The following is a 113691-nucleotide window of genomic DNA, read 5'->3' on the forward strand; positions in this document are numbered from 1 at the left end:
CGATGACGTCGTCGAGCAGATCGACATCGGCGGCCCCGCCATGGTCCGCTCGGCAGCGAAGAACCACCCATCGGTCGCCGTCGTCGTCGACCCGGCCCGGTACGCCGACGTCGTTGCCGCAGCGGCGGCCGGCGGGTTCGAGCTCAACGCACGGCGCCGCCTCGCTGCCGCCGCCTTCGCCTCCACCGCCGCCTACGACGCCGCCGTCGCCGCCTGGACCGCGGCCCAGTTCGGTGACGGCACCGATGACGGCGACGCCTGGCCCGCTTACGCCGGACAGGCCCTCGAGCGCTCCGAGGTGCTGCGCTACGGCGAAAACCCCCACCAGCAGGCAGCCCTCTACGTTGACAAGGCTGCAGCCCCGGGCATCGCGCAGGCCACCCAGCTCCACGGCAAGGCAATGAGCTACAACAACTTCGTTGACGCCGATGCCGCCCTGCGCGCCGCCTTCGACTTCGCGGAGCCGGCCGTCGCGATCATCAAGCACGCCAACCCCTGCGGTGTTGCGGTCGGCTCGGCCGGTGCGGAGGACCCCATCGCCGACGCCCACGCCAAGGCGCACGCCTGCGACCCGGTTTCCGCGTTCGGCGGAGTGATCGCCGCAAACCGCGAGGTGAGCGCCCGCATGGCCGAGGCGGTCAAGGACATCTTCACCGAGGTGGTCATCGCCCCGTCCTTCGAACCGGAGGCCGTTGAGATCCTTTCGCAGAAGAAAAACATCCGCCTCCTCGTCCTGCCCGAGGACTACCGCCGCGACCCGTCCGAGATGCGCCAGGTCTCCGGGGGAGTCCTTGTCCAGGCGGCCGACACCCTCCAGGCCGACGGCGACGACCCCGCGAACTGGACCCTCGCCGCCGGTGAGGCCGCCGACGAGGGCACGCTGGCCGACCTCGCCTTCGCCTGGCGCGCCTGCCGGGCGGCGAAGTCGAACGCCATCCTGCTTGCCTCCGACGGCGCCTCGGTTGGGGTCGGCATGGGCCAGGTCAACCGCCTCGACTCCTGCCGGCTCGCCGTTGAGCGGGCCAACACGCTCGCCGGCGACGGCGTCGAACGGGCCCGCGGCTCGGTTGCCGCCTCGGATGCGTTCTTCCCGTTCGCCGACGGCCTGCAGATCCTGCTCGACGCCGGGGTCCGCGCCGTCGTCTCACCCGGCGGATCGGTGCGCGACTCCGAAGTCATCGACGCCGCAGCGGCCGCCGGTGTCCCGCTGTACTTCACAGGGGCAAGGCACTTTTTCCACTAGCTCCGGTGAGCCCCTCGGGTAGGTTGGAACCGAGGGACACCCAGAATCCACAGCATCCGAGAACTCCCAGGGAGACGCCCAATGGCCAAGATCATTTACACCCATACCGATGAAGCGCCAATGCTGGCGACCTACTCGTTCCTGCCGATCATCGAGGCGTTCGCCTCGACGGCCGGAGTGGACGTCGAAACCCGCGACATCTCGCTCTCGGGCCGCATCCTCGCCCTCTTCGGTGACCGCCTCACCGAAGATCAGCAGGTGCCCGACGCGCTGGCCGAACTCGGGGCCCTCGCGAAGACCCCCGAGGCGAACATCATCAAGCTTCCCAACATCAGCGCCTCGATCCCGCAGCTGAAGGCCGCGATCGCAGAGCTGCAGGGCCAGGGCTATGCACTTCCGGATTACCCGGACGCCCCCTCCACCGAGGAGGAGAAGGAAGCCCGCGCACGCTACGACAAGGTTAAGGGCAGCGCCGTCAACCCCGTCCTGCGCGAAGGCAACTCGGACCGGCGGGCCCCCGCCTCGGTGAAGAACTTCGCCCGCCAGAACCCACACAGCATGGGCGCCTGGACGCCGGAGTCCAAGACCCGCGTGGCCTCCATGGACGCCGACGATTTCCGGTCGAATGAGAAGTCCATCGTCATCGAGGCCGAGGACACCCTCCGCATCCAGTTCGTCAACGCCGACGGCGGGACCACCGTCCTGAAGGACTCCGTCCCTGTACTCGCCGGTGAAGTAGTGGACGGCACAGTGATGCGCGCGGCCGCTCTCGACGAGTTCCTCAAGGCGCAGGTGGCGCTCGCGAAGCAGGAGGACCTGCTGTTCTCCGTCCACCTGAAGGCCACCATGATGAAGGTCTCGGACCCGATCATCTTCGGGCACGTGGTGAAGGCATTCCTGCCCGAACTCTTCGCCAGCTACGGTGACCAGCTGGCCGCTGCCGGCCTCAGCCCGAGCAACGGGCTCGCATCGATCCTCAGCGGCCTCGACGCGCTGCCCGACGAGGTGCGCGACGGCGTAAAGGCGGCCATCGAGAAGGGGATGGCAGATGGCCCGAAGCTTGCCATGGTCGATTCCGACAAGGGCATCACCAATCTCCACGTCCCCAGCGACGTGATCGTTGACGCGTCGATGCCGGCGATGATCCGCAGCTCCGGACACATGTGGGGGCCCGACGGATCGGAGGCCGACACCCTCGCGGTCATCCCCGACAGCAGCTACGCCGGCATCTACACGGCGGTCCTCGATGACTGCCGGGCCAACGGTGCCTTCGACCCCACCACCATGGGCACCGTTCCGAACGTTGGACTGATGGCGCAGGCCGCCGAGGAATACGGCAGCCACGACAAGACCTTCGAGATCACCGGGGCCGGCACCGTGCAGGTCCTCGACGGCGCGGGAACCGTCCTTCTCGAACACGAGGTCCAGCCGGGCGACATCTGGCGGGCCTGCCAGACCAAGGATGCGCCCGTCCGCGACTGGGTCAAGCTCGCCGTGACGCGCGCCCGTGCGTCGGGAATGCCCGCAGTGTTCTGGCTTGATGAGAGCCGCGCCCACGACGCCAACCTCATCGCCAAGGTCCGGGAGTACCTCGGGGAGCACGACACCGAGGGCCTGCAGATCGAGATCATGACGCCGGAGAAGGCCACCGCCTTTACCCTGGAGCGGATCCGCAGGGGAGAGGACACCATCTCGGTGTCCGGCAACGTCCTGCGCGACTACCTCACCGACCTGTTTCCCATCCTCGAACTGGGAACCAGCGCCAAGATGCTCTCGGTGGTTCCCCTCATGAACGGCGGGGGACTCTTCGAAACCGGCGCCGGCGGATCGGCGCCGAAGCACGTCCAGCAGTTCCTGAAGGAGAACCATCTCCGCTGGGACAGCCTCGGCGAATTCCTCGCACTGGCCGTGAGTTTCGAGCACCTCGCGACGACGACCGGAAATGCGCGCGCGCAGATCCTCGCCGACACCCTGGACAAGGCCACCGGCACGTTCCTGCTCGAGAACAAGTCGCCGAGCCGCCGCGTGGGCGAGATTGACAACCGCGGCAGCCACTTCTACCTGGCGCGGTACTGGGCGCAGGAACTTGCGCAGCAGACCGAGGACAGCGAACTGGCGCAGGCCTTCTCCGTGGTGGCCGAAGCGCTGGCGTCCAATGAGGAGACGATCGTCGCCGAACTCCTGGCCGTGCAGGGTTCACACGTGGACATCTCCGGCTACTACCACCCCGATGTCGCCAAGGTGGCCGCCGCAATGCGTCCCTCGAAGAAGCTCCAGGAAGTACTGGCCATCCTCGCCGCGTGACCGTCTGCCCGGCGGACCGGGCCGCAGGCCGGAACTGAAGACCGCCTGCCGACAAGGAAAGGCCGCTCCCGCATCCGCGGGAGCGGCCTTTCCCGTCCGCTGGAACGCGCTACACGGAATCGTTGGCGTACCGCAGACCGAGCTGCGCTCGCACGCCGTCGAGCAGGCGAAGAGTCTGGAGCGTGTCATCAAGGGGCATGGTGGGGCTCTCGAGCAGGCCGGCCTGGATGCAACGGGTGGTCTCGCGCAGCTCGTACACGTAGCCGGCCCCCACATGCTCGAAGGTCTCCGTGCGACGCTGCCCGTCCTTGGGCTGGACGGTCAGTTCGCGCGGGTTGTGAAGCGGCCCGTCTCCGGTGCGCAGCCATCCGCCGCTGCCGCTGACCGTCGCCGACGCCGGGCCGAGCGCCACAAGCGAGGAGGTCAGCTGCGCCTGCGCCCCGCCGTCGTATCCGAGGGTCACGGCGTTCTGGACGTCGACGCCGTCCGCATTGAGGGCACCGGTCGCGGAGACGGAGGAGGGGAAGCCGAGGGCGCCCAGGGCCCAGGTGAGCGGGTAGACGGTGAGGTCAAGCAGGGCGCCGCCGCCGGCCGCCGGATCCCAGATCCGGCTTGAGGGGTCGAACGCGGCGGGGAAGCCGAGGTCGGCCTGGACCCACCGGATGTCGCCGAGCTCGCCCGAAAAGACGATGTCCCAGGCGCGGTTGACGCTGGGAAGGAACCGCGTCCACACCGCCTCCATCAGGAACCGGTTGTTGGCCGCGGCAAGGGCAATGAGCTCCTCGGCCTCGGCCGCGTTGACGGTGAACGGCTTCTCGCAGAGAACGTGCTTGCCGGAGGCCAGGGCCGCGGCGGCCACCTCGAAGTGCTGGGCGTGCGGGGTGGTGACGTAGACGACGTCGACGTCGGGGTCCTCGAACATACGCTGATAGCCGGAGGTCCCGCCGGCGTCACCATAGCCTGCAGCGAAGCCGAACCGTTCGGCGAATGCCGCTGCGCTGTCGGCGCTGCGGGAGCTGACAGCCTGCAGCACGGCGTCGTCGAGCAGCGCGATGTCCTGCGTAACCTTCGAGGCGATGGCGCCCGTTGCGACAACACCCCAGCGGAGGGGACGGCCCGTTGCGGCGAGCGGACTGGGAGCCCCGGGCGCGGCGCCGGGAGGTTGGGGGATGCGTTGGTGGGAGTTCATTGCACCATCCTTCCGTGCAGCTCATCGGTAATCCACCGCCGTCCGGCCACCGGGCAAATAACACCGGGCAAAACACCGGGCAAAGCCGCCGGGGAAAAAGGAATCCCGGCACAGCCGAGGCGGTGCCGGGATTCCTTGTGCCAGCCCGCGGGCGGGCCAGTCAGTGCGCTGTTACTTGACGAGCTCCGACAGGTTCGGGTCGTCGGCGTAGGCCTCAGCGGCGTTTTCCTTGGTGACGATCTGCGGCTCGAGCAGGTAGGCCGGAACGACCTTCACGCCGTTGTCGTAGGTCTTCTCGTCGTTGACTTCGAGCTTCTCGCCGGCAGCAAGCCCCTCAACCATGGTGATTGAGTGCTCCACCAGGTCGCGGGTGTCCTTGTTGATCGTCGAGTACTGCTCGTCTGCCATGATCGACTTGACCGACTCAACCTCGGAGTCCTGGCCCGTCACCACGGGGATTTCCTTGCCTGCGGCCTTCACCGAGGTGAGGACGGCGCGGGCGAGGGTGTCGTTGGGGGACAGGACGCCATGGAGCTCTTCGGAGTCGTAGTTGCCGCTCAGGAGGGTGTCCATGCGGCGCTGGGCGTTCTCAGCCTTCCAGCCCTGGGTGACAGCCTGGTTGAACTTGGTCTGTCCAGAGACGACCTTCAGGGTGCCGTCGTCGATCTTCGGCTGGAGGACGCTCATCGCACCGTCGAAGAAGACCTGGGCGTTGGCGTCGTCGGGCGAACCGGCGAACAGCTCGACGTTGTACGGGCCCTCACCCTTCTTCTCGGCGAGTCCGTCGAGAAGTGCCTGGCCCTGCAGCTCGCCGACCTGGAAGTTGTCGTAGGCCACGTAGTAGTCGACGTTCTGCGTGTTGGTCAGCAGGCGGTCGTAGGCGATGACGGTGATGCCGGCGTCGGCTGCCTGCTGCAGCTGGCTGCCGAGCTGGGCGCCGTCGATTGCGCCGACGATGAGGACCTCGACGCCGTTGGTGATCATCGAGTTGATCTGGTTCTGCTGCTCGGAGACACCGCCGTTGGCGAACTGGACGTCGGGCTTGTAGCCGGCTTCGGTGAGGCCGTCGTTGAACAGGGTCTCCGCAAGCACCCAGTTCTCGGAGGTCTTCTGGGGAAGGGCGACGCCGATGGCGGCGCCTTCCTCGAATCCGCCGGCGGCCTCTCCAGCGGGAGCGCTCTCGGTTCCCGTGCCCGCTTCTTCACGGCCACAGGAGGTCAGCGCGAGCGCTGAGATTGCAGCGACTGCTGCAAAGGACTTTGCGAACTTACGCATTCCATTCTCTTTCTTTTGCATGATTTCGGACGGTGAAAGGTAAAGGTTCAAAGGTGCCGGCGGGTTGCCGGGATCAGGCCTTGGAAATGACTTCCTTGGTCTGGATGGGCTGATCGGAGTCGGGGCTCCTGCCCTCGCTCGGCTGGTCGGGCTTCGAGCGGTTGCCGAAGTTCCGGGTGAGCAGGCCGGTGATCGACGGCTTGCCCTGGGTCTTGTTGTAGACGTCGAAGGCGACGGCGATGAGGAGCACCAGGCCCTTGATGATCTGCGTCATGTCAGCGCCGATGCCCAGCAGCTGCAGGCCGTTGTTCAGGACGGCCATGACGAGGCCTCCGATGATCGAGCCGACGACGGTTCCCACACCGCCGGTCACCGCAGCGCCGCCGATGAAGACTGCCGCAATCGCGTCAAGTTCCCAGCCGACGCCGTCGAAGGGCCCCGAGGCGGTGGAGCGGCCGACGAAGATCATTCCGGCAAGGGCGGCCAGGATCGACATGTTCATCATGACCATGAAGTTGACCTTCTTGCTCTGCACGCCGGAGAGCTCGGCCGCGTGCCGATTGCCGCCGACTGCGTAGACGTGGCGGCCTGCAACGGTCTTGTTCGAGATGAAGCCGAAGATGATGACGAGCGCACCGAGGATCAGGCCGGGGATCGGGAAGGAGGTGCCCGGGCGGCCGGTGGCGAACAGGTAGGTCGCGTAGAGGATCGCAGCTGAAATCAGGCCGGCCTTTGCCACCGAAACCCACAGCTCGGGCACCTGCGCGCCGACCCGGGCGAGCCGCCGGCGGTTCCGGATCTCGCTGTAGATGACGAAGGCGACGAGGAGGAGGCCGAGCAGCACGGTGAGGTTGTTGTACCCGGTGTCGGGTCCGACCTCGGGGAGGTAGCCGGAGCCGATGTACTGGAAGCCTTCGGGGACGGGGACGGTGTTCGACTTGCCCACGAACTGGTTGGCGCCTCGGAACAGCAGCATGCCGGCCAGCGTCACGATGAACGCGGGTATCCCGACGTACGCCACCCAGAAGCCCTGCCAGGCGCCGATCAGGGCTCCCAGCGCCAGCCCCACGAGGATCCCGCCGAACCACGGCAGGCCCCAGTCGCGCATGGCAATCGCCACAACGATGCCGGCGAAGGCCGCGACCGAACCCACCGAGAGGTCGATGTGCCCGGCGATGATGACCAGCACCATCCCGATCGCGAGGATCAGGATGTACGAGTTTCCGTTGAAGAGGTTCATCATGTTGCCGGGAGTGAGGGTCTTGCCCCCGGTCTGCCACTGGAAGAAGACAACCAGCGCGATGAGCGCGAAGATCATCCCAAACTGGCGGGTGTTTCCGCCAAAGATTTGCTTGAGGGAATTCATAGTTAGCGTCCTAGGGGGCTTCGGTCAGGCAGCTTTTTTGCTGGCGGTCATCAGTTTCATGAGGGATTCCTGGTTTGCATCGTCGCGGGCGAGCTCTCCGGTGATGGCCCCCTCGAAGATGGTGTAGATGCGGTCGGAGAGCCCGAGCAGTTCGGGGAGTTCAGAGGAGATGACGATCACTCCCTTGCCCTGGTCCGCCAGGCGCTGGATGATCCCGTAGATCTCGAACTTCGCGCCCACGTCGATGCCGCGGGTCGGCTCGTCGAGGATCAGCAGCTCCGGATCGGTGAACATCCACTTTGCGAGGACAACCTTCTGCTGGTTGCCGCCGGAAAGCTTGGCGACACCCTCGTTGACGGAGGGCGTCTTGGTGCGCAGGGACTGCCGGTATTCCTCCGCCACCCGGAACTCCTCGTCCTTGTCGACGACGAAGTTGCGGGTGATCTTTTTGAGGTTCGCGGAGACGGTCGTTGACTTGATGTCGTCGAGGAGGTTCAGCCCCAGCGACTTGCGGTCCTCGGTGACGTAGGCAAGGCCGGCGTCGATCGCCTGGGGCACCGACTTCAGTGCCACTTCCTTGCCGTTGATGAAGATCTGTCCCGACTTGAAGTTGCCGTAGGAACGGCCGAAGACGGAGCGGGCGAGCTCGGTGCGCCCGGCGCCCATCAGGCCGGCGAAGCCGACGATCTCGCCGCGCCGCACGTGGAAGTTGGCGTTCTTCGTCACCAGGCGGTCCTGAACGGTCGGATGCCCGACGGTCCAGTTACGCACTTCGAAGAACGTCTCACCGATCTTCGGCGTGTGCTCGGGGAACCGTGATTCGAGGGAACGGCCGACCATGCCCCGGATGATCCGGTCCTCGTCGACGCCGTCGTTCTTGACGTGGAGCGTCTCGATCGACTTTCCGTCACGGATGATCGTGATTGAGTCGGCGATCTGCTCGATCTCGTTGAGCTTGTGGGAGATCATGATGCAGGATATGCCCTTGGACCGCAGGCCCGCCATGAGATCCAGCAGGTGCTGGGAGTCCGACTCGTTCAGTGCCGCGGTGGGCTCGTCGAGGATGAGCAGCTTGACCGACTTGCTCAGGGCCTTGGCGATCTCGACGAGCTGCTGCTTGCCGACGCCGATGTCCTTGATCTTGGTTGTGGGATCTTCGCTGAGGCCAACGCGCGCCATGAGTTCGAGGGTGTCCCGGTTGACCTTGTCCCAGTTGATGACGCCGAACCGGCGGGGCTCGTTGCCGAGAAAGATGTTCTCGGCGATTGACAACTCGGGGATGAGTGCCAACTCCTGGTGGATGATCACGATTCCGGCAGCTTCACTCGAGCGGATGTCCTTGAACTGGACTTCCTCGCCCTGGAAAACAATCGATCCGGAGTAGTCGCCGTAGGGGTAGAGGCCGGAGAGCACCTTCATCAGGGTCGATTTGCCGGCGCCGTTCTCGCCGCAAATGGCGTGGATTTCGCCGGCGGTGACGCTGAGCGACACATCGGAGAGGGCCTTAACGCCAGGAAATTCCTTGGTAATCGATCGCATCTCAAGGATAGTGTGGTGATCCATTGCAGCCTCCCGCAGTGACGGCGTTGTCTTAGTGCAGGCCCAATGACGACCCGAAAAGAATTGAACCCTGCTGAACTACTTGGCGTCAAGTCTTGAACGCAAGGAACTTTAGAAAGACGCGGAAGAGTTATGAAGCACCCGACGCGGAGGGAGGATGGCGGGCTGCGAAAGCACCACCGCCGCACCTCCGAGCGCTTCCGCGCGGTCCCCGAGCGCCGACATGTGCACGGTCGTCGTCTCCCCGACCGTGGGCACCGCGTGGCGGGCGAGCCCGCGCCGGATGGGGCTGAGCAGGATGTCGCCGAGCCCGGTGAGCGGACCGCCCATGACGATGACCTCGGGGTTGATCAGGTTGGCCACATGGGCGACGGCACGGCCGATGGCCAGGCCGGCGTCGTCGATGACGCGCAGGGCCGCGGTGTCGCCGCCGAGGGCGAGGTCGACGATGTCCTTGGTGTCGATGGGGTGGGTGGACCCCCGGTTGAGCAGTTCGATCATCGTTGAGGTCGAGGCGACCGTCTCAAGGCAGCCGCGGTTCCCGCACCGGCACACGAGCCCGTGGTCGCTGATCGTCGTGTGTCCGAGTTCGCCGGTGATTCCGACGTTGCCGTAGAACAGGGCGCCGTTGAGGATCAGCCCGGCCCCAATGCCCGAGCCGACCTTCATGAACATCAGGTTCTCGACGCGGCTGTGCACGCCCCAGGTGATCTGGGCGAGGGCGCCGAGATTGGCGTCGTTGTCGATGAAAACCGGTATGCCGAGCCGCTCACCGAAGCTGTCGCGGATGTTGATGCCCACCCATTCAGGGAGGATGGCGCCCTGGACGACGGTGCCGGTGCGGCGGTCGATCGGGCCGGGAATGCCGATGCCGGCGCCGAGGACGGCCGAGCGGTCGACGCCGGCCTCGTGGAGGGCCTTGTCGAGCAGATCCGCGGCGGCGTCGAGCCCCTCGGCGGAGCTGTGGCCCATCGGCAGGGCGGCCGCCTCCTCGTGGAGCACACGGTAGTCGAGCCCCGCGAGGACCACCCGGACGTGGCGGCGGCCGATGTCGATCCCTGCCGCCACGGACCCGTTGTCATTGAGGATGACGGACAGGGCCCGGCGTCCGGAGCTGGTGGTGGGGACGGTGCTGACGATCCCGCCGCCGGCCATGATCTTGACGATGTTTGAGACCGTTGCCGTGGAAAGGCCGGTCTGGCGCGCAAGTTCGGCCTGGGTCTGCGGCCCGCCGTTGACCAGGGCACGGATGATCCGCTGCTGGTTTTGCTCACGCAGCGCGGACTGCGATCCCGGCTTCGGCAGGCTGCCGGCCGGCCTCATCCTCGCCGTTGAGGCAGATTCTGCACGCATACCCTAAAGGGTCCTACACCGCCCCGTTGTAGTCAAGAAGTTAACGCAGCACGGTGTGTCTGCGCGAGCGTCCGGTACTGCTCTGCGTTGGCGAGCACCGAGGCAACCTCGTCGTCGGTGAGCTCCCGCCGGACTTTTCCGGGCACGCCTGCCACGAGCGAGCGCGGCGGCACGACGGTTCCTTCAAGGACGACGGCGCCCGCGGCGATGAGGGAGCCCGTTCCGATGACGGCTCCGTTGAGCACCGTCGCGCTCATGCCGATCAGGCAGTCGTCCTCGATTGTGCATCCGTGGACGACGGCGCCGTGCCCAACACTGACCCGGGCGCCGATCGTCGCGGGAAAGCCGGGGTCGGCGTGGACGACGACGTTGTCCTGGAGATTGGTTCCCTCGCCGACCCGGATCGGGGCGGTGTCGGCGCGCACGCTCACACCGTAGAAGGCGCTTGAGTGCTCGCCGAGGACGGCGTCGCCGATGATCGAGGCCGTGGGGGCGGTGAACGCCGTTTCGGCGATGACGGGCGTGCTGCCGTTGAGGGGAATGAGGTGGGCCATTGCGCCAGCATAGTGGCGGAGAGGCCCGCGGCGGTCAAATGAAACCGGTCGGGTGGAACGCCGGCCGTCGCTGAAAACTGCGCCTGGTTGAAACCGGCGACTCAGTGAAACCGGTGGCTGGTTGGAGGCGGGGCTGGTTGAAGGCGGGCTAGTTGAAGACGATGGTGCGCTGCCCGTCGAGCAGCACCCGGTGTTCGGCGTGCCACTGGACGGCCTGCACCAGGGCGCGGCCCTCGAGCTCCCGGCCGATTGCGACGAACGAATCGATGGTACGGGCGTGGTCCACCCGGGTCACCTCCTGCTCGATGATCGGCCCCTCGTCGAGGGCGCCGGTCACGTAGTGCGCCGTAGCGCCGATCAGCTTCACGCCCCGGGCATGGGCCTGGTGGTAGGGCCGGGCGCCCTTGAACGAGGGCAGGAACGAGTGGTGGATGTTGATGGCCCTGCCGCGCAGCTCCGTGCAGAGCTCGTCGCTGAGGATCTGCATGTACCGGGCAAGGACCACCAGTTCGATGCTGTGCTTGGCGAGCAGGTCCCGCAGCTGGTCCTCCGCCTGATGCTTGGTCGCCGCCGTCACCGGGATGTGGCGGAACTCGACACCGTAGAACGCCGCGAGGTCCGCAAGGTCGGGGTGGTTCGAGACGATCACCGGGATGGCGATCGGCAGGGTGCCCGAACGGTGGGCGAACAGCAGGTCGTTGAGGCAGTGTGCCGACTTCGAGACCATGATGAGGGTCCTCACCTTGACCCCGTCGGCGTGAAGGTCCCAGTCCATGCCGAAGGCCGCGGCAACGGGTTCGAGCTGGCGGCGCAGCTCGGCCTCTCCGGCGTCGGTGGTCAGGGCCACGCGCATGAAGAAGGTTCCGGTATCGGGGCTGCCGTACTGCTGCGACTCGGTGATGTTCGCACCGGCGGCGACGAGGGCCCCGGAGACCCCGTGGACGATGCCCGGCTGGTCGGGGCAGGAGAGCGTGAGAGAGTAGGAGCCGGTCGTTGCTGGTGCGGTCACGCTGCAAGGCTACCGGGCGGGAACCGGTTCCCGGGAGTTCAGCAGCTTGAGGGCGGCCATTGCCGCGGCGCGGCCGGCCCGGGTGGCGCCGATGGTCGAGGCCGAGGCCCCGTAGCCGACCATCAGCAGGCGTGGCTCGCGCATCACCCGCACGCCGTCCATGCGGATGCCCCCGCCGGGTTCGCGCAGGCGCAGCGGGGCCAGGTGGTCGATCGAGGCCCTGAAGCCGGTGGCCCAGAGCACGACGTCGACGGGTTCATAGGTGCCGTCCGCCAGCTCCGCGCCGTGCTCCGTGAGTCGCCGCAGCGGCCCGCGGGAGACGAGGATCCCGGCCGCGATCCCGGCGGCGTACTGGGCGGTGATTGAGATACCCGTAGTGCCGACGACGCTCTTGGGGGGAAGCCCGGCCCGGGTGCGGGCGTTGACGGCGGCCTCGATGTCCCGTCCCCACTCCGGGTCGAATTCGCGCTCGGTCCACTCAACGGGCCTGCGGGTGCTCCAGATGGTCGAGGCTCCTGCGTCGTTGAGCTGGAGCAGGAACTGGGCCGCGGAGGTTCCCCCACCAACGACCAGGACCCGCTTGCCCGTGAAGTTCGAGGCGGCACGGAACCCCTGGGTGTGGAGCTGCTCGCCGCGGAAAATGTCCCGCCCGGGATAGTAGGGCAGATACGGGCTGTCCCAGGTGCCAGTCGCGTTGATCACGGCTTGCGCGCGCAGAGAGAGTCCCTCGCGGGTCGAGACCTCGAGGCCAGCTCCGCCGTCCATCCGCTCGACACGGGCGGCGTGCTGGGGGCGCAGCACCGGGAGCCCGTACTCGGCCTCATAGGCGCCGTAATAGCGGGTCACAACAGCCGACGACGGCTCCTTCGGGTCGGGAGCCTCAAGGGGAAAGCCCGGCAGCGGGTTCAGGGCGTGCGCGGCGTCGAAGGTCAGCGACGGCCAGCGGTGGCGCCAGGCGCCTCCGGGCCCCTCGTTCGCATCGAGCATCATGAAGTCGCGGCCGGGCTCAAGCCCGCGCTTGCGCAGATGGTAGCCACTGCTCAGCCCGGCCTGGCCGGCCCCAATGACGACAATTCCCGTCTCGCTCACGTCTTTCTCCACTTTCACTGCTCCGTTCAACCGGCCGCTTGCTCCGGCACCATCGCCCCGGCTGAGGGCCGGGCACCATGGGTGCCAACCCGCCCGCGCCTCCCGGTATTCCACCGCGGCACTCACGAGCGGTCCTCCGAAGGAGCACTCCGGCGCGGCCGCGGGCGCCGAAGCGGGGACGGGGTTGCTCCGGTTACGGGGTGGGTGCGCGGCCTCCGGCCGGTCTGTGGCGGACGGGGGAGGTGGCACCGCCCGGGCCGCTGCGGCTAGCATTGGAAGCGCCGCGACTGGCGTAGGGTGGGCAACCACCAGGAAGCGGCATGCACTGTCGAAACAACCCGGTACAGCCCGTTCCCGGATGACGGTGCCGCGCCGACCACGGATCGCACGCCTGGGCCGCGGGTCACGTTCTTCTCCGCTGGTGCCGGAGCCTGCCCGGGTGGGCTGGGCTCCTCGCGGCGGGTAGCCTGACCTGAAGATGTACCTCCACACCGAAGGACCTCCTGTGACCGCTTCGCCTCTGCCTGCAACCGACTCCGTTACCAACGCGCCCCTCTCCGAGGTGGACCCCGAGATCGCCGCGGTACTCCGCGACGAACTCGCCCGCCAGCGGGACACCCTCGAGATGATCGCCTCCGAGAACTTCGCTCCGCGCGCGGTCCTCGAAGCGCAGGGCTCCGTCCTGACCAACAAGTACGCCGAGGGCTACCCGGGGCGCCGCTACTACGGCGGCTGCGAGCACGTCGACGTCGCCGAGAACCTCGCCATCGAGCGGGTGAAGGCCCTCTTCGGCGCCGAGTATGCCAACGTGCAGCCGCACTCGGGGGCCCAGGCCAACGCCGCCGCCCTCGCCGCGATGATCAAGCCCGGCGACAAGATCATGGGCCTGTCCCTGGCCCACGGCGGGCACCTCACCCACGGCATGAAGCTGAACTTCTCGGGCAAGCTCTACGAGGTCGCCGCCTACGGTGTCGAAGAGGACACCCACCGGCTCGACATGGACCGCGTCCGCACCCAGGCGCTCGCCGAGAAGCCCGACGTGCTCATTGCCGGCTGGTCGGCCTACCCGCGCCATCTCGACTTCGAAGCATTCCGCTCGATCGCCGACGAGGCCGGAGCGCTGCTCTGGACCGATATGGCCCACTTCGCAGGCCTCGTGGCGGCTGGACTTCACCCAAGCCCGGTGCCGCACTCCGACGTTGTCACCTCGACCGTCCACAAGACGCTCGCCGGACCCCGATCGGGCGTCATCCTGGCGAAGCAGGACTGGGCGAAGAAGATCAACTCCGCCGTCTTCCCCGGCCAGCAGGGCGGGCCGCTGATGCACGTCATCGCGGCGAAGGCCACGGCGTTCAAGGTTGCCGGCTCGGAGGAATTCCGCGAACGCCAGGAACGCGTCCTCGAGGGCGCGCGGCTGATCGCCGAGCGCCTCACCGGGGCCGACGTCGCCGAGCACGGTGTTTCGGTCCTCACCGGCGGCACGGACGTCCACCTCGTGCTCGTCGACCTGCGCAACTCGGCCCTCGACGGGAAGCAGGCCGAAGACCTGCTCCACTCGGTGGGCATCACGGTCAACCGCAACGCCGTACCCTTTGACCCCCGCCCGCCGATGGTCACCTCCGGCCTGCGGATCGGCACCCCGGCCCTTGCCACCCGGGGCTTCGGTGCAAAGGAGTTCGCCGAGGTAGCCGAAATCATTGCGGCGGCGCTGAAGCCCGCTCCCGACGTCGCGGCGCTGCGGGCCCGGGTAACGGCCCTTGCGGCGGGTTTCCCGCTGTACCCCGGCCACGAGGAATGGTAGAAGAACTCCCAGCCGGCGCCGCCGCCTCACGGGCGGCGGCGTCGACCGAGTACGACATCCCCACTGCGGAATGCTGCTTCACCGGGTGCTGCGCCCGCGGCAAGGCGTTCCTTCTTGAACTGATCGAGACCCCTGAAACGACCGGAGAACGTTCATGAGCACCACCACCGCCCGCGTCCTCGACGGCAAGGCCACTGCCGCCGCGATCAAGGACGAGCTCGCCGTGCGGGTCAGCGCGCTTGCCGCCCGCGGCGTGCAGCCCGGGCTCGGCACCGTCCTCGTCGGGGACGACCCGGCCAGCAAATCCTATGTGGCGGGGAAGCACCGCGACTGTGCCCAAATCGGCATCCGTTCGATCCGCAGGGACCTGCCCGAGACCATCACGCAGGAGGAGCTTGAGGCGGTCATCGACGGGCTCAACGCCGACGACGAAACCACCGGGTACATTGTCCAGCTCCCCCTGCCGAAGCACATCGACACGAACCGCATCCTTGAGCGGATCGACCCCGACAAGGACGCCGACGGCCTTCACCCGACGAATCTGGGCCGGCTGGTGCTCAATGTCGGAGCGCCCATGGCCTCGCCGCTGCCGTGCACGCCCAACGGCATCATCGAGCTGCTGCGGCGCCACGGTATCGAGCTGGCGGGGCGCAACGTCCTGGTGGTCGGCCGCGGCGTCACCGTCGGCCGGCCCCTGGGGCTCCTTCTGACCCGCAAGGCGGTCAATGCCACGGTGACCCTTGCGCACACCGGCACCGTTGAGCTCGAGGACCACCTGGGGCGGGCCGACGTCGTCGTGGCCGCCGCGGGCTTCCCCGGAATCATCAAGGCGGCGCAGCTGAAGCCCGGGGCGATCGTGCTCGACGTCGGGGTTACCCGGGTCGAAGACCCGGAGACGGGCAAGGCGGTCCTCTCCGGCGACGTCGAGCCGGCCGCGGACCAGGTCGCCGGCTGGCTGTCGCCCAACCCCGGCGGCGTCGGGCCCATGACCCGGGCGATGCTGCTGGCCAACGTCGTTGACGCCGCCGAGCGCCGGCTATAGACGCACACGCACCCGATAACGACAATCGCACCGGATTTTTCAGGTGCGATTGTCGTTTTGGGGTACGCCGGGCGTCGGGTCGCCGCCGCGGGTCCTCGGCCGACCTCTAATTGTCCGGATTGGCTAGTCCCAATGACTTTTCTGGCCTAGGCTGGGCTGGTGCCTCCCAACCTCACCGCTGAGCCCGTTATTGCCGCGCGCGGCCTCAGCAAGCACTACGGCTCATCCAAGGCCGTTGACGGAATCTCCTTCGACGTCCCGGCGGGGGAGGCCTTCGGCCTGCTCGGCCCGAACGGCGCGGGGAAGTCGACCACTATGCGGATGATCGGCGGGGTCTCCCAGCGCACGTCCGGGCAGCTGAGCATCATGGGCCTCGACCCCGAGGAGCACGGTCCGGAGGTGCGCGCCCACCTTGGTGTCGTGCCCCAGCAGGACAACCTCGACGAGGAACTGCGGGTCCGCGACAACCTCATCGTTTACGGCCGCTACTTTGGGCTGCCCATGAGCTACCTGAAGCCCAAGGCCGACGAACTGCTTGAGTTCGCACAGCTCACCGACAAGGCCTCGGCGAAGGTCGACTCGCTGTCCGGCGGCATGAAACGCCGGCTGACCATTGCGCGTTCGCTCATCAATGAGCCCAAGATCCTCCTCCTCGACGAACCGACAACGGGCCTTGACCCTCAGGCCCGCCACGTCCTCTGGGACCGGCTGTTCCGGCTCAAGGAATCGGGGGTCACCCTGATCCTCACAACCCACTACATGGACGAGGCGGAGCAGCTGTGCGACCGGCTGGTTGTGGTCGACAAAGGCCGGATCATGGCCGAGGGATCGCCGGCCTCCCTCATTAAGGAGCACTCCACCCGCGAGGTGCTCGAACTGCGGTTCGGTTCCGATCGCAATACGACGGTGGCGGCCGAGCTGCAGGGGATCGGCGAACGCCTCGAGTCCCTTCCGGACCGGGTGCTGATCTATGCCTCCGACGGCGAAGCCGCCCTCGAGCAGGTCACCGCCCGGGGGCTGCACCCAATCACCTCGCTGGTGCGCCGGTCCTCCCTCGAAGACGTGTTCCTGCGCCTGACCGGAAGGAGCCTCATTGACTGAGCACCGCGCCGGCGCCCGCCCTGCTGCCCCCGCCGGTACCCCGCAGCCGTCCGTCCTCCGGGCCCACGCTCCGGCGGTCTCGGCCGCCCGTGCACGTGCCTACGGCTCCTGGTACTACGCCGAACACGTCCTGCGGGTGATGAACCGCTACCGGTGGACCATCATCGCCTCAAGCGTTGGCACCCCGGTCATGTACCTCTTCGCGATGGGCGTCGGCCTGGCCAGCCTCGTGGACAGCACCGGCACGGAAACCTTCGGCGGCGTGAGCTACCTCGCCTTCCTCGCCCCCGCCCTGCTTGCCTCGGCAGCCCTGATGGCGGCCACGAACGAATTCACCTACCCGGTGATGGACGGCTTCAAGTGGCGCCGCGTCTACTACGGCCCGCACGCCTCGCCGCTCGGCACCGACCAGATTGTCAACGGCCACATCATCGCCGTGACGCTGCGGCTGCTCGTGATGTCGGTCATCTACTTCGCCATCGTCGCGCTTTTCGGGGCCTCACCGTCGCCGTGGGGCTGGCTCGCCGTCCCGGTCGCCGTGCTCAGCGGGCTCGCGTTCGGGATTCCCCTCATGGCCTATGCGGCAAGCCTCACGGAGGACAAGGGCCAGTTCGCCCTCGTGATGCGCTTCATCGTCACCCCGCTGTTCCTGTTCTCAGGGACCTTCTTCCCGCTTGAGACCCTTCCGCTGCTGCTGCGCTGGATCGGGTGGATCTCGCCCCTGTGGCACGGAACCCAACTGGGACGCGCGCTCACCTACGGGTACGACCTGCCGCCGGCCCTCGCCGCCGTTCACCTGATCTTCCTTGCAGCGCTCACCGTGTTCGGCTGGCGCCTCGCACGGCGGATCTTCGCCCGGAGGCTCGGCACATGACCAACCAGCTCTCCATCGAGGACTACCAGCTCACCGCGACCGGGCGTGCCTTCGGCGCCCTCTACTCCCGCAATGCCCGCGCCGTCATCGCCCGCGGGCTGCGCGCCACAAAGAGCAGCAACTGGATGGTCATGGTCTCGGGCTTCTTCGAACCGGTGCTCTACCTTTTGTCGATGGGAGTGGGCCTTGGCGCGATCGTGGGAACCGTGACCGGCCCCGGCGGCCAGGAGATCAGCTACGCGGCGTACATCGCCCCGGCCCTGCTTGCGGTCTCGGCGATGAACGGCGCCGTCTACGACAGCACCTGGAACGTCTTCTTCAAGATGAACTTCGCCAAGCTCTACCAGGGAATGCTCTCCACCTCGCTTGGACCCCTCGACGTCGCAATCGGCGAGATTTTCCTCGCCCTGCTGCGCGGGGCGCTCTACGCCACGGGATTCACGGCGGTGATGGGCCTGATGGGGCTGATCACCACGCCGTGGGCAATGCTGATGATTCCCGCGTCCGTCCTGATCGCCTTCGGGTTCGCTGCCTTCGGCATGGCGATCACGAGCTTCATGAAGACCTTCCAGCAGATGGAGTGGGTCAACTTCGTGATGCTTCCGATGTTCCTGTTCTCGGCGACCTTCTACCCCTTGAGCGTCTACCCGCAGGCGATCCAATGGTTCATCCAGGCCCTCCCGCTCTGGCACGGGGTGGAGCTGCTGCGGCAGGTCAGCGCCGGCGTCTTCACGCCGGCCACCGCCGTCCACGTTCTCTACTACGCGGCGATGATCGTCGTGGGAGTGGTGCTGACCACCGGACGGCTGCGCAAACTCTTCCTGAAATAGCCGCAGGGCCAGGTGCCGGTCCGAAAGCCGCGCGGTGATGCATACTTTGCACATGAAACCCCCGCCGGCCAAGTCGAACCGCGCCCTTCCCGTTCTTCTCGCCGTCCTTGGACTCTTGGTTGTCACCGCGCTCGCCGTCGTCTTCTTCCGTCCGGACCCGGTGCTGCGCGACGCCTCCACCCCGGAGGGCGTCGTCCAACGCTACGCGGCGGCGGTGATCGACGGTGATGAACAGGCCGCGGCCGCCCACCTCAGCGACACCTCGGAACCGTGCCGGGAGGAGGAACACCCGGCCGAGGACAACCTCAGGGTCAGCCTCGTTTCAACGCGGGACAGGGGCAGCACTGCGGAGGTGACCGTGTCGGTCGTCAGCTTCCAACCCGGTGGTCCTTTCGGATCCTCCGAATATGAAAGCGCGGAGACGTTTGAGCTCAGCAAGGTCGGGGAGACCTGGCTGATCGACACCGCCCCATGGCGGTTGCGCGTGTGCGTCGGTGGATCGGCGGAGGAATGAGCACCAGCACCAGCACCGCGCACGCCCCGGACCTCGGTTCCGCCCAGCCTTCCCTGCGCCGGCTGATCGTCTACACGCTCCTTTTCGCACTGGTGATGATCGCCGCCAACGGGATCAGCGGGCTGCTCTGGCGGCTCTTCGACGCCGGTGATGTGCTGGTCTCCGGGGATGCGGCGGGCCTGGCCCGCTCGCTGGCCTTCACGCTCGTCGGCGGCCCGCTGGCGGCCCTGCTGTGGTGGGCGGTATGGAGGCGCATCGGCACCGAGAGGTCCTCCCTTGCCTGGGGCCTCTACGCGGCCGGGGTGTACGCCGTTTCGCTTCTTGCCGCGTTCACCTCGGTGGTCGGCACGGCCTCCGCCCTTGTCGGAGGGGAAACACAGGAGTGGGCCCGCGGCCTGGCCCAGGGCCTCGTCTGGACGGGGGTCCTCCTCTGGCACCGCTGGATGTCGCGCCACCCCGCCAAGGGCCCCCTTCGGCTCCGCGGCGTTCCCGTTGTTGTCGGCTACGTTCTCGGACTCGTCGTGGGCGTTGGCGCCGTCGTTTCGGCACTGGGCACCCTTTTCGACGAAGCCATCGGCGGGCTTGCCGGTGAGGACACCCTCGGAGCGCCGTGGTGGCGGATTGCCCTCTCACTGCTCGTGTGGGCCGCCGGCGGCGCGGCCCTCTGGCTGTGGCACTGGAAGCACGACGACGGCCGTGGCCTGCGAACGAAATTCTCGAACGTGGCACTCGTCCTCGTCGGCGTCCTGGGGACGGGGATCCTCACCCTCGGCGGCCTGGGGGTTCTGCTGTTCGTGCTCCTTCGGCTCGCCTTCGACCGTACCGACGCGCTGCCCGAGCTTCTCGACCCCCTCGGGCCGGCCCTTGCCGCTGCCTCCGTCGGTTCTGCGGTGTGGCTCTACCACCTTCGTGCAGCCGCGCTGCGTTCGGAGGGAACCCGCCTGGCGGGCAGGCTTGTGACCTCGGGCGTGGCACTTGCCGCCGCGGCCTCCGGCGTCGGAGTCATCGTCAATGCGCTCCTCGCGGCGCTCGCCTCGCCCGTTGTCGGGGCGGACCCCCGTACCCTCCTGCTCGGGGGGATCAGCTCCCTTGCCGTGGGAGGCCCCGTCTGGTGGGTGGCCTGGCGTCCCACCGGGGAACCGGCTGACGCCGAGCGGGCGCGGCGCCGGCTCTACCTCGTTGCCGTCTTCGGGCTGAGCGCCGTCGTGGCGCTGATCACGCTGCTTGTCCTCGGGTATGTGATTTTCGAATTCCTGCTCGCCGACGTGGGCGGGGGAGCGCTGCTCGAACGGGTGCGTGCACCGTTCGGCCTGCTGCTGGCAACGGGAGGCACGGCCGCCTACCACTTCAGCGTGTGGCGGCACGACAGGGCCGTGGCGCCGGGCCCGGTCCGCGCCCGCACGATCGGGCAGGTGATCCTTGTGACCGGTTCCGATCCCGCACCGCTTGTTCCGCTGATCGGCTCGCTCACCGGCGCCCGCGTCACTGTGTGGCAGCGCGCGGATTCCGGCCCGTCAACGGCTGTGCCGTCCGCCGAGGAGCTCACGCGCGCCCTCGACGGCGTCAGCGCCGAGCGTGTGCTCGTGGTGATCGGAACAGGGATCGACGTCGTCCCGCTGGCCGGGTGAGACCGGGACGGGGGCGATGGCGCCGGGTCTACCGAAGCAGTGGGTGCCCGCGCATACTTGAACCCATGATTGGATCCTGGCAAGCAACTGTCCTCGACTGCCCCGACGCGGAGCAGCTCGCCACCTTCTACCAGAGCCTGCTGGGCATGGTCCGGGTCGACGAAAACGACGACTGGATCACTATCGGGGATGCCCCCGACCGGCCCGCCCTCGCCTTCCAGGGTGTTGAGAACTACACGCCGCCCGAGTGGCCAGGGCAGGACGTCCCGCAGCAGGCGCACCTCGACGTGCTCGTCGAGGACCTCGACGACGCCGAAGAACAGGTCCTGGCACTGGGCGCGGTCAACGCGCGCTCGGGAACGGACACCTTCCGGGTGTACTTCGATCCGGCCGGGCACCCGTTCTGCCTCGTCACAAGCTAGGACTGCGCCAAGGCAATCGACGCCCCGGCTTGGGGATTGAGCCGGCTCAGGGAACCAGCCGGGCATAGACGACATAGTTGTCGTCGAACTCGCCGGTGGCAGGGTCGTAGCCGTCGCAGGTGATCAGGCGCAGTTCCGAACCCTTGGTGTTGCCGTAGACCTTCAGCGTGGGGAAGGCGTCCTTTGCGTAGCTCTCGCCTCGGGTGACCTCGAACTCGGCGGTGCTGCCGTCCTTGCGGGCAACCTTGATGCGGTCGCCGGGTTTGAGCGCGCGGAGGTCGGCAAAGACGCCCTTGCCGCCGTCCGTGGCATTGACGTGGCCAAGCATCACCGACGGGCCGCGCTCGCCGGGAGTGGGTGACTGGTTGAACCAGCTCGCGGGGGCGCCCGGTCCGTCGGGCGGCACCTCGAGGGTTCCGTTGCCGCGCAGGCCCAACGCAAGCAGGTTCGTGGCCGTGCCGATCTTCGGGATCTCAAGGGAGACGGGCTGGGAAGCCGCAAGCACCGCAGGGGAATCTTCGGTGGGCTTTGTTTTCGCCTTGGCTTTGGGTTTGGACGCCGGCTTTGTCGTAGGCGGAGCGGTGGGTGAAGCGGAAGGACGGGCCGGGGGCGCCGACGACGCCGGGGCGTCGGCTGCCGGACCCGTCGGGGCAGGGGAAGATGCCGCCGGCGGGTCCGACACGCCAGCGGATCCGGGCGAACCGGAGCCGCCGCACCCGGTGAGCACCAAGAGCGCGGCCACCGCCGGAGCTGCGAGGCTCCAGCGGCGGCCGTTTGGATTACTCATGGCGAACGCGGTGTCTGTCTTACGCGTTGTCGTTGCGGCGGCGGACGGCGTAGGTTCCGCCGGCAGCTGCGGCGAGGACCAGGCCGCCACCCAGGGCGATCATGCCCAGGTTGTTTCCGGTACCCTGCTCAACACCGGTGTCGGCTCCGCCGTCAGGCATTGCTCCCATCTGTGAGGCAACAAGCGTGCCGCACAGTGCCGGTGAGGTGGCGCCGAGGGGAAGATCAGGGTTCAGGTCGCTGGGCGAATTGAATGCTTCCTCGGAGCCGGTTGCGGTTGCGGGGTCGAGGCCGTGGACGACGACGACTGCGGTTCCGGCCTCAAGTGCTGCCTTCGTGTCTGCATCCAGTTCGATCGAGCGCTCGATCGAGTAGCTTCCACCCTGGCCGCCGAGGGCCAGGTTGAGGCCTTCCGCAGGGGTGGTGGCGCCGCTTGTGCTCAGGGTCGTGAGGATTCCGCCGTAGCCCGGGGCGCCCTCGCTCACGCTGATGATGCCGTCACCGTTGGCATCGGCCTCGGGGGTGGGGCAGACGCCCTTGGCGCCGCCGTGGATGTGCTGGACGTGCGGGTAGGGTCCGTCCATGAAGGTCTCGGCAAGTCCGGAGACCTGGAGATTGACCATGGCAGTGTTGCCGGTGACATCAACGGTGATGGTGCCGGTGCCCGTTGTGCCGTTCAGCTGGCCGAGCGTCGACGAGTAGGAACCGTCGGCGGCAGCGGCGGGCGAACCCGCCATGGCCACCGCTCCAAGTGCGAGGGCCGGGACTGCCAATAGGCGCATCTTCTTGTTCATCGGGAACTCCTCCATAGTGCGAATGGTGAGCGCCGTAAGGGCGGCGCATGCAGGCTATTCGACGTGAGTTGGGTCACGGATGGGTGAAGGATTGAAAGTATTGAAAAGGATTTGCGGCGTTCGCCGGTGGTGGAAGGCGGGAGGAGGGCCCGGTTCTTTGGAACAATAGGGGAATGCAGTCTTTGGGAAGCACAGGCAAGCCCGCCAGCCGGGGAATGAGCATGCGGATCGGAAGCACGGGGATGGCGGTCATGCTTGTCGTCTTCCTCGTTGCCGTTGTGTTCGCGGCAAACGAGAACGACGTCGTGGGGTGGCTTGTCGTTCTTGTGTCTTTGGGGTGGCTGCTCGTCTTCAGCTTCGTGGTCTTCACCCTCCGCTCGGCCGCGCGGAAGGCATCCGCCCGGCTCACCGAGGCGCAGGAGACCTTCACCGGTGCCCGTGGGCAGCGCGCAGGCGGCTCCGATGAAGCAACTAACGTGCGCAACGCGAAACTTGACCACAGCTTCAAGATCGTCCAGGTCCAGGTGGGTGTGGTCCGCGAATACCTCGGCAAGGACGAGGGAATGGTCGACCGCGCACTCGAAACGATCGAGATCACCTCACACAACGCCCGCTCCATGATGAAGGACGGCAGCGAGGGGCCCGTCGAAGGCACAATTGTCGATTAGGCGCCGGTCGATCAGGGCCCTGTCGACAAGGAACCCGGCGACCACGGGCGGCCGGGCGGGAGCGGCCCGGCCGGCATGCTTCGGGAATGCCCTCGGGGTAAGGTGGGTCGAGTGAGTCTGCCTTCCGATCTTTCGACGAAACCCCTGCGGATTGCCTCGGTCAATGTCAACGGAATCCGCGCCGCTTACAAGCGCGGCATGGACCAGTGGCTCCAAGGGCGGGACATCGACATCCTCTGCCTCCAGGAGGTCCGGGCGCCCGACGCCGTCGTCCGTGAACTGCTCGGGGATTCCTGGCATATCCAACACGCCGAGGCGGAGGCCAAGGGCCGCGCCGGAGTTGCAATCGCCTCGCGGATTGCGCCCGTCGCCACCAGGGAATCGATAGGTGACAGCTACTTCGAAACCTCCGGCCGGTGGGTGGAGGCGGATTTCCTCGTCAACGGCACCGCGCTGACCGTTGTCAGCGCCTACGTCCACTCCGGCGAGGCCGGCACGCCCAAGCAGGATGACAAGTACCGGTTCCTCGACACAATGGAGGCCCGGCTGCCCCAGCTCCGCAAGGAATCCGACCACGCACTGGTGGTGGGGGACCTCAACGTTGGGCACACCCCCCGGGACATCCGCAACTGGAAGGGCAACCTCAAGAAGGCAGGGTTCCTTCCGGAGGAGCGCGAGTATTTCGACCGGTTCTTCGGCGAGGACATCGGATTCGTCGATGTACAGCGTGCACTGGCCGGCGACGTCGACGGACCGTACACGTGGTGGTCCTGGCGGGGGAAGGCATTCGACAACGACGCCGGATGGCGCATCGACTACCACCTGGCCTCACAGGCCCTTGCCGCGCTGGCGGAAGGGGCGGTCGTTGACCGGGCGCCGTCCTGGGATACGCGCTTTTCGGACCACGCTCCACTGGTAGTGGACTACCGGCTTTAGAAACAGGAATCAGCACATGACGTCGAACCCACCCACCGGCCGCCGGCGCATCCTCTCCGGGATGCAGCCTTCGGCCGGGTCGCTCCATCTCGGCAACTACCTTGGCGCCCTCGTCCACTGGGTCCGCATGCAGGAGGAATACGACGCCGTCTTCTTCATCCCCGACCTTCACGCGATCACTGTGCCCCAGGATCCCGCGGAGCTCGCCGAGCGCACCCGGATCACTGCCGCCCAGTACATCGCCGGGGGCGTCGACGTCGACAAGGCAACGCTGTTCGTGCAGTCGCACGTGCCCGAGCACGCCCAGCTCGCCTGGGTGCTCAACTGCATCACCGGCTTCGGTGAAGCGTCCCGGATGACCCAGTTCAAGGACAAGGCCTCCAAACAGGGCGCCGACGCTTCGAGCGTGGGCCTGTTCACCTACCCGATCCTCCAGGCCGCCGACATCCTGCTCTACAAGCCTCAGGGCGTGCCGGTGGGGGAGGACCAGCGCCAGCACGTGGAGCTGAGCCGCGACCTGGCGCAGCGGTTCAACGCCCGCTTCGGAGACACCTTCGTTGTGCCCGAGCCGTTCATCCAGAAGGAATCGGCGAAGATCTACGACCTGCAAAACCCGACGGCCAAGATGTCGAAATCGGCGCCGTCCGCTGCAGGGCTGATCAACCTGCTCGACGACCCGAAGGTCACGGCGAAGCGCATTCGATCGGCGGTCACCGATACGGGGACGGCCATCGCCTTCGACCGGGAGGAGAAGCCCGGGATTTCGAACCTGCTGACAATCTACTCGGCGCTGACCGGACGCTCCATCGCCTCCCTCGAGGCCGACTACGAGGGCCGGATGTACGGCCACCTCAAGGTGGACCTGGCCGACGTGGTCGCCGAGGCACTTGGCCCCATCCAGGCCCGGACGGCCGAGCTGCTCGACGATCCGGCCGAGCTCGACCGGCTGCTGGCGAAGGGTGCCGCCAAGGCGAGGGAGACCGCAGCGGAGACCCTTGCCGCGGTTTACGCGAGGGTCGGGTTCCTCCCTGCCCCGGTCCGGGCGGGGGTTTTCTAACCCATGCGCCAGCGCACGAGCGAGCCCCAGACCCGGCAGGGGAGCGAACTGCTGGACGAGCGCAGCGCCGAGCGGCTTGAGCGTCCCGGGCCCGCCGGCCAGCGGACCAGCTGCGTGGGTGTCACGCTTCCGGTCCCGGAGCCGCTTGCGTCGGAACTGGAGCAGTGGCGGGCCTCTTTCGGCGACCCCATGGCAGCCCTCGTCCCACCGCACATCACCCTGATCACAACAACCCCCGCCACGGACTGGGAGTGGACGCTCGAGCATGTCCGCGCGGTGGCGCAGAAACAGGATCCCTTCACCGTCACGCTCAGCGGAACCGGCTCCTTCCGCCCGCTTTCGCCCGTGGTGTTCCTCCGCGTCCGCGAGGGGTTCGAGGCCTGCGTGAAGCTTCATTCGCGCCTCCAGCGTGGCCCCCTGGAGCGGGACCTCGAGTTCCCCTTCCATCCGCACGTCACCGTCGCCCACGACGTCAGCGAAGCGAGCATGGATGAGGCGATGGAACGGCTTCACTCCTTCGAGGCTTCCTTTACGGTACGTACTATGGGACTGTACGAGCACGAGCCGACCGGCCTGTGGAGACTGAGGGAAGAGCTTACCTTTGGCCAAGACCCTGAAGGCTGGGAGACCGCGGGCACCTGACCAGGTCTCGCCGGCCGACCGCGACAAGCTCGTCCTGAAGGCCCTTGAGGCGCGGCAGAACCTGAGCCGGCTGACCCGTGAAGGCACGCGGGGCCCGGCCCTTGCCGCAGCCCGGCTCGGCGTGATGATGGCCCGCCTCAGCGCGCTGCGCCCCATACGTGCCCTCCAGCTTTACGCACTGCGCCGCGGGGCGCTGCTTGCAGCAGGCATCGCCTATCGGATGTTCTTCGCCATCGCCGCGATGCTCATTGCGGGGTTCTCCATCCTTGGACTGGTCATCGCCGGGGACACCCGGCTGCAGGAGCTGATCGTTGAGACGGTCGGTGCCACGACGCCGGGTCTCATCGACACCGGCGAGGGCGGGCTGGCCACCCGGGAGGAATTGTTCTCCGGTTCGGGCTTCGGCGTCGCGCTCGTGATTTCCACTGTCGTCATGCTCGTCTCATCACTCGTGTGGATGGCGGGAATCCGGGCAGGCATGCGGAGCATCTTCGCCCTGGGCCCGGTCACCGAAAGCGCAATGAAGGTCATCCTCAAGGACCTCGCGGTGCTGCTGGTCCTCGCCGTGGCACTGCTCGTGACGACGGGCGTCGGCTTCATCGCCAATACGATGGTTGATTTCGCGCTGGAGCTTGTGGGGCTCACCGAGGCGGCACGCCCGCTGACGCAGTTCGCGGGCTTCACCATCATGCTCATCCTCGACACCGCCGTCGCGGCCATCCTGCTCCACACCACCTCGGTGATCGACATGCCGCGGAAGGTCCTGCTGCAGGCGGCGCTTTTCGCCGGTGTTGGGAGCACGGTGCTGCGCACCCTCAGCGCGGCGCTGCTTGGCGGCGTCGGCAGCTCACCGCTGCTCGCGCCGTTCGCCGTGATCCTCGGTCTCTTCGTCTGGTTCTACCTGCTGAGCCAGGTCTACCTGATGGCGGCGGCGTGGGGAGCGATCGGAACGGCCGACGAGCACTCCGAGGCGGCCCTTGCACATCGGGAGAAGGCAGGCACGCTGCGACAAAAGAGCCGCAGGGGCCAGCGGGAGGCCTGACGCCGCACGCAGGGCGCCGCCGGGTGCCAGCGGCACCGCCGCCGGACACGGGGGCCGTACCGGCGGCGAGGAAGGCAGGGGAAGGCGCTGGGACAAGGAAAGGCAGCCCGCTTCCGGCGGACTGCCTTTCCTTCGTGCGTTTCGGCCGCGGGGCGTGCCTCGGGCCGAGGGCCGGTTTCCTGAGGAAACCTAGATCTTGCGGGTGAGGATCGCCTGCTTGACCTCTGCGATTGCCTTCGTCACCTGGATTCCGCGGGGGCAGGCTTCCGAGCAGTTGAAGGTGGTGCGGCAGCGCCACACGCCTTCCTTGTCGTTGAGGATCTCAAGGCGCATGTCGCCGGCGTCGTCGCGCGAGTCGAAGATGAAGCGGTGCGCGTTGACGATCGCGGCCGGGCCGAAGTACTGGCCGTCGGTCCAGAACACGGGGCAGGACGAGGTGCACGCGGCGCACAGGATGCACTTGGTGGTGTCGTCGTAGCGCTCCCTGTCCTCGGCGGACTGCAGGCGCTCACGGGTGGGCTCGTGGCCCTTGGTGATGAGGAACGGCATGATCTCGCGGTAGGACTGGAAGAACGGCTCCATGTCCACGATGAGGTCCTTCTCCACCGGAAGGCCCTTGATCGGCTCGACGAGGATCGGCTTGGAGGTGTCGAGGTCCTTGAGCAGGGTCTTGCAGGCAAGCCGGTTGCGGCCGTTGATGCGCATCGCGTCGGAACCGCAGACGCCGTGCGCGCAGGAGCGGCGGAACGAAACGGATCCGTCGTGCTCCCACTTGACCTTGTGCAGGGCATCGAGGACGCGGTCGGTGCCGTACATGGTCAGCTGCCATTCGTCCCAGTGCGCCTCGTCGGAGACCTCGGGGTTGTAGCGGCGCACCTTGAGCGTGATATCGAAGGAGGGAATCTCCCCGCCCCCCACACCGGCGGGCAGCTCGACCTTGGAGGCCGGCTCTTTTTCAATGGTTGGGGTGCTCATCAGTACTTACGCTCCATCGGCTGGTAACGGGTGAAGATGACCGGCTTGGTCTCAAGCCGGACGCCGCTGGTCTCGACGGCGGAGGGATCCTTGTAGGCCATCGAGTGGGTCATGAAGTTGGCGTCGTCGCGGTTGGGGTAGTCCTCCCGGAAGTGGCCTCCGCGGGACTCCTTGCGGTGCAGCGCGGCGGCCGCCATGACCTTGGCCATGTCGAGCAGGAAGCCAAGCTCCACGGCTTCCAGGAGGTCGAGGTTGAAACGCTTGCCCTTGTCCTGCACGGAGATGCGCTTGTAGCGCTCCTCCAGACCATCGATGACCCGCAGCGCCTCGAGGAGGGTCTCCTCGGTGCGGAACACCTGGACGTTGGCATCCATGATGTCCTGCAGTTCCTTGCGGATCTGCGAGACCCGCTCGCCGCCCTCGGAACTGCGCGCGGTGTCGAGCAGCGCCTCCGTGTCGGCAAGGGGGTTGTCGGGAATTTCGACGAAGTCGGCGGTGAGGGCATACTCGGCCGCGTAGATGCCGGCGCGCTTGCCGAACACGTTGATGTCGAGCAGCGAGTTGGTGCCGAGCCGGTTCGAGCCGTGAACGGAGACGCAGGCCACCTCGCCGGCGGCGTAAAGCCCGGGCACCACCGTGTCGTTGTCCTGCAGGACCTCGGCCTTGATGTTTGTGGGGATCCCGCCCATCGCGTAATGCGCGGTCGGGAACACCGGAACGGGCTCGGTGTAGGGCTCGACGCCGAGGTAGGTCCGGGCGAACTCGGTGATGTCCGGGAGCTTGGCGTCGATGTGCGCGGGCTCGAGGTGGGTCAGGTCGAGCAGGACGTAGTCCTTGTTCGGCCCCGAACCCCGGCCTTCACGGACCTCGTTCGCCATCGAGCGGGCCACGATGTCACGGGGGGCGAGATCCTTGATGGTCGGGGCGTAGCGCTCCATGAAGCGTTCGCCCTCGGAGTTGCGCAGGATCGCGCCCTCGCCGCGGGCGGCCTCGGAGAGGAGGATCCCGAGGCCGGCAAGGCCCGTCGGGTGGAACTGGAAGAACTCCATGTCCTCGAGGGGGATGCCGCGGCGGAAGGCGATGCCCATCCCGTCACCGGTCAGGGTGTGGGCGTTGGAGGTGGTCTTGTAGACCTTGCCCACGCCGCCGGTTGCGAAGATGACCGACTTCGCCTGGAAGACGTGGAGCTCCCCGGAGGCCAGGTCGTAGGAGACGACGCCGGCGACGCGCTTCTGCAGGCGCGTCACGCCGTCGACCGTCTCTTCCTGGTCCACCATGAGCAGGTCGAGCACGTAGTACTCGTTGTAGAACTCGACGTTGTGCTTGACGCAGTTTTGGTAGAGCGTCTGCAGGATCATGTGCCCGGTGCGGTCGGCCGCGTAGCAGGACCGGCGGACCGGGGCCTTGCCGTGGTCGCGGGTGTGGCCGCCGAAGCGGCGCTGGTCGATGCGGCCCTCGGGGGTGCGGTTGAACGGCAGGCCCATCTTCTCAAGGTCGAGGACGGCGTCGATTGCTTCCTTGGCCATGACCTCGGCTGCGTCCTGGTCGACGAGGTAGTCGCCGCCCTTGACGGTGTCGAAGGTGTGCCATTCCCAGTTGTCTTCCTCGACATTGGCCAGGGCCGCGCACATTCCGCCCTGCGCGGCGCCCGTGTGGGACCGCGTGGGGTAGAGCTTCGTCAGTACAGCCGTACGTGCGCGCTGCCCGGATTCGATGGCCGCGCGCATTCCGGCGCCGCCGGCGCCGACGATGACGACGTCGTACTTGTGGACCTGCATGCTTGTCGCTCTTTCTGTTGAACTAATGAAGAGTGCGCCCAGGGGTGCACTGGAAGCCGGGCCTAGGGGGCGGGGCAGTACGGTGCGGAGTGCGGAACGCCGTCGATAACGGGGCAGGGATCGAAGGTGAAGATCACCAGGGTGCCGAGGATCACGATGACGAGGCCCGCCGAGTAGAGCACGCCCTTGAGCCACATGCGGGTGGAGTTCTTATCGGCGTAGTCGTTGATGATGACCCGCACCCCGTTGGTGCCGTGCAGCATTGCCAGCCACAGCATCGTCAGGTCCCAGAACTGCCAGAGCGGGCTTGCCCACTTGCCTGCGACAAAACCGAAGGAGACCTGCTTGATGCCGTCGCCGGCCACAAGGCTCGTCCAGAGGTGAACGAAGATCAGGACGACCAGGACCACCCCGGAGAAGCGCATGAAGAGCCACGAGATCATCTCGAAGTTGCCGCGCGAGGTCTTGTTCCGGGTGTACCCGGGCGCTACCCGGCCGGAGCGGGGGGTGTCGATTGTGGGAACAGCCATGGCTTAGTGACCTCCGAAGACGACGGAAAGATGACGGATCGCGAAGGCGATCATTGTGACCGCCCACAGCCCGATTACGACCCAGAGCATCTGGCGGTGGTACTGGGGGCCCTTTTTCCAGAAGTCGACGGCGATGATGCGCAGGCCGTTGAACGCGTGGAGCACGATCGCCCCGACAAGGCCGAGCTCGCCGAGGCCGACCAGCGGGTTCTTGTAGGACTCGATGACGGCGTCATAGGCCTCGGGGGATACCCGGACCAGCGACGTGTCCAAAACATGGACGAGGAGATAGAAGAAAATCACTACCCCGGTGATGCGATGCGCTACCCACGACCACTGGCCTTCCCGGCCGCGGTAAAGGGTGCCTGCTGGTGTCTTCGGCATTGAATCCTCCCTGCATCGCATGGGCGTTAGCGTGAGTTCCGCGCAAGAATGACGCCCGTGCGAGAGCACTGTAAGTCAACAATAATCTAGGCTCCTGAAAGGATGGATTCAATTTAGGCTTCCCTATACTGTGAGCTTGTTTACATTGACAAGACCCGATCAGCACCGGGTGTCTTAAGTCCGGTCTTGCTGCGGCGGGCGTCTTCACTTGGGGAGTGTGGACTAACGTGGAAGAGATGAGCGATCAAAGGGCGGCTGCCCAGACCCAGAAGAGCGTCCTTGACCGTTTCCACGGCGTAATCCCGGCCGGTGGAGTGGGAACGCGCCTCTGGCCGCTGTCCCGCGCCGCAGCCCCGAAGTTCCTTCACGACCTCACCGGTTCGGGGAGCACCCTGATCCGTGCGACATACGACCGGCTGGGCCCGCTGTGTGCGGGCCGCACCATGGTCGTCACCGGCGTCGTCCACCGCCGCGCCGTCCTGGCGCAGCTGCCCGAGCTCGAGGACATGAACCTCGTGCTCGAGAGCGAGCCGAAGGACTCGGCAGCCGCGATCGGGCTCGCGGCGGCGATCCTCTACAAGCGCGACCCCGACATCATCATGGGGTCATTCGCCGCGGACCAGGTCATCACCCCCGTCGAAACCTTCCAGGCCGCAGTGCGGGAGGCCATCTATACGGCAGCGGAGGGGTACATCGTCACGATCGGGATCGAGCCCACCCACCCGTCAACCGGGTTCGGGTACATCCGCGCCGGCAACGCGCTGCACATCCCCGAAGCCCCGAGCGCTCACGCCGTCATCGAATTCGTTGAAAAGCCTTCGCAGGAGGTGGCCCTGGGCTACCTCGAGACCGGGAAGTACTCCTGGAACGCCGGCATGTTCGTCGCCCCGGTGGCGCTGATGCTGAAGCACCTCGAAGCGAACGAACCCGAACTCCACGCCGGGCTGACCGAGATCGCCGAGGCCTGGGACACCCCGAGCCGGGTCGAGGTCGCCCGCCGCGTGTGGCCGTCCCTGCCAAAGATCGCCATCGACTATGCAGTCGCCGAGCCGGCCGCGGCGGCCGGCGACGTCGCGATGATCCCCGGGCGGTTCAGCTGGGACGACGTCGGTGACTTCGCCGCTATCGGCCGGCTCAACCCCGCCACCGAGAACAATGACCTGAAGGTCATGGGCGAGGGGGCGCGGGTCTTCTCCGAGAACGCCTCGGGCATCGTCGTTTCGGACACCAAGAGGGTGATAGCGCTGATCGGCATCAACGACGTCGTCATCGTCGACACCCCCGATGCCCTGCTTGTGACAACGAAGGAACACGCCCAGGAAGTGAAGAAGGCAGTGGAGCACCTCCGCGCCAGCGGCGACACCGACGTCCTCTAGGGACCCCTCGGGCAGCCTCCCGGCCCCGGCGGCGGCACATGACGCTGTAACCAGCAGACCGGTTACGGTTCCGGGGGCAGGGGTCGCTAGGCTTGGAGCGTGGAAACCAAACGCCCCGAAGCAACCGCCGTCCCGCACATCGGCGTGTGGGTGGCACCCCTGCTGGGCGAGCTTGCCGAGTTCCGGCGCGACATTCACGCCCACCCCGAGCTTTCCTACGAGGAATACCGCACCACCGACCGCATCGTCGAACGCCTCGAGCAGGCGGGCCTGCAGCCCAAACGGCTCGAAAACACCGGCGTCTACGTCGATATCGGCGAGGGGCCGCTGCGGGTTGGACTGCGGGCGGACATCGACGCGCTGCCGATCGCCGAGGAAACCTCGCTGCCGTTCAGTTCGGTGAACCCGGGCATCGCCCATGCCTGCGGCCACGACATCCACACAACGGTCATGGTCGGCGTCGCGCTCGTGCTCAAGTCGATCGACTCCCAGACCCCGTTGAAGGGCTCGGTGCGCGTGATTTTCCAGCCCGCCGAGGAAATGATGCCAGGCGGTGCCCTCGACGTCATCGCCCAGGGGGTCCTGGCCGAGGTTCCGCGCATCCTTGCCCTCCACTGCGACCCCAGGATCGACGTCGGGCAGGTGGGCACCCGCATCGGGGCCATCACCTCGGCCTCCGACACCCTCCGGGTCGAGCTCACCGGGCGCGGCGGGCACACCTCCCGCCCGCACCTCACCGAGGACCTCGTCTTCGCCCTCGCTTCGATCGCCGTGAACGTCCCGGCGGTGCTGTCACGGCGCATCGACGTCCGCAGCGCGGTTTCCGTTGTGTGGGGTCAGGTCCACGCGGGCTCGGCGCCCAACGCCATCCCCGGCCACGGTTTCCTCTCCGGCACCCTGCGGTGCCTCGACGGTGAGGCCTGGGAAACGGCGGGGGACCTGCTCGACGAGGCGGTCCGGCAGGCCGCGGCGCCCTTCGGCGTCGACGTGGAGATCGAGCACATCCGCGGGGTGCCCCCGGTGATCAACTCCGAAGCCGAAACGGGCCTGCTCGAGGCGGCGGCGCGGGCAGAGCTCGGCCCCGACGCCGTCGTGCTGACGCCGCAGTCGATGGGCGGGGAGGACTTCGCGTGGATGACCCAGGAGGTGCCCGGGGCCATGATGCGCCTTGGCACCCGGTCCGCGAGCGGCGAGACGTACGACCTGCACCGCGGCGACTACAGCCCGGACGAGAGGGCGATCGCGTGCGGAGTGCGCGTGATGGCCGCCGCGGCAATGCGCGCGGTTCTCGGCCTGCGCCACTGACCTCCGCCCCCCGTGTCGGGGCGGGCAATTCCGGCCCTGCTATATAGTTCTTGTGTAACAAAACCCGAACAATGTCGGCGTGCCGAACGACGATGGTAGTGTCGCGCGTCACCCGCCCACTAGAGTGATCCCGTAAAGTGCTGCACCGAAGGTGTCGCCAGCGCCGCGCTTCGATCAGTGAAAACAGAGCTTCGAGTTCCTCTTTGACTCGTGACGGACACTCACTGGCCTTCCGCACGCGGGGCTAATTTTCTTTTCTGGAGGAATTTTGAAGAACTCACTGCGCACAACTCGGCGCGGCGCGGGACTTTCCGCTGCCGTCCTCGGCGTGTCTGCTCTTATTCTCAGTGGCTGCGGCGCGCCCCCCGCCGAAGAAGGCGGGGCAAACGCATCCGGCGAGCCCGTCGACTACCTGGGCTGCATCGTTTCCGACTCTGGCGGATTCGACGACCGTTCCTTCAACCAGTCGAGCTACGAAGGGCTGAAGAAGGCCGAATCCGAGCTCGGCATCAAGATCAACCAGGCCGAGTCCCAGGCCGAGACCGACTTCGGTCCGAACGTCGACACCATGGTCCAGGGCGGCTGCGACATGACCGTCACCGTCGGTTTCCTCCTGGCCGACACCACGAAGGAAGCGGCCGAGGCCAACCCCGACTCGCACTTCGCGATCGTCGACGACAACTCGATCGAAGCCGAGAACGTCAAGCCGATCATCTACGACACGGCTCAGGCGGCATTCCTTGCCGGTTACGCCGCGGCTGCCACCTCGGAGACCGGAAAGGTCGCCACCTACGGCGGAATCAACATTCCCACAGTGACCATCTTCATGGACGGCTTCGCCGAGGGCGTTGAGTACTTCAACGAGCAGAAGGGCGAGAAGGTCGAACTGCTTGGCTGGGACAAGGAAGCCCAGAACGGCACCTTCATCGGCAACTTCAACGACCAGGGCGCCGGCAAGACCAACACCAAGAACTTCATCAACGAAGGCGCCGACGTCATCATGCCCGTCGCGGGCCCCGTTGGCCTCGGCACCCTCGATGCGGTAATCGAGGCGAACAAGGCCGGCAAGAAGACAACGGTCGTCTGGGTCGACTCCGACGGCTACGAGACCGCCGGCAAGGGCGAGGAGTTCATCCTCACCTCGGTCATGAAGCTCATGGGCGACGCCGTCAACGAGGTCATCGCCAGCGACGTCGAAGGCAACTTCGACAACACCCCCTACGTCGGCACCCTGGAGAACGGGGGCGTTGCCCTTGCACCGTTCCACGACCAGGAAGCAAACGTTCCCGCCGAGCTGCAGACCGAGCTCGACGAGATTAAGGAACAAATCATCGCGGGCGAGATTACTGTGGACTCAGCAGCGAGCCCGAAGTAACCCCAAGAGATCAAGCGAACCGCTTTCCTCCTACGGTTCACCCGGGAGGAAAGCGGTTCGTTTTTGTGAACCGGCCCGGCGGATCCGACGCCGGCCTTCCTCACTCGAATTCCCGAGCACAGAACAGGTTGGATGAGTTGTGAAACTCGAACTCAAAGGAATCACCAAGCGGTTTGGTTCCCTGATCGCCAACGACCACATCGACCTTGTGGTCGAGCCGGGACAGGTTCACAGCCTTCTCGGCGAGAACGGCGCCGGCAAGTCGACGCTGATGAACGTCCTGTACGGCCTCTACTCACCAACCGAGGGCACGATCCTCGTCGATGACAAGCCAGTCACCTTCACCGGACCCGGTGACGCAATGGCTGCAGGCATCGGGATGGTCCACCAGCACTTCATGCTGGTTCCGGTCTTCACCGTCGCAGAGAACGTCGCACTGGGCAACGAGACCGTCAAGGCCGGCGGAATGCTCAACCTCGCCCAGACCCGCACCAGGATCCAGCAGATCTCCGACCAGTACGGGTTCGATGTCGATCCCGACGCCGTCGTCGAAGACCTCCCGGTCGGGGTCCAGCAGCGTGTCGAAATCATCAAGGCCCTCGTCCGCGACGCCGAGGTGCTCATCCTCGACGAACCGACTGCCGTGCTCACTCCCAAGGAGACCGACGAGCTGCTCGGCATCATGGGACAGCTGAAGGCCGACGGCAAGTCGATCGTCTTCATCTCCCACAAGCTCCGCGAGGTCAAGGCAGTGTCGGACGTCATCACCGTCATCCGGCGGGGCAAGGTCGTTGGGACGGCCGACCCCGACGCCTCAACCACCGAACTTGCCTCCCTCATGGTCGGCCGCTCGGTGAACCTCACCCTCCAGAAGGCCCCGGTGCGGCGTGGCGAAACCACTTTCAAGGTCCGCGACCTCACCGTTCGGGCAGCAAACGGCCAGCGCGTTGTCGACAATGTGAGCTTCGAGATCGCCGAGGGGGAGATCCTCGCCGTCGCCGGTGTCCAGGGGAACGGCCAGACGGAACTCACCGAGGCCATCATGGGGCTCCAGGACCATGTCACCGGCTCAGTAACCCTCGGCGGATCCGAACTGGTGGGCCGCAGCGTCAAGGAGGTCATCAAAGCCGGAGTCGGGTTCGTGCCCGAGGACCGCAGCGTTGAAGGGCTCGTCGGTACGTTTTCCGTCGCCGAGAACTTGATCCTGAACCGTTACGACCAGGCGCCCTTCGCGCGGGGGCTGAACATGGACTCCGCGCTGATCGCGAAGAACGCCGACGAGAAGATCGCCGAGTACGACGTCCGCACCCAGTCCGCTTCGGCCGCCGCAGGCACCCTGTCGGGCGGCAACCAGCAGAAGGTCGTCATGGCCCGCGAATTCTCGCGGCCCCTCAAGCTCTTCATCGCCTCCCAGCCCACCCGCGGCGTCGATGTCGGCTCGATCGAATTCCTTCACAAGCGCATCGTCGCGGAGCGGGACGGCGGCACCCCCGTCATGATTGTTTCAACAGAACTCGACGAAGTGCTCGAACTCGCAGACCGGATCGCCGTGCTGTACCGGGGCCGGCTGATGGGCATCGTGCCCGGCAACGCCTCCCGCGACGTCCTCGGCCTGATGATGGCCGGGATGCCCGCCGACGAGGCACTCAGCCAGGCCAATGAATTCCAAGGAGGGGACAAGTGAGTCCGCAGGAGAACCCGCCGGAGACCTCCGGCACCACCGGGGGCAGGCCCGAATCCCGCCGCGCGGCGCGCGAAGCCGGCAGGCAGGAGGAGCTCCGGCTCGAAGCGGCGGCAGAGACCGGCGACGGTCAGGTTCCCCCTCCCGCTGTTCCCGTGAGCGCGTCGAACCTTGCCGCGGCGAGTCCGGGCACTGAACAGCCGGTGCTTCAGCGCATCATGACCGGCAACGCGCTTGTCGCCGTCCTCGCCGTTGTCCTGTCGCTGATCCTGGGCGGGCTGCTGATCGCCATCACGAACGAGGAAGTCGCAAGTTCGGCCTCCTACTTCTTCTCGCGCCCGCTCGATACGATCGCCGCCGCCTGGTCGGCAGCGTCATCGGCCTACATCGCGTTGTTCGAAGGCTCGGTGTTCAACGCCAGCGGGACGACCTTCACGCGCATGATCTACCCCCTGACCCAGACCCTCACCGTCGCAACGCCGCTAATCTGCGCGGGACTCGGAGTGGCGCTTGCGTTCCGCGCCGGACTGTTCAACATCGGCGCGCAGGGCCAGATCCTCATCGGTGCGACCTTCGCGGCGTGGGTCGGCTTCACCCTCCACCTGCCCGTTGGAATCCACCTGCTGCTCGTGATCTTCGCCGGGATGCTCGGCGGGGCGCTGTGGGCAGGACTTGTGGGCGTGCTCAAGGCACGCACGGGTGCACACGAGGTGATCCTCACCATCATGCTCAACTACATCGCGGTGAACCTCGTGCTTTACCTGCTGAGCACGCCGGCGTTCCAGCGCCCGGGATCCACCAACCCCATCAGCCCGCAGCTCGACCCGACGGCGCTCTACCCGCCGCTGCTGGGAACGGGGTTCCGGCTCCACTGGGGCTTCGTGCTCGCCGTGCTGGCCACGGTCTTCGTGTGGTGGCTGCTGAACCGCTCCACCATCGGGTTCGAACTGCGCGCCGTCGGCGCCAACCCCAGCGCCGCCAAGACGGCGGGCGTGAGCGTCGGCAAGGGCTACATCGTGGCCATGGCCATCGCCGGTGCCCTCGCCGGACTTGCCGGGGTCGCCCAGGTCTCGGGCACCGAAAAGGTGCTCACTTCGGGAGTTGCCGCGAGCTTCGGCTTCGACGCCATCACTGTGGCGCTCCTTGGCCGCTCGTCGCCGTGGGGGACGTTCGCAGCCGGCCTGCTGTTCGGCGCCTTCCGCGCCGGCGGTGTCACAATGCAGGCCTCCACCGGCACGAGCATCGACATTGTGCTGGTGGTCCAGTCCCTCATCGTCCTGTTCATTGCCGCACCGCCGCTGGTGCGCTCGCTCTTCCGCCTGCCGGTGCCCGGCGCCATCCAGGCCGGCAAGGGCAGCAGGAACCGCACCGCCGCAGCCACCGGAGGCCAAGCATGAGTACCGCCACCACAGCAGCACCCGAGCGCCACGACAGCGGGCCCGGAACGGTCCGCAGCTGGAAGACGCCGATCCTCCTGAGCATCGTGGCCCTCGCGGCGCTGCTGCTCTTCGCCCTCGGAGCCCCCGGCAACGACGTCACGTTCCGCCTCTCGGATCCCAACGACGCCATTGTCCTGCCCCAGCTTGTCCTCTCCGCACCGGTGATCGGCTGGCTCACCTCGCTGCTGCTGATCGCCGGCGCGGCCTTCGCCATCCTCAAGACCAGGCGAGGGGAGCCCCTGCCGGTCTGGCTGCTCGTCGTCTTCGCCCTGGTCTTCCTCATCGGGTTCCTGACCTGGGTGGTGGGCAGTGCGCGCACGCCGAACGTTGCCCTGTACGGGCTGCTGGCGGGTTCGGTCACCCTGGCCGTGCCGCTGATCTTCGGCTCGCTCTCCGGTGTTCTCAGCGAACGCTCCGGCGTGGTCAACATCGCCATCGAGGGTCAGCTGCTCTTCGGCGCATTCGCCGCCGCGGTTGCGGCGTCCCTTTCCGGAAGCGCAATCGTCGGGCTCTTCGCCGCGGCGGCGGCGGGTGTGATTGTCTCGCTCGCCCTGGCGGTCTTCAGCATCCGGTACATCGTGAACCAGGTCATCGTCGGGGTCGTCCTCAACGTGCTGGTTTCCGGGCTCACCGGGTTCCTTTTCTCCTCGGTGCTCAGCCGGGACGCCGAAACCTGGAACACGCCGCCGCAGCTTCCCGTCCTGAGCATCCCGGTGCTCTCCGACATCCCGATCCTCGGCCCCATCCTGTTCGAGCAGACAATTGTTGGCTACCTGATGTACGTTGCCGTTGCCGTCATCTACGTCGCGCTCTACCACTCGCGGTGGGGCCTGCGCACCCGCGCCGTCGGCGAACACCCCAAGGCCGCGGACACGCTCGGCGTCAACGTCAACCGGATGCGCTTCATCAACGTCCTCCTCGCCGGCGTCGTCGCCGGTGTCGGCGGCGCCTTCTTCACCCTCGTGTCGGTGTCGGGCTTCGGCCGGGACATGACCGCAGGCCAGGGCTACATCGCCCTCGCCGCGCTCATCTTCGGCCGGTGGAATCCGCTCGGTGCGTTCTTCGCCGCCCTGCTGTTCGGCTTCGCGACGAACCTCTCCAACGTGCTGAGCCTGCTCGGCACCCCGGTACCCGACCAGTTCCTCAGGATGCTGCCCTACGTCGTGACGATCTTCGCCGTCGCGGGGCTCGTCGGCAGGTCCCGGGCGCCAGGAGCCAGCGGCATCCCGTACATCAAGGGCTGAGCGCCGCGCCGCGAACGCCCAGCAACACCAGCGCCGTCCGGGCAGCCGCCCGGACGGCCCAACGAACGGGGAAAACCCATGATTGAACCGGCAGACGTCCCCTGGGACGAGTTGACGGCCGCCGCAACCACGGCCATGGAGAAGGCCTACGCGCCGTACTCCAACTTCCCGGTCGGGGCAGCAGCCCTGACCGAGGACGGCCGAATCGTTACCGGGTGCAACGTTGAGAACGCGTCCTACGGCCTCACCCTGTGCGCCGAATGCTCCCTGATCAGCAACCTCGCCATGACCGGCGGCGGGCGGCTCGTGGCCTTCAGCTGCGTTGACCGCGCCGGAAACACCCTCATGCCGTGCGGGCGCTGCCGCCAGCTGCTCTACGAATTCCGGGCTCCCGGGATGCTGCTGCTGACCGTCAGCGGCGTCCGCACCATGGACCAGGTGCTTCCCGACGCCTTCGGACCCGACAACCTTTCCTGACGCGGCACCCCGCCGCCACCCCCAGCTCCCAAAGGTAGAAAACTCATGACCGAAGCCTTCGACGCCGTCGATATCATCCGCACCAAACGGGACCGCGGAACGCTCAGCCCCGAACAGATCGACTGGACAATCGACGCCTACACGCGCGGTGCAATCGCCGACGAACAGATGGCGGCGCTGAACATGGCAATCCTGCTCAACGGGATGGACCGTGCCGAAATCTCCCGCTGGACCGCGGCGATGATCGCCTCCGGCGAGCGCTTGGACTTCTCCTCCCTGGGCCGGCCCACGAGCGACAAGCACTCAACGGGAGGCGTCGGCGACAAGATCACCCTTCCGCTGGCACCCCTCGTCGCGGTCTTCGGGGTCGCCGTGCCGCAGCTGTCCGGACGCGGCCTCGGCCACACCGGGGGCACCCTCGACAAGCTCGAATCGATCCCGGGCTGGAGGGCGTACCTGAGCAACGAGGAGATGATGAGCCAGCTGGCCGCCGTCGGGGCAGTGATCTGCGCCGCCGGAGCGGGCCTTGCCCCGGCCGACAAGAAGCTCTACGCGCTGCGCGACGTCACCGGAACGGTCGAGGCGATTCCGCTCATCGCCTCATCGATCATGAGCAAGAAGATCGCCGAGGGTACCGGCTCGCTGGTGCTCGACGTCAAGGTCGGCACCGGCGCCTTCATGAAGACCCGCGAGGACGCCCTCGAACTGGCACGGACGATGGTCGACCTGGGCACCGACGCCGGCGTGCGCACTGTGGCGCTGCTGACCAACATGAGCACCCCGCTCGGACTCACAGCCGGCAACGCCATTGAGGTCCAGGAATCCGTCGAGGTCCTCGCCGGAGGAGGGCCGGAGGACGTTGTCGAACTCACGGTGCGCCTCGCCGAGGAGATGCTTGCGGCGGCGGGCGTCTCCGACGCCGACCCCGCAGCGGCCCTGAAGGACGGCCGGGCGATGGACGTCTGGAACCGGATGATTGAGGCACAGGGCGGCGATCCGCGGGCCGCGCTTCCGGTGGCCCGGGAATCGGAGACCATCTACGCCCCGGCCGACGGCGTGCTCGTCGAGCTCGACGCCCTGTCCGTCGGCGTGGCGGCTTGGCGGCTCGGCGCGGGCCGGGCCCGCAAGGAGGATGTCGTGCAGGCGGGCGCCGGGGTGCGGATGCACGCCAAGCCCGGGGCGCTTGTCCGGGCAGGGGAGCCGCTCATGACCCTGCTGACCGACACCCCGGAGCGGTTCGAGCGGGCCCGCCAGGCCCTTGCCGACGCCGTCGTCATCGCCCCCGAGGGATCGCGCCCGGCCCAGGAGCTCATCCTCGACAGGGTCTCCTAGGCCCTGCCGCTCCGGCGGCCGGTCCGCTCGCTGTTCCGCCGGACCGGCCCGCAGGGGTTTTTGGCCGCTGTGGGGGACTTAATCGGGGCCCTCCCTGATGCGTTCCGGTCCGCCGGGGAGCAGAATCGGTCAATGCTCAGTCAAGTTGACCCCGCGCAACGGCGCGGATCCAGGGCGCCGGATGGCTCCCCGTGGACCTGATCCTCTCCCTGCTCACAGGGATCAATTCCTGGGTCATCGACGCCGCGGCGCAACCCTGGGTGTACCTCCTGGTGTTCGTCTGCTGCACCGTCGACGGGTTCTTCCCGCCCTTCCCCAGCGAGTCGGTGGTGGTCGGCCTTGCCTCCCTGATCCTCACCCAGGGCCATCCCAACCCGTGGCTGCTGATGCTTGCCGCCTCGCTTGGCGCCTTCCTCGGCGACAACACCGCCTATGCCATTGGCCGGGGCATCGGGCTGACCCGTTTCCGGTGGATGCGGCGGCCCCGCATGCGCCGCTCCTTCGCCTGGGCGTCGTACGAACTGGACAAGCGGGCGGCCTCGCTGCTCCTGGTAGGCCGTTTCCTGCCGATCGGCAGGGTGGCCGTGAACCTCGCCGCCGGAACCACCGGTTACCCCCGGCGTCGCTTCGTCGCCCTGTCCGGGCTTGCCGGGGCCGTGTGGGGCGCGTACTCCGTGGGGATCGGTGCGCTGGCCGGAGCCTGGTTCACCGGGAACCAGCTGCTGGGCGTGGCAGTGGCAATCGCGGTGGCCGTGGTAATCGGCGTCGCCGTCGACCGGGTGCTCAGCGCGGTCTCCGGCAAGGGAGGGGCCCGGGCGCTCCCCGCGGCGGCAGGCCCGGACCTTCCCGATATCGAGCAGGCCGCCTGAGGGTGCGGCCCGAACGGGCCCCGCTGTAGGGTTGAAAGCGTGACTGACACCTCAAGCAACCCTGCCCCGGGCACCTCCTTCGATATCCGCAGCCTCCCGAAGGTCTCCCTCCACGACCACCTCGACGGCGGCCTCCGGCCGGCAACGATCGTTGAGCTCGCCGGCGAGATCGGCCACGAGCTGCCCACCACCGACCCGGATGAGCTCGGGCGGTGGTTCCGCGACTCCGCCGACTCCGGCTCGCTGGTCCGCTACCTGGAGACGTTCAACCACACTGTCGCCGTCATGCAGACACGGCCTGCCCTCGTGCGGGTTGCCCGGGAGTTCGTCGAGGATCTTGCCGCCGACGGCGTTGTCTACGGCGAGGTCCGCTGGGCGCCCGAGCAGCACACGGCGCAGGGGCTCTCCCTCGACGAAGCGGTCGAAGCGGTCCAGGAAGGCCTCGAGGCCGGGGTTGAGGCATCACTCGCCGCGGGCAGGGTCATCCAGGTCGGCCAGCTCATCACCGCAATGCGCCACGCCGACCGCGGCCGGGAGATCGCCGAACTCGCCGTGCGCCACCGCGACAACGGCGCCGTCGGCTTCGACATTGCCGGAGCCGAGGACGGATTCCCGCCCTCACGGTTCGCCGACGCATTCACCTACCTCGCCGAACAGCAGTTCCCCGTCACCGTCCACGCCGGCGAAGCCGCGGGCCTTGAAAGCATCGTTGACGCACTCGTCACCGGGCGCGCGCTGCGGCTCGGGCACGGGGTCCGCATCGCCGAAGACATCGGGATCGAATTCGACGACGCCGGAGACGAGGTCGGCATGGCCAACCTTGGCCGCATCGCGGCGTGGGTCCGGGACCGCGGGATCGCCCTTGAGCTGTGCCCGTCGTCGAACCTGCAGACCGGTGCCATCGCGGCGTTCGGCGAGGGCATCGAAAACCACCCCATAGACCTGCTCTACCAGCTGGGCTTCAAGGTCACGGTCAACACCGACAACCGGCTGATGAGCGGCGTCACCCTGAGCGGGGAGATGGAGCTCCTTGTCGACACCTTCGGCTACGACCTCGGCGACCTGCTGGAGCTGACGCTCAACGCCGTCGACGCCGCGTTCCTCCCGCTTGAGGACCGGGAAGCGCTCGTCGAGTACGTGATGGTCGGCTTCGACAGCGCCGCCTCCTAGGCACCCCGGGGCATGGGCAGGACACCCGAGCCAGGGAGCGATGGTGCGGGGGCGGCGATTGAGCGGCTCGTGCTTGTCATCGCCCAGCTGCGCGAGCACTGCCCGTGGATGGGCGCCCTGACCCATGCCTCGCTCGTCGAGTACCTGATCGAGGAGTGCTACGAGCTCGTCGACGCAATCGAGGCTCTCGAGGCTGGCGGGGCGCACCCCGGGCCCGCCGCCGGCCCGGCATCCACGGACGAGCGCGGGAGTTCACCAGTGACGCCCCGCGCCGGGGGAACGGTGGGCGCCCGGGACGAGCTGCGTGGAGAGCTCGGCGACGTCCTGCTGCAGGTGGTCCTCCATGCCCAGCTCCAGCGCGAGCGCGGCGGCTTCGGCATGCTCGAAGTGATTGAGGGGCTCACGCGGAAGATGGAGCGGCGCAATCCCCACGTGTTCCGCCCCGACGGATCGCTCCAGGAGAGATTCCCGGCCACGGTCGAGGAGATCGTGGACACCTGGCAGGTGGTCAAGAAGCAGGAGAGCCCGTCCCGGGAACCCTTCGACGGCATTCCCCGGCACCTTCCGGCACTGGCCCTGGCCGCCAAGAGCCTCGGGAGGGCGGCTTCCCTGCGCCCGGCCGCGCCACCGCCGAGAACCGACGTTCCGGCCGCCCCGCCGCTGCCTGCGCCCGCCACCGAGGAACAGTTTGGGGAGCAGCTTTTCGCACTTGCCCGGGCCGGCGTGGAGCAGGGCCTTGACCCGGAACGGGCGCTGCGCGCTGCCGTCGCCCGCTTCCAGGCCGCGGCCGGCGGAGCCGCTGGTGGTTCCTAGCGGACAGGGGGCAGCCGGAGGTCGGCAGGCATGGAAGGCCCGTCGGCAGGCGGGTGCTTCAACCGCCGCGGCCGGGACCTGGGCGGGACAGCGGTGTGCCCGAATCCCAATCACCGCACCTGGTGCGGATGTTGCAGGTGTGCCTCCCGCGCATCAGTGAGCCGGCATGACACGATAGCCACGCCCCGCGCCGCGCTGTCGCTGTCGGCGTCCTCCGCCGTGAGTGGAATGCGCGACGGACGCAGCCGTGGCTTATGCGAGCCGCACCAGCCCTTAGGAAGGCGCACCACCCGATGTCCCACCGAGCACGGAACCGCCCCCCGCGCGCCGCAGGGTTCACGCTGCGGCCCACCCGCAGCACGCTGAAGGCCTTCGCCCTTCCCGTTGCGGCATGCGTGGCGGTCCTTGGGGTTGCTGCGGTGGATATCCGTTCCGAGCTTGCCGAACGGGACCGCCTGGAGAGGGCCGCTTCGGCCCACTGTGCGGTTGTCGACCGCGCCGCCCTGGTCCCGGAGACAGGGGCGCTGTTCGGGGTGAACCTCGATCTTGAGGAAAATCCCCTCGCCGACTACGCAGATGCCCTGGGCCACGCCCCGGCGGTCAGCGTCTCCTTCACGGATTTCCCCTACGACGAGCGGGGGAGGGCCACCCTTGAGCGCGCCGCGGAGCAGATCCGTGACAGCGGCCGGATGATGCTGTTGACCCTCGAGCCCGTCCAGGGCCTCGAGGCCGTGACCGACGATGCCATCGACTCCCTGGCCGAGGACCTTGCGGCGTTGAACGCGACGGGAGTTCCGGTCATCGTGCGCTTCGCCCACGAAATGAACGGGTCGTGGTACGCGTGGTCCCAGGAGCCCGCGGAATACGTAGCCAGCTTCCGGAAGATGGCCGGCGTCATTCACGCCAAGGCTCCGGGGTCGGCAATGATGTGGGCGCCGAACTACGGGGGCGGCTACCCCTTCGTTGAAGGGCAGTACAAGGCCGAGCCGGGAACCGCCGCCTTTGCCGCCCTCGATACCGACGACGACGGCGCCCTGACGAGGACCGACGACCCCTACGCCCCCTACTATCCCGGCGACGACGCGGTCGACTGGGTTGGCATGTCGATCTACCACTGGGGCTCGGAGTACCCGTGGGGGGAGAATGAACTGCCCGAGCCCGGCAAGTTCATCGAACAGCTCACCGGAACCTACTCCGGAGCCAACGGCGACCACAGTGCGGTGCCCGACTTCTACGCCGTCTACGGGCGCGACCACGCCAAACCCGTCGCCATCCCCGAAACCGCGGCCCTCTACGCTCCCGGCGGCAGCGGGGCCGGTGAACTGGACCTCAAGCGCGCCTGGTGGGAGCAGCTCTTCGCCCCCGAGATCCCCGAGGACTTCCCGCAGCTGAAAATGATCAACTGGTTCGAATGGAACAAGCACGAGTCCGAGGTTGACGGACCGGTGGACTGGACGGCGACGCGCACCGCGGGGGTGCACGGTGCCTTCACCGCAGCCCTTCCCAGCTGGCTGCGGTACGCCCCCGACACCGCCTGCACGCTCGTATCCCCGTGACGCCGGCCGGCTGACCGGCCCCGATCCCAAATCGGCCGGAACAGACCAGCCCGCTTTAGACCAGCCGGCTTCAGACCAGCCGAATACAGGTCAGCGGGTTCTGATCCTGTGTGGTCCACGCAGTGGCGAAGTGAAACGCCCAACCCTGCCTTCATAGGGCGCGGTCGGGATCCCTGCTTCCTGGGCGGTTGTCGCAGCGATCAGGCCCTCGAATGTTTCCGCATGAGGATCCGGGTGCGGAGGCGCTGAATGTGAGGCATGATGCCATAAATCACGATGGGAACCGCGACAGTGGCAAGGACGAAGGTGCGCAGAACAGGATTCAGCATTGCCAGCCAGGGCCCGAATACGAGGTTAAGGATGGTCAGTGTGGGGAAGACGGCCACCCAGATCATCAGCGCCAGCTGGTGTTTGCTCGGCGGCCCGGGGCGGTAGGGCGCGGTGGATGTTGACGCTGATGCTTCGGGAATGCTGGAGTTCATAGATTTCCTTGAGGTGTGGATTACGTTCACTTAGCGTTGCCGACCACATGTAAGAGGCTGGGACTGTGGTTTATTCCCTCCCGCTCAATGCGGGCGAGGGGCCAGCGTCAAGAGCCTACGTTCCCTCGGTCGCCGGGCCGAGAACCTGGAAGACGCTAGGTGGACGACCACGTGTGCAGCGTGGTGGATTCCTATCCTATTCCCGGTTGTCTTCTTCGCCCCGGTGTTCCGGTACGAAGAGGGCCGGTCCCTGATCCGCCCGTCACCAGTCAGCCGGTCTCCGCAGGCGGTTCGACGGACCGTGCGTCGAAGATCCGCAGCAGGGCACCAATCTCCTGGTGGGCCGTTGTGGGATGGCGGAAGTGCTGGTGTGCTTCGACCACGTAGTGCGTGCGGCGGCCCTCCTTGAGGCGTTGGAGGTATCCGGCGTCCTCCAGGTCCTTCAGGATGTGAAGGGTCGCCCTCGGGGTGATCCCTACCCGGCCGGCGATGTCCTGGACCAGCATGTGCGGCTCCGCGGCCACGGTCAGGAGCACGTGGCCGTGGTTCGTGAGGAACGTCCACGGCGGCCGCCGCGGAGGTGTGGGGGACGGGCCGGACGCTGCCGCTGCGCCGTCGCCGTCGGCGTCGCTGGCGACGGCTTCTGATGTTCTCATGGTGGGTCCTCCTGGCTCCGGTTTGCGGTAGGTAAGGCTGCGGTGGAGACTCCTGCGGTCGGGGCTGCTGCGGTAGGGATTCGGTGGGCCGGCGGCCTGGGACCGCGCGGTTCCCTGCAGGGAACCGCGCGGTCCCAGNTGCGTTCCCCTGAGGGGACCCCCGCGGTCCCAGGAGTCAGCGGTCTGCCCGCTCGGCCTCCTTCTCCTCCCTGCGGCGCCGGCCCCACAGGGGTTCAATGGCCGCGATCTCCTCGGGTTCGGCGTTGCGGAACGGCGGAGCGGGCGAGGCCGGGAGTTCGTGCCTTTCCTGGCCCCGGGTCGCAATGAGGCTCGCTGCAATGGAGACGCTGAGGATCACGGCAATGACGGCAAGCGAGATGGGCGTCGGGATGTAGTAGACGTCGATCTTAAGGGCCATTTTAATGCCGACCCAGATCAGGACGAGAGCCAGTCCGGCCTTGAGGTAGACGAAGCGGTGGATGAGGTCGGCGAGGAGGAAGTACATGGCGCGCAGTCCAAGGATGGCGAAGGCGTTGGCGGTGAAGACGAGGAACACTTCGTCGGTGACCGCGAAGATCGCCGGGATGGAGTCGACCGCGAAGATGATATCGGTGACTTCAACCATCACCAGGACCGCCAGCAGTGGCGTTGCAAGCAGCACCGAGTTGCGGCGGATCAGGAACCGCTGGCCGTGGAAGGCGTCCGTCATGGGGACATGGCGGCGGAACAGCCTGAGGGCCCGCGACTTTTCCGGATCGATGTGTTCATCGCGCTGGCGGAGCATCTTGTACCCGGTGTAGAGCAGGAACGCGGCGAAAAGGTAGAGCACCCAGCCTGCGCTGGCGATGATTGCCGCTCCGGCCGCGATGAAGATGGCACGGAACACGAGGGCGCCGAGGACTCCAAAGAACAGCACCCTGTGCTGGAACTCGCGGGGGACGGCGAAGAAGGTGAAGATGATCGCCCAGACAAAGACGTTGTCGACGGCGAGGGATTTCTCGATCAGGTAGCCCGCAAAGTACTGCTGCCCGAACTCGGCTCCCCAGAACCGCCAGATCACGGCGCCGAAGGCGACGCCGAAGAACACCCAGACAACTGACCATGCCGCCGCCTCACGCACCCCGATGACGTGGGCGCGGCGGTGGGCGAAGAGGTCGACGAGGAGCATCAGGAGGATAAAGCCGATCACGGCGGCCCACACCCATAGGGGAACAAACATGTAAACCTGCTTCCAGTCAGTAACAACCAACTGGAGGTCTCTCCCGGCCGCAGTGCCCGGCCTGTTCACCGGAAGGCGCCGGGGCCTTCGTACTGACGATGAACGGGATAAGGGGATACTCCCCTCCACGTAGAAACAAGTGAAGCACACTTCACCTAAACGGAAAAGACCCCGGATGCGCCGAGCGCCCGCCGCCCGCAGTCAAGGCCGAGTGTTGACGGCGGATTCGGCCCCGAACGCCTAGTTCACCCGGCGGTGAACTAGGCTAGAGGTGACACTGCCGTTGCTTTTGACACTGCCGTCCAACCCGGTGCGAATTTCTCCACTCCAACGAACAGGAGCATTTCCATGGCAATTATCGACGCCATCCACGCAAGGGAAATCCTTGACTCCCGCGGCAACCCCACCGTCGAGGTCGAAGTACTGCTCGACGACGACACGTTCGGCCGCGCCGCCGTTCCCTCCGGCGCTTCAACGGGAGCCTTCGAGGCAAACGAACGCCGCGACGGCGAAAAGAACCGCTACCTCGGCAAGGGCGTCCTGCAGGCCGTCGAGGCAGTCATCGAGCAGATCCAGCCCGCGCTCCTCGGCTTCGACGCCGCCGACCAGCGCGCCATCGACCAGGCGATGCTCGACCTCGACGGAACCGAGAACAAGTCGAGCCTCGGCGCCAACGCCATCCTCGGTGTCTCGCTGGCCATCGCCCGTGCCGCCGCAGAATCCTCCGCGCTGCCCCTCTACCGCTACCTCGGCGGCCCCAACGCACACGTGCTTCCCGTCCCGCTCATGAACATCCTGAACGGCGGCTCACACGCTGACTCCGACGTCGACATCCAGGAATTCATGATCGTTCCCCTCGGTGCCTCCTCCTTCTCCGAAGGCCTGCGCTGGGGTGTTGAGGTCTACCACGAACTGAAGGCCGTCCTCAAGGAAAAGGGCCTCGCCACGGGCCTTGGCGACGAAGGCGGCTTCGCGCCGAACCTTCCGTCGAACCGCGACGCACTCGACCTCATCACCACCGCGGTTGAGCGGGCCGGCTACACCGTCGGCACCGACATCGCGTTCGCCCTCGACGTCGCAGCCTCCGAGTTCTACAAGGACGGCGTCTACACCTTCGAGGGCAAGTCCCTGAGCACCGCCGAAATGAGCACCTACTTCGAGGAACTCGTGCGCGACTACCCGCTTGTCTCCATCGAGGATCCCCTCGACGAGGAGGACTGGGACGGCTGGAAGGCCCTCACCGCCGCCATCGGCGACAAGGTGCAGATCGTTGGTGACGACCTCTTCGTCACCAACCCCACCCGCCTTGAGCGCGGCATCAAGAACGACACGGCGAACTCGCTGCTGGTGAAGGTCAACCAGATTGGAACGCTCACCGAGACCCTCGACGCGATCTCCATGGCGCAGCGGGCCGGTTACACGACGATCACTTCGCACCGCTCCGGTGAAACCGAAGACACCACGATCGCCGACATCTGCGTTGCCACGAACGCGGGCCAGATCAAGACCGGCGCGCCGGCGCGCTCCGAGCGGGTTGCCAAATACAACCAGCTCCTGCGCATCGAAGAGGAGCTCGACGACGCGGCACGCTACGCCGGCCGCAGCGCCTTCCCGCGTTTCACTGCCTAGTTGAACCGGAGGGCGGTTACCCTCGTAGGACGGGATCATTGATTCCGGCACAAGCACCACCCGAGGAGTAACATGTCAGCCCGCCGACCCAACGTGCCGCGCGCCGTCCGCCCCTCGCCCTCGGCGGGGCGGACGGCAGCGGGCACCGGCGCAACGTCCGGACGGGCGGCGGGCGCGCACGAGTCAGGCGCTCCGGCGCCCGGCGCGCACGACCCCGTCGTTCCGGCGCCGGGCGGCGCCGGACCCCGCAGCACCGAGCCGGGGCGCGGCCCCGCCCGGCCGCCCCGGGCGCAGGCAAGCCCCTCCCAGGCGCGTGCCGCGGAAAGGGAGCAGCTGGCCGGAGCCATCCGCCGTGCGGGCTCGAGCGTGGTCCGGCCCAAGAACCGGGTCATCATTCCCGCCGAGGACGCCAAACCCATTCCGGCGCAGTCGTTTTCCGGGCGCCTGCTTGCCCTCGCCGTCGTCCTGATCGCCGTGACGGTGCTCCTCGCCCCGTCGATCAGCACCTACCTCAAGCAGCAGGGCGAACTCCAGACCCTGCGCGAGGACATTGCGAGGCAGGAGCAGATCCAGGAAGAACACCGCGCGGACCTCGCACGGTGGAACGACCCCGCCTACATCAAGCAGCAGGCCCGCGACCGGATCTTCCTCGTAATGCCCGGGGAGAAGCGCTACCTCGTCAAGGGCGGCGCCGGCATTGAAGAGTCATCCGGCGAGGGGTCGCAGGACCAGCCCGAAGACCTGCCCTGGGTCGATTCGCTCTGGGACTCGGTTTCCCGCGCTGCGACCGACTAACCGCCGGCGCACAGCCGGAGCACTACATACAACCTGCCGAAGGAATGTTTCCCGTCGGCAGCAGGAAGGACCCCCAGTGGCTGAGCAGGACCAGCACACCCCAACCGACAAGGACCTGGAGGTTCTCAGCCGGCAGCTGGGGCGGCCGGTGCGCGACGTCGTCGAAATCGGCGCGAGGTGCGTCTGCGGGAACCCCCTCGTTGCCACCACAGCCCCACGGCTGGGCAACGGCATCCCGTTCCCCACCACCTACTACCTCACCCATCCGGTGATCACCGCCGCGGTGTCCCGGCTCGAGGCAGAGGGTGTCATGAGCGAGATGACGGCGCGGCTCGGGGAGGACGCCGGCCTGGCAGGACGCTACCGCGAAGCACACGAGGCCTACCTTGAGGCGCGCCGCGCCGTCGGTGAACGCGCCGGCGTGGGCCCCGTGCCCGAGATCGACGGCGTCTCCGCCGGGGGCATGCCCTCGCGCGTCAAATGCCTTCACGTGCTCGTCGGGCACTCCCTCGCAGCCGGTCCGGGCGTGAACCCCCTCGGGGATGAAGCGATCGAGGGGATCCGGTCCTGGTGGACCGTCGACGCCTGCTATTGCGAGGGGGCCTGGGACACCGGCGGCGACGTCCCGAGCGCGGACCTCAGCCGGCACACCAAGACCCAGGGCCTGAGCCCCGAAGAACTTGAACGCAAGCGCGCCGCCCGCCGCAACCAACCCCAGGGGGACCAGTGAGAACAGCAGCAGTCGACTGCGGCACGAACTCCATCCGGCTTCTCATCGCCGATATTGACGACGCCGGGGTGTTGACCGACATCGAGCGCCAGATGCGCGTTGTCCGCCTGGGGGAGGGGGTCGACGCCACCGGCCGGCTTTCCGAGGCAGCACTGGCCCGCACCTTCGCCGCGACCGACGAATACGCCGACCTGATCCGCCGCCACGACGTGCCGGAGGTCCGCTTCGTTGCGACGTCGGCCTCGCGCGACGCCGAGAACCGTTCCACGTTCGTCGACGGCATCCGCGAGCGCCTCGGCGTGGAGCCGGAGGTTGTCTCGGGCCAGGAGGAGGCGTCACTGTCGTTCAACGGCGCAGTGAGCGTTCTTGACGTGCCCGACACCGAAACCGTTCTCGTGGTCGACCTCGGCGGCGGCAGCACCGAGTTCGTTGCCGGACGCGGCGGCACCGTGGTTGCCGCGCGCAGCATGGACATAGGCTGCGTGCGCTTCACGGAACGCTTTCTCACCACCGACCCACCGACGGCGGAGGAGATCGCCGCCATGGAGCGCGAGGTCCGGAACCTGATCCGCGAGGCGGGGCGCGACGTGCCGCTGGAGTCGGTGACCTCGCTGGTCGGGGTGGCCGGAAGCATCACCACTGTCACCGCGCACGCCCTGGCCCTGCCCACCTACCTCCCGGAGCGGATCCACGGGGCACGCCTTGGCACTGCAAGAATCAGCGCCGCCGCCGACGACCTGCTGCACATGGACCGGGCGGCGCGTAAGGCCCTTCCCTATATGCACCCGGGCCGCGTTGACGTCATCGGTGCAGGCGCCCTCATCTGGAAGTGCGTGGTTGAACACCTCGCGGAGGTCACCGGCGGGCGTGTCGACTCCGCCGTCGCAAGCGAACACGACATCCTTGACGGCATTGCCCTGAGCATTGCCGGACGTGGAGGCGCCAATGCATAGGAGTGCCGATTCACGCTCCGGAGGCCGAACACCCGCGGCCCGGCCGGTACGCCCGGCGCGGGGAAGGCCACCCCGCCTTGCACCTGACGGAGCCCCGGAAGCCCGGCGCCGGCCGCCGCGCCGCCCCGTGCATGGCCGGCCGTCCGGACACGCCCGCGCCCTGCCCGCAGCCGTCGCCGTCCTGATCAGCGCCGCACTCGTCCTTCCCGTCGGGGCCGCGCCGGCCGCCGCCGACGCCATCCGGGAAAAGGAGTACTGGCTCAAGGACTACGGCATCACCGAAGCCTGGAAGACCACCCAGGGTGAAGGGGTGAAGGTCGCAGTCATCGACAGCGGCGTCGACGGCACCCACCCCGATCTCAAGGGCGCCGTCGTCGGGGGAACCGATCCCTCGGGAGCCGGAAGGCCGGACGGGCAGCAGGGACTGGGCGAGGTGCCCGAACACGGGACCCTCGTTGCGACACTGCTTGCCGGCCGCGGCCACGGCTCCCGGCCCACGACCACCCCGAAGGAATCCGCCGCCCCGTCCACCGGAGCCCTCGACGGGCACGGCCGCGGCCCCGACGGCATCGTTGGCGTCGCACCCAAGGCCGACCTGCTGGCCGTCTCGGTCTGGATCGAGGGTCAGAACAGCGGCCCGAATCCTGCCGGGGTGAGCACCGACGAGCAGATCCCCAACGCCGTGCGCTGGGCGGTCGACAATGGCGCCAAGGTCATCAACATGTCCCTCGGCAGCACCTCAACGACCTGGCCCGAAAGCTGGGACGACGCCTTCCTCCATGCGGAGAAGCACGACGTCGTGATTGTTGCGGCGGCCGGAAACCGCGCCGGCGGGCTCACCCAGGTGGGGGCCCCGGCCACCATTCCCGGCGTCCTTGCCGTCGCAGGCCTTGACCGGCGGGGAACGGCGAGCCGGGAGTCCTCCTCCGAAGGCATCAGCATCGCCGTTGCCGCACCATCCGAGAACCTCGTCGGCGGACTGCCCGGAGCCTTCTATGCCGACTGGTCGGGCACCTCCGGGGCCGCACCACTGGTCTCGGGCGTCGCTGCGCTGATCCGTTCGGAGCACCCCGAACTCAGTGCCGGCCAGGTGGTCAACCGGATCATCGGAACGGCCCGCGACGCCGGTGCCCCCGGATTCGACACGATCTACGGGCACGGCATCATCGATGTCGCGGCCGCCGTCAACGCCGACATCGCCGTGCCCGAGGCGAACGGTCTGGGCAGCATGAAGGAATGGATCTCGGTATACCGGCGCGGGAAACCCGCACCGGAAACCGCGTCGCCGGCTCCGGCCACGCAGGCACCGGCACCGGACATCCCGGAGCCCAAGGCACCGGTGGCCGACGAGAGCACGGGTGCGGCGGACCTCCTGCCGGCGGGCGTGGTGCTCGGGTTCTCCGGGCTGTTCGGCGTGCTTCTTGTGGCGGGGTCGCTGCATCTGATCCGGGTCCGCCGCACCGCCGCCCAGAGCCCGGAAACGCGGAGCAATGACACCGGTTCGCTCCCGGCCGCCCGCGACAATCCGGCCGGCGACAACGGTTCATCCGCCTTTCCCGCAACTTAGTGAAGATTTTCACAAAGTCCGGTAGCATCGTGGCATGGCATCGAACCCACAGTTCTCCGATCGTCCGCGCATCCTCGTAGTGGGGGGCGGTTACGTTGGGCTCTATGTAGCCCACAAGCTGCAGAAAAAGGTCAAGTCCCACGGTGGCATCGTCACCCTGGTCGACCCGCTGCCCTACATGACCTACCAGCCGTTCCTGCCCGAGGTTGCCGCCGGCAACATCGAGCCCCGGCATGCGGTGGTCTCGCACAGGGCGCACCTTCAGGACACCGAGCTGATCACCGGCAAGGTCACCTCGATCGACCACGCGGGGCGCAAGGCCGTCGTTGAGCCGGCAGGCGGCGGAGAGCCGTTCGAGCTCGGCTACACCGACGTCGTCATGGCCGCGGGCGCCATCACGCGCACGTTCCCGATCGAGGGCCTCAGGGAAGAAGGCATCGGCCTCAAGACGATCGAAGAGGCCGTCGCACTGAGGAACCAGATCCTCGAGCGCATCGAGACCGGTTCGCTGATGCCCGCCGGCCCCGCACGCGACCGCGCGCTCACCTTCGTCGTCATCGGCGGCGGGTTCGCCGGCATCGAGGCGATCACCGAGATGGAGGACATGGCCCGCGACGCCGTCAAGAAGAACGGCCGCCTCACGCGCTCGGACCTGCGCTTCGTCATGGTCGAGGCAATGGGACGCATCATGCCCGAGGTCACCGAGCAGCAGGCCGTGTGGGTCGTTGAGCACCTGCGCTCCCGCGGCATCCAGGTGCTGCTGAACACCTCGCTGGCAAGCGCCACCGACGGCAACCTCAAGCTCATCAACATGCCCGACAAGACTCCGGCCGACGAGTTCGAAGCCGACACCCTCATCTGGACCGCCGGTGTCCAGGCCAACCCCATGGTGCGGTCCACGGACTTCCCCATCGACGAGCGCGGGCGCCTCCGGGCCAATGCCGAACTGCGCATCACCGGGGACGACGGGCCGATCGAGCACGCCTGGACCGCAGGCGACGTCGCGGCCGTGCCCGACCTCAGCGGCGGGGGAGTGGGAGGCTTCTGCGTCCCCAACGCCCAGCACGCGGTGCGCCAGGCGAAGCTGCTCGCGAAGAACATCTACGCCCAGAACTACGGCGTGGGCAACGTCCGCCAGTACAAGCACACCAACCTCGGCGCCGTTGCAGGCTTCGGCACGTTCAAGGGCGTTGCGAACATCATGGGCTTTGGCATGCGCGGCTTCCCGGCATGGCTCGCCCACCGCGGCTACCACGGCCTTGCAATGCCCATGTACGAGCGCAAGGCTCGCGTCATTTCGAACTGGACGATGAGCTTCATCTTCGGCCGCGACATCGCCCCGATTTCGGACCTGCAGAGCCCGCGCCGCCAGTTCCAGGAAGCTGCAACGCCCCAGGCGAAGAAGGCCCCGGCGCTCCAGAGCGCCCCTCCGGCCCCTGCCGGCAAGGCGGCCGCATCAGACGAGAAGGCAGCGACAAAGGCATAGTCGCAGCCCTCATCCGCCCGGCGGCGGCTTTGCCTGTAGAGGCGGGGCCGCCGACGTCCCATCTAAGCAGTCCCGCTTAAGGCGTCCCGTTTGAGCAGTCCCACTCGAGCCGTCCTGCGGAGGCTGTCCCGCGGACGAGCGGCTCCCTGCCGTCCTGCGCGGCCGCCGGCTTCCCTACACGGCTCTCCCTCGTCCCAAGACCCCTTTCGGCTTGTCCGCGCCGTGTCTGGCCCTAAAGTCCCTGCGGAAGGGGAACGCTCCCCCGCCCCCGGGCCGGCCAGGGAACCGGTCGTCCACTGATCGAGATATTCTTGGGAGTGCCGCCGTCACCGCTGGCGCGGCGCCCCAGTAGCCCAATGGCAGAGGCAGCAGACTTAAAATCTGTTCAGTGTCAGTTCGAGTCTGACCTGGGGCACAACACTTCCCGGATTCCCATCCTGTCAAGAGGCCCGCCGGTACCGGCGGGCCCCGCCGGCTCTGCGCACCCGGACCCCGCCGGCTCTGCGCACCCGGACCCCGCCGGCTCTGCGCACCCGGACCCCGCCGGCTCTCCGCCCTCCCCCCGCAGGGCTCCGCACCCGGACCCCGCATCCTTCGCGGCCCGACCCCGCGACCCTCCGCCCGACCCGCGACCCTCCGCCCTCCCCCCAGCCCTCCGCCCCTCCGAGGCGGATGCGCCGGCGGCCCCAAGGATCCGCCGGCGCATCCCGCGCCGTGGGAGGCCGTCCGGTCCGAAACCAGGAGTGCTCAAAGGGCCACCGGTTCGGACTCCTTGAGCTGCTTTGAACCGCCGCCGGGAGTGCAGTGTCAACCCCCGAATGCGGAATCTGTGACGAGCGTTACAAGGATGTAACCGGATTCCCTTATGTTCGACACGAATTTGCATTAGCTTTTCTACATGCCAGGAACACCTGGCGATCGCATCAAAGGCTAAGAACGCCTTTCGGTCGAGGAGACAAATTCATGACTGTTACACGCAACCCCGTGCGGCTTGGCATTGGGGAGAATGCCCCGCGGGCGGCGAAGATCGCGGCCCTGAGCCTGGGCATCGCGCTTTTTGCCTCAGGCTGCGGCGGATCCAATGCACCGGAGACCGGGGGTGGCGAAAGCTCGGCACCCGCTGAGGCTGCCGGCGCACTGTCCTGTCCCCCCAGCGAAGGCGGCAAGGCTGCCGAGCCCGGCGAAAAGGGCGATCCCTCAGCTGTCCCTGAAGCGAAGACCGTCACCGACACCCCGCTGAAGCTCGGCACCCTGCTTCCCACGACCGGCACACTTGCATTCCTCGGCCCGCCCGAAATTGCGGGCGTCAACCTCGGCGTCAAGGAAGTCAACGAGGCCGGCGGCGTCCTCGGCAAGGACATCTCGGTCGTTCACCGCGACTCCGGCGACACCACGACCGACATCGCCACCCAGTCCGTTACGGACCTCCTGTCCCAGGACGTGAGCGGCATCATCGGTGCTGCGTCCTCGGGCGTTTCGAAGACCGTCATCAACCAGATCACCGGTGCGGGTGTCGTGCAGTTCTCTCCCGCGAACACCTCCCCGGAGTTCACTGATTGGAAGGACGAGGGCCTCTACTGGCGCACCGCACCGTCCGACGTTCTCCAGGGCCGCACCCTTGGCAACTACATCATGTCCTGCGGCGCACAGACCGTCGGCATGATCGTCCTCAACGACGCCTACGGCACCGGTCTGCAGAAGAACATCACCGAGACCGTCGAAGGCGCGGGCGGACAGGTTGTCGCAGCCGAACTCTTCAACGAGGGTGACTCGCAGTTCAGCAGCCAGGTCGACGCTGTCGTCGCGGCAAAGCCCGACGCCATCGTCATCATCACCTTCGACCAGGCCAAGAGCATCGTTCCCCTGCTTACCGGCAAGGGCATCGAGCCGAGCAGCATGTTCATGGTCGACGGCAACACCACCGACTACAGCAAGGACCTGGAGCCTGGCACCCTTGAGGGCGCCCAGGGCACCATCCCCGGCCCGTTCACCGGTGAGACCTTCCAGAAGGCACTCCTCGAGATCGACCCCGACCTGACCAGCTGGAGCTACGCAGGCGAGAGCTACGACGCCGTCAACCTCATGTCCCTCGCGGCTGAGGCTGCAGGCAGCACCGACGGTAAGGCAATCGCGGCCGAGCTTGAGGGCGTGTCCAAGGACGGCGAGAAGTGCTTCGACTTCGCGGGCTGTGTGACGCTCCTGCGCAACGGCGAAGACATCGACTACGACGGCATCTCCGGACCGGTCTCCTTCGACAAGAACGGCGACCCGACTGAAGCCGCCATCGGCATCTACCAGTACGACGCGGAGAACATCCCGCAGCCGAGCCGCTCCGAGGTGGGCAAGCTCTAACCGAGCAGCACCCGCAGCACCACGGACGGTAAAGCATCCGACCGAAGAACCCCGCCCCTCGTCCTCTCCGGAGGCGAGGGGCGGGGTTCTTTCGTGTGCAGCGACCTTCGGGAAGTCGGCTGGGCCCCCGGCGCACCCGACTGCGGTGAACGCTCCCGAAAACGACGTCCGCACCCGGTTAACCGCGTGCGGATGTCACAATCGGGTGCGGGGAACGCTTCGTGGTGCACAGGGCCTCACGGCCGCCGCGCAGCCGGGCCCCGGCTAGTGCCCCCGGAGGGGCCTGGGGGCGCGGGCGACGGCGTACGACCTCGCCCGAAGGTGGGCGGCCCAGGAGTACGTCCCGGCCCCGGGAAGCGGGTTCAGCACGGGGTCGAAGCGGAGGTCATCCTGCTCCTGATCCGGGTCGAGCCTGAGGTCCAGCCGGCCGAAGGCCACCCAGGGGCCCCGCAGGCGGGAATAGCGAAGCTCGAGGGACCATGTGCCGCCGTCGAGCTCATGGCGGAATCCGGCGAGCGCGGCGGGAAGGGAGCCTGGTGCCCCTGTGGTCCACGCGCCGAGCAGGACCGGGCCGGCGGCGCCCTTGTAGGGCATCAGCGTGGTCAGGGGTGCCCCAGCGGCGTGGAGCCGGGGCATCAGCAGGAACCGGCCCGCAGCGGAAACTCCGGTCGAGGCCAGCAGGACGTCGGCCGGTGCGTCCGGAGAGCCGGTCCGCAGCGCCAGGCCAAGGATGTCGGGCAGCCCCTCGGGCAGGCCCACGGAGCGGGAGAAGCGCGCCGTGACGCTGCCTGTGCCCGGGGTGTCCACCCAGCCGATGCCGCTCGGGACCGCTGGTCCGGCAATCGTCAGGGTTCCGCGGAGGCGCACGCCCCGGGGGTGGATGGGGCGGACAGGGCGGAGGAGTTTCATCGCGGCGAAGAGCGCTTCGAATCCCGCACTCGCGACCCGGCTGGGATCAATGGTCATCGTGTCCTCCCGCTGGTGGCCCTCCCGGCGCACCGGCGGCAGCCGAGGTCCGGCGCGGTTCGGGACCTGCGCCGCGGTTCGAGTCTTTCACACGGTCGGGGGGAGCGGGCGGGTATCTGCCGGCGCAACGGGGCTGGAGGTACCCCGGACAGCACTGTGGGCGGTGCCGTTTCCGGCACCGCCCACAGTGACTGCCTGCAATTTACGCCGTGTCGGCGAGGGTCCCGAGGTAGAGCTGGATGACCTTGGGATCCTTCATGAGCTCGCGCCCGGTGCCGGTGTAGGCGTCCTTGCCCTGGTCAAGGACATAGGCCCTGTCGCAGATCTGGAGGCACCGGCGGGCGTTCTGCTCCACCATGATCACCGAGACGCCGGCACGGTTGATCTCGTGGACCCGAAGGAATGTCTCATCCTGTTTCACGGGAGAGAGCCCAGCGGAGGGCTCGTCGAGGAGCAGGACCGCGGGTTCCATCATGAGTGCCCGGCCCATCGCCACCATCTGGCGTTCGCCGCCGGAGAGCGAGCCGGCCCGCTGGGCCCGCCGCTTTCCAAGCTCCGGGAAGAGCTCCGTCACGAATTCGAACCGCTTCTTGAAGTCCTTGGGCCGCTGGTACATGCCCATCTGCAGGTTTTCCTCGATGGTCAGGGTGGAGAAGACGTTGTTGTTCTGGGGCACGAACCCCACGCCCCGGCTCACCAGGCGGTTGGCTTTAAGGCCCGTGAGGTCCTTGCCGCGCACCACCACCTGGCCGGAGTGGATCTTCACGAGCCCGAACATCGCCTTGAGCAGCGTCGACTTGCCGGCCCCGTTGGGCCCGATGATTCCGATCAGCTCGCCCCTGCGGGCCTCGATGCTGCATCCGTTGAGGATGTTGACGCCCGGAAGGTAGCCTGCCACAAGGTCGGTGACCTTGACCACCGATTCGCCCTCGAACGAGTCGTCGTGCGCGCTCATCGCTTCTTCTCCTCGTTGTCGATGGAGCTGCCGGATGTGCTCAGCTCGGTGATGTGGTGGCCGATCACGCCCTCCTCGGGCGTGCCGACCGTCGATTCCTCGTCGTGTGCCAGCTCCTCCTCGAGGCGTTCGACGCCGGCGGAGTCGCCGAGGTCGACGTCGTGGTGGGCGCCAAGGTAGGCGTCGATGACGGCCTGGTCCTTCATGACGATGTCAGGCGGTCCCTCGGCGACGACCTTCCCTTCGGCCATCACCACCACCCAGTCGGCAATGTGGCGGACCATGTGCATGTCGTGCTCGACGAAGAGGACCGTCATGCCTTCGGCCTTTAGGTTCTTGATGTGGTCGAGCAGGGACTGCGTCAGCGCCGGGTTCACGCCGGCCATCGGCTCATCGAGCATGACCAGCCGCGGCCGTACCATCAGCGCGCGCGCCATCTCCAGGAGTTTGCGCTGGCCGCCGGAGAGGGAAGCCGCGTAGTCATCGCGCTTGGTGTCGAGCTTGAACTTGGCCAGCAGCGTTTCGGCCTGCGCCGTGATCTCCTTCTCCCGCGAGCCCCACATGCCCTTGAACAGGGCGCGTGCCAGGGACTCGCCCGGCTGGTCGGAAGCCCCGAGGCGCATGTTTTCGATGACGGTGAGCTTGCCCATGACCTTGGTGAGCTGGAACGTGCGCACCATGCCCATTCGTGCCACCTTGTAGGGCGGCACTTTCGCAAGGGGCTTCCCGTCGAACTCCCAGTCGCCGCTGTTGGGGGTGTCGAACCCGGTCAGCAGGTTGAACAGGGTCGTCTTCCCTGCGCCGTTGGGGCCGATGAGGGCTGTGATCTTGTTGCGGGGGATTTCGAGGTACTCGACGTCGACAGCGTTGATGCCGCCGAAGCTGCGCGTCACGTTCTTCGCCACGACGATCGGATCCCGCTTGCGGCATCCCGGGCCGGCCTCGCCGGTGGCGATGGGCCGGGAGTCCGTCATGAAGTCCTCCCCGCCGGCGCCGCCCGGTGCCGCATGGGTGGCGGTGGTGACGGCGGTTGCCCCTGGTGCCTCAGGGGCGTCGCCGCCGTCGGGGGTGGTGTGGCTGCCGGCTGCAGTGGGTCCGACGGCGCGCCGGCGGCCGGTTCCCGCTGTATCTTCTGTGTTGTCGCTCATGCGAACGCCAGCTCCTTCTTATTGCCGAGGACGCCCTGTGGCCTGAAGACCATGAGCAGCATCAGCGCTATTCCCACGAGGATGTAGCGCAGCTGTCCGGCCTGAACGTTGGAGAGGAAGGTGATGGCACCCGACTCGATTGCCCCGTACAGGAGCCCCTGGGTCAGCGACAGCACAACCCAGAAGACCATCGCCCCGATCACGGGGCCGAGGACCGTTGCCATGCCGCCCAGCAGGAGGCAGGTGTAGAGGAAGAACGTCAGTTCCGTCGCGTAGTTCGCAGGCTGAACGGCGCCGCGGGGGAGGGTGAAAACCATTCCCGCGAGAGAGCCGAGGATGCCGCCGATGACGAGCGCCTGCATCTTGTAAGCGTAGACATTCTTTCCGAGCGAGCGCACAGCGTTTTCGTCTTCGCGGATGCCCTTGAGCACCCTGCCCCACGGGCTGCGCATGAGCAGCCACACGGTGAGGCAGGCGAGGATGACGATGCTCCAGCCGACGACCCGGATCCAGAAGTTCCGCTCGTTCATCTCGAGCGGGCCGATGTTGTAGGTGCCGGGAGGGAAGGGGTTGAGCCCGTAGAACCCGCCCTCGAACGCCGCAAGCCCGTTTGCGGAGCCGGTGACCTCCGTGAGCCCGTTGGTCGTGACGACGTACCGGACGATCTCGGCCGCGGCGATCGTCACGATCGCGAGGTAGTCGGCGCGCAGGCGCAGCGTCGGGATGCCCAGCACGATCGCGAAGATCACCGAGCACAGCAGCGCCACGAGCACCGCAACCGGCAGGGGAGCGTTGAAGGTGAGCGTCGAGATGGCGAAGCCGTAGGCGCCGACGGCCATGAAGCCTGCCTGCCCGAAGTTCAGCAGCCCCGAGTATCCGAAGTGGACGGCGAGGCCCAGGGCGGCGAGGGCGTAGGCCGCGGTCGTCGGGCTGACCAGCTCGCCGAACGCGTTGATGAGGATGTTTCCGAAGTCCATTGCGTGCCCCTAACCTATGCGCTCGCGGCGGCCGAGGATGCCCTGCGGCCGGAACAGGAGCACGAGAATCATGATGAGAAGCGCACCCACGTATTTGAGGTCAGCTTCGAGCCACAGCGTTGAGATCTCAACGAAAAGGCCGACGATGATCGAACCGACAAGGGCGCCGAAGACCGTTCCGAGCCCGCCGAGGACGACCCCGGCGAAGATGAGCAGGAGGATCTGCTGGCCCATGTTGTAGGACACCCCGGGGCGGTAGTAGGCCCAGAGGATGCCGCCGAGTGCGGCGAGCATCCCGCCGACCACCCAGACGAGCCGGATGACGCGGTCGACGTCGATGCCCGATGCCGCTGCCAGCGCAGGGTTGTCGGCGACGGCGCGCGTTGCCTTGCCGACCCGGGTCTTGAGCAGCAGGAACGCCACGGCCAGGATGACTACGAGGCTGATGGCGAGCGAGCGCATGCTGTTCGCCGAGATACCGACCGACCCGAACTCCAGGATCGGGCTCTGCGAGCCAGGCAGCTGGGTTGTGGCTCCGCCGAAGTTGAACTGGATGATGTAGCGCAGCGCCAGCGCGAGGCCGATGCTGACGATCATCATTGGGACAAGGCCGGTGCCGCGCTGCCGCAGCGGCCTCCAGAGGCCCGCGTCCTGGACGTAGCCGATGATGCCGCCGCAGATCACCGCAAGGATGATCGCGACCGGGGCGGGGAGTCCGAGCGCGGCGAAGCCGAAGGTCAGCACCGCTCCGGCTGTCACCATCTCTCCGTGCGCGAAGTTGGTCAGGCCGGTGGTGCCGAAGATCAGGGACAGGCCTACGGCGCTGAGCGCGAGGAGGAGCCCGAAGCTGAAGCCGGCGAGCGCGCGTTCGGCCAGGGTGTCCCAGAAGGCGCCGCCCTGGGAGACGATGCCTTCACCGAAAAGGAACAGTGTCGTGGCGGTCGAGGTTCCCGCAAAGGTGACGGTGCGCGGGTTTTCCTGGCCCTCGGCGAGGGTGATTCCCTCGGGGAGGGTTTCTTCGTCGATCTCAACCTCGTAGGCGCCCTGTTCGGGAACGCCCACCGACCAGAAGCCGTTTTCGCCGGAGGTTGTTTCACCTTCGAAACCGTTGCCGGTGACTGTGACCCGGACATCGGGGATGGGTCCGTCGACGCCGCGCAGGACGCCGCTGATGCGGTCCTGGAATTCCTGCGCCTGAAGGCTGGCTGAGAAAGAACTTGTCGCCGGGACGGGCGGCTGGGGTGACGCCTGCGCTGATGGTGCGCTGAGGAGTGCCGCGGCCAGGAAGCCGAGAAGAATCATCAGCGTCCCCCCGATCCGGGCAGGCATCGATTGGGTTATCAAGTTAGGAACCTCCACGGTGGGGGCTGGCCTGCCGGAGTACCGGCAGGAGGTTTAGCCTGTGACGGCAGTCACTAAACGTGGAGTTTATGCTACCTGTGCAATGTTTCCGCCGATCACCAAACGGGCCCTCTAAGGTAGCGATTCGGTAACAACTGGTGCCTAGAGGTAAAAACCGGTGCGGTGGTCCTCCGCCTCGGGCTGCGCAACGGCATGGACGTCGCGCTCGCGCAGGAGCAGGTAGTCCTTGCCTCCGACGTCCACCTCGGAGCGGTCTTCGGGGTCGAAAAGCACCCGGTCGCCCCGGGAGACGTGCCGGACAGCGGGGCCTGCCGCAACGACAACCGCCCACGAGAGCCGCTTGCCCAGGACCGCCGTCGCCGGAATGACGATCCCGCTTGTCGAGCGGCGCTCGCTTCCGTCTTTCTCCGGGTCAACGAGCAGCCGGTCGTGCAGCATCCGCAGGGGAAGGTCCGGGACTCGATCGGGACTTGGCACGTTTCCTCCGGCGCATCGGGATTTTCCGGCCAGCCTACCTTCGGGCCGGCGGCACCCGCACGCCGGAAGCACCGCCGCCGGGAACAAAACAGCCGAAAAAGCGTTGATATTGGTAGGGTTGGCTCCACGCACAGCCCCCACAATGGAGGACTAAACAAACATGGCACTCGGCGGTAATCCGGTATTCAACGGAAAGACCTTCCGTTCCGCTGCCCGCGGCACAAGCCCGGCAGCATATGGCTCCACTACGTTCGCCACACAGTCGGCAATGAACGCCCAGCAGTTGGAGCACCTTTACAACCAGCCCCCGGCTGGCCCAGCGCAGACCGGGCGCATGACCTACGACGACGTCATCGTCAAGACCATCCTTTCCATCGGGGTGGTCCTGCTCGGTGCTGCGGTCCCGGTGTTCCTGCTCCCGGGCCTGGCCCCGGTGCTGATGATCGTCGGTCTGATCGGCGGCTTCGTGCTCGGCCTGGTGAATGCGTTCAAGCGCGAGCCCGTTCCCGCGCTGATCCTTGCCTACTCGGCGCTTGAGGGACTGTTCCTCGGTGGACTTACTATGTTCCTCGAGGCCCAGTTCCCGAACATCGCGCTGCAGGCGCTGATCGGCACCCTGACGGTCTTCGCTGTCACCCTGGCGCTCTTCAAGAGCGGCAAGGTGCGTGCGACGCCGAAGGCGATGAAGTTCTTTCTGATCGCCATCATCAGCTACGCGGCGTTCTCGCTGGTCAACCTCGGCCTGATCCTCTTCAACGTCACCAGCGACCCCTGGGGCCTGCGCGGCGCTGAGATCCCGGGCACGGGGATCCCCTTCGGCGTGGTCATCGGCCTGTTCGCCATCGGCCTTGCCGCGTTCTCGCTGATCATCGACTTCACCTCGATCGACGAGGGCGTCAAGAACGGCGCCCCCGAGAAGTACTCGTGGACGGCGGCCTTCGGCCTGACCGTCACGCTGATCTGGCTGTACGTCGAGTTCCTGCGCCTGATCGCGATCCTGCGCGGCGACGAGTAACTGTTTCGAACGGTTCCCCGGCAGGCCAGCCCGGCCGGGGGACCGCCGAGATACAGAATCGGGTAAAGACAAAAGGAAGGGCCTGCAGCTGCAGGCCCTTCCTTTTGTCTTTACCCGGTGGTTAACGTGTACCGGGTTTCCGGGGCCGGCCGGTTCAGACGACCCGGCCGGCGCCGGCGGCGGGGCGGACGCTGAAGATCACCGGTGCGGTGAAGTCCGCTCCGGCGAACGCGTCGGTGACGGCGGCGCGCACGGCGTCGACGTCGGCAGCCTTCACGAGTGCGATCGCTGCGCCGCCGAAGCCGCCGCCGGTCATGCGTGCACCCAGGGCGCCGGCCTTCACGGCCGTGTCGACGGCGAGATCGAGTTCCGGGCAGGAGATCTCGAAATCATCGCGCATCGAGGAATGGCTCTCGTTGAGGAGCGGGCCGAGCGCGGCGGGACCCTGCGTGGTGAGCACGGCGACGGCGTCCTGCACCCGGGCATTCTCGGTGACGACGTGGCGCACCCGGCGGAAAGTCTCCTCGTCGAGGACCCCTGCCGCTTCGGCGAGATCGCCCACGCCCAGGTCGCGGAGCGCGGGCACGCCCATGAGTTCGGCTCCCAGTTCACACGACCTGCGGCGGGCGGCGTACCCACCGGTCGAATGCGCGTGGCTCACCCGGGTGTCGATGACCAGCAGGGACAGCCCGGCCTTCTCGAGGTCGAGCGGCACAAGCAGCGTCTCCCGGCTCCGGCAGTCAAGGAATACTGCGTGCCCCACCTCGCCCATCAGGGACGCCGTCTGGTCCATGATCCCTGTCGGCGCGCCGACCATCTCGTTTTCGGCGAGGCGGCCCACCGAGGCGAGGTCCGAGCGGGAGAGGCCCGCCTCGGAGAGGTCGTTGGCCGCCGTGGCGACGGCGCATTCGAGGGCCGCCGAGGAGGAAAGCCCGGCGCCCACCGGTACGTTCGAATCGACGAGCAGGTCCATGCCGGGCGAGGGATGGCCCGATTCGCCAAGGGCCCACAGGACGCCAACGGGATACGCGGCCCAGCCCTTCACATCGCCGGGCCCGACGGCATCGAGGTCGGCGGCGACGACCTCATCTGCGGTGGCGAAGGTCGAGGAGACCCGGGCGCTGCGGTCCCGGCGCGTGCGTGCCGCAACCGACGTCGTGCGGTCGATCGCGAAGGGCAGGACGAACCCGTCGTTGTAGTCGGTGTGCTCGCCGATCAGGTTGACCCGGCCCGGTGCTGACCAGACCCCTGCCGGTTCGACACCGTAACGGGCGGTGAAGGCGTCAGCCAGTTCCTGCGCTGAGAGGGTCATGAGTTGTCCTTTCCAGGGGATCCGGGCACGGCGTTGCGGAGCCGTTCCGCAACCTGCTCGGGGGTTGTGTCGTTGATGAAAGCGCCCATTGCGGCCTCCGATCCGGCGAGGAACTTGAGCTTGTCCTCGGCCCGCCGCGGGGAGGTGAGCTGGAGGTGGAGGTAGCTCGCCGGGCGGATCAGGGTGTCGAGCGGCGCCTGCTGCCATGCAGCAATATACGGGGTGGGGGTGGAGTAGAGGGCGTCCACCCGGCCCAGCAGGTCGAGGTAGACGGTGGTGAGCTCATCGCGTTCCTCGGAGGAGAGGGCGGTGAAGTCGGGAACCTGGCGGTGCGGTACAAGGTGCACTTCGAGCGGCCAGCGCGCGGCGAATGGAACGAAGGCGCTGAAGTGGCGGCCCTCGATGATCATCCGCTCGCCGGAGTCGCGCTCGGACTTCAGGGCGGCGCCCATCAGGGTCTCCCGTCCGCCCGAGGCCTCGTAGAAGGCGGTGGCCTGTGCGCCGATCTGCGCCGCACGGGGCGGGATGAAGGGGTAGGCGTAGATCTGGCCGTGCGGGTGCAGCAGGGTGACGCCGATGTCGGCGCCCCGGTTCTCGAAGGGGAACACCTGCTTGATTCCCTCCATTGCCGAGAGCGCCTCGGTGCGGTGCGCCCAGGCCTCGATCACCGTGCGGGCGCGCTCCGGTGAAAGCGAACCGAACGAGCCCTCGTGGGCGGAGTCGAATGCAACAACCTCGCACCGGCCGTACGCCGTCGCCGTCGTCCCCCACTCCGCCTTGGTGGGCAGGGATCCGAGTTCGGGCCCAAATGAGGCGAAGCGGTTTTCGAACACCACAACCTCGTAATCCGAGGCGGGGATCTCGGAAAGGTAGCGCTCGCTCGACGGGCACAGGGGGCACTGGTCGGCGGGCGGCAGGTGGGTGCGCGTCTGGCGGTGCGCGGCAACGGCGATCCATTCGCCGGTCAGCGCGTCGTAGCGGGCGTCACCGGTGGTGGTGCCCCGCGGCGGCAGTCCCCGGAGGTCGGCCGTCGCAGCCGGGTCCCGGTGCAGGTGCACCGACTTGTCGGTTGCATCGAAATAGATCAGTTCCCGGCCGTCCGAGAGCCGGGTTGGAGTTATTGAGGTCATGAAAACGCTTTCTTTGCGTGCTGGATGGTGAGGGGAGTGGCTACCAGCGTCTGGCGTGAATAGGCGGGCTGGCTGGGTTCGGTGTCGGTGATCAGGCAGAAAGCGGAGTCAAGGCCCACGATGCGGGCCAGGCTGACGACGCCGAGCTTGCTCGAGTCGGCCAGCACCACGAGGTGACGGCAGTGTTCGGCGAACGCCAGGTTGGTTTCGGCCTCGGCGAGGTTCGGGGTGGTGATGCCGGCGGTTGAATCGACGCCGTGGGCGCCCATGAAGCACAGGTCGACGTTGAGGCTGCGGATCGCAGCGGTGGCCAGCGGCCCCACAAGCGCCTCGGACGGGGAACGCTCGCCGCCGGTGAGCAGCACGGACCGCCGCACGCCGGCCGGAATCCGGTAGAGGCGTTCGGCGGCGGGCACCGAGTTGGTCAGGATCGTCAGTCCTTCGATGTGCGCCAGGTGCTCCACGAGCTGGAAGGTCGTTGTGCCGCCGGTCACCGAGATGGTCATGCCGGGAAGCACCAGCTGGGCCGCTGCCCGGGCGATTGCCTGTTTCTCCTCCGCGAGCCGTTCGGCGTTCGCGGGGAACCCGGGTTCGATCGCGGCAAGGGCCGCAAGGCGCGCAGCGCCACCGTGGACGCGGTGCAGCGATCCTGCGGCCTGCAGGGCGTCGACGTCGCGGCGCACAGTCATTTCCGAGACGCCGAGTTTCTCTGCCAGTTCGGAGACGCGGACCACGGGGCGGCGCTCGAGGGCCGCGAGGATGGCGGCGTGCCGTTCGGCAGCGAGCATCGGACCTCCGAAGAAAGCGGCTCCCGCCGCATGACCTTGCCAACCCAAGTGAACAAAGTTGAACAGAATCAAACATATCCGAAACGGGCCCGGGAGGCCACCGGGAAATCCCCGGCGCAGGCGGATGCAGCGGCTGTAGCATCGAAGGCATGGACTCCGCACCCCCGCCGGCCTCCGGCACCAACTACATCCTGACCGCCGGAAACTCCACAGCGGTGATTGCGACGCTCGCGGCCGCACTGCGCTCCTACGCCGTCGGCGGCGTCCAGCTCACCGAGACCTGGGGTGAGGACTCGATCCCCCCAGGAGGGGCCGGAATCCTCCTCGCGCCATGGGCCAACCGGGTGGACGGCGGTGTGTGGCAGCTCAACGGGGCCGAACAGAAGCTCGACATCACCGAACTCGGCAAGGGCAACGCGATCCACGGACTGCTGCGCAATACGGGTTACGCGCTGGCGTTCCAGTCGGAGAACGAAGTCGAACTTTCCGCGGAGATCTTCCCCCAGCACGGCTATCCCTTCCACCTCGTGCACACGGCCAGGTACTCGCTGACGGAGGAGGGGCTGACGGTGAAGCAGTCCCTGACGAACCACTCCGCCGACGCCGCACTATTCGGGCTTGGGGCCCACCCGTACCTCAAAATTTCGGACGTTCCGACCGAGGAGCTCACGCTGACGGTCCTCGCCGACGAGGTCTTCTCCACCGATGAACGCTCCATACCCACGGGGAAGGATCCCGTGGCCGGCGACCTCGACCTCCGCGCGGGAAGGCGGGTGGGAGATGTCGCCTTCGATTCGGCCTTCGCCGGGCTCGCGCACGTCGACGGGCACTACGAGCACACCCTTTCGGCGCCGGACGGCCGAAGGCTGACGCTCTGGGCCGATCCGGTCTTTCCCTACGTGCACGTCTACATCAGCACGATCTACCCGGGCGTTGCCCGCGCGGTCGCCGTCGAGCCGATGACGGCGCCGGCGAATGCGTTCAATTCGGGGGAGGGCCTGCGGTGGCTCGAGCCGGGCAGCACGTTCACCGGGTCGTGGGGGATCCGGCCTCGACTCGGATAGCCGTCGGGTGCGGCTTCTGTGGAATTATTGATCCATGCAGCGACTCCCCGGCGGATCCCCCGAGCGGATCCTCCAGCGCGCCGCGCCCGGTGCCGGTGAAGGCCCCGAGGCGCTGCCCGTGATGCCCGACGCCGCACCCGGCAACGTCCGCGCCGACGGCCGCGAGGACGTTCCGTATGCCCTGCGCGTCGCGGCTGCGTGGTCCTGGCGGGTCGGCCTGGTGCTGGTGGTCGCCGGGGCGCTGGTCTGGCTGCTCAGCCACATCTCCCTCGTTGTGATCCCGCTGATGATCGCCGGACTACTCGCCTCCCTGCTGCTTCCCATCACCGCCTTCCTGCGGCGCCACCGCTTTCCCAACGGGCTCGCCGTCGCGGTGACCGTTGCGGGCCTGGTGCTGGTCATCGGGCTCTCCCTCTCCCTCGTGGGAAGACAGCTCGCCCTTGGGTTCTCCGACCTCTGGAACCAGGCGCGGACCGGCCTGCAGCAGCTGCTCGACTGGCTTTCCCAGGGTCCGCTCCACCTCACCACGGACCAGATCCGGCGCTATCTCGAGGACGTCGGCACCGCCGTCCAGGACAACAGCGGTTCAATCCTCAGCGGGGCGCTGTCCTTCGGCAGCAGCGCCGGGCACTTCGCCGCGGGCCTGCTGCTAACCGTCTTCGCCCTTGTCTTCTTCCTGCTCGACGGCGGAAGGATCTGGCGGTTCATCATCGGACTCGCGCCGGTGCGGGCCCGCGCGGCGGTCGACGGCGCCGGGCGGCGCGGCTGGTCTTCAATGGCGAACTACGTCCGGGTGCAGCTGCTCGTGGCCTTCGTCGACGCCGTGTGCATCGGGGCAGGCGCCGCCATCATCGGCGTTCCCCTTGCCGTGCCCCTCGCCGTGCTCGTGTTCATCGGATCGTTCATCCCGGTGGTCGGTGCGCTCGCCACCGGATTCCTCGCCGTCCTGCTGGCGCTGGTCGCCAACGGCTGGGTCAACGCGCTGATCATGCTTGCCATCGTGCTGGTCGTGCAGCAGCTCGAAGGGCATTTCCTCCAGCCGATGATCATGGGCCCCGCCGTGGCCCTGCACCCCCTCGCGGTGGTTCTGGCGGTGACCGGCGGCACGATTGTCGCAGGGATCCCCGGCGCCCTGTTCTCCGTGCCGCTGCTCGCCGTGGCCAACACCTCGGTGCGGTATATCGCGCGCCGTGCGTGGGAGACCGACCCCGCCCTGTACCGGGGGGATGGAGCCACGTCGGCCACCGGACCGATCCAGCCAACACCATTCCAGAAAGAGGAAACCCCGTGACAGAGCAGACAGCACTTCCCGACGCCCTGGGGCACACGGAGGAGGAGCTTGCGCGCCTGCCCGTGACCCTCGACGACGTCTTGGCCGCCCAGGCCCTGCTCAAGGGAGTCATCGCCCGCACGCCCATCGAGGAGTCGCGTGCCCTGGGACGGCTGATCGGCGCGAACGTTTCCCTCAAGTGCGAGAACCTCCAGCGTGCAGGCTCCTTCAAGGTCCGCGGCGCCTACACCCGGATGGCCAAGCTGACGGCGGAGGAGCGGGCCCGGGGGGTCGTCGCGGCCTCGGCCGGAAACCACGCCCAGGGCGTGGCAGTGGCGGCCGCCCGGCTCGGTATCAGGGCGCGCATCTACATGCCGGTCGGCGTCGCTCTCCCCAAACTCGCAGCAACCCGCGGGCACGGCGCCGAGGTCGTGCTTCACGGCCACAACGTCGATGAGGCCCTCGCGGAGGCCAAGCGCCACGCCGACGAGACCGGAGCCGTGTTCGTCCACCCCTTCGACAACGTCGACGTCGTCGCCGGCCAGGGCACCGTCGGCCTCGAAATCCTCGAGCAGGTTCCCGACGTCGACACCATCCTCATGGGCGTCGGCGGGGGAGGGCTCCTTGCCGGTGTCGCCGTCGCGGTCAAGGCGCGGGCCCGCGAACTCGGCCGGAACATCCGCATCATCGGCGTGCAGGCCGAAAACGCCGCCGCCTACCCGCCGTCCCTTGCCGCGGACGCGCTCGTTCCGCTCACGAAGGTCTCAACGATCGCCGACGGCATCGCCGTCGGCCGTCCGGGCCAGCTGCCGTTCTCGATCATCCGCGAACTGGTGGACGACGTGGTGACGGTCAGCGAGGACTCCCTGGCGCGCGCACTGATCTTCCTGCTCGAGCGCACCAAGATGGTCGTCGAACCCGCCGGCGCGGTGGGGGTCGCAGCGCTGCTCGATGGAAAGCTCACCGAAAACGGGGCCCTGCCGGGCAACACGGCGGTCATCCTGTCGGGCGGCAACATCGACCCGATGCTCATGCTCAAGGTCATCCAGCGCGGTCTTGCCGCCGCGGGACGGTTCCTCGTCGTCCGCATGCTTCTGGACGACCGGCCCGGCTCCCTTGCCACCATCTCTCGCATCATCGCCGAATCCGACGCCAACGTCACCGGCGTCGACCACACCAGGGTCGGCGGCTCGATCAGCATGGGCGACGTGGCGATCACCATCAATATGGAGACCAAGGGCGACGAGCACTGCGAGCAGGTGCTCAGCAACCTCCGGGCCGAAGGTTTCCAGCCCGTCGTGATTTCGGGCTGATATGCTCGCCCGTCGCGCAAAACAGGGGCTGCTCGTCGTGGGCGCAATCACCGCCGTCCTCTGGGCGGTGTTCCTGTTCAACACGCTGAGCGGGTCGTGGCTGACCTCCTACCTCGCCATCGAACCCCGCCGCGTCCGCGGACTCGATGGGATCCTGTTCGCCCCGCTGCTCCACGGCGGCCTCGGGCACCTGCTGAGCAACACCCTGGCGCTGATGGTGCTGGGGTTCCTTGCCTTCCTTGACGGCGTCCGGCGCTTCGTCGTCGCCGTCGGAACCAGCTGGATCGTCTCCGGACTCGGCGTGTGGCTCGTGGGCGGAGGCCTGACGATCGGCGCCTCCGGCGTCGTGTTCGGCCTCTTCACATACCTGATGGCGCGCGGCTTCTACAACCGGAACATCCCCCAGGTCCTCTTCGCCGTGCTGGTGTTCCTCCTGTACGGCTCGATCCTGTGGGGTGTGCTGCCCGTAGTCGGCTCGAACATCTCCTGGCAGGCCCACCTGTTCGGGGCCGCGGGCGGCGTCCTTGCGGCGTTCCTGCTGCGAAAGCGGCCCGCCCCCTCAGGGACGGACCGCCTTTTCCGCGGTGGAACCGGAAGATACTCCTAGCCGGCGTAGGGCTTGGCCGCGATGATCTCGACGGTGATCGTCTTGCCGTTCGGGGCGGTGTAGGAGACCGAGTCGCCGGCCTTCTTGCCCTGGATCGCGGCGCCCAGCGGTGACTTCTCGCTGTAGACGTTGATGTCGGTGTCGCCTGCCACCTCGCGGCTGCCAAGCAGGAAGGATTCAACATCCCCGGCGATCCGCGCCTCGACCATCATTCCCGGCTCCACGACACCGTCGTCGGCGGGGGATTCCCCGACCTGGGCATTGTTGAGCAGGTGGGTGAGCTGGCGGATCCGTGCCTCGGCCTTGCCCTGTTCCTCTTTCGCGGCGTGGTACCCGCCGTTCTCCTTAAGGTCTCCCTCGGACCGTGCCTGCTCGATGCGGGCAACGATTTCGGTCCGTCCGGGGCCGGAGAGGTGATCCAGCTCAGCCTTCAGGCGGGTGTAGGACTCCTGCGTGAGCCAGGCAACGGGTGCGCTGTTAGTGGACACGGGGGGTATCTCCTTAGGTACATCCGGACCCGCTGGTGCGGGCCGGCCGGTGGTGTGTGCTGCGAACAATCTGGGCAGGTGGAGAAGCGGGATTGCGGCGCCGATATTGACCAGCAAGCAAACACCCCGCCGTCTGGGTGACCGTGGGGACCACGGGTTGCCGTCGGGGCGGGGCGAGGGTGTTAGTCCATTCTAGTCAGTTGCCGGAGATAACCCAAGAGCGGGGTCCACGGGGCCTCCGCCGACTCCCGGCTTACTGTCAGCGCTGCGGTCCCGTAACCGGTCCGCCGGCCGGCGGCTCAGGGTCAGTCAACGAGCCAGCAGGAGTCCACTCCGCCGGTGACGCCGGCCGAGTCGGTGCGCAGGTCAACCCGCTGCGATGTGGTGCGTCCGCCGTTCGCACCCTCGGTCTCCGGGGTCGGGCCGATGGTGACCGTCTTCCACCCGACGACGGCGTAACCCTGGCTCAGCGCCTGGACGGCGCACTGGGCTGTCGCATCCGCCGGTTTGGTGACCTCGAAATCCACGCGCATCCCGGAGTTTCCGTCGATGGCGAAACCGACATCCTTGAAGGTGACGCGCTGCTGTGCGCTGCTGAAGGCGAAGAAACCGACGGCGACGACGGCCGCCGCCAGCACCAGGGCGATCCACAGGCGCCGCCGGGGCAGACCCGCCCGCTTTGGGGCACCGTAACGATTGGATACTCTTGAGGTAGGCGCATGCACGGAGCTCACCTCCGATATTTTACCGTTGATCGGCCCGGTGAAACTCCCGTCCCGAGCCGCCCCCCAGCTCTACCCCTCAGACTTCCCCAGGAGCATCAGTTGTCACGTACGGATTTCCCGGCCGGTTCCCCACACGGCCTCCGCCTTCTTGCGGTCCACGCCCACCCCGACGACGAGTCGAGCAAGGGCGCGGCCACGATGGCCCGGTACGCGGCGGCCGGAGTCGAGGTGATGGTGGCGACCTGCACGGGAGGTGAACGCGGATCGATCCTCAACGCGGCGATGTCGGGGAACGCCCACGCCAAGCGCGACCTCCCGGGCCTTCGCCGCCTGGAGATGGCCCGTGCCGCAGCAGCGCTGAACGTGAAGCAGCGCTGGCTCGGCTTTGCCGACTCGGGCCTTCCCGAGGGCGACCCGCTGCCCGACCTTCCCTTCGGGTGCTTCGCGCTCCAGCCGCTCGAACGCGCGGCGGCGCCCCTGGTGCGCCTCGTGCGGGACTTCCGTCCCCACGTCATCCTCAGCTATGACGAGAACGGCGGGTATCCGCATCCGGACCACATTATGGCCCACCGGGTGGCTGTCGAGGCGTACGAGGCAGCGGCCGACGCTTCCCGCTACCCCGGGCTGGGAGAGCCCTGGCGCGTCGACAAGCTGTACTACGACCGGGCCTTCAACCCCGAGCGCTTCCGCGCCCTCCACTTCGCGCTCGAAGAGGCGGGCATCCAGTCTCCGTACGCCGAGCGGATCGCCCAGTGGATGGAGACCGACGCCGAGGGCCACCAGCCGCCGGCGCCCACCCACGCCACAACCACCCAGATCGACTGCGGCGACTTCTTCGAGGCCCGGGACGAGGCCCTGCTGGCCCACCGGACCCAGGTCGACCCCGAAGGATTCTTCTTCGCCGTTTCCGCCGAACTCCAGCGGAAAACGTGGCCCTGGGAGGACTACTCGCTCATCGATTCGCGCGTTGAAACCCAGCTGCCCGAGGACGATCTGTTCGCCGGAATACCGCGAGCGTAGGACTTCTAATCCACGTAGAATTGATACGGCGGCTCGAATGCCCGCCGGATCCGAAAGTGGTGCACAGTGATTATCCAGCTTCATTCCGCCGCCCTCCTTGTGGCGTCTGCCGCCGACGAAAGCGGCCTGCGCCCGGGGCTCGACTCGGAATCGGTGACTCCGGGAACCCTGGGTTTCATCTTCACCCTGCTCGTTGTGGTCCCGGTGATCTTCCTCATCCGTGACATGTCAAAGCGCATTCGGCGGGTGCGGTACAACGCCCTGATCGAGGCGGAGAACGCGCCGCCGGCCGCTGCGGGAAGCAGCACGGCGACCGGAAGGCCCGCTGACAAGGGGAGTGTTCCCGGTCCAGGGGACGCCACCGGCCCGGTGCGGAAGCCGGTCCCGGATCCGCACCGCGGATCCGACGGCAGGTAAACCGTGAGCGGGCGCCTGCACGCCGAGGCATCGGCGTACCTGCGCCAGCACGCCGACAACCCGGTGGACTGGTGGCCCTTCGGTGACGAGGCGTTCGACGAGGCCCGGGAACGGGACGTCCCCGTTTTCATCTCGGTGGGTTACGCCGCCTGCCACTGGTGCCATGTGATGGCTCACGAGTCGTTCGAAGACGACGACGTCGCCGCCTACCTCAACAGCCGCTTCGTCAGCGTCAAGGTGGACCGGGAGGAACGCCCCGACGTCGACGCCGTCTACATGGGCGCCACCCAGGCGATCACCGGGCAGGGCGGCTGGCCCATGAGCGTTTTCGCCCTCCCCGACGGGCGCGCCTTCTTTGCCGGCACCTACTTCCCGCCCCGGACAACGGGCGGGCGCCCGTCATTCCGGCAGATCCTCGAAGCGGTGACCCAGGCGTGGACCGAGCGCAGGGCCGAGGTCGAGGGCAGCGCGGAGGTGCTCGCCGAAGGGCTCGGCGACATGCAGCGGCAGAAAAGCTCCCTCGTCGGCGTCCTCGGCGCCCCTGGCGGGTCCCTGTTCGATGAAGGGGCCGTTCCGGCGGAGGTCCTCGCGGCCGCGGTCCATGCCCTGGCCGCGCAGGAGGATCCGGTGTACTCCGGCTTCGGCGGGGCGCCCAAGTTCCCGCCGTCAACCGTGCTGCGCTTCCTTCTCGCCCACTCCCGCAGCGCCGCGGATACGGCAGGCGACGCCGCGGCGATGGCGGCGCGCACCCTCGAGGCGATGGCGCTCTCGGGAATGCGCGATCGGCTCGGAGGAGGCTTCGCCCGGTACGCCGTCGACCGCGCGTGGGCGGTGCCCCACTTCGAAAAGATGCTCTACGACAACGCCCAGCTGCTGCGTCTCTACGCCGAATGGTCGCTCACCGCGGAAAGCCCCGGCCACCGCGCACTCGCTGTTGACACCGCCCGCGGCACCGCCGACTGGCTGCTTGACGAGCTCCTCATCGAGGGCGGCGGCTTCGCCTCCTCGCTCGACGCCGACACCCTGATCGACGGGCATGCAGTCGAAGGCGGCACCTACGTGTGGACGCTTGACGCCCTGGCGGGGGTTCTCGGTCCGGAGGGGGAGGCCGTCGCTGCGCTGTTCGACACCGAGGCCGGCAGCGTTGAAGGCGGCGCATTCACCCTCCACGCGGGCCGCCGGTGGACACCCCAGGAGCAGGAGCTGTGGGACAGGTCCGCTCCGCTGCTGCGCACGGCCCGTGCCGTGCGCCCCCAGCCGGGGCGCGACGCCAAGGTGGTTGCGGGGTGGAACGGGCTCGCCGTTGCCGCCCTTGCCGATACCGGGGCGGCGCTCGGGGAACAGCGCTTCATCGACGCGGCGGTGCGTGCGGCGGGGTACCTGCTGCGCGTTCACTGGGACGGCTCGACCCTGCGCCGGGTCTCCCACGCGGGCGGCGCCGCGGGGATCGAAGGACTGCTCGAGGATTACGCAGGATGCGCCGAGGGGTTCTTTGCCCTCTACGCCGCCACGTACGACCCCGCCTGGTACACCGCCGGAGAAAAGGTGCTTCTCGCCGCGGCGCAGCGGTTCCTGCGCGACGGGCGCCTCCTGGACTCCGCCGAAGCTGGCGGACCGCTCCACGCGGCGCAGGGCAGGGCGGAGGGCTCCGACCCGCTCGACGGCCCGACGCCCAGCGGGACTGCACTGTTCGCCTCGGCCCTGCTGACCTACTCGGCCTACAGCGGATCGGCCGGACACGGCGAGCTCGCCCGCCAGATCCTGCGCTACGTCGCACCCCTTGCCGGGCGCGCACCCTCCGCGGTGGGGTGGGGGCTGGCCGCGGCGCAGGCCGCCGCCGAGGGGCCGCAGGAACTCGCCGTCGTCGGACGCGACACGCGCAGCGTGGCCGAGCTTGCCGCGGCGGCCCGCCGGCACGCCCGGGCTGGGCTAGCACTCGCCGTGGGAACCCCGGGCGACGCGGTGCCGCTGCTCGAGGGGCGGACTCCCGGGGAATTCGGCGCCGCGCGGGCCTACCTGTGCAGGTCAGGCGTCTGCCAGCGTCCCGTCGACTCGGCCGACGAGCTGATCCGGCTGCTGCAGGGGCGCTGAGCGGGCGCTCAGCCGTTCACCGGGTTCAGGACCGCAATGGCGATCGCCGCGAAGTGGGCAGCGAACGCGGCAACGGTGAACGCGTGGAACAACTCATGGAAACCGAAGCGCCCCGGGACGAGATTGGGCCGGCGAAGCGCGTAGAACGCCGCCCCCGCGATGTACAGGACGCCGCCGACAAGGATCAGGACGGTCGCGGTCGGGCTCGCCGCGAAAAAGTCGGGCAGGTAGAACAGCGAGCCCAGGCCCAGTGCCACGTAGATCGGCACGTAAAGCCACCGCGGGGCGTGGAGCCACAGCACCCGGAACAGGACCCCCGCCACAGCGCCCGACCAGATGACCCACAGCAGGGTCACGGCCTTCTCGCGCTCCAGCAGCGCCCACGACAACGGGGTATAGGACCCGGCGATGACCAGCATGATGTTCGTGTGGTCGAGGCGCTTGAGCAGCAGGCGGGTCTTCGGCCGCCACGTACCCCGGTGGTAGACGGCGCTCACGCCGAACAGCAGGATGCCCGTGACCGCATAGACGGCCGAGGCAACCTTCAGCCCCGGCGTCGGCGCCAGGAGGATGAGCGCGATGCCGGCGGCGACGGCAAGCGGGGCGGCTCCGGCATGGATCCAGCCACGCCAGGTGGGTTTGAGATCGAGGGCGTCAGCCACCGCTTCGACGGCAGAGCCGAGGGGCCCGCCGGCCGGTTCGGGCACGTCGGAGGGGGCCGCGGAGGAGCGCGAAGTCATGCCGGAATTCTAGTCCACGCGCGTGAAGGCTACCGGCCGGTAGCGGCGTTCGCGGGCCGCCTCCAGCACCCGCCGGGGAAGTGCCGGTACCGTAGGGGTAGCGTTCCGACCCCGGGCGTAGGCGTGCGGCGGAACGGAAAGGGCGGCCAGGAGGTGTTGTTGAAGGTTCCTGAGTTCGCCTACGGCATCTACGAGCGGAAGCTGCAGCGGGGGCTTTCCCCCGACCGGATCCCCCACCACATCGGGGTCATGGTTGACGGAAACCGGCGCTGGGCGAAACTGGCCGGCGCTCCAACGAGCCACGGACACCAGGCCGGTGCAGACAAGATCCACGAGTTCCTGGGCTGGTGCGAGGAACTCGGCGTCGACGTCGTCACCCTCTACATGCTCTCCACCGACAACATGGGGCGCCCGCAGGACGAGATCGAACAGCTCCTCGACATCATCGCCAACACGCTCGACCGCCTCGGGGAGAGCAACCGGGTGCGGGTGCAGCCCGTCGGCGCGCTCGAACTGCTCCCCGACGACCTCGCCGAGAAGCTCGCCACCCTCGCAGCCCAGACCGAAGGCATCGAGGGCGTCCACGTGAATGTCGCCGTCGGCTACGGCGGGCGCCGGGAGATCGTCGACGCCGTCAAGGAGCTGCTGCTCGATGCCGCCGCCTCGGGCACCACGCTCGAGCAGCTCGCCGCGGAGCTCACCGACCAGCACATTTCCTCGTTCCTCTACACGCGCGGGCAGCAGGACCCCGACCTGGTGATCCGCACCTCCGGTGAGCAGCGGCTCTCCGGTTTCCTCATGTGGCAAAGCGCGTACAGCGAGTTCTACTTCTGCGAAGCCCTGTGGCCCGACTTCCGGCGCGTCGACTTCCTGCGGGCCCTGCGCGACTACGGCCGCAGGCAGCGCCGCTTCGGTTCCTGAACCTTCACCGGATCTTCACTTCCGACACGCGGGGCCCGTACTTCCGCAATCGGCGCCGGGGCGTATTCTTCTTCCATCAACCGGCGAATGCCGGTTGACGGGAGGCCACTTATGACGCCGATGTGCAGTGAAGAACCGCTGCATTGTGCGGGGAGGCCGTTCCGGCCTCCTGGCCGGACCGCCTCACCCAACCTACGAAATCGGGGCGTCGGCGCCCCGGAGTGGAGTCGATGTGGCAACTACTGAGCCAACCCCGTCCACCCCTTCCCCTGCCTCAGTCACGGGCGTCCGCGGCTATGTCATCGACACCTCGGTGCTGCTATCGGATCCCAGGGCGCTGCTGCGCTTCGCCGAGCACGAGGTGATCCTGCCCGTCGTCGTGATTTCCGAGCTTGAGGGCAAACGCCACGATCCGGAACTGGGCTACTTCGCCCGCCAGGCCCTTGGCCTGCTCGACGACCTGCGCGTGCGGCATGGAGGGCTCGACCGGCCGGTGCCGCTAGGAGAGGAGGGGGGAACCCTGCGGGTGGAGCTGAACCACGTCTCTCCCGAGATCCTCCCGGTCGGGTTCCGGGGCTCCGGCAACGATGCGAGGATCCTTGCCGTGGCGAAGAACCTCGCCGTTGAGGGGCGGAACGTCACCGTCGTCTCGAAGGACCTGCCAATGCGGCTCAAGGCGTCGGCGATGGGGCTGCAGGCCGATGAGTACCGCAATGAGCTGGTGAGGGATTCCGGCTGGACCGGGGTGGCCGAGGTCGACATCACCACCGACGAAATGGGCGCCCTCTACGCCGGCGAACCGGTGTTCTCGGTGGATGCCGCGGACCTGCCCGTCAATACCGGAGCGATCCTTCACTCGCCCCGGGGCTCCGCGCTCGGCAGGGTCGGCGCCGACAAGCAGCTGCGGCTGGTCCGCGGCGACCGCGACATCTTCGGCGTTCACGGGCGCTCGGCGGAGCAGCGGCTGGCCATCGACCTGTTGATCGACAAGGAGGTGGGAATCGTCTCCCTGGGCGGGCGGGCCGGCACCGGCAAGTCAGCCCTTGCCCTGTGCGCCGGGCTCGAGGCCGTCCTCGAACGGCGCGAACACAAGAAGGTGGTGGTCTTCCGGCCCCTCTACGCGGTGGGCGGGCAGGAGCTCGGCTACCTTCCGGGAGGGGAGAGCGACAAGATGAACCCGTGGGCGCAGGCGGTCTTCGACACGCTCGGCGCCCTCGTGTCCTCCGAGGTGATGGAGGAGGTGCTCGACCGCGGAATGCTCGAGGTGCTTCCGCTGACCCACATCCGCGGGCGCAGCCTCCACGACTCGTTCGTCATCGTCGATGAGGCGCAGTCCCTTGAGAAGAACGTGCTGCTGACCGTCATGAGCCGGATCGGGCAGAACTCGCGGGTGATCCTCACGCACGACGTCGCCCAGCGCGACAACCTCCGGGTGGGCCGGCACGACGGCATCGCGGCCGTCGTCGAAACGCTCAAGGGCCACCCGCTGTTCGGACACATCACGCTCACCCGGTCGGAGCGCTCGCCGATCGCTGCACTTGTCACCGACCTGCTCGACGGGCCGGTGCCCTAGACCGGCTCCCCATACGGGCCCCTGGATGTCACACCCGGCGCCCTAGGACACGTGCCAGGGGACGTGCTCCCGGATATCGCTGAGTTCCGGGGGCGCGGCCCGGAAGTAGTCGTCGGTCAGGTATTCGTCAACGCCGAGGATCCGCAGCTCATGTCCGGCCCCTGCGGAATCCCCGTCGAGGGCGAGGGTGGAGACGCAGACACCGGTTTCGACGTCGATGCGCACCCGGGTGCGCCCCGAGCCGATGAGCGGGAAGCCCGGCGCCGCCGGCGCGTAGGAGGGGTTCGGGGATGCGACGGCGGCAAGCACCGGCCGGCCGGCGAACATCTCCTCGGTGATCTCCTCAAGTTCAACCCGGTTGGCCCCGGGAACGGCAAGCGGCACCGGGGCATCCCCGGCGAGCTCCACCGGATCAAGCATCGAGGACCAGCGGGGATCGCCGAAGACCGGCTCGCCGTACGCGGCCTCGGGGCGCCGGCGGACCAGCCCCGATGCATCGTAGACGGGAGTGACCAGGCGCGGCGCGAGCAGCCATGACTTGCGCTTGGCGCTCACGTACAGGGCGTCGCGGGAGCGTTCGTTGCCGGTCGTGGTGTGGAGCAGGGTGCCGTCGGCCGCCTCGACCCGCAGGGCCGCCGGCCGGCGAAGCCAGGCCCGCAGCGGGCCGACCGCCTCGCCCGACGCTTCCGATGCGTTGTTGGGCAGGGTCCAGGACACTTCGAAGCGCAGGGTCTCCCACCGCCAGGGCGAGGAGCGGCAGAGGCAACGGAAACTGTCCGCCGGAGAGGCGCTGGGGGTGGCCGACATTTCCACATTCTAGCGCTCCCATATCCCAGCGGGGTCTGGAACGCGTACGGTGATGGCGTGGGAAGCATTCTGGCCGCGTACTGGAGCCAGGCCCCCGCGGCGTTCTGGCTGCTGGTCGCTGGCCTGACCGGCTTCGCCGTCGTCGGCGGCGCCCTGAGCGTCTACGATGCGCGGACCCGGCGGCTCCCCGACCGGATTGTGCTTCCAAGCTATCCGGCAGCGGTGATCCTGCTGGCCGGAGCCGCCGGCACGGCAGGGGAGTGGCACCGGGCGGGATCGATGCTGGCCGGGGCGGCCTGCCTGGGCGCAGCCTGCTTCCTCGTGCGGGTGCTGCATCCTCCAGCGATGGGGTTCGGGGACGTGAAGCTTGCCGGGCTGCTCGGGCTCTACCTCGGATTCGCCGGATGGGCGTTCCTGGGCAAGGGCGCCGCCGCCGCCGTCGTCCTTGGCGGGATCTGGGCGCTCTTCGTCGTGGCCACCGAACGCGGCACCGCCGCCTCACGGATGCCCTTCGGCCCCTTCCTCGTCGCCGGAGCGGGAGCGGCGCTGCTTGAACTAATCTGAAGGGATGCCTACCCCGGAATTTGTCCTCGAGATCCGCGAGAAGATCGGCCACGACCCGCTGTGGCTGCCCGGCGTCGGTGCCGTGGTCTACAACGAGGCCGGCGAGGTGCTGCTGGGCCGGCGCGCCGACGACGGCCGCTGGACCATCATCACGGGAATGGTCGAGCCGGGGGAGGAGCCGGCCCGGGCGATGCGCCGGGAGGTCTTCGAGGAGACCGGCGTCGACGTCGAGGTCGAGTGCCTCCTGGACATCGGCGTCGTCGGGCCCATCACCTTCCCCAACGGCGACGTCTGCACCTTCCTCAACCTTGACTTCCGCTGCAGGTACCTGGGCGGGACGGCCCGCGTCAACGACGACGAGTCCACCGACGTGCGCTGGTTCCCCCTCGACGACCTGCCGCCGCTCAACGACCGGCACCGGCGGCTGGTGCTCACCGCACGCGACGCCGACGGGGTACCGACCTTCGAGCGCTGACCACGGCCTGTTCCACGGGCCTCCCGCACCTGAGTGCGTCGAACGCACCGGTTAACGACGAACGCACCGGAAATCACCGGTGCGTTCGACGTGATCGGGTGCGCGGGTCCGACCGGGGTGCGGACCCCGGGGATCAGGCGCTCGGGGGGCGGGTCATCGACAGGACGTCGAGGGCCTGATCGAGCTGCTCCTCGGTCAGTTCACCGCGCTCAACGAAGCCCAGGGCGACGACGGCCTCGCGGACGGTGAGCCCCTCGGCAACCGCCTTCTTGGCGATCTTCGCCGCGTTCTCGTAGCCGATGTACTTGTTCAGCGGGGTCACGATCGACGGCGACGCCTCGGCCAGGAACCGGGCCCGCTCGACGTTGGCGGTGATGCCGTCGACCATGCGGTCGGCCGAGACCCTGCAGGAGTTGCTGAGCAGGCGGACCGACTCGAGGACGTTGCGGGCAATCACGGGGATTCCCACATTGAGCTCGAAGGCGCCGTTGGTTCCGGCCCAGGCGACGGTGGCGTCGTTGCCGATCACCTGTGCGCAAACCATGAGCACGGCCTCCGGGATGACGGGATTGACCTTGCCCGGCATGATCGAGGAGCCCGGCTGCAGGTCCGGCAGGGCAATCTCCCCGAGGCCGGTGTTCGGGCCCGAGCCGAGCCAGCGCAGGTCGTTGTGGATCTTGGTGAGTGAGACGGCGATCGTGCGCAGCATCCCGGAGACCTCGACGAGGCCGTCGCGGTTGGCCTGGGCCTCGAAGTGGTCGCGCGCCTCGGTCAGGGGCAGGCCCGTGTCTTCGGCGAGCAGTTCGATGACGCGCGCAGGGAACCCGGCGGGCGTGTTGATGCCGGTGCCGACGGCGGTGCCGCCCAGCGGAACCTCGGCGACGCGCGGGAGGGAGGCCTCAATGCGCTCGATGCCGTAGCGGACCTGGGCCGCGTAGCCGCCGAACTCCTGCCCGAGGGTGACGGGGGTGGCATCCATGAGGTGGGTGCGCCCGGACTTGACCACCGTGCTGAACTCCTTGGCCTTGCGCTCCAGTGCGGTGGCCAGGTGGTCGAGCGCGGGGATCAGGTCGTTCGTCAGCGCCGAGGTGGCGGCGACGTGCACCGAGGTGGGGAACACGTCGTTCGAGGACTGGGAGGCGTTGACGTGGTCGTTTGGGTGGACCGTCGTCGTGCTGCCTGCTGCTTCGAGGGCGCGCGTTGCGAGCGTGGCGATGACCTCGTTGGCGTTCATGTTCGAGGAGGTGCCGGAGCCGGTCTGGTAGATGTCGACGGGGAAGTCGCCGTCGTACCGTCCCTCGGCCACCTCCTGGGCCGCCGACTGGATGGCCCGGGCGCGCTCCTCGTCGAGCACCCCCAGTTCCGCGTTGGCCGCCGCGGCGGCCTTCTTGATCCGGGCAAGCGCTTCGATGTGCGCCCGTTCAAGGGTGGTCCCGGAAATCGGGAAGTTTTCGACGGCGCGCTGGGTCTGTGCGCGGTACAGGGCGCGGGCGGGAACCCGGACCTCGCCCATCGTGTCGTGCTCGATGCGGAAGTCGTCGTCCCGGGGGCTGGTTTCAGGCGATTGGCTCATGCGCCAATTCTCACCTCAGGGGTTACAGGGCGCCAAATCCGGAAACCAGTACGGCCCTACCCTCCGCGAGTCGGTAGGATACGCCGACGACGGCGGTCGAGCCTGCCTCCACGGCGTCGGAAATGACCCGGGAACTGTCGATGAGGCGCTTCGATGTCTGCTTGACGTGTTCGACGGCCGTGGCGTTGACGTCGGTGGTCCCTGCGCGCCGGGCGGTGAGCACCGAGGGGGTGATGCGCTCGACCAGGTCGCGGAGGAACCCGGTGGGCATGTCGCCGGTGTCGATGGCTTCCATTGTCGCGGTGACGGCGCCGCAGTTGTCGTGGCCGAGAATCACGATCAGCGGGACGCCGAGCACGCCCACGCTGTATTCCAGGGAGCCCAGGACGGCGTCGTCGATCACCTGGCCGGCGGTGCGGACAACGAAGACATCGCCGAGCCCGAGGTCGAAGATGATCTCGGCGGCGAGGCGGGAATCGGAGCACCCGAAGATGACGGCGAATGGGTTCTGGTTGTGCACCAGGGACGTCCGACGCGACGCGTCCTGGTTCGGATGGGAGGAATCGGCCGCGACGAACCGGGCGTTGCCTTCCTGGAGACGGAGCCAGGCCTCGGCGGGGGTCAGTTGCTTGGTCACCGGGCCACTCTACTTCCCGATCACGGTGCCGGGGCGCTCGATGACGCGCCCGACACTTTTTTCAGGACGGCGGCACCGAGCGTGTCGAACTCCGCGAGGTCGGCTTCGCCGTTGAGGACGAGCGTTGTGCCGTCCACCTCCGAGGTGAGGAACGTGTCGCCTTCGGAGCGCTCGAGCAGCTGCCATTTCACCCCGCTGATGATCCGCTCGCCCGAGACCTGGGCCGGTCCGACGCGCTGGGAGAGCCAAGACGGGTTGCCCTCGTTCGTCTGGGTGAGCTGGATGAACCCGCCTCCGGCAGTGAGGTAGCCGACCTCCCAGTAATCGACGCCGTCGCCGGCACCGGTGGTCCAGCGGGCGAAGTTGGAGGTCCAGCCGCCGGGCAGGGACGGTGCTGCCGGGAGGTAGCCGGCGTCGTCGGCGGCCTGTTCGGCAACCGTTCCGACGTCGATATTGCGCTGGTACGTCTCGGCGGTGTGAGTGGGGTTGAGCAGGACCACGGCGATGACGACGGCGAGAGTCACGCCCACGGCCATCAGCATGCCCACGACCGTCGAGTTGACCCGTTTGGCCTGGTTCGGCGTCAGGACCGGCTTGATCTCCGGCGCCTCGGGTTCGGGCGCAGCAGCGCCGTCGGGGGGTCCTTGCTTCGCATCGCTCACTTTTTCATTTTCCCCCATGCCTGCCGCTGGAGCATAACCGGCCGCGGGGCTTCCCGCCCGGCGCTCGGCCCCGCGCGGTGCCGCACCCCGCCCGCACCGGCCGCGTTCCGGGAAGCCCGGGTGTAATGCCGGTGCCCGGGGCGGCCGCCGCCACTATGATTGCAGCAGGACGGCCCCGCATCACCACCTTCAACGACGAGGACTGACGTGACAGAGAACGCAAAGAACGCCCAGTATTCAACAATCTCCCCGGCGCTGGCCGTGGGGGACAAGGAACCGGACCGGAACCTTGCGCTGGAGCTCGTCCGGGTCACCGAGGCCGCCGCGATCGCCGGAGGCCACTGGGTCGGTTTCGGCGACAAGAACCTCGCCGACGGCGCGGCCGTCGATGCGATGCGCTCCCTGCTCTCCACCGTCCACTTCAACGGCATCGTTGTGATCGGTGAGGGAGAGAAGGACGAGGCGCCGATGCTGTTCAACGGCGAGCGGGTGGGCGACGGCAGCGGCCCCGAGTGCGACGTCGCCGTCGACCCGATCGACGGGACCCGCCTGACCGCCCTGGGCATCAACAACGCGCTCGCGGTGCTCGCCGTCGCCGAACGCGGCACCATGTTCGATCCTTCGGCTGTTTTCTACATGGAGAAGCTCGTGACCGGCCCGGAGGCCGCCGACATGGTGGACCTGCGCCTGCCTGTGAAGCAGAACCTGCACCTGATCGCCAAGTCCAAGGGCAAGAAGGTCAGCCAGCTCAATGTCATGGTGCTCGACCGCGACCGCCACAAGCCGCTGATCGAGGAGATCCGGGCCGCCGGAGCCCGCACGAAGTTCATCATGGACGGCGACGTCGCCGGCGCGATCGCCGCCGCCCGCGAGGGAACCGACGTCGACGCGCTGATGGGCATCGGCGGAACCCCCGAGGGGATCGTCGCGGCCTGCGCCATCAAGACCCTCGGCGGCGTAATCCAGGGACGGCTGTGGCCCACAAGCGACGAGGAGAAGCAGAAGGCGCTCGACGCCGGACACGACCTCGACCGCGTCCTCTCGACCGACGACCTCGTCACCAGCGACAACTGCTATTTCGCGGCGACCGGCATCACCGACGGCGACCTCCTGCGCGGGGTGCGCTACAATAAGGACAAGGTCCTCACCCAGTCGATCGTCATGCGCTCCAAGTCCGGGACCATCCGGGTTGTGGACGGCGAGCACCAGGCCCACAAGTGGGAAAGCTACGCCCGCCTGACGTAGGGCCCGGTTCCATCTCCGCCCGAAGGACACCTACCGCGAGCGAGGACGCCGACAGTGACTACTCCAGCGAACCCTGGCGCAAACCCCGGAGAACGCCCGGCCCGGCCGCTGGGCGTCGCCGTAATCGGGTACGCCTTCATGGGCAAGGCCCACTCCAACGCCTGGCGGAACGTGGCCAGCTACTTCGATGTTCCGGCGTTCGAGCAACGGGTCCTCGTGGGGCGCGACGCCGACTCGGTGGCCGACGCCGCGATGCGCTACGGCTGGCAGGAATCCGAGACCGACTGGCGCCGGATCCTGGACCGCGACGACATCGACATCGTCGACATCTGCGCACCGGGCTGGCTCCACGCCGAAATCGGTGTGGCAGCGCTCGAGGCAGGCAAGCACGTCCTCGTTGAGAAACCGCTGGCCAACACGGTTGCCGAAGCCGAAGCGATGGTCGCTGCAGCCCGCTCGGCGCGGGACCACGGCGTCCAGTCGATGGTCGGGTTCAACTTCCGCAGGGTTCCGGCCCTGGCCCTGGCCCGCAGGTTCATCGCCGAGGGCCGCCTCGGGGAGATCCGCCAGGTGCGCACCGCCTACCTCCAGGACTGGCTCACCGATCCCGAATCCCCGATGGTGTGGCGCCTGATGAAGGAAAGGGCCGGCTCGGGGGCCCTCGGTGACATCGCCTCGCACGCGATCGACCAGGTGCAGTTCCTCCTAGGAGACACGGTGACCGAGGTGTCGGGCAGGATGCACACCTTCGTCGGTTCCCGGAACGGGCCCGCGGGGCCGCAGGAGGTGACGGTCGACGACGCCGTCTGGGCCACAATGTCGATGGCCGGCGGCGCCATCGCCAGCGTGGAGGTGTCGAGGATGGCCTTCGGCAGGAAAAACGCGCTGCGCATCGAGGTGTTCGGCACCAAGGGTTCACTGGCCTTCGACTCGGAGTCCCTCAACGAGCTCTCGTTCTTCGACGGCGGGCGCGACGCCGCTGCCCAGGGCTTCACCCGCGTGCTCGTCACCGACCCTGACCACCCCTACCTCGAGGCGTGGTGGCCGCAGGGGCACCTGCTGGGGTGGGAACACTCCTTCACCCACCAGCTCAGCGAGTTCCTGACCGCCGTCGGCGCCGGAACCAGTCCGAGCCCGTCCTTCGAGGACGGACTGCAGATCCAGCGCATTCTTGCCGCCATCGAAGCCAGCGCCAGGGACAAGAGCACCCTGGTCCGGCTGCCCTAACCGGAAGGAAACGACAATGGACTGGAAAATCGAACTGGTTCCCGTGCCTGTATCCGACGTCGACAGGGCAATCCACTTCTACGTGGACCAGGTGGGGTTCGTCCTGGACCACGACCACCGGGTGAACGAGGACCTGCGCTTCGTCCAGCTCACCCCGCCCGGTTCGGCCTGCTCGGTGGTGATGGGGACCGGTATCACGCCGATGGCGCCGGGTTCGCAGCAGGGCATCCAGATCGTGGTTCCCGACGCCGACGAAGCGCTCGCCCACCTGCGCGGGCGCGGGGTTGAGGCGACCGGCGTCGACGACCAGCCCTGGGGCAGGTTCGTTTACTTCACCGACCCCGACGGCAACGGCTGGAGCCTGCAGCAGATCGTAGCGGCAGGCTGAGCAGACCCCTTCGCGTCCGGGGCCCGGGTGGGCAGGGTGCCCGGGGGAGGCCGATAAGGTTGGGGTATGAACCTCTCCCTTACTTTGTGCTTCGACCGTGCCCGCTGGGATGCGACAGTGAACTCCCACAACGGGCATCCCCAGCAGCTGTGGGGGTGGGGCATGACGAAGGCGGCCCACGGGTGGTCAGTCGACCGCGTGGAGGTCTTCGAGGACGGGAACCTCGTCGGATCGGCCCAGATCCTCCTGAAAAAGCTCCCCTTCCCGCTGCGCAGCCTCGCCTATATCCCGCGCGGGCCGCAGGCGGCACCGGGCAGGGAACCGGAGGTCCTCGACGCGCTCACCGGGTACGTGCGCTCCGCGCACCGGTCCGTTGCACTCTCCATCGAACCGGACTGGAACGCCGGGTCCGGCCCGGCCGCGCAGCTGCCGGCTGCGGGCTGGAAGTCCAGCACCAACACCATCCTCATCGGCCGGACCCTGATCCTCGACCTCTCGCTCTCGGAGGAGGAACTGCTCGCCGGGATGAGCAAGAAGCACCGCCAGTACATCCGGAAGTCGGCCAAGGAGGCCCTCGACTACCGCAGGGTCACCCGCGGCGAGCTCGCCCAGTGCCTCGCCGTCTACCACCAGACCGCCGAGCGGGCCGGGTTCGGCATCCACCAGGACGGCTACTACCTCGACATCTTCGACAACCTCGGGGATGCCTCCCCGGTGTACGCGGCGTTCAGCGGCAGCGACGTCGTCGCGTTCCTCTGGCTCTCGGCAAGCACCGGCACCGCGTTCGAGCTGTACGGCGGCATGACCGACGAGGGTGAGCGGCTCCGCGCGAACTACGCGCTGAAGTGGTTCGCCATCAGGGAGATGAAGGACCGCGGCATCTCCCGCTACGACTTCAACGGGCTGCTCAACGACGGCGTCTCCCGTTTCAAGATGGGCTGGGCCGGTCACGAGAACCAGCTCGCCGGCACCTGGGACCGGCCGCTCTCACCGGCGTATCCGCTCTTCGCGTCGGCGCTGCCGCTCGCCAAGAAGGGCCTCCAGCGCGGCCGCAGGGCCGTCAAGCAGGTTGCCTCCCGCGTTCGACGCTAGGGCCGGCGACGGTCACGGCGAACGCGGCGGCACCGCCGGAGGCATCCCCGCCGGCGGGCCGGACGAGGACCGGGGCTTCGTTGGCGGGAATGAAGGCGCTCTGGCCCCGGGTGAGCAGCAGGTCGGACTTGGGGGAGTCGAGCAGGATCGACCCCGACACGGCGAGCACCACGGTGGGCCCGTTCTGTGCGAGCGGGACGTGCGACGGCGCAACGCTGTCCGGTTCCCCGCTCACCGGGGAGAGCTCGATGCGCTGCAGCTGGAACTCGTCGAACGGCGGGCGGTAGAGCTCCTGCCCGAGGATCGTGGTCTCGGCGGCAAGCGCCGGTGGGGCAAGCGGTTCGAAGACGACGGTGCGCAGCAGCTCCGGCACGTCAACGTGCTTGGGGGTCAGCCCTCCGCGCAGCACGTTGTCCGAGGAGGCCATCACCTCCACGCCCAGCCCGCTGAGGTAGGCGTGGATGTTTCCCGCCGGCAGGTAGAGGGCCTCTCCCGGGTTGAGGCGGACGCGGTTGAGCAGCAGGGCCACGAGCACGCCCGGGTCGCCGGGGTACTGGGAGCCAAGCTCGGCCACGGTGGCGAGGTCGGCAGCCGGCGCCGGATCCGGGGCGCCCGGCGCGGCGACTGCGGCTTCGACCGCCGCGACGACGTCGGACCCGGCGGAGAGCAGCATCTCGAACGCCGACCGCAGGCCTTCGGGGCTGCCCGATTCAAGCTCCGAGGCAACGGTCGTGAGCAGGTCCCCCTCCTCGGAGTCCGGCTCGCAGATCCCGGCGAGGTACGTGAAGACCGCCGCGGCTTCCCGCACCGGGCGGAAGCCGCACAGCGCGTCGAACCGGGTGAGGGCGAAGATCATCTCGGGCTTGTGGTTGCCGTCCTTATAGTTTCGGTTCCCGGCGTCGGCCGGAACGCCGGCCTTTTCCTCGGCTTCGAACCCGGCCGCGGCCTGCGCCGGGTCGGGATGCACCTGCAGCGACAGCGCCGACTCGGCGGCGAGCACCTTCATCAGGTACGGAAGCCGCCCACCGAAGCGTGAGGCCGTTGCGGCGCCGAGGGTGCGTTCCGGGTCGGCCCCGATCAGGCGGTCGAGCGGAACCTGTTCCCCGTCGGGCAGTGTGGCCACTGAGGGGGAGTCGGGGTGGGCTCCGATCCACAGTTCCGCCTCGGGGCCGCCCGAGGGCTCCCGGCCAAGGAGTTCGGCGATTGCGGTGGGAGAGCCCCACGCGTAGGGGCGCAGCGTGTTGTCCAACAGGTACATGGGACTCTCCTCCGTGGCTCGGGCTTCTGGGTCAGGCTGGGGAACATTCTCCATTGTTTGCGAGAAGCGTGCTGAGCGTCGCGTCGTCACCGATCGTGGCGAGCTCCTGGAGGTACGCCTCGGTGATCCCTGACTCTGGTGCCTGTGCCGGGACTGCCGGGCCGGTCAGCGCGGTCCTTTCCGCCTGGAGCACGCCGGCCCCGGCCGCCGAGGGATCGTCTCCGCTCGCGGACGCCAGCTCCTCCTGGACCCGGGAGTGGATCTTGGGGAACTCGGGGTAGGTGACGAAGTTGTCGGCGGGCGTGCCGAAATCGGGTGGGCCGATGGTCAGGCGGCGGGTTTCGTGGTCCTTTGCCTTAAGCGCGAGGTCAACGAAGCTGCCGAGCTGGTCCTGGGGGATGTCAGTCTCAACGATCTGCGTTCCCGCGGCGGCGATCGACTGGAAGCGGGTCAGCAGCGTCGCCGGATCGAGCTGGGCGATCATCGCCTGCTGGACGCACTGCTGGCGGGCGATGCGGTCGTAGTCCGTGACGAACTCACGCGAACGGGCGTACCAGAGCGCGTGGTGGCCGTCGAGGGTCTGGACGCCTGGTGGAATCCAGCCTTCGGGCGGGTAATGGCGCACCGGGTCGGTCCCCGGGATGTCCGGACCCGAGATCGGAACCCAGCCCCCGGCGTCGATCCGGATGCCCCCCATCGCGTCGATGAGCTTCTCAAAGCCGGTCATGTCGACGAGGAGATACCCCTGCACCTCAAGGCCGAGCACCCCTGACGCGGCGTCCATCATGGCTTCGGCTCCCGGATCGGCGCTGTCCGGGTAGAGGTCTGCGTAGTTCTGCGACACCGTCGTGTAGAGGCTGTTGATGATGCACTCGTCGCCGCAGTTGTACCCGTCCGGATACACCTCGTGCAAGGGCGAGTCCTCGGGGAACGGCGCGTTCTGGAAGTTGCGCGGGATGCTGAATGTCACCGTCGCGCCGGTCTTCGCGTCGACGCTGATGACCGAGATGCTGTCGGGGCGGCGTCCGGTGCGGTCCTCCCCGGCATCGCCTCCCATGAGCAGGAAGTTGTAGCGTCCGTCAACCGGATCGAAGGCGGGCCCGGCCTGGAAGATCGAGCCGACGGTGGAGCGGCCCACCCCCAGCAGGTACGCGCCGTACGCGAGCGAGCCGCTGGTGATGACCATGAGCCCGGCCATTGCGGCTGCCACAAGGGGGCGCACGCCGCGCTCGAGCAGGGGCGGACGAATGATCCGGAGCGTGTTGATGAACAGCAGGGCCCAGCACGCGGCAAGGACGAGCAGGACGGACATCAGGGCAAGGGAGGACCAGGTGTTTGTCACAACGCTCACGGCGAACTGGCGGTTCGCGAGGGCGGCGAGCACCCCGGCGATCACGGCGGCCCACACGACGAAGGTCACCCGCAGCGCCTTCCGCCCAAGGGTGCGGTTCCCGGCGACGACCTGTGCCGAACCGGGAAGGAAAAGGGTAAGGGCCAGCAGGAAGAAGGCACGCTTGGTGCGCACCGCCGGGGGAGCGGACTGGGGAAAGCGGACGGGGTTCGTCAGGCGTCCCGGCGCGTCTCCCACGGGGCCCTGTGCGGGCCGGATGCCTGTGATCATTTCGACTCCGCAGCCTGCTGCGGGGCGCGCTCCCGGAGGGCCGCCCCCTTCCGGACCGCGGTTTCCTTGAGTGAAGCGGCAAAGGCGTCGAGGTCCTGCCGCAGTTTCCCTGCGGCTTCACCCTCACCTGCGGCAAGGACGCGCACCGCCAGCAGGCCGGCATTGCGGGCACCGCCGATCGACACCGCGGCCACGGGCACGCCCGCGGGCATCTGCACGATCGACAGGAGCGAGTCCATTCCGTCGAGGTACTTCAGCGGCACGGGAACCCCGATCACCGGCAGGGGGGTGACGGAGGCGAGCATCCCGGGCAGGTGCGCTGCCCCGCCTGCACCGGCGATGATGACCCGCAGGCCCCTCCCCGCGGCCCGCTGGCCGTACTCGATCATTTCAACGGGCATCCGGTGTGCCGAAACCACGTCCGCCTCGTAGGGGATGCCGAACTCCTCGAGCGCCTCCGCGGCAGCTTTGAGCACGGGCCAGTCGGAGTCCGACCCCATCACGAGTCCTACCAGGGGGTTGGTCACTGATCTTCCTTCCAGGAGTTCCCGCCGCCGGGCGCGGTGCGCTGATCGTTCCCGTCGCGCAGGACGGCGGCGGTTCGGGCGGCACGGGCCCGGACGACGTCGAGGCTTTCACCCGGGGCGCCGACGGCGTTGACATGGCCGATCTTGCGGCCCGGGCGGACCGACTTGCCATAAAAGTGCACCTTAGCGGACGGCTCGGCCGACAGCGCGGCGCGGTAGGCGCTGAAGATGTCGGGGTTTGCGCCCCCGAGGTAGTTCTTCATGACGACAACCGGACCGGTTGCCGCGGTGTCGCCGAGCGGCAGGTCAAGCACCGCGCGCAGGTGCTGTTCGAACTGGCTCGTCACCGACCCGTCGATGGTCCAGTGCCCGGAGTTGTGCGGGCGCATCGCGAGCTCGTTGATGAGGAAACCGGCCGGAGAATCGGGGGTTTCGAAAAGTTCGACCGCCATGACGCCGGTGACGCCGAGTTCGTCCGCGATGCGCAGCGCGGCGGCGGTCGCCGCCTGGGCGGTGGCAGCGGGAAGCCCCGGCGCGGGAGCGATCACTTCGTCGCAGACGCTGTCCACCTGGATCGACTGCACAACCGGCCAGGGCCTGCTGGCTCCCGACGGCGTCCGCGCAACGAGCACCGAGAGCTCCCGGCTGAAGTTCACGAATTCCTCGGCGAGCAGCGCCGAGCCCGTGAACCAGCCCGCGGCGGAGGGAAGATCCTCCGGCGACCTGAGGACGAGCACGCCCTTGCCGTCGTACCCGCCGCGCGGGGTCTTGAGGACGACCGGCCACCCCGCCGCATCGCCGAACCGCGCGAGCGAGTCGAGGTCGCTCACCGCAGCCCACCGGGGGTTGGGCAGGCCAAGGCCCTCGACGGCGCGCCGCATGAGCAGCTTGTCCTGGGCATGGGCCAGGGCTGCGGGCGGAGGCTGCACGTTCACCCCTGACGCGGCGAGCTTCTCGAGCAGCTCACCCGGCACGTGCTCGTGGTCGAATGTCAGGACATCGACCCCGGCGGCGAACGCTCCGAGCGCGTCCGCGTCGGTGTAGTCGCCCACCGTCGAGTGGGCCACTGCGGCAACAGCCGAAACGTCGGGGCCTTCGGCGAGGACACGGAGTTCAAAGCCCAGTTCGACCGCGGGAACTGCCATCATGCGGGCGAGCTGGCCGCCGCCAACCACGCCGATTACTGGAAAAGTCACCCCCTCAGGGTACCCACCCTCGATGGAATCGCTGGGATCGGCCCGTTGGCTGGGAGGAAGTTCTGAGCCAACGCGCAGAAACGGCACGTAAAATGGGAGTTTGTACGCCGGATGGACGGCCCCGGCGCCCCGGGGCCCCCTCGGCGCCCGACCGGCTCCGCCGGCATTGCGGCACAAACCGCTGCATCATCGCCGCACGAAACCCTGTACCCGGAGGTCAGATTGTCACTACTCGCAGAGCGCGTCCGGGGCCTCGCCTCTCTTTTCTGGCGTGAGGTGGCGAAGTTCGGAGCCGTCGGCGGAGTGGCATTTGTCATAGACAACGGGTTGTTCTGGTACCTCATTCACGGACCGATGGCCGACAGCGAGGTCAAGGCGCGCTTCGTATCGGCTTCCATCGCCACGGTGTTCGCGTGGGTGGCCAACAGGTACTGGACGTTCCGGCACCGGAGGCAGGCCAATCCACTTCGTGAACTGTCAATGTTCGTCCTGATCAACGTGATCGGCATGGGGATCGCCGCCGGCTGCGTGTGGATCGCCAAGTATCCGCTCGACATCTCCGACCGAGGGCTCCTTTTCGCCGCGGGGATCGCCGGAACGGTCCTCGCCACTGTGCTGCGCTTTGTCGCGTACCGCTTCTGGGTCTTCAATGCCGAACTCGACGAGGATCCCGCCTTCAGCCACGACCACGAACTCCTCCACCTTCCCGGCGGAGCCCCCGCAACCGCTCAGGAAAGCGGGGACGGCGCCCGCACCCGGGTGCCCGTCGCCGAACCGACCGACTCCTAGGCTTCCCGGCTCCTGCGATCCGCAGGGGACAGCGCGCTCCCGGCGCCGCACCGGCCCAATGGCCGCAGGGCCCGCGGCGGGACCGGGGTGATTCAGCCGGAAACCGGAGGAAAGGCCGCATGGACTGTGACCTTTTCGCCGGCAAGCAGGCTGTCGGAGACGGGCACCTCGGGATGGGTGAGAATCAGCGTTCCCTCCGACTCCCACACCCGAAGCGCCGCCGCAAGCGCCTGAACCAGGGTTGCGTCGGAGGGGAGCAGCACGACGCTGCCCGGTGCGTGGCCCGCGCCGTAAACCTCAGCCAAGGCGGCCGCGCTCAGTTCGCCCGCCCCCGTCCCGCTGATCAGGGGCGTGCCGGGTGCCTGCGGCACGGCGTCGACGAACACGTCGCCGTGCGCCCGGACCTCGGCGGCGTAGTCAACGGCCCCGGCGGGGAGCGCCGAGGGCCAGCGCATCTCGAGGGCTCCCAGCGCGACGGCCACAAGGATCGCGGGCGCCCGGGCCGCGCCGCCCTCGGCGGAACTCACGACGATGTCGGCACGGGAGCCGCCGCCGGGCCCGCCGTCCTCTCCGGTGGGATCACCGGGCAGAACGACAGCGCCGACCTGCCAGCACGCCATCGCCCAGACAAGGCTCTTCCAATGGACCGGCAGGTCAAGCCGCACCCGGGTTCCAGGGCCCGCGTCGAGTTCATCGACGAGGAAGTTCGAGGTCTTGGCGACCCAGTTGTCGAATACCTTTCCGGAGAGCTCGACGCGTTCGTTGGGGCCGTACCAGACGAGGCGGGGCGAAGAGGCCGCCGAACGCAGGCGTGAGAGGAGGACATCGGGAGTGGCGGGCTGCGGCATGGGTTCGGTCTTCCTGTTCGTCCGGCGGCGGAGTAGAGTCTGACGTGTTACAAAAGTGCCTGGTGGGGCGGGTTTGCTCACTGGTACGTTAACCAGCATAGAATTCTTAGGGCGTGCAGCGCTTTTCTCCGGTTCCCGGGCGACGCGCGGACAATTCTTGAGGAATTTCCCAGCGTGGCGTTCATCAGTTTGCTGGACATCGTCTGTAAAATTCCCACCCCCGCTTGACTCTGACGTATTACACCCTTGTAATTAGGTATCGGATTTAATCCAGCACTCCGGCGCAAGCGTCGCCCGGATTGACGCTGGGATGGGGACACCGGGAAGGCTGGTCATGGGGCAATCGGAACGCATCGAGGAACAACCAACTATCGCAGCGCAGGCTTCGTCGCGCTACGGCTCGCGGGGTGTTCCCGATGACTGGTTCGTTGACCCCGCCGATCCTGGTGCGGCAGAGCGCTACCGCGAAGACTCCCGGGCCTCACTCGAGGAGCAGGCAACGGCCTTCCTCTCCGCGCACGAGGCGCTCGCCGACCTGCCGGACGTCGAGCAGGGACCGAGCAGCCTGCTGGTGCTGCCGCAGCGCGACGACTGGTCCACTGCCGCGCCGGTACTGCCTGAGGTTCCCTCCGAGGACTCATCGAAGGCCGTCTGGATCGGGTTGCCTTCCCGCAACAATTTCGATGACGAGGGCGAGCTCGGCTGGCAGTCCGATGCCCTGTGCGCGCAGACCGACCCCGAAGCGTTCTTCCCCGAAAAGGGTGGATCGACCCGCGACGCCAAGAAAGTCTGCGGCGCGTGCATGGTGCGCTCCGAATGCCTCGAATACGCGCTCGAGCACGATGAGCGCTTCGGCATCTGGGGCGGACTGTCCGAGCGTGAACGCCGCCGGCTTCGGAAGCGAGCAGTCTGATTCTGCTCGATGTCCGCGTAACCGCCGTTGTCGTAGCCCACAACGGAGCACAGTTCCTTCCAACAACACTTGAAGCGCTGAGCCGCCAGAGCCGGCCCGCAGATTTCCACGTCGGAGTGGACACGGGGTCCACCGACGATTCCCCGTCGATCCTCCAGCTTCGCCTTCCGGTCGGCAGCCCCGTCGTCGGTGCCTCCTCCCGCGGTGGTTTCGGAGGTGCGGTGAGGGCCGCCCTGCCGCAGATACCCGCCCAGCGGGACGCCCCGCAGGGAACCACCAGCCAGGACTGGCTCTGGGTGCTTCACGACGACTCGGCGCCCGAGCCCACCGCACTCGAGGAACTGCTGCTGGCTGTTGAACGGGCACCGTCGGTGACGGTCGCCGGAGCAAAGCAGGTGGCCTGGTACAACCGGCGGGAGCTCGTCGACGTCGGGCTTTCGATCAGCCGCTGGGCGGAACGCCTCACACTGATCGACGTCGATGAGCACGACCAGGGCCAGTACGACGCCCGCAGCGACACCTTCGCCGTGAATTCCGCCGGAATGCTGATCCGGCGCGACGTCTTCGATGCGCTCGGCGGTTTCGACCCCGCCCTTCCGGGAGTCGGGGACGACGTCGACTACTGCTGGCGCAACCGCCTGGCGGGCCACCGGGTAGTGGTTGTCCCCGCGGCGGTCGTGCGGCACGCCGGAGACCGGAGTGCCGCGACGGCGGGCCCCCGGGCCGCGCGCAGGGCCGAGGTGTTCCTTCGGCTGAAACACGCCGCGGCGTGGAAGGTCCCTTTCCTTGCCGTTGGCGCCGTGCTCGGAGGCGTCGGCAGGCTGCTCTTCGGGCTGCTCGCCAAGGACCCCGCCTACGGGATGGGCCAGCTGGTGGGATCCCTTGCCGGCGTGCTCCGGCCCCTCGTCCTCTTCCGGTCCCGGCGCAGCGCCGGCCGCACCCGCACGCTTCCCCGCGCCGTCGTCCGGCCCCTGCTCACGCCCCGCCGGGAGGTGTGGGCCCACCGCCGGTCGGTGCTCGAGGCCTTCACCGCCCGCGGTGCCGTCGCGGGGGGAGGGACTGCCCGGCCCGAAGAGGACGTGCCGGCCGGGGACAGCAATGATGACTTCGCGGCGCTCGGCGCCCCGGCAAACCCCTGGGCGGGAGCGGGCGCGCTCGCGGCCTTCGCCCTGCTCCTCACCGTTTCCGTCGCCGCCCTGCACCGCTGGGTCGGCGCGCCCGCCCTGACCGGGGGCGCGCTCCTTCCCGTCTCGGAGTCGCCGGGAGCCATCTGGGACAACGCCTCGGCCTGGTGGAGCCAGGTCGGCACCGGTGCCGCCGGTCACGGAAACCCGTTCTCCTACGTTCTCTGGGTCCTCTCGCTTCTGGGCATCGGCAACGCCAACGCCGCGGTTGTCGCAGTAATGCTGCTTGCACTGCCGCTGGCCGGCCTCAGCGCCTGGTTCGCCGCAGGGGCACTGACCCGTTCGCGCGGACTGCGGTTCTGGAGCGCCCTGTTCTGGGCCGCCGTGCCGGCTGCCCAGGTGGCCCTGGGCAGCGGAAGGCTTGGAGCGCTCCTCGCCCACGTGCTGCTTCCGCTGGTGCTCCTTGGAATGGTGCGCGCCGTAGGCGGAGCCGTGCAGGACCGCCAGCAGGGGGAGATCGCGTCAAAGCCGGGCAGCAACGGTGTGCCAAGCTGGACGGCCGCCGCGGCGGCAGGCCTGCTCCTGGCAGCGGCAACCGCCTCGGCGCCGTCGCTGCTGATTCCCGTGGCCCTCGGGGTGCTCGGGACGAGCCTCTACCTGCGGCGCAGGGCGAAGACCCTCTGGTGGTCCCTCCTCCCCGCAGCAGCGCTCTTCATTCCCTTCGCCGCATCGGCGGTCAACGAGCCGCGCGGCGTCCTTGGGGACCCCGGGGTGCCGCTTGCGTTCACTGCGGCGCCGTTGTGGCAGCAGGTCCTCGGCTACCCCGCCGCGTTCGATGCCCTACAGCCGCCCGCAGCAGCCGACTTCCTTGGGACGGGCCCGTGGGCGCTCGGGGCCGCAGTCCTGGTCGGGGCGCCGGTGCTGGCCCTCGCCGCAGCCTCCCTGTTCCGCACCGAGCGCCGCGCCGCCGCCCTCACCGCCTGGTCGATGGCGCTGCTGGCCCTCGCCGCAAGTGCAGCCTCCGCCTTCCTTCCCGTTGCCGCAGGCCCCGACTCCCTGATCCCGCCGTTCCCCGGGCCGCTCGTCTCGCTCTTCATCCTGGCCGCGCTGTGGGCGGCCCTGATCGGCGCCGACGGGATCCTCGACCGCGAGGGCATGCCCGCCCGGCGCGTCCCGGCCCGGACGCTGCTGGCCGCCGGGGCGGTGCTGTTGGCCCTGGGCCCGGTGGCAAGCCTCGGCCTGTGGGGGCTCCAGCAGTTCAACCACACCGGCAGCGCCTCGGCGGCAGCCCCGGCCGGCGCGGTCCAGCCCGACGGTACCCCGCCGGCGGGCCCCGCCGATCCTGCATCGGCCGGTACACGCCTCGGTGCCGAGATGCTCGTCGTCCCGGGGGTCTCCCGCATCCTGCCCGCCACCGCGGCCGACCGCGGCAACGGCCCCGACCGCACCCGGACGCTCGTGCTGAGGACGGACGACGCCGGAGCGGTGAGTGCGTTCCTCATGCGCGGGGGAGGCACAACCCTCGACGCCCTCTCACAGCATTACGCCGCGCGCAGCGTCCACGGAGCCGCCGGCTCGGCCGGAATACGCGCCGACGACGAAGCGACCACAGCCCTGCGCACCACCGTTGCCACAATCGTCGCCGGCACCGGGGTCGATCCCCGGGCCGAACTGACCGGACTCGGTGTGGGCTACGTTGTCCTGCAGCAGTCGGACACCGCGGCCGAGCTGCTCGCTGGCCGCATCGACGCGGTTCCCGGCCTTACGGCCGTCGGAAACACCCCGTCCGGCTGGCTTTGGCGCGTAGCGCCCGCGGCGGACGTCGACGGCACCGAAGACGCGAGCGCCCGCACGGCACGGGTGCGCATCCTCGACGCCGACGGCCGCCCCGAAGCGATCGTCCCCTCCAACCCCATCACCGTCGACGCGCCGATCCCCGCCGGATCCGAAGGGCGAACCCTCGTCCTGGCCGAGCGGGCCCATCCGGGATGGCGGGCAACCCTCGACGGGCGGGCCCTCGAGGGCGCCTCCACAGGCTGGAACCAGGTCTTCTCCCTTCCCCCCGGCGGCGGCACCCTGACCGTGAGGTTCGTCAGCCCGTGGCAGCCCTGGGCGGAGACCGGGCAGGCAGTTGTGCTGCTCATGACCGTGCTGCTCGCCATACCCATCCCCTCCCGCCCCCGGTTTGTGCGGGTTCCCCCGCGCGGACCGGGCCGGGCCGCGCCCTCCGTGACGGAACGGCCGAACCCCGCTCCGCAGCACGCGGCCGACGACGGCGGGCAGGTCGCGTCCCCAGGAAAGAAGCTCGTGAGCTTGAGCGGCGGAAAGACAACCCCATGACCAACGACACCCCGCCGGCCCGGCCCGAGACACCCGGCACCCCCGAGACCGACGGCACCCCCGAGACCGACGGCATTCCGAACACCCCGCCGGGCAGCGGTGCCGCAGCGGCCGCCCGGAGCACCCGCCAGCACGGGCTGCGCGGCACGGCCGGCGTGGCCGCAAGCGTAGTGCTCCTCGCCGCGACGGCAGCGCTTGCTTCGGCGTCGTCGTACCTTGTGCCCGACCCCTCGGCCATGCAGCACCGGGCGCCGGCCGTGGAGGTCCCCGCCGGCGACTACACGGCGGTGTGCCCCGGCCCTCCGAGGCTCCTCGCCGACGCCGGGAGCGCTGATCCCGAGTTCAGCCCCGTGTCCAAGACGGCCAAGACCCGGGTCAGCGCCATGGTCCTCGGCGACCTCTCCGGAACGCTGCCGGGCAGCGCGCTCTACCCACTCGGTCCCGGCGACCCGCTCACCGTCCTCTCGAAGAGTCCGGAAGGCGCGTCGCCCGACGCACCACCGGCCAGCAGTGACGAGGACGGGCTGACCAGCCGGCGGGCCGGAACCCTCGGCGGCACCGCGGTGAAGGCGCCGTCGGTCTTCCGCGCCGAACCGCACGGGACGCAGACCCCCGTGGCCGGGGCAATGCTCAGCTATACCGCAGGCGACGGTGATCTCCGCGGCCTCGCCGCTGCCCGCTGCCAGACGCCCTCGAACGACTTCTGGATCCTCGGTGCGGCAACCACCGCAGGCAGATCCTCGGTGCTGATCCTGTCGAACCCCACCGAGACCCCGGCCACCGTCGACCTCGAGCTGCGGGGCGCCTCGGGCCCGATCGACGCCCCGGGCGGCGCCGACCAGCTTGTTCCACCGGGCGAATCGGTACAGCTCGTGCTCGGCGGCCTCGCCGCAAACCAGGAGGACCTGGCGGTCCGCGTGCGCAGCAGCGGCGGGCGGGTCGCCGGCGTGATCCAGCAGAGCGTGCTCCGCGGCCTCACCCCGGGCGGGGTCGAGCTGCTGACGCCCACCGCTGCCGCCTCGGCCAGCCAGGTGGTCCCCGGTGTCGTCCTTCAGGACGCAGGCAAGGCCCGGAGCCTTCGGGAACGCAAGGGCTGGGAAGACGCATCCGCCGAGGTGCAGGTGCTCGTCCCCGGCACAAGCGATGCCGTGCTCGATATCCAGGTCTTCGGCCCCGACGGCCGGAAGGAACTCAGCGGAGGCGCCGTTGTCACGGCTCCGGCCGGGTCGGTGAGCAGCTTCGCCCTCGACTCGCTCCCGGCCGGCAGCTACACGGTGGCGGTGACCTCCGATGTTCCCGTTGCCGCAGCAGCCCGGGTCATCCTCGGGAGCACCCCCGGCAAGCCGGTCGACTTCGGCGGCGCCGTCTCGGCCGAGCGGGTCGGCAGCGACTCGAGTGTCGTCTTCGCCCAGGGAGTCGACTCAGCCCTCGTCTTCGGCGCCCCCGCCGGACGCTCCGAGATCACCCTGACCCCGGTGGGGGAGGGCGGCAGGCTCGGAGCCGAGCAGGTCATCAGCATCGCCGGCGGAACCTCGGTCGTCGTGCCCGCCTCAGCCCTCGGCGCCGGGACCACCGCCGCCATCCTCAACGCATCGGGGGATCCGGTGTTCGGAGCGCAGATCAACACGCTTGCGCGCGGGGCGTCGGGCATCGCGGTCAGTCCAATTCCAGCAGGCAATACGGGAACGCAGAGCATCCAGGTGACCCTGGGTTACTGAAAACCTGCTGGGACGCTTAGGGGACGCGCTCTCCGCCAAACCGGCTGGCCGGAGCTGTCCGGCGCCGGCTCAGGCCTGGGAGCGGCCGTAGGCGGGGTCGACCGCTTCGGGGGCCATCCCCAGCAGCTCGGCGGCCTGCTCAACCACGACGTCGTGAACCAGTTCGTTGACCGGCATGACGCCCTTGGCAGCCATCTCCACGGGATGGCGGTACACGGTGATCGCCGCGGGGCGCCCGGGGGTGGCACGGGTCGCGGCGCCGAGCAGGTCGCGCAGCTTCTCGCGTGAAATCTCCTCAAGGCCGTCCGGAATCTCCTGGACCACGATCTGGAGATCCTGGATGCGGTCCCCCCAGAGCCGTTCAAGGCGCTGGGCAGACTCCATCACCCACTCGTCGAACTGCTCGGAACGGGTGCGGAAACCGGGAAGGTGCGACCCGATGAGGTCGCCGCGCAGTCCCCGTCCCCGACGGTTTCGACGGCGTTCGAAATAGGAGCGTCGCGCCCCCGCGCCCGCCGGGTCCGGCTCCGTAAGGTTCACCGAAAATGTTGATCCATCCCGCATGTATCGACTGTATGCCCAATGCAATGCCATTGCACTCCCGGGAGCCCTCCCCGGATTTCGCTTCCCAACCGGTAGGCTTCAGGATCGTGGGATCCATCCGTCAATGTTCACGATCAGCCTGCCAGCGCCCTGCGTTCGCCACGCTGACCTATGTCTATGCCGACTCCACAGCTGTGCTCGGCCCGCTGGCTACCTACGCGGAGCCTCACTGCTACGACCTTTGCGCACTTCACGCGGAGAAACTGACAGTGCCCCGGGGGTGGGAAGTGCTGCGCCTGGTCCTGCCGGCCACCCTTCCCGAACCCAACCCTGACGACCTCCTGGCCCTGGCCGACGCCGTACGCGAGGCCGCCGCCGACCGCGCGCCCGAGGCCGGCTCGCCCGCCGCCCGTGCCACCAAGACGCCGCTCGACCCCCCGGCCGACGGGCTCGGCGCCCGGCGCGGGCATCTGCGGGTCCTGCCAGAACAGCAGTAACGGGGCCGGCCCGTCCAGGATTCCCGCCGCGGCGGCACCGGGCGGTAGTCTTAAGCGGAGCGATTTTCCCCAGTTGTCCCCTCCAGAAAGCCAGGGCCCATGGCACCTTTGTCCAAGCAACTGCTCGAGGTGCTCCGCTGCCCGCTGACGGGTTCCCCGCTGGTCGAGCGCGACGGGTTCCTCGTCGCGGTCATGCCGGGTAAAGCAGGCGAGCTTTCAAGCTACCGGGTCGAAGAAGGCATCCCCGTGATGCTCCACTCCGAACCCTCTCCGGACGGGCCGACCGACTCCGCGGCGGAAGCCCCCGGCACCGACACCCCCGCACAACCCTAGGAATCCTCTCCAATGACTTTTGACTACAAGATCGCCGACCTCTCCCTTGCGGAGGCCGGCCGGCACCAGATCCGCCTTGCCGAGCATGAAATGCCGGGACTGATGGCCCTGCGCCGCGAGTACGGCGACTCCCAGCCGCTGAAGGGAGCGCGGATCGCCGGATCCCTGCACATGACTGTGCAGACGGCGGTCCTCATTGAAACCCTCACGGCGCTGGGCGCCGAGGTGCGGTGGGCCTCCTGCAATATCTTCTCGACCCAGGACGAAGCCGCAGCCGCGGTCGTCGTGGGATCAGGGACGGTCGAGGAACCCGCGGGCGTTCCCGTCTTCGCCTGGAAGAACGAGACGCTCGAAGAGTACTGGTGGACGGCCGCCCAGATCCTCACCTGGCCCGGACAGGCCGAGGGCCTGGGCCCGAACATGATCCTCGACGACGGCGGGGACGCGACGATGCTCCTCCATAAGGGCGTCGAATTCGAAGCCGCAGGCGCCGTGCCCGCCAACCCCGCCGAGGGCGACGTCGACTACTCCCACGAGTACACGGTGTTCCTCGACGTGCTGCGCAGCACCATCGAGACCGAACCGCGGAAGTGGACCGCCGTCGCTGCCGGCATCAAGGGCGTCACCGAGGAAACCACGACCGGCGTGCACCGCCTGTACCAGCTGGCCGCCCAGGGCAAGCTCCTCTTCCCTGCGATCAACGTCAACGACTCCGTCACCAAATCGAAGTTCGACAACAAGTACGGGATCCGGCACTCACTTCCCGACGGCCTCAACCGGGCCACCGACGTCCTCATCGGCGGGAAGGTCGCCGTCGTGTGCGGCTACGGCGATGTCGGCAAGGGCGCTGCCGAGGCCCTGCGCGGCCAGGGCGCCCGCGTCATCGTGACGGAGATCGATCCGATCTGCGCCCTGCAGGCCGCAATGGACGGCTACCAGGTGGCCCGCCTCGAATCGGTCCTCGGCCAGGGCGACATCTTCATCACGACAACCGGCAACAAGGACGTCATCCTCGCCAGCCACATGGCCGGAATGAAGCACCAGGCGATCGTGGGAAACATCGGGCACTTCGACAACGAGATCGACATCGCCGGACTGGCGAAGACCGATGGCATCACCCGCATCGAAATCAAGCCGCAGGTCCACGAGTGGGTCTTCCCCGCACGCGAGGCCGAAGGCACTCCGGCCCACTCGATCATCCTGCTCTCCGAGGGACGGCTGCTGAACCTCGGCAACGCCACGGGCCACCCGTCGTTCGTCATGAGCAACTCCTTCGCCAACCAGACAATCGCGCAGATCGAACTGTTCACGAAGGCCGGCAAGCTCCGCGCCGAGGGCACCCCCGAGTACGAGAACCAGGTCTACGTACTGCCCAAGATCCTTGACGAGAAGGTTGCCCGGCTCCACCTGGGCGCGCTCGGCGTCGAACTGACCGAACTCACCAAGGGGCAGGCCGAGTACCTCGACATCGACGTGACGGGGCCGTACAAGCCGGATCACTACCGTTACTGACGCACCGCGGGGCCCTGCATTGTTCACAGTTTGTAATCTCTGCTGCGCCGGTTCAGCGCCCCTGCCGCGTAAGATCGCGGTGGTCAGCTTTCTCAAGGGAACAGGGTTGGGCGTATGACGCATGGAACACACCAGGGACAGTCCGGCCGCAGGGCCGTGAAAATCGTGGCTTTCGCAGCCGCGGGCATGGTGGTCGTCGGCGGGGGTATCGGCATCGCAGTCGCCGCACCCTGGAACAGCGGCGCCGCACCCCTGTCCACCCCTGAGGTGTCGCACAGCTCGACCCCGGACAGCCCACCCTCGGCGACACCGAAACCGGCTCCGAAGAAAGCAACGGTCGGCGTCACCCCCACCGACGGCGCCCTGGCCGTGAACCCGGCAACGGTCGCCGAGATCAAGGTCAGGAACGGAACGCTCGAGGATGTCCAGCTCGCTCCGAGCGCGGGGGGAGAACCCATAGCGGGCGGGCTTTCAGGCGACGGATCCTCCTGGAAGGCCATGGAACGGCTGGCCTTCAACACCGCGTATTCGTTCACGTTCACGGTCGTCGACTCCGCAGGGGCGAAGACGTCAAGCGAGAAGAGCTTCACCACCGTCGAACCGGCCAACGAGGCCGACGCGGCGCTCTTCCCACTCGACGGCTCCACCGTTGGCACCGGCCAGCCCCTCGAAATCAACTTCAGCGAACCCGTGACCAACCGCGACGCTGTCGAAAAAGCAATCAAGGTCACGAGCACCAGCGGGCAGACCGGGGCGTTCTACTGGCTGAGCGACACCAAGGTCCGTTACCGGCCCCAGGAGTTCTGGGCGCCGAACAGCACGATCACCGTTGACATGAAGTTGTTCGGCGTCGAATTCGGCAATTCGATGATCGGGAACTTCGACCGGACGTTCACCGTCAAGACCCACAACACCCGCCTGGCCGTTGTGGACAACAAGACGAAAACCATGAAGGTCTACCTCGACGGCAAGCTCGACCGGACCTTCCCCATCACCCTGGGCACCGAGGAATGGCCCTCCACCGTGGGCTACCACGTGGTCATGGAAAAGTACGAGTCGACCAAGTTCACGGCGGAATCGATCGGGCTCAAGCCCGGCGACGACGCCTACTACCCTCCCACGGTGGTCAAGCATGCCAGCCGGCTCAGCAACGGCGGGGCGTTCGTGCACGAGGCGCTGCCCGCGGCGCAGGTGGCCCTCGGGCAGTTCAACGTCTCGCACGGCTGTGTCGGAATGTCCCCTGAAGGCGCCGAATACTTCTACAACACCTTCAGCGCAGGGGACGTGGTGCAGATCCTCAACACCAACTACGGCCCCATGTACGTCCACGACGGGTTCGGTGACTGGAACCTCTCGTGGGAGGAATACTCCTCCCAGCCCTGACCGGTCCCGGCGCCCGTGGCGTCCGGTCCAGGGCAGCGCCGTATCGTCAGCTGAACGGAAGCCGGTGCAGCCGCTGGGCCGCCTCCGCCGCCCGGGCCTTCTGCCGGGACAGCGCGCTGTAGTCCCGCTCGCGGCGTGCCGCGATGACGGCGTTGAGGAACTCCTCGGCGGAGGTGCCGGCCGGGGGAGCAGGAGCCACATGCGGGCTCATCTCGTGGGCCAGGTCCATCGCGAGCGCGGTCCGCGAGAGCGGGTTCAGCCGGGGCGCCTGGGCGAGGAACTGTGAGGCCCGCCGCGCGAGGGACTCGGGGAGCCGCCCGATGTCGGCGGTCGACGCCCACTGCTCAAGCCCTGGCGGCATGTGGGCGGCGACCCGCGGCTTCACCACCACCCGCTCCCGCATCGAGTAGGTCCCGGCGAGCAGGTCCCCGAGGCGCTTCGAGCGCTCGTTGAACAGTGCGACAACAAACGCGAGCGAACCGAGCAGCAGGTAGATTTCAAGGACCGCCAGCATGCCCCGGATGAAGGCGTGCCGGAAGCGGATGGCGCCGCCGTCGTCGCGCACGATCCGCAGGCCCGTAACCAGCCGGCCCAGGGACTTGCCGCGCGTGAGCGTCTCGACTGTCACCGGGAGGATGAGGAACACCAACAGGACGAGCACCAGTCCGATGGTGCGGGTCAGCGCCGGGTCGAAGACGCCCTCGAGCGTGCCGCCGACCAGCATCAGGATTCCGAAGAGCAGAAGGACCTGGGCGACGGCGTCAATGAGGGCGCTCAGTGCGCGGCCCGCGAAGCCTGCCGGCCGCAGTTCGAGCACCACGGCCTCGCCGGTGACGACCTGGTTCACAGCGGTTCCCCTCTTCCTCGCGCACCGTCCATCTCCCGGACGGGCCGATGCGGCGTTTCCGGTGCAAGCCTAACCGCCCCCGCGACCCTATATGGTAGGCGCATGGACGTCGACGCCTTCCGCGAAGTGCACCGCCCCGACTGGGAACGGCTTGATGAACTGGTACGGCGGCGCCGCTTGGCCGGTGAGGAATCCGACGAACTCCTGACCCTCTACCAGCGTGTCTCGACCCACCTGTCGATGATCCGCTCCGTCGCTCCGGAAAGTGCGCTCTCCGGGGACCTCTCGATGCGGCTCTCCCGGGCACGGACCCGGTTCACCGGTGCGCGCTCGGACTTCCTCCAGGACATGGCACTGTTTTTTGCTGCATCGCTGCCTGCGGCGTTCTACCGCATCCGCTGGCTGACCGTCGTCGTCGGAATCCTGTTCCTCGGCGTCGCGTGGCTCTATGGGTTCTGGGCCGCCACAACGCCTCAGGTCATCGCCGCGCTGGGCACCGACGAGGAACTCCGCCAGTACGTTGAGGAAGACTTCGTCAACTACTACTCGGAGAACCCGGCGGCGTCGTTCGCCGGCGCCGTGTGGACGAACAATGCGTGGATTGCGCTCCAGGCCGTCGCGTTCGGCGTCACCGGGATCTGGGCGCCGTGGATCCTCTACCAGAACGCGCAGGGCCTTGGCCTGGCCGGAGGGATGATGGCAGCCTACGACCGGATGGATGTGTTCCTGATCTACATCCTCCCTCACGGGCTTATGGAGCTGACAGCCATCTTCATCGCGACGGCGGCGGGCCTGCGCCTGTTCTGGGCCTGGGTTGCCCCGGGCCGCCGGCCGCGCGCCTCGGCGCTCGCCGCTGAAGGGCGCGCCCTCATCACCGTCGCTCTGGGGCTCGTCCTTGTGTTGTTCGTTTCGGGGCTCGTCGAAGGTTTCGTCACGCCCAGCATGCTCCCTGCCTGGCTGCGCATCACGATCGGCGCGCTGGTGCTCGCCGCCTACTGGGCCTACACCCTTATCCTCGGCCGCAGGGCGGTCCGGGCCGGGCACACCGGGGACCTCGCGCGCATCGACAGGGGCGAAACACTCAGGACGGCGTAGGACCGCGGGGAGCCTCCGGCACGGCGGGGGTGCGGGCCGGTACGCTCGAGGAACAGGAGCCGCCCGGGCGGCTGACGCACAGCGAGGAGACCCAGCAGTGGCAGAGATCGACAAAACCGGCAGAGAGCACGAGCCTGCGGGTACCGGGCAGGAGTCCGGAACGGATCCCGCGCCCCGCGAGCCGGTCATCGCACAGCGCAGTTCGCTCCCCATGCGCAAGGCAAGCACGATGCCCGACGTTTCGCGCTTCCTCACCGGCGCGCACTCCGCCGGGCAGTCCGAGGTGGAGCCGGACGCAGAAGCTCCTGCTGGATCGCCCCACGCTTCACGCGACGGCGGCGGGAGCAACGGTGGCGCGCACTCCGCCCCGGTGGGCCCCGCCACCGCCGCGCTGCCGGTGACGGAACCGGACGCCCGTGTTTCGCCCTCCGCTCCGGTGGGCCCCGCCACCGCCGCACTGCCTGTCGCGGACCCCGCCGCCGGTGATTCGCGCGCCGCTTCGCTGGGCACGGACGCCGATTCACACTCCGCTCCGGCGGGCCCTGCCACCGCCGCGCTTCCGGTCGCGGACTCGGGTGCCGGTGCAGCAGCCGGACACGCCGCGGGAGCCCACGCCAAGGAACCCGAAACGCGCGTGGATCCGGTCCGGAACGGCACCGGGGCCGAGCCCGCCTCAACAACGGGGTCCCTCTCACTGCGGCCGTCCGAGGAGGAGGTTCAGCGCAGGGCCCGTGAACGTGACCACGCGGTGCGGGCCAAGCCCGTCCTTGCCCGGTTCCTGCAGGTTCTGATCGCACTGTTCTTCCCGGTGATCGTGCTCGCCGGAGCCGTGCGGGCGGTCACGTCGTCGCTGTTCCTCTGGGCCGAATACCACCGCCCTGGCTTCCCTTCGGACAGCTTCGGGTTCTCCACGGAGGACCGCATGACCTACGGGTCCTACGCCGTTGACTACGTGCTCAACCTGGCCCCGGCGCGCTACCTCGGCGGGCTGGTTGACGCACAGGGGCGCCAGCTGTTCCTCGACAGCGAAGTCAGCCACATGCAGGACGTGAAGTCGGTTCTCGGTGCGTCATTCGTCGTGGCCGCACTCATGCTGCTGGCGGGCATTGCTGCCTGCATCTATCTCGCCCGCCGCTACAAGGGAGGAATCCGCAGGGCGCTGTTCTCCGGCGCAGTCCTCACGGTCGCACTCATTGCCGCGCTCGCTGCCACTGCCGTGCTGGCCTGGGAGCTGTTCTTTGCGCAGGTCCACGGCCTGTTCTTCGCCGAGGGCACGTGGACGTTCCGCGAGGACGATACGCTCATCCGGCTCTTCCCCGAGCAGTTCTGGACCGACGCTGCAGCAACCGTGGGGGTGCTGGTGCTGCTCGCGACGGCTCTCACGCTCATTGCCGCCTGGCCGACCCGTGCACGGCGGGCGCGGTCCCGGGCTGCCCAGATAGCACTCCAGGAGCGGCACCGCGCCGCCGGCGCCCCGGCGCTGTAAGCGCGGCCGGTACATCCCGCCACCGGCAGCTACCCGTTTTTCCACGAAGGCTTCTGCTTCTTGCATTCCCGCCTTCCCCGAAGCGGCACAGGGGAAGATAATTCGAGCTGTATTAATGGCGACCAGGAGGCTGAATTATGAGCACGCAACTAAATCCCTATTTGGGATTCCGTGACACGGCAAAGCAGGCGATGGAGTTTTACCAGTCCGTTTTTGGCGGCGAACTCACAATGAGCACGTACGCGGAGTTCAATGCGAGCGAGGATCCGTCCGAACAGGACAAGATCATGCATGCGATGCTCGTGACCGACGGTGGAATGGTGCTCATGGGCGCCGACACCCCCAACAGCATGGAGTATTCGACCGGCTCCAACTATTCGGTCTCGCTCAGCGGCGAAGACGGGGCTGAGCTGCAGGGTTACTGGGACAGGCTCGCCGACGGAGGCACCGTCCAACTGCCCCTTGAGCGTGCGCCCTGGGGGGACAGCTTTGGGATGTGCAGCGACAAGTTCGGCGTGAGCTGGATGGTGAACATCGGAGGTGCCCAGCAGTAGGCCCGGGAAGCCCAGCAGTAGGCGAGGGAAGCGGGCCTGCTGCTGAGGCAGCCGGGGCAGTGCCCCGTCAGGGCTTTGCGATGCTCAGGTAGCTGAGCCCGCGCAGGTCGAGCACCATCCGTTCGCCGATCTCACACATCCGCATCAGCACCGCACCGCAGCCGGCGCACCGCAGCGTCATCCCGGGTGCGCGGTGGTAGAGGTGGGTTGTTGCGAGCGCCCCCGAAGCCCCGCAGTTGGCGCACCTGCCGACTGCCGAGGTGAGGTCGGCGGCAAAAACCTCCGAAAACATCCCTGCCAGTGCGTTGCCGTCGAGATGTTCGGTGTCGTTCACATACCCGGCCCGTGGGCCGTCGTTGACAGTCATCCGTCGCCCCCTATTCCGCCATACCGTTCGGTTTTGATGCGTTCCGGTGGATAGCCCGCCTCGACCAGCCACGAAGACGCGGATTCCACGAACCCGGTGGCCCCGCAGATGAAGACAGCGGGGTTGTCCGCCGCGGGCAGGACGTTCGCGAGGAGGGACTCCGAGGTGAGCCGGCCCGCGGGCTGGCCGTCCGGCGCGCTGCGCGTGTAGATGATCTTCACCACCAGCGGCGAGGCACTTGCTGCGAGCATATCGAGCTCCTTCCGGTAGAACACCGACTTCTCGCTGCGCGCTGAGTACAGCAGGTGGAAAGGAGTGGAGATTCCGCCCTCGCGCCGCGTGCGGGCCATCGCCATGAGCGGCACAACGCCCGAGCCGCCGCCGATCAGCTGGACCGGTGAAGGGTCGGCCGGGTCCCAGACGAACCAGCCGCCCACCGGCCCCCTCACCTCGAGCTGTTCCCCTGCCACGAGCTCCCGCACCAGGTACGGGGAAACCTCGCCGTCGACGAGCTCCTCCACGGTGAGCTCCACCTCGTCGGGCGGAAGCAGCGCGGCAAGGGAGAAGGACCGCACGGCCGTGTACCCGTCGGGGGCGGTCAGGCGGATGTCGATGTGCTGACCGGGGGTGACTTCAACGGGGGCGGGGAACCGGAGCCGAATGGTCGTGGCTGACTCCGTCTCCGGCCGAACGCCGAGGACGTCCGCGGTGCGCCAGGAGCGGCTCACCAGTAGCGTTCTTCCAGCCAGGGATCGCCGTGGAGGTTGTAGCCATTGCTTTCCCAGAAGCCCGGATCGTTCTGGGGCATCATCCGCAGTCCCCGGACCCATTTCGCGCTCTTCCAGAAGTAAAGGTGGGGCACCAGCAGGCGGGCCGGGCCGCCGTGGGACGGGGCGATGTCCTCGCCGTCGAACTTGTGGACAACCCAGGCCTTGCCGTCGAGGACATCTTCGACCGCCAGGTTCGTCGTGTAGCCGCCGTAGCTCGTGAACATCATGTAGTTGTAGGCGGTATCCACGTCCCCGAAGAAGGTGTCGAGCGAGACGCCCTTCCAGGTGGTGTCGAATTTCGACCAGCTCGTGACACAGTGGATGTCGACGGTCACATCCTGCTGAGGGAGGTTCTGGAACTCCTCCCACGTCCAGCGGTGCTCTGCTCCCTTTTCTGTCAGGATCTTGAATTCCCACTCGGCGGTGTCGACCCGGGGAGTGGGGCCCGCCGAGAGGACCGGGAAGCTGTCAGTTCTGTACTGGCCCGGCGGCAGGCCCTTCTGGTTCTTGTCCCTGCGCCCCCTGAACCCGGACGAAATGATGCCCATTGTGCTCCTCCATCGGTGGCGGTGCCCGTAACGGTGGGAACAAACCTTCTCGCTTCCAGTGCGTTCCCTGAAGTTTCGGGAAGCGGCAGTCGTCGCTTAGTCGCTCGTTTTATCACCGAACCAGCCCTTTTGAAAGGGCACTTCGGATGTGGCACCGGCCCCTCCGGAACGCCGCGGCACCGTCATTCGGGCAATTCCGGCGGTGTTGCCGCACGCCTTCCGCGGCCGCGCCCGAATTCATGATCGGGCAACGGACAATATGACGAATATGTGAAGTGTTTTCCGCGTGCTGCGGCGTTCCCTGGACTCCCTCGCTCCAGCGGGGAATTGGAAAAGCCGGCGTATGTCCGAGATCCGGGACAGGCCGAAATGGATATTCACGGCGCGGGACAATTCGCCCGGGAGCTCCCGCCCGTGGGCCTAGCGCGAGCCGTCCTGCTCCGCCGTCCAGCGGTGCTCAAGGCTCCGCGCGGCGTCGAGCAGGGCCACGACCTCGTTCTCGGTCGTGGGGGAGAAGTCCCTGTAGTGCTCGCCGACCGAACGGAAGAACCGGGGTGAGGCGAGGCAGAAAACCTCGTCGGCGTCATCGAGGCGCCGCAGGGCGGCTGCGGGAGCGACCGGAACGGCGAAGATCACCGATGCCGCCCTGAGTGCCCGGGCGACCTTGCAGGCGGCCCTGGCCGTGGCGCCGGTCGCCATTCCGTCATCGACGATCAGTGCCGCCTTCCCCTCGAGGTTCCGGCGGCGGCGGCCGCTCCGGAACAGCGCGGTGCGCGCGGAGAGCACCTGGCGTTCACGCTGCTCCACTGCCTCCAGTTCCGCCTCCGAGATACGGCCCGCGCCGAGCACCCGGTCCTCAAGCACCCGGGCACCGTCTTCGCCGATCGCGCCCATTGCCAGTTCCGGCTGGGCGGGAACCCCGAGCTTGCGCACCACGATCACATCGAGAGGCGCCCGCAGCGCCTCGGCGACCTGGTATGCCACAGGGACCCCGCCGCGCGGCAGGCCGAGGACAACAACGGGCGTGCCGCGCAGGTGGCTCAACCGCTCTCCGAGCCTGCGCCCGGCCTCAACACGGTCCTGAAAAAGCGCCATTGTCCACCCCGCCCGTCCGCCTACCCTGCGAAGCCGCCGCCCTGCCGGAGGGGATTCGACGGCAGGTCCTTCAAGTATCCGCCTCGACCGCCGCGTGCGCTGCTGATGCGGAGCCCGGGTCAGGGGCGGGGTGCCCGGTAGAGCGCCTCGACGGCGTCATGATGCTCCGCCACCACCACGGCGCGCCGGAGCTTGAGGGTGGGGGTCAGCTGGCCGGCCTCCACGCTGAAGTCCCCGGGCAGCACGGTGAACCTCCGGATCTGCTCGGCCCTCGAGACGGTTGCGTTGGCAGCATCCACCGCCGCCTGGACTTCCGCGAGGATCTCCGGATCGGTGGACGGTTTCCCGGAGGGCACTGGCCCCCGGGCGGCGAGCGCCTGCCCGTCGAGGGTCAGGAGGGCCCCGACGAACGGTTTCCCTTCGCCCACCACGACGGCGTGCGCCACGAGGCGATGTTCACGCAGCTTCTCCTCAAGCGGGGCGGGGGCGACGTTCTTCCCGCCGGCAGTCACGAGAAGGTCCTTCTTGCGGCCCGTGATGGTCAGGAATCCGTCGCCGTCCAGGGAACCGAGGTCACCGGTCCGGAAGTATCCGTCGGCGGTGAAGGCCGCAGCCGTGGCAGCGGGGTTGTTGTGGTAACCGGCGAAAACGCCTGTTCCGCGCACCAGGATCTCGCCGTCGTCGTCGATGCGCAGTGAAGTGCCCGGCATGGCGATGCCCACCGATCCGACGCGGGTCGAGCCGACCGTGTTCACGGTGCACGGCGCCGTGGTTTCGGTGAGCCCGTACCCCTCCTGGATGAGGATGCCCGCGCCCCTGAAGAAGTGGACGAGGTGCTCGCTGAGCGGGCTGGCCCCGGAAATCGTGTAGGTCAGGTTGCCGCCGAACACGGCACGCAGCCGGGGGTAGAGGAGGCGGTCGAACCCGGCGCGGGCCACGCGCAGGGCCGGGGACGGCCCCCGCCCACCGCGCGCCTTCGCATCGAGTGCCCGCGAATAGGCGACGGCGGTGCGCTCCGCCGCGTTGAACAGGCGCCCCTTTCCAGCCGCCGCGGCCCGCTGGCGCGCACCGGCGTGGATCTTTTCGAAGATGCGCGGCACCGCGAGCAGGAAGGTGGGGCGGAACGTGCCGAGGTCGTCGAGGAGTTCCTCGGCCGATCCGCTGTGGGCCAGGGTGACCCCTGCCGAAAAGCAGACGACCTGCACCGCCCGGGCAAGGACGTGGGCGAGGGGGAGGAACATCAGGGTGCGGGCGTTTTCCGCCTTGAGGAGTTCGGGGAGGAACTCGATGGTGTTGACCGCGAACAGGGCGAAGTTCCCGTGGCTGATGGTGCAGCCCTTGGGGTTGCCCGTGGTGCCCGAGGTGTAGACGATCGACGCGGGGGCGTCGAGGCCACAGGCGCTCCGCGCCTCTTCGATCAGGGCGGGGCTGATGCCGCGCCCGCTCCGGACCAGGTCCTCGAGGCCGGCGCCCGCGGAGTGCTCCGACGGGCTCAGCCGGAACACCCGGGGTTCCCCGCCGGCGCCGGCACGGACCGCTTCGGCCACCACACGGGCCTTGTCGTCGTCCTCGACCAGGACGACCGCTGGCGCGGCGTCCTCAAGGATCCATGCCACCTGGTGGGCGGAGGAGGTTTCGTAGATCGGAACCGTCACCGCTCCGGCGAACCAGATTGCGACGTCGGCGAGCGTCCATTCGTACCGGGTCGCCGACATCACGGCCACCCGGTCGCCGGGCCGGACGCCCGATGCGATCAATCCTGCGGCGACGCCGCGCACCTCCGCCAGGAAGGCCTCGGCACTGATGTCGTTCCAGCCGCCCGGCGTGCGCACCGCGTACAGCGGCGCGTCCGGGGCGAGCGCGTGCCGGCGCAGGAGGAGGTCGGTGATGTTGCTTTCCGGGCGCAGGCTGGCCAGGGGGTGTGTTGACGATTTCCGCACCGGGACTCGCTTTCGGGAGGGTTGATCGGGGTGCCCTAGATCCAGCTGCGGATCCACATCCGGTGCCGCCACTGCTCGTAGGGGACGACTTCGGCGGTCCACACGG

Annotated in this window: 108 protein-coding genes and 1 tRNA gene (2 of these 109 cut by a window edge); 63 read left to right on the top strand and 46 right to left on the bottom strand. The window is 68.0% G+C overall.

All coding sequences use genetic code 11. The features are described from left to right. Together purH and AC4D14_RS10745 are read left to right on the top strand one after the other, a co-directional pair. Window positions 1-1243 carry the 3' portion of a bifunctional phosphoribosylaminoimidazolecarboxamide formyltransferase/IMP cyclohydrolase gene (gene purH, locus AC4D14_RS10740; protein ID WP_490902147.1) on the top strand. It extends 371 nt beyond the left edge of the window, so only the last 1243 of its 1614 coding nucleotides appear in the window; the start codon falls outside the window, past its left edge; its stop codon occupies window positions 1241-1243. Window positions 1244-1324: 81 nt separating this feature from the next. After that, complete coding sequence (locus tag AC4D14_RS10745; RefSeq protein WP_490902149.1) at window positions 1325-3547, top strand: NADP-dependent isocitrate dehydrogenase; 2223 nt, start codon at window positions 1325-1327, stop codon at window positions 3545-3547. Between the two features lie 109 nt (window positions 3548-3656). Here the strand turns inward: AC4D14_RS10745 and AC4D14_RS10750 are convergent, their stop codons facing one another. The 8 genes from AC4D14_RS10750 to AC4D14_RS10785 all read right to left on the bottom strand — a co-directional run bounded on the left by AC4D14_RS10750 (window position 3657) and on the right by AC4D14_RS10785 (window position 12942). Continuing rightward, window positions 3657-4736: a Gfo/Idh/MocA family protein gene (locus AC4D14_RS10750; RefSeq protein WP_490902151.1), complete on the bottom strand. Its 1080-nt coding sequence runs from the start codon at window positions 4734-4736 to the stop codon at window positions 3657-3659. Window positions 4737-4907: 171 nt separating this feature from the next. After that, window positions 4908-6011 (bottom strand): substrate-binding domain-containing protein, encoded by a 1104-nt coding sequence (locus tag AC4D14_RS10755; RefSeq protein ID WP_490902152.1) that lies wholly within the window; start codon window positions 6009-6011, stop codon window positions 4908-4910. A gap of 73 nt (window positions 6012-6084) precedes the next feature. Continuing rightward, window positions 6085-7377: a multiple monosaccharide ABC transporter permease gene (mmsB, locus tag AC4D14_RS10760; RefSeq protein ID WP_490902153.1), complete on the bottom strand. Its 1293-nt coding sequence runs from the start codon at window positions 7375-7377 to the stop codon at window positions 6085-6087. Window positions 7378-7401: 24 nt separating this feature from the next. Continuing rightward, entirely contained in the window at window positions 7402-8940 is a 1539-nt protein-coding gene (mmsA, locus tag AC4D14_RS10765) for a multiple monosaccharide ABC transporter ATP-binding protein (RefSeq protein ID WP_490902155.1), read from the bottom strand. A 108-nt stretch (window positions 8941-9048) separates the two neighbouring features. Next, window positions 9049-10290 (bottom strand): ROK family transcriptional regulator, encoded by a 1242-nt coding sequence (locus AC4D14_RS10770; RefSeq protein ID WP_490902157.1) that lies wholly within the window; start codon window positions 10288-10290, stop codon window positions 9049-9051. 32 nt (window positions 10291-10322) lie between these two features. Then, complete coding sequence (locus AC4D14_RS10775; protein WP_490902162.1) at window positions 10323-10844, bottom strand: gamma carbonic anhydrase family protein; 522 nt, start codon at window positions 10842-10844, stop codon at window positions 10323-10325. A 148-nt stretch (window positions 10845-10992) separates the two neighbouring features. Continuing rightward, the gene (gene purU, locus AC4D14_RS10780; RefSeq protein ID WP_490902164.1) at window positions 10993-11853 is read right to left on the bottom strand and encodes a formyltetrahydrofolate deformylase; all 861 of its coding nucleotides are present in this window, start codon (window positions 11851-11853) and stop codon (window positions 10993-10995) included. Window positions 11854-11862: 9 nt separating this feature from the next. Continuing rightward, window positions 11863-12942 carry an NAD(P)-binding domain-containing protein gene (locus AC4D14_RS10785; RefSeq protein WP_490902166.1) on the bottom strand — a complete coding sequence of 360 codons (1080 nt, stop codon included), beginning with the start codon at window positions 12940-12942 and terminating at the stop codon, window positions 11863-11865. A 478-nt stretch (window positions 12943-13420) separates the two neighbouring features. Between AC4D14_RS10785 and glyA the strand changes: the two genes are divergently transcribed. The 9 genes from glyA to AC4D14_RS10830 all read left to right on the top strand — a co-directional run bounded on the left by glyA (window position 13421) and on the right by AC4D14_RS10830 (window position 21154). After that, window positions 13421-14743 carry a serine hydroxymethyltransferase gene (glyA, locus tag AC4D14_RS10790; RefSeq protein WP_490902168.1) on the top strand — a complete coding sequence of 441 codons (1323 nt, stop codon included), beginning with the start codon at window positions 13421-13423 and terminating at the stop codon, window positions 14741-14743. Next, window positions 14737-14901 carry a hypothetical protein gene (locus AC4D14_RS10795; protein WP_490902170.1) on the top strand — a complete coding sequence of 55 codons (165 nt, stop codon included), beginning with the start codon at window positions 14737-14739 and terminating at the stop codon, window positions 14899-14901. Before glyA ends, AC4D14_RS10795 begins: the two co-directional genes overlap by 7 nt. Then, window positions 14898-15785, top strand: a complete 888-nt coding sequence (locus tag AC4D14_RS10800; RefSeq protein ID WP_490902172.1) for a bifunctional methylenetetrahydrofolate dehydrogenase/methenyltetrahydrofolate cyclohydrolase — start codon at window positions 14898-14900, stop codon at window positions 15783-15785. The genes AC4D14_RS10795 and AC4D14_RS10800 overlap by 4 nt, the downstream gene beginning before the upstream one ends. A 159-nt stretch (window positions 15786-15944) precedes the next feature. Then, window positions 15945-16886: an ABC transporter ATP-binding protein gene (locus AC4D14_RS10805; RefSeq protein ID WP_490902173.1), complete on the top strand. Its 942-nt coding sequence runs from the start codon at window positions 15945-15947 to the stop codon at window positions 16884-16886. Then, the gene (locus AC4D14_RS10810) at window positions 16879-17760 is read left to right on the top strand and encodes an ABC transporter permease (protein ID WP_490902175.1); all 882 of its coding nucleotides are present in this window, start codon (window positions 16879-16881) and stop codon (window positions 17758-17760) included. Before AC4D14_RS10805 ends, AC4D14_RS10810 begins: the two co-directional genes overlap by 8 nt. Then, window positions 17757-18590 carry an ABC transporter permease gene (locus AC4D14_RS10815; protein WP_490902177.1) on the top strand — a complete coding sequence of 278 codons (834 nt, stop codon included), beginning with the start codon at window positions 17757-17759 and terminating at the stop codon, window positions 18588-18590. Before AC4D14_RS10810 ends, AC4D14_RS10815 begins: the two co-directional genes overlap by 4 nt. Before the next feature lie 52 nt (window positions 18591-18642). Continuing rightward, window positions 18643-19104 (top strand): LpqB family beta-propeller domain-containing protein, encoded by a 462-nt coding sequence (locus tag AC4D14_RS10820; protein ID WP_490902178.1) that lies wholly within the window; start codon window positions 18643-18645, stop codon window positions 19102-19104. Further along, a complete protein-coding gene (locus AC4D14_RS10825; RefSeq protein WP_490902179.1) occupies window positions 19101-20732 on the top strand; it encodes a DUF5671 domain-containing protein in 1632 nt (543 codons plus the stop codon). Before AC4D14_RS10820 ends, AC4D14_RS10825 begins: the two co-directional genes overlap by 4 nt. Before the next feature lie 65 nt (window positions 20733-20797). Beyond that, a complete protein-coding gene (locus AC4D14_RS10830) occupies window positions 20798-21154 on the top strand; it encodes a VOC family protein (RefSeq protein ID WP_490902181.1) in 357 nt (118 codons plus the stop codon). 46 nt (window positions 21155-21200) lie between these two features. On the opposite strand, the gene AC4D14_RS10835 is transcribed toward AC4D14_RS10830, so the two are convergent. Together AC4D14_RS10835 and AC4D14_RS10840 are read right to left on the bottom strand one after the other, a co-directional pair. After that, window positions 21201-21941: a class F sortase gene (locus tag AC4D14_RS10835; protein WP_490902183.1), complete on the bottom strand. Its 741-nt coding sequence runs from the start codon at window positions 21939-21941 to the stop codon at window positions 21201-21203. A gap of 19 nt (window positions 21942-21960) precedes the next feature. Further along, window positions 21961-22734 (bottom strand): hypothetical protein, encoded by a 774-nt coding sequence (locus AC4D14_RS10840; RefSeq protein ID WP_490902185.1) that lies wholly within the window; start codon window positions 22732-22734, stop codon window positions 21961-21963. 173 nt (window positions 22735-22907) lie between these two features. On the opposite strand from AC4D14_RS10840, the gene AC4D14_RS10845 reads away from it, so the two are divergent. From AC4D14_RS10845 to AC4D14_RS10865, 5 genes are all read left to right on the top strand, one after another. Continuing rightward, entirely contained in the window at window positions 22908-23402 is a 495-nt protein-coding gene (locus AC4D14_RS10845) for a hypothetical protein (RefSeq protein WP_490902187.1), read from the top strand. A gap of 102 nt (window positions 23403-23504) precedes the next feature. Next, window positions 23505-24338 (top strand): exodeoxyribonuclease III, encoded by an 834-nt coding sequence (locus AC4D14_RS10850; protein WP_490902189.1) that lies wholly within the window; start codon window positions 23505-23507, stop codon window positions 24336-24338. A 16-nt stretch (window positions 24339-24354) separates the two neighbouring features. Continuing rightward, window positions 24355-25395, top strand: coding sequence for a tryptophan--tRNA ligase (gene trpS / locus AC4D14_RS10855; protein WP_490902191.1), 1041 nt, complete (start codon window positions 24355-24357; stop codon window positions 25393-25395). Window positions 25396-25398: 3 nt separating this feature from the next. Then, window positions 25399-26037, top strand: a complete 639-nt coding sequence (locus AC4D14_RS10860) for a 2'-5' RNA ligase family protein (protein ID WP_490902193.1) — start codon at window positions 25399-25401, stop codon at window positions 26035-26037. Continuing rightward, window positions 25997-27079 (top strand): YihY/virulence factor BrkB family protein, encoded by a 1083-nt coding sequence (locus AC4D14_RS10865; RefSeq protein ID WP_490902195.1) that lies wholly within the window; start codon window positions 25997-25999, stop codon window positions 27077-27079. The genes AC4D14_RS10860 and AC4D14_RS10865 overlap by 41 nt, the downstream gene beginning before the upstream one ends. Window positions 27080-27268: 189 nt before the next feature. Here AC4D14_RS10865 and AC4D14_RS10870 read toward each other — a convergent pair whose 3' ends face one another. From AC4D14_RS10870 to sdhC, 4 genes are all read right to left on the bottom strand, one after another. Next, window positions 27269-28054 (bottom strand): succinate dehydrogenase iron-sulfur subunit, encoded by a 786-nt coding sequence (locus AC4D14_RS10870; RefSeq protein WP_490902196.1) that lies wholly within the window; start codon window positions 28052-28054, stop codon window positions 27269-27271. Further along, window positions 28054-29832 carry a succinate dehydrogenase flavoprotein subunit gene (gene sdhA / locus AC4D14_RS10875; RefSeq protein WP_490902198.1) on the bottom strand — a complete coding sequence of 593 codons (1779 nt, stop codon included), beginning with the start codon at window positions 29830-29832 and terminating at the stop codon, window positions 28054-28056. The genes AC4D14_RS10870 and sdhA overlap by 1 nt, the downstream gene beginning before the upstream one ends. Before the next feature lie 62 nt (window positions 29833-29894). Further along, window positions 29895-30362, bottom strand: coding sequence for a succinate dehydrogenase hydrophobic membrane anchor subunit (locus tag AC4D14_RS10880; protein ID WP_490902200.1), 468 nt, complete (start codon window positions 30360-30362; stop codon window positions 29895-29897). 3 nt (window positions 30363-30365) lie between these two features. Beyond that, window positions 30366-30746, bottom strand: a complete 381-nt coding sequence (sdhC, locus tag AC4D14_RS10885) for a succinate dehydrogenase, cytochrome b556 subunit (protein ID WP_490902201.1) — start codon at window positions 30744-30746, stop codon at window positions 30366-30368. Between the two features lie 236 nt (window positions 30747-30982). Here sdhC and AC4D14_RS10890 point away from each other — a divergent pair, with 236 nt between their 5' ends. From AC4D14_RS10890 to AC4D14_RS10945, 12 genes are all read left to right on the top strand, one after another. Beyond that, the gene (locus AC4D14_RS10890; protein WP_490902203.1) at window positions 30983-32122 is read left to right on the top strand and encodes a mannose-1-phosphate guanylyltransferase; all 1140 of its coding nucleotides are present in this window, start codon (window positions 30983-30985) and stop codon (window positions 32120-32122) included. Between the two features lie 99 nt (window positions 32123-32221). Beyond that, entirely contained in the window at window positions 32222-33427 is a 1206-nt protein-coding gene (locus tag AC4D14_RS10895) for an amidohydrolase (RefSeq protein WP_490902205.1), read from the top strand. A gap of 268 nt (window positions 33428-33695) precedes the next feature. Beyond that, window positions 33696-34802, top strand: a complete 1107-nt coding sequence (locus AC4D14_RS10900) for a BMP family lipoprotein (RefSeq protein WP_490902206.1) — start codon at window positions 33696-33698, stop codon at window positions 34800-34802. Between the two features lie 139 nt (window positions 34803-34941). Continuing rightward, window positions 34942-36486, top strand: coding sequence for an ABC transporter ATP-binding protein (locus AC4D14_RS10905; protein ID WP_490902208.1), 1545 nt, complete (start codon window positions 34942-34944; stop codon window positions 36484-36486). After that, window positions 36483-37880 carry an ABC transporter permease gene (locus AC4D14_RS10910; protein WP_490902210.1) on the top strand — a complete coding sequence of 466 codons (1398 nt, stop codon included), beginning with the start codon at window positions 36483-36485 and terminating at the stop codon, window positions 37878-37880. The genes AC4D14_RS10905 and AC4D14_RS10910 overlap by 4 nt, the downstream gene beginning before the upstream one ends. Further along, window positions 37877-39166, top strand: a complete 1290-nt coding sequence (locus tag AC4D14_RS10915; RefSeq protein WP_490902212.1) for an ABC transporter permease — start codon at window positions 37877-37879, stop codon at window positions 39164-39166. The genes AC4D14_RS10910 and AC4D14_RS10915 overlap by 4 nt, the downstream gene beginning before the upstream one ends. Window positions 39167-39244: 78 nt before the next feature. Next, complete coding sequence (locus AC4D14_RS10920; protein ID WP_490902214.1) at window positions 39245-39643, top strand: cytidine deaminase; 399 nt, start codon at window positions 39245-39247, stop codon at window positions 39641-39643. A 45-nt stretch (window positions 39644-39688) separates the two neighbouring features. After that, window positions 39689-40975, top strand: a complete 1287-nt coding sequence (locus AC4D14_RS10925) for a thymidine phosphorylase (protein WP_490902216.1) — start codon at window positions 39689-39691, stop codon at window positions 40973-40975. A 191-nt stretch (window positions 40976-41166) separates the two neighbouring features. Then, window positions 41167-41844 (top strand): DedA family protein, encoded by a 678-nt coding sequence (locus AC4D14_RS10930; protein WP_490902217.1) that lies wholly within the window; start codon window positions 41167-41169, stop codon window positions 41842-41844. A gap of 39 nt (window positions 41845-41883) precedes the next feature. Next, window positions 41884-43014, top strand: coding sequence for an adenosine deaminase (locus AC4D14_RS10935; protein ID WP_490902218.1), 1131 nt, complete (start codon window positions 41884-41886; stop codon window positions 43012-43014). 12 nt (window positions 43015-43026) lie between these two features. Beyond that, complete coding sequence (locus AC4D14_RS10940) at window positions 43027-43827, top strand: MazG nucleotide pyrophosphohydrolase domain-containing protein (protein WP_490902219.1); 801 nt, start codon at window positions 43027-43029, stop codon at window positions 43825-43827. Window positions 43828-44120: 293 nt separating this feature from the next. Beyond that, the gene (locus AC4D14_RS10945; RefSeq protein WP_490902220.1) at window positions 44121-45383 is read left to right on the top strand and encodes a glycoside hydrolase family 26 protein; all 1263 of its coding nucleotides are present in this window, start codon (window positions 44121-44123) and stop codon (window positions 45381-45383) included. Between the two features lie 200 nt (window positions 45384-45583). Here the strand turns inward: AC4D14_RS10945 and AC4D14_RS10950 are convergent, their stop codons facing one another. From AC4D14_RS10950 to AC4D14_RS10960, 3 genes are all read right to left on the bottom strand, one after another. Beyond that, window positions 45584-45865 carry a putative antibiotic biosynthesis monooxygenase gene (locus AC4D14_RS10950; protein ID WP_490902222.1) on the bottom strand — a complete coding sequence of 94 codons (282 nt, stop codon included), beginning with the start codon at window positions 45863-45865 and terminating at the stop codon, window positions 45584-45586. A 269-nt stretch (window positions 45866-46134) separates the two neighbouring features. After that, window positions 46135-46521, bottom strand: coding sequence for a helix-turn-helix transcriptional regulator (locus AC4D14_RS10955; protein ID WP_490902224.1), 387 nt, complete (start codon window positions 46519-46521; stop codon window positions 46135-46137). 175 nt (window positions 46522-46696) lie between these two features. Beyond that, window positions 46697-47740 (bottom strand): TerC family protein, encoded by a 1044-nt coding sequence (locus AC4D14_RS10960; protein ID WP_490902225.1) that lies wholly within the window; start codon window positions 47738-47740, stop codon window positions 46697-46699. A 348-nt stretch (window positions 47741-48088) separates the two neighbouring features. On the opposite strand from AC4D14_RS10960, the gene eno reads away from it, so the two are divergent. From eno to AC4D14_RS11000, 8 genes are all read left to right on the top strand, one after another. Beyond that, a complete protein-coding gene (gene eno, locus AC4D14_RS10965; protein ID WP_490902227.1) occupies window positions 48089-49369 on the top strand; it encodes a phosphopyruvate hydratase in 1281 nt (426 codons plus the stop codon). Window positions 49370-49441: 72 nt separating this feature from the next. Then, on the top strand, window positions 49442-50164 hold the full coding sequence (locus AC4D14_RS10970; protein WP_490902228.1) for an FtsB family cell division protein: 723 nt from the start codon (window positions 49442-49444) through the stop codon (window positions 50162-50164). Window positions 50165-50240: 76 nt separating this feature from the next. Further along, window positions 50241-50894, top strand: a complete 654-nt coding sequence (locus AC4D14_RS10975) for a DUF501 domain-containing protein (RefSeq protein ID WP_490902230.1) — start codon at window positions 50241-50243, stop codon at window positions 50892-50894. Beyond that, window positions 50891-51847 (top strand): Ppx/GppA phosphatase family protein, encoded by a 957-nt coding sequence (locus tag AC4D14_RS10980; RefSeq protein WP_490902232.1) that lies wholly within the window; start codon window positions 50891-50893, stop codon window positions 51845-51847. Before AC4D14_RS10975 ends, AC4D14_RS10980 begins: the two co-directional genes overlap by 4 nt. Before the next feature lie 127 nt (window positions 51848-51974). Beyond that, window positions 51975-53414: a S8 family serine peptidase gene (locus tag AC4D14_RS10985; RefSeq protein WP_490902234.1), complete on the top strand. Its 1440-nt coding sequence runs from the start codon at window positions 51975-51977 to the stop codon at window positions 53412-53414. 34 nt (window positions 53415-53448) lie between these two features. Further along, on the top strand, window positions 53449-54900 hold the full coding sequence (locus tag AC4D14_RS10990) for an NAD(P)/FAD-dependent oxidoreductase (protein WP_490902235.1): 1452 nt from the start codon (window positions 53449-53451) through the stop codon (window positions 54898-54900). A 342-nt stretch (window positions 54901-55242) separates the two neighbouring features. Then, a tRNA-Leu gene (locus AC4D14_RS10995) sits at window positions 55243-55315 on the top strand. Between the two features lie 548 nt (window positions 55316-55863). Further along, window positions 55864-57252, top strand: coding sequence for an ABC transporter substrate-binding protein (locus tag AC4D14_RS11000; RefSeq protein WP_490902237.1), 1389 nt, complete (start codon window positions 55864-55866; stop codon window positions 57250-57252). Between the two features lie 264 nt (window positions 57253-57516). Here the strand turns inward: AC4D14_RS11000 and AC4D14_RS11005 are convergent, their stop codons facing one another. From AC4D14_RS11005 to AC4D14_RS11030, 6 genes are all read right to left on the bottom strand, one after another. Then, window positions 57517-58218, bottom strand: coding sequence for a hypothetical protein (locus tag AC4D14_RS11005; protein WP_490902238.1), 702 nt, complete (start codon window positions 58216-58218; stop codon window positions 57517-57519). 202 nt (window positions 58219-58420) lie between these two features. Next, window positions 58421-59173 (bottom strand): ABC transporter ATP-binding protein, encoded by a 753-nt coding sequence (locus tag AC4D14_RS11010; RefSeq protein WP_490902240.1) that lies wholly within the window; start codon window positions 59171-59173, stop codon window positions 58421-58423. Then, on the bottom strand, window positions 59170-60147 hold the full coding sequence (locus AC4D14_RS11015) for an ABC transporter ATP-binding protein (protein WP_490902396.1): 978 nt from the start codon (window positions 60145-60147) through the stop codon (window positions 59170-59172). Before AC4D14_RS11015 ends, AC4D14_RS11010 begins: the two co-directional genes overlap by 4 nt. Before the next feature lie 170 nt (window positions 60148-60317). Continuing rightward, window positions 60318-61298, bottom strand: coding sequence for a branched-chain amino acid ABC transporter permease (locus tag AC4D14_RS11020; protein WP_490902242.1), 981 nt, complete (start codon window positions 61296-61298; stop codon window positions 60318-60320). 9 nt (window positions 61299-61307) lie between these two features. Further along, window positions 61308-62600: a branched-chain amino acid ABC transporter permease gene (locus AC4D14_RS11025; RefSeq protein WP_490902244.1), complete on the bottom strand. Its 1293-nt coding sequence runs from the start codon at window positions 62598-62600 to the stop codon at window positions 61308-61310. Window positions 62601-62801: 201 nt separating this feature from the next. Then, window positions 62802-63098 (bottom strand): GroES family chaperonin, encoded by a 297-nt coding sequence (locus AC4D14_RS11030; RefSeq protein ID WP_490902397.1) that lies wholly within the window; start codon window positions 63096-63098, stop codon window positions 62802-62804. A 199-nt stretch (window positions 63099-63297) separates the two neighbouring features. Here AC4D14_RS11030 and AC4D14_RS11035 point away from each other — a divergent pair, with 199 nt between their 5' ends. Beyond that, window positions 63298-64152, top strand: coding sequence for a Bax inhibitor-1/YccA family protein (locus tag AC4D14_RS11035; RefSeq protein WP_490902245.1), 855 nt, complete (start codon window positions 63298-63300; stop codon window positions 64150-64152). Window positions 64153-64306: 154 nt separating this feature from the next. Here the strand turns inward: AC4D14_RS11035 and galK are convergent, their stop codons facing one another. Genes galK through AC4D14_RS11050 form a run of 3 tightly spaced genes read right to left on the bottom strand, consistent with a single transcriptional unit; the run spans window position 64307 to window position 67382 of the window. Continuing rightward, window positions 64307-65464, bottom strand: a complete 1158-nt coding sequence (gene galK, locus AC4D14_RS11040; RefSeq protein ID WP_490902246.1) for a galactokinase — start codon at window positions 65462-65464, stop codon at window positions 64307-64309. Then, window positions 65461-66594 (bottom strand): galactose-1-phosphate uridylyltransferase, encoded by a 1134-nt coding sequence (gene galT / locus AC4D14_RS11045; protein WP_490902247.1) that lies wholly within the window; start codon window positions 66592-66594, stop codon window positions 65461-65463. The genes galK and galT overlap by 4 nt, the downstream gene beginning before the upstream one ends. Then, window positions 66591-67382, bottom strand: a complete 792-nt coding sequence (locus AC4D14_RS11050) for a DeoR/GlpR family DNA-binding transcription regulator (protein ID WP_490902248.1) — start codon at window positions 67380-67382, stop codon at window positions 66591-66593. The genes galT and AC4D14_RS11050 overlap by 4 nt, the downstream gene beginning before the upstream one ends. 149 nt (window positions 67383-67531) lie before the next feature. On the opposite strand from AC4D14_RS11050, the gene AC4D14_RS11055 reads away from it, so the two are divergent. The 4 genes from AC4D14_RS11055 (at window position 67532) to AC4D14_RS11070 (ending at window position 71636) form a co-directional block, all read left to right on the top strand. After that, complete coding sequence (locus AC4D14_RS11055; protein ID WP_490902249.1) at window positions 67532-68446, top strand: aldose 1-epimerase family protein; 915 nt, start codon at window positions 67532-67534, stop codon at window positions 68444-68446. 121 nt (window positions 68447-68567) lie between these two features. Next, complete coding sequence (locus AC4D14_RS11060; protein WP_490902398.1) at window positions 68568-69737, top strand: AI-2E family transporter; 1170 nt, start codon at window positions 68568-68570, stop codon at window positions 69735-69737. Then, a complete protein-coding gene (ilvA, locus tag AC4D14_RS11065) occupies window positions 69734-71029 on the top strand; it encodes a threonine ammonia-lyase (RefSeq protein WP_490902250.1) in 1296 nt (431 codons plus the stop codon). Before AC4D14_RS11060 ends, ilvA begins: the two co-directional genes overlap by 4 nt. 37 nt (window positions 71030-71066) lie before the next feature. After that, complete coding sequence (locus AC4D14_RS11070; protein WP_490902251.1) at window positions 71067-71636, top strand: rhomboid family intramembrane serine protease; 570 nt, start codon at window positions 71067-71069, stop codon at window positions 71634-71636. Here AC4D14_RS11070 and greA read toward each other — a convergent pair. Further along, entirely contained in the window at window positions 71633-72124 is a 492-nt protein-coding gene (gene greA / locus AC4D14_RS11075) for a transcription elongation factor GreA (RefSeq protein WP_490902252.1), read from the bottom strand. The genes AC4D14_RS11070 and greA overlap by 4 nt on opposite strands. A 305-nt stretch (window positions 72125-72429) precedes the next feature. Then, the gene (locus AC4D14_RS11080) at window positions 72430-72858 is read right to left on the bottom strand and encodes a DUF4307 domain-containing protein (protein ID WP_490902254.1); all 429 of its coding nucleotides are present in this window, start codon (window positions 72856-72858) and stop codon (window positions 72430-72432) included. 90 nt (window positions 72859-72948) lie between these two features. Between AC4D14_RS11080 and mca the strand changes: the two genes are divergently transcribed. The 3 genes from mca to AC4D14_RS11095 all read left to right on the top strand — a co-directional run bounded on the left by mca (window position 72949) and on the right by AC4D14_RS11095 (window position 76377). After that, a complete protein-coding gene (mca, locus tag AC4D14_RS11085; RefSeq protein WP_490902255.1) occupies window positions 72949-73869 on the top strand; it encodes a mycothiol conjugate amidase Mca in 921 nt (306 codons plus the stop codon). A 66-nt stretch (window positions 73870-73935) separates the two neighbouring features. Next, window positions 73936-74286 (top strand): hypothetical protein, encoded by a 351-nt coding sequence (locus AC4D14_RS11090; RefSeq protein ID WP_490902257.1) that lies wholly within the window; start codon window positions 73936-73938, stop codon window positions 74284-74286. Between the two features lie 3 nt (window positions 74287-74289). Next, window positions 74290-76377, top strand: a complete 2088-nt coding sequence (locus AC4D14_RS11095) for a thioredoxin domain-containing protein (RefSeq protein ID WP_490902259.1) — start codon at window positions 74290-74292, stop codon at window positions 76375-76377. Window positions 76378-76385: 8 nt separating this feature from the next. Here AC4D14_RS11095 and trhA read toward each other — a convergent pair whose 3' ends face one another. Beyond that, on the bottom strand, window positions 76386-77117 hold the full coding sequence (trhA, locus tag AC4D14_RS11100) for a PAQR family membrane homeostasis protein TrhA (protein ID WP_490902260.1): 732 nt from the start codon (window positions 77115-77117) through the stop codon (window positions 76386-76388). Between the two features lie 159 nt (window positions 77118-77276). Here trhA and AC4D14_RS11105 point away from each other — a divergent pair, with 159 nt between their 5' ends. Together AC4D14_RS11105 and phoH2 are read left to right on the top strand one after the other, a co-directional pair. Then, the gene (locus AC4D14_RS11105) at window positions 77277-78038 is read left to right on the top strand and encodes an isoprenyl transferase (protein WP_490902261.1); all 762 of its coding nucleotides are present in this window, start codon (window positions 77277-77279) and stop codon (window positions 78036-78038) included. 232 nt (window positions 78039-78270) lie between these two features. Continuing rightward, window positions 78271-79611 (top strand): RNA 5'-3' helicase PhoH2, encoded by a 1341-nt coding sequence (gene phoH2, locus AC4D14_RS11110; protein ID WP_490902263.1) that lies wholly within the window; start codon window positions 78271-78273, stop codon window positions 79609-79611. A gap of 42 nt (window positions 79612-79653) precedes the next feature. On the opposite strand, the gene AC4D14_RS11115 is transcribed toward phoH2, so the two are convergent. Next, the gene (locus tag AC4D14_RS11115) at window positions 79654-80418 is read right to left on the bottom strand and encodes a hypothetical protein (protein WP_490902265.1); all 765 of its coding nucleotides are present in this window, start codon (window positions 80416-80418) and stop codon (window positions 79654-79656) included. A 57-nt stretch (window positions 80419-80475) separates the two neighbouring features. Here AC4D14_RS11115 and AC4D14_RS11120 point away from each other — a divergent pair, with 57 nt between their 5' ends. Together AC4D14_RS11120 and AC4D14_RS11125 are read left to right on the top strand one after the other, a co-directional pair. After that, window positions 80476-80982: a prepilin peptidase gene (locus AC4D14_RS11120; RefSeq protein WP_490902266.1), complete on the top strand. Its 507-nt coding sequence runs from the start codon at window positions 80476-80478 to the stop codon at window positions 80980-80982. A 4-nt stretch (window positions 80983-80986) separates the two neighbouring features. Then, window positions 80987-81457, top strand: a complete 471-nt coding sequence (locus AC4D14_RS11125) for an NUDIX hydrolase (protein ID WP_490902268.1) — start codon at window positions 80987-80989, stop codon at window positions 81455-81457. 133 nt (window positions 81458-81590) lie between these two features. On the opposite strand, the gene AC4D14_RS11130 is transcribed toward AC4D14_RS11125, so the two are convergent. The 3 genes from AC4D14_RS11130 to AC4D14_RS11140 are packed head-to-tail and all read right to left on the bottom strand — an operon-like array spanning window position 81591 to window position 84329. After that, window positions 81591-83030 (bottom strand): class II fumarate hydratase, encoded by a 1440-nt coding sequence (locus AC4D14_RS11130; protein ID WP_490902269.1) that lies wholly within the window; start codon window positions 83028-83030, stop codon window positions 81591-81593. Between the two features lie 22 nt (window positions 83031-83052). Then, window positions 83053-83667, bottom strand: a complete 615-nt coding sequence (locus tag AC4D14_RS11135) for a carbonic anhydrase (RefSeq protein ID WP_490902271.1) — start codon at window positions 83665-83667, stop codon at window positions 83053-83055. A gap of 20 nt (window positions 83668-83687) precedes the next feature. Then, on the bottom strand, window positions 83688-84329 hold the full coding sequence (locus tag AC4D14_RS11140; protein WP_490902273.1) for a DUF4245 domain-containing protein: 642 nt from the start codon (window positions 84327-84329) through the stop codon (window positions 83688-83690). Window positions 84330-84536: 207 nt separating this feature from the next. On the opposite strand from AC4D14_RS11140, the gene glpX reads away from it, so the two are divergent. From glpX to AC4D14_RS11160, 4 genes are all read left to right on the top strand, one after another. After that, entirely contained in the window at window positions 84537-85574 is a 1038-nt protein-coding gene (gene glpX, locus AC4D14_RS11145) for a class II fructose-bisphosphatase (protein ID WP_490902274.1), read from the top strand. A gap of 54 nt (window positions 85575-85628) precedes the next feature. After that, complete coding sequence (locus AC4D14_RS11150) at window positions 85629-86801, top strand: Gfo/Idh/MocA family protein (RefSeq protein WP_490902276.1); 1173 nt, start codon at window positions 85629-85631, stop codon at window positions 86799-86801. A gap of 16 nt (window positions 86802-86817) precedes the next feature. Beyond that, on the top strand, window positions 86818-87189 hold the full coding sequence (locus AC4D14_RS11155; protein ID WP_490902278.1) for a VOC family protein: 372 nt from the start codon (window positions 86818-86820) through the stop codon (window positions 87187-87189). Between the two features lie 66 nt (window positions 87190-87255). Further along, a complete protein-coding gene (locus AC4D14_RS11160) occupies window positions 87256-88281 on the top strand; it encodes a lipid II:glycine glycyltransferase FemX (protein WP_490902280.1) in 1026 nt (341 codons plus the stop codon). Here the strand turns inward: AC4D14_RS11160 and manA are convergent. Genes manA through AC4D14_RS11180 form a run of 4 tightly spaced genes read right to left on the bottom strand, consistent with a single transcriptional unit; the run spans window position 88250 to window position 92883 of the window. Next, window positions 88250-89539, bottom strand: a complete 1290-nt coding sequence (gene manA, locus AC4D14_RS11165; protein ID WP_490902281.1) for a mannose-6-phosphate isomerase, class I — start codon at window positions 89537-89539, stop codon at window positions 88250-88252. The genes AC4D14_RS11160 and manA overlap by 32 nt on opposite strands. Window positions 89540-89570: 31 nt before the next feature. Further along, complete coding sequence (locus AC4D14_RS11170) at window positions 89571-91160, bottom strand: LCP family protein (RefSeq protein ID WP_490902283.1); 1590 nt, start codon at window positions 91158-91160, stop codon at window positions 89571-89573. Then, entirely contained in the window at window positions 91157-91660 is a 504-nt protein-coding gene (gene purE, locus AC4D14_RS11175) for a 5-(carboxyamino)imidazole ribonucleotide mutase (protein ID WP_490902399.1), read from the bottom strand. The genes AC4D14_RS11170 and purE overlap by 4 nt, the downstream gene beginning before the upstream one ends. Before the next feature lie 23 nt (window positions 91661-91683). Beyond that, complete coding sequence (locus AC4D14_RS11180) at window positions 91684-92883, bottom strand: 5-(carboxyamino)imidazole ribonucleotide synthase (RefSeq protein WP_490902284.1); 1200 nt, start codon at window positions 92881-92883, stop codon at window positions 91684-91686. 222 nt (window positions 92884-93105) lie between these two features. Here AC4D14_RS11180 and AC4D14_RS11185 point away from each other — a divergent pair, with 222 nt between their 5' ends. Beyond that, the gene (locus AC4D14_RS11185) at window positions 93106-93672 is read left to right on the top strand and encodes a GtrA family protein (protein WP_490902285.1); all 567 of its coding nucleotides are present in this window, start codon (window positions 93106-93108) and stop codon (window positions 93670-93672) included. Window positions 93673-93764: 92 nt separating this feature from the next. On the opposite strand, the gene AC4D14_RS11190 is transcribed toward AC4D14_RS11185, so the two are convergent. Then, window positions 93765-94520, bottom strand: coding sequence for a TIGR03089 family protein (locus tag AC4D14_RS11190; RefSeq protein WP_490902286.1), 756 nt, complete (start codon window positions 94518-94520; stop codon window positions 93765-93767). A 334-nt stretch (window positions 94521-94854) separates the two neighbouring features. Here AC4D14_RS11190 and AC4D14_RS11195 point away from each other — a divergent pair, with 334 nt between their 5' ends. Genes AC4D14_RS11195 through AC4D14_RS11205 form a run of 3 tightly spaced genes read left to right on the top strand, consistent with a single transcriptional unit; the run spans window position 94855 to window position 100615 of the window. Then, the gene (locus AC4D14_RS11195; RefSeq protein WP_490902287.1) at window positions 94855-95433 is read left to right on the top strand and encodes a WhiB family transcriptional regulator; all 579 of its coding nucleotides are present in this window, start codon (window positions 94855-94857) and stop codon (window positions 95431-95433) included. A gap of 2 nt (window positions 95434-95435) precedes the next feature. After that, window positions 95436-98897 (top strand): glycosyltransferase, encoded by a 3462-nt coding sequence (locus tag AC4D14_RS11200; protein ID WP_490902400.1) that lies wholly within the window; start codon window positions 95436-95438, stop codon window positions 98895-98897. After that, window positions 98894-100615, top strand: a complete 1722-nt coding sequence (locus AC4D14_RS11205; protein ID WP_490902288.1) for a DUF5719 family protein — start codon at window positions 98894-98896, stop codon at window positions 100613-100615. Before AC4D14_RS11200 ends, AC4D14_RS11205 begins: the two co-directional genes overlap by 4 nt. Window positions 100616-100684: 69 nt before the next feature. Here AC4D14_RS11205 and AC4D14_RS11210 read toward each other — a convergent pair whose 3' ends face one another. After that, entirely contained in the window at window positions 100685-101155 is a 471-nt protein-coding gene (locus tag AC4D14_RS11210; protein WP_490902289.1) for a metallopeptidase family protein, read from the bottom strand. A gap of 110 nt (window positions 101156-101265) precedes the next feature. On the opposite strand from AC4D14_RS11210, the gene AC4D14_RS11215 reads away from it, so the two are divergent. From AC4D14_RS11215 to AC4D14_RS11230, 4 genes are all read left to right on the top strand, one after another. Continuing rightward, entirely contained in the window at window positions 101266-101655 is a 390-nt protein-coding gene (locus AC4D14_RS11215) for a DUF3499 domain-containing protein (RefSeq protein ID WP_490902291.1), read from the top strand. A 99-nt stretch (window positions 101656-101754) separates the two neighbouring features. After that, window positions 101755-101988 carry a Trm112 family protein gene (locus AC4D14_RS11220; protein WP_490902292.1) on the top strand — a complete coding sequence of 78 codons (234 nt, stop codon included), beginning with the start codon at window positions 101755-101757 and terminating at the stop codon, window positions 101986-101988. A 12-nt stretch (window positions 101989-102000) separates the two neighbouring features. Further along, window positions 102001-103500 (top strand): adenosylhomocysteinase, encoded by a 1500-nt coding sequence (ahcY, locus tag AC4D14_RS11225; RefSeq protein WP_490902293.1) that lies wholly within the window; start codon window positions 102001-102003, stop codon window positions 103498-103500. Window positions 103501-103614: 114 nt separating this feature from the next. Next, on the top strand, window positions 103615-104883 hold the full coding sequence (locus tag AC4D14_RS11230; RefSeq protein ID WP_490902294.1) for a L,D-transpeptidase: 1269 nt from the start codon (window positions 103615-103617) through the stop codon (window positions 104881-104883). A 46-nt stretch (window positions 104884-104929) separates the two neighbouring features. Here the strand turns inward: AC4D14_RS11230 and AC4D14_RS11235 are convergent, their stop codons facing one another. Next, on the bottom strand, window positions 104930-105730 hold the full coding sequence (locus tag AC4D14_RS11235; RefSeq protein ID WP_490902296.1) for an RDD family protein: 801 nt from the start codon (window positions 105728-105730) through the stop codon (window positions 104930-104932). 102 nt (window positions 105731-105832) lie between these two features. Between AC4D14_RS11235 and AC4D14_RS11240 the strand changes: the two genes are divergently transcribed. The 3 genes from AC4D14_RS11240 (at window position 105833) to AC4D14_RS11250 (ending at window position 108865) form a co-directional block, all read left to right on the top strand. Then, window positions 105833-106825 carry a stage II sporulation protein M gene (locus AC4D14_RS11240; protein WP_490902297.1) on the top strand — a complete coding sequence of 331 codons (993 nt, stop codon included), beginning with the start codon at window positions 105833-105835 and terminating at the stop codon, window positions 106823-106825. Between the two features lie 97 nt (window positions 106826-106922). Beyond that, window positions 106923-108311: a DUF1461 domain-containing protein gene (locus AC4D14_RS11245; RefSeq protein WP_490902298.1), complete on the top strand. Its 1389-nt coding sequence runs from the start codon at window positions 106923-106925 to the stop codon at window positions 108309-108311. Between the two features lie 137 nt (window positions 108312-108448). Beyond that, window positions 108449-108865 carry a VOC family protein gene (locus AC4D14_RS11250; protein ID WP_490902299.1) on the top strand — a complete coding sequence of 139 codons (417 nt, stop codon included), beginning with the start codon at window positions 108449-108451 and terminating at the stop codon, window positions 108863-108865. A gap of 67 nt (window positions 108866-108932) precedes the next feature. Here AC4D14_RS11250 and AC4D14_RS11255 read toward each other — a convergent pair whose 3' ends face one another. The 6 genes from AC4D14_RS11255 to AC4D14_RS11280 all read right to left on the bottom strand — a co-directional run. Continuing rightward, window positions 108933-109232 (bottom strand): DUF6510 family protein, encoded by a 300-nt coding sequence (locus tag AC4D14_RS11255; protein WP_490902301.1) that lies wholly within the window; start codon window positions 109230-109232, stop codon window positions 108933-108935. Then, the gene (locus tag AC4D14_RS11260) at window positions 109229-109960 is read right to left on the bottom strand and encodes an FAD-binding oxidoreductase (protein WP_490902302.1); all 732 of its coding nucleotides are present in this window, start codon (window positions 109958-109960) and stop codon (window positions 109229-109231) included. The genes AC4D14_RS11255 and AC4D14_RS11260 overlap by 4 nt, the downstream gene beginning before the upstream one ends. Next, window positions 109957-110550 (bottom strand): molybdopterin-dependent oxidoreductase, encoded by a 594-nt coding sequence (locus AC4D14_RS11265; protein WP_490902303.1) that lies wholly within the window; start codon window positions 110548-110550, stop codon window positions 109957-109959. Before AC4D14_RS11265 ends, AC4D14_RS11260 begins: the two co-directional genes overlap by 4 nt. Window positions 110551-110970: 420 nt before the next feature. After that, window positions 110971-111645: a phosphoribosyltransferase gene (locus AC4D14_RS11270; protein WP_490902304.1), complete on the bottom strand. Its 675-nt coding sequence runs from the start codon at window positions 111643-111645 to the stop codon at window positions 110971-110973. Window positions 111646-111764: 119 nt separating this feature from the next. After that, entirely contained in the window at window positions 111765-113585 is a 1821-nt protein-coding gene (locus tag AC4D14_RS11275) for an AMP-dependent synthetase/ligase (RefSeq protein WP_490902305.1), read from the bottom strand. Between the two features lie 35 nt (window positions 113586-113620). Continuing rightward, window positions 113621-113691 carry the 3' portion of a dolichyl-phosphate-mannose--protein mannosyltransferase gene (locus AC4D14_RS11280; protein ID WP_490902401.1) on the bottom strand. The gene runs 1432 nt beyond the window's last position, so only the last 71 of its 1503 coding nucleotides appear in the window; its start codon lies beyond the right edge, outside the window; the stop codon is at window positions 113621-113623.

Source organism: Arthrobacter sp. TJ-254 (assembly GCF_058269175.1).

Bases quoted from the DNA above. Each gene is read 5' to 3' on its own strand.
- AC4D14_RS10745 (WP_490902149.1), top strand. From the start codon at position 1,325: ATGGCCAAGATCATTTACACCCATACCGATGAAGCGCCAATGCTGGCG.
- AC4D14_RS10750 (WP_490902151.1), bottom strand. From the start codon at position 4,736: ATGAACTCCCACCAACGCATCCCCCAACCTCCCGGCGCCGCGCCCGGG.
- AC4D14_RS10755 (WP_490902152.1), bottom strand. From the start codon at position 6,011: ATGCGTAAGTTCGCAAAGTCCTTTGCAGCAGTCGCTGCAATCTCAGCG.
- mmsB (WP_490902153.1), bottom strand. From the start codon at position 7,377: ATGAATTCCCTCAAGCAAATCTTTGGCGGAAACACCCGCCAGTTTGGG.
- mmsA (WP_490902155.1), bottom strand. From the start codon at position 8,940: ATGGATCACCACACTATCCTTGAGATGCGATCGATTACCAAGGAATTT.
- AC4D14_RS10770 (WP_490902157.1), bottom strand. From the start codon at position 10,290: ATGCGTGCAGAATCTGCCTCAACGGCGAGGATGAGGCCGGCCGGCAGC.
- AC4D14_RS10775 (WP_490902162.1), bottom strand. From the start codon at position 10,844: ATGGCCCACCTCATTCCCCTCAACGGCAGCACGCCCGTCATCGCCGAA.
- glyA (WP_490902168.1), top strand. From the start codon at position 13,421: ATGTACCTCCACACCGAAGGACCTCCTGTGACCGCTTCGCCTCTGCCT.
- AC4D14_RS10795 (WP_490902170.1), top strand. From the start codon at position 14,737: ATGGTAGAAGAACTCCCAGCCGGCGCCGCCGCCTCACGGGCGGCGGCG.
- AC4D14_RS10800 (WP_490902172.1), top strand. From the start codon at position 14,898: ATGAGCACCACCACCGCCCGCGTCCTCGACGGCAAGGCCACTGCCGCC.
- AC4D14_RS10815 (WP_490902177.1), top strand. From the start codon at position 17,757: ATGACCAACCAGCTCTCCATCGAGGACTACCAGCTCACCGCGACCGGG.
- AC4D14_RS10820 (WP_490902178.1), top strand. From the start codon at position 18,643: ATGAAACCCCCGCCGGCCAAGTCGAACCGCGCCCTTCCCGTTCTTCTC.
- AC4D14_RS10825 (WP_490902179.1), top strand. From the start codon at position 19,101: ATGAGCACCAGCACCAGCACCGCGCACGCCCCGGACCTCGGTTCCGCC.
- AC4D14_RS10830 (WP_490902181.1), top strand. From the start codon at position 20,798: ATGATTGGATCCTGGCAAGCAACTGTCCTCGACTGCCCCGACGCGGAG.
- AC4D14_RS10835 (WP_490902183.1), bottom strand. From the start codon at position 21,941: ATGAGTAATCCAAACGGCCGCCGCTGGAGCCTCGCAGCTCCGGCGGTG.
- AC4D14_RS10840 (WP_490902185.1), bottom strand. From the start codon at position 22,734: ATGAACAAGAAGATGCGCCTATTGGCAGTCCCGGCCCTCGCACTTGGA.
- AC4D14_RS10845 (WP_490902187.1), top strand. From the start codon at position 22,908: ATGCAGTCTTTGGGAAGCACAGGCAAGCCCGCCAGCCGGGGAATGAGC.
- trpS (WP_490902191.1), top strand. From the start codon at position 24,355: ATGACGTCGAACCCACCCACCGGCCGCCGGCGCATCCTCTCCGGGATG.
- AC4D14_RS10860 (WP_490902193.1), top strand. From the start codon at position 25,399: ATGCGCCAGCGCACGAGCGAGCCCCAGACCCGGCAGGGGAGCGAACTG.
- AC4D14_RS10870 (WP_490902196.1), bottom strand. From the start codon at position 28,054: ATGAGCACCCCAACCATTGAAAAAGAGCCGGCCTCCAAGGTCGAGCTG.
- sdhA (WP_490902198.1), bottom strand. From the start codon at position 29,832: ATGCAGGTCCACAAGTACGACGTCGTCATCGTCGGCGCCGGCGGCGCC.
- AC4D14_RS10880 (WP_490902200.1), bottom strand. From the start codon at position 30,362: ATGGCTGTTCCCACAATCGACACCCCCCGCTCCGGCCGGGTAGCGCCC.
- sdhC (WP_490902201.1), bottom strand. From the start codon at position 30,746: ATGCCGAAGACACCAGCAGGCACCCTTTACCGCGGCCGGGAAGGCCAG.
- AC4D14_RS10890 (WP_490902203.1), top strand. From the start codon at position 30,983: ATGAGCGATCAAAGGGCGGCTGCCCAGACCCAGAAGAGCGTCCTTGAC.
- AC4D14_RS10915 (WP_490902212.1), top strand. From the start codon at position 37,877: ATGAGTACCGCCACCACAGCAGCACCCGAGCGCCACGACAGCGGGCCC.
- AC4D14_RS10920 (WP_490902214.1), top strand. From the start codon at position 39,245: ATGATTGAACCGGCAGACGTCCCCTGGGACGAGTTGACGGCCGCCGCA.
- AC4D14_RS10925 (WP_490902216.1), top strand. From the start codon at position 39,689: ATGACCGAAGCCTTCGACGCCGTCGATATCATCCGCACCAAACGGGAC.
- AC4D14_RS10940 (WP_490902219.1), top strand. From the start codon at position 43,027: ATGGGCAGGACACCCGAGCCAGGGAGCGATGGTGCGGGGGCGGCGATT.
- AC4D14_RS10945 (WP_490902220.1), top strand. From the start codon at position 44,121: ATGTCCCACCGAGCACGGAACCGCCCCCCGCGCGCCGCAGGGTTCACG.
- AC4D14_RS10950 (WP_490902222.1), bottom strand. From the start codon at position 45,865: ATGAACTCCAGCATTCCCGAAGCATCAGCGTCAACATCCACCGCGCCC.
- AC4D14_RS10955 (WP_490902224.1), bottom strand. From the start codon at position 46,521: ATGAGAACATCAGAAGCCGTCGCCAGCGACGCCGACGGCGACGGCGCA.
- AC4D14_RS10960 (WP_490902225.1), bottom strand. From the start codon at position 47,740: ATGTTTGTTCCCCTATGGGTGTGGGCCGCCGTGATCGGCTTTATCCTC.
- eno (WP_490902227.1), top strand. From the start codon at position 48,089: ATGGCAATTATCGACGCCATCCACGCAAGGGAAATCCTTGACTCCCGC.
- AC4D14_RS10970 (WP_490902228.1), top strand. From the start codon at position 49,442: ATGTCAGCCCGCCGACCCAACGTGCCGCGCGCCGTCCGCCCCTCGCCC.
- AC4D14_RS10990 (WP_490902235.1), top strand. From the start codon at position 53,449: ATGGCATCGAACCCACAGTTCTCCGATCGTCCGCGCATCCTCGTAGTG.
- AC4D14_RS11000 (WP_490902237.1), top strand. From the start codon at position 55,864: ATGACTGTTACACGCAACCCCGTGCGGCTTGGCATTGGGGAGAATGCC.
- AC4D14_RS11005 (WP_490902238.1), bottom strand. From the start codon at position 58,218: ATGACCATTGATCCCAGCCGGGTCGCGAGTGCGGGATTCGAAGCGCTC.
- AC4D14_RS11010 (WP_490902240.1), bottom strand. From the start codon at position 59,173: ATGAGCGCGCACGACGACTCGTTCGAGGGCGAATCGGTGGTCAAGGTC.
- AC4D14_RS11015 (WP_490902396.1), bottom strand. From the start codon at position 60,147: ATGACGGACTCCCGGCCCATCGCCACCGGCGAGGCCGGCCCGGGATGC.
- AC4D14_RS11020 (WP_490902242.1), bottom strand. From the start codon at position 61,298: ATGGACTTCGGAAACATCCTCATCAACGCGTTCGGCGAGCTGGTCAGC.
- AC4D14_RS11025 (WP_490902244.1), bottom strand. From the start codon at position 62,600: ATGATTCTTCTCGGCTTCCTGGCCGCGGCACTCCTCAGCGCACCATCA.
- AC4D14_RS11030 (WP_490902397.1), bottom strand. From the start codon at position 63,098: ATGCTGCACGACCGGCTGCTCGTTGACCCGGAGAAAGACGGAAGCGAG.
- AC4D14_RS11035 (WP_490902245.1), top strand. From the start codon at position 63,298: ATGGCACTCGGCGGTAATCCGGTATTCAACGGAAAGACCTTCCGTTCC.
- galK (WP_490902246.1), bottom strand. From the start codon at position 65,464: ATGACCCTCTCAGCGCAGGAACTGGCTGACGCCTTCACCGCCCGTTAC.
- galT (WP_490902247.1), bottom strand. From the start codon at position 66,594: ATGACCTCAATAACTCCAACCCGGCTCTCGGACGGCCGGGAACTGATC.
- AC4D14_RS11050 (WP_490902248.1), bottom strand. From the start codon at position 67,382: ATGCTCGCTGCCGAACGGCACGCCGCCATCCTCGCGGCCCTCGAGCGC.
- AC4D14_RS11055 (WP_490902249.1), top strand. From the start codon at position 67,532: ATGGACTCCGCACCCCCGCCGGCCTCCGGCACCAACTACATCCTGACC.
- AC4D14_RS11060 (WP_490902398.1), top strand. From the start codon at position 68,568: ATGCCCGACGCCGCACCCGGCAACGTCCGCGCCGACGGCCGCGAGGAC.
- trhA (WP_490902260.1), bottom strand. From the start codon at position 77,117: ATGACTTCGCGCTCCTCCGCGGCCCCCTCCGACGTGCCCGAACCGGCC.
- AC4D14_RS11115 (WP_490902265.1), bottom strand. From the start codon at position 80,418: ATGTCGGCCACCCCCAGCGCCTCTCCGGCGGACAGTTTCCGTTGCCTC.
- AC4D14_RS11125 (WP_490902268.1), top strand. From the start codon at position 80,987: ATGCCTACCCCGGAATTTGTCCTCGAGATCCGCGAGAAGATCGGCCAC.
- AC4D14_RS11130 (WP_490902269.1), bottom strand. From the start codon at position 83,030: ATGAGCCAATCGCCTGAAACCAGCCCCCGGGACGACGACTTCCGCATC.
- AC4D14_RS11155 (WP_490902278.1), top strand. From the start codon at position 86,818: ATGGACTGGAAAATCGAACTGGTTCCCGTGCCTGTATCCGACGTCGAC.
- AC4D14_RS11160 (WP_490902280.1), top strand. From the start codon at position 87,256: ATGAACCTCTCCCTTACTTTGTGCTTCGACCGTGCCCGCTGGGATGCG.
- manA (WP_490902281.1), bottom strand. From the start codon at position 89,539: ATGTACCTGTTGGACAACACGCTGCGCCCCTACGCGTGGGGCTCTCCC.
- AC4D14_RS11170 (WP_490902283.1), bottom strand. From the start codon at position 91,160: ATGATCACAGGCATCCGGCCCGCACAGGGCCCCGTGGGAGACGCGCCG.
- purE (WP_490902399.1), bottom strand. From the start codon at position 91,660: ATGGGGTCGGACTCCGACTGGCCCGTGCTCAAAGCTGCCGCGGAGGCG.
- AC4D14_RS11190 (WP_490902286.1), bottom strand. From the start codon at position 94,520: ATGCCGCAGCCCGCCACTCCCGATGTCCTCCTCTCACGCCTGCGTTCG.
- AC4D14_RS11195 (WP_490902287.1), top strand. From the start codon at position 94,855: ATGGGGCAATCGGAACGCATCGAGGAACAACCAACTATCGCAGCGCAG.
- AC4D14_RS11205 (WP_490902288.1), top strand. From the start codon at position 98,894: ATGACCAACGACACCCCGCCGGCCCGGCCCGAGACACCCGGCACCCCC.
- AC4D14_RS11220 (WP_490902292.1), top strand. From the start codon at position 101,755: ATGGCACCTTTGTCCAAGCAACTGCTCGAGGTGCTCCGCTGCCCGCTG.
- ahcY (WP_490902293.1), top strand. From the start codon at position 102,001: ATGACTTTTGACTACAAGATCGCCGACCTCTCCCTTGCGGAGGCCGGC.
- AC4D14_RS11230 (WP_490902294.1), top strand. From the start codon at position 103,615: ATGACGCATGGAACACACCAGGGACAGTCCGGCCGCAGGGCCGTGAAA.
- AC4D14_RS11240 (WP_490902297.1), top strand. From the start codon at position 105,833: ATGGACGTCGACGCCTTCCGCGAAGTGCACCGCCCCGACTGGGAACGG.
- AC4D14_RS11250 (WP_490902299.1), top strand. From the start codon at position 108,449: ATGAGCACGCAACTAAATCCCTATTTGGGATTCCGTGACACGGCAAAG.
- AC4D14_RS11255 (WP_490902301.1), bottom strand. From the start codon at position 109,232: ATGACTGTCAACGACGGCCCACGGGCCGGGTATGTGAACGACACCGAA.
- AC4D14_RS11265 (WP_490902303.1), bottom strand. From the start codon at position 110,550: ATGGGCATCATTTCGTCCGGGTTCAGGGGGCGCAGGGACAAGAACCAG.
- AC4D14_RS11270 (WP_490902304.1), bottom strand. From the start codon at position 111,645: ATGGCGCTTTTTCAGGACCGTGTTGAGGCCGGGCGCAGGCTCGGAGAG.